Origin of the sequence: Saccharothrix sp. NRRL B-16314 (genome assembly GCF_000716595.1) — a bacterium.
In the GTDB taxonomy this organism is placed as follows: domain Bacteria; phylum Actinomycetota; class Actinomycetes; order Mycobacteriales; family Pseudonocardiaceae; genus Actinosynnema.
In genome coordinates, this window is sequence record NZ_JNXC01000009.1 from 1 (window position 1) to 115,343 (window position 115,343).

Genomic DNA, 115,343 nt, shown 5'->3' on the forward strand with positions numbered 1-115,343 from the left:
AGTCGTACACCTGGAACTGCGTGTAATGCGCACCCGCCCGGATGTTCCGACCGAGATCGATCCGCCACAACCGGGTTCCGTCGAGCCGGTACGCGTCGACGAAGACGTTGCCGGTGTAACCGGACTGCGAGTTGTCCTTCGCGTTGGACGGATCCCACTTCAGCACGATCTCGTAGTCGCCGTCACCGTCGAGATCGCCGACGCTCGCGTCGTTCGCCGAGTACGTGTAGCCCTCACCGCTCGGCGTCGTGCCGCCCGCCGGGATCTGCAGCGGCACGTCCAGGTAGCCGTTGGCGAAGCCCAGCGACTGCGCCGAAGGCGGCTGCTCGACACCGCCCACCACGGCCCGCACGGTGTAGGAGGCGTCGGCCGCCGCGCCGCCGTCGAGGAGGTTGGTGGACCCGGTGATCGGCGTGCTGTTGACCTTCGTCGTGCCCCGGTAGACGGTGAACCCGACACCGGCCGGGTCGCTGCCCAGCAGGCGCCAGCTCACCAGGTTGCCGGTGCCGGAGCGGACGCTCACCACACCGCGGTCGAGGTTCTCCACCTGGCGGCCGGTCGGCTGCGGCGTGGAGCCGACCTTGACCAGCTGCCACTGCTGGTTGGTGCCGTCGACGTCGTCGTACTGGGAGATCCGGGCGCCGTCGGCGGTGGAGCGCTCCCACACGTCCAGCGCCTTGCCGCTGTTGCGGTTGACCAGCCGCACGTACCCGTCCGCCGAGTCCACCGGCCGGAACTGCTGGTTGGCCCCGTTGTTGTCGGTCCACTGCACCACGTTCGCGCCGTTGGCGGTGGAGGACTCGGCGACGTCGAGCACCTTGCCGCTGTGCCGCGACTTGAGCCGGTAGTAGCCGCCGCCGGAGTCCACGAACTGCCACTGCTGCCACGCGCCGTCGTTGCGCGTCCACTGCACGATCTCGCCGCCGTCCGCGGTGGAGAGGTTGTAGACGTCCAGCGCCTTGCCGCTGTGCCTGGCCACGAGCACGTAGCTCGCGTTGGTGTCGACCGTGGCGGCGGAAGCGGGCGTCGCGACCGCGACGAGACCGCCGGCCACCACCGAAACCGCCACCGCGAGCGCCACCGCAGGTCTTTGCGTCCGGGCACGCGGCCGTCCGCGCACGCCAAGTCGGGACATTCGATCCTCCACGTTGAGGAAAGGGCTGTGCCCAGCCGGGACCGCCCGACCTGTGACCCAGGGGTGTTATCGCTAACATCAGGGACCTGGCATGCGGCGGGCGTCGGCTGGGTACGCCATTGGTAATCGGCTGATTACTCGCTTGTCAAGAGTTCCGGCCGGTTCGACGATATTCGACGGCGGAGGGCGGGGAGCGGGTGTGACACCCCTGTGGCCTAGCGGTGTTAGCGCTAACCCCGCCAGGTCAGTGACCGCCGGCGGTCATCGCGAAGAGCATCAGCGACAGCAGCAGCTGGAGCACCGCGAGGGTCGTCCCGGTGACGGCGGTCCAGTCGAGCCGGTACTCGGTCCGGGTCCCCATGGACACCGCCCCGCAGGCCACGGCGCCGAGCGCCAGCACGACGCCACCCGCCGGGATCGGCCAGCTGAGCAGCCCGAGGCACAGCGAGAGCGGTCCCAGCCAGGCGTCCTTGCCCGGTCGGTCCTTGGCCGGGAATCGCCGCATCACACCACTCGATCCTCAGGACGACGAGCGGACGATCAGCCGGGGCTCGATCACGATCCGGTGCGCGGGCCGATGGGGGTCGGGGTCGTTCAGCCGCTCGGCCAGCAGCGTCACGGCCGCCCGGCCGACAGCGGCCTTCGGCGGTCGGATCGCGGTCAACGGCGGGTCGGACAGCTCGGCCACCTCGTCGTCGTAGGTGACCAGCGCCAGGTCCTCCGGCACCCTGATGCCGCGCTCCTGGCACCGCTCGACCAGCGAGATCGCCTCCGGGTCCGAGTGGACGACCAGCGCCGTCGTGCCGGACTCGACGCAGGCGTCCAGCAGGGCGTCGAGGGCGGCGGGCCACTCGGCGTCCGGCCGGTCCACGGTGTGCACGTCCGGGACGCCGTCGACCGGGAGGCCGAGCTCTGCGCACGCTTCCCGCCAGCCGCGCCGGACGTGCGGGGAGGTCGGGCTCTTGGCCGTGGTGCTCAGGCCGATGCGCCGGTGGCCGAGTTCGGCGAGGTGGCGCACGGCCATCGCGGCGCCGCGGGCGTGGTCGCTGACCACCGACTCGACCGCACCGTGGTAGCTGTCGGTCGGCGTGCGCTCGATCAGCACGACCGGGACGTCGACCGATCGCAGCCACCGCATCAGGGCCTCGCCCTCGTCGCCGGTGGTGGTCGGGGCGACCAGCAGGCCGTCGACGCCGACCGCCTCGACCAGCCGGGTGAGCTGACGCCGTTCGTCGGCGGCCTCGTAGGTGGCGCCGCGCAGCACGATCCGCACGTCGGCCTCGGCGGCGGCCTCGCGCACGCCCTTGATCACGTCCGGCCAGTAGTAGTCCAGCGACGGGACGACCAGGCCGACGGTCGGCTGACCCGGTCGCTCGCCGGGCAGCCTGCGCTCGGCGACGGATGCCGCGCTGCCGTTCGACTCCGCCGGATGGGACGCGGAGTACCCGTGGGACGCCGAATGCGCCAGGGCGTCGTCCGCCACGGCCGCGGTGACGGTCGCGCCGCCGCGGACCCGCCGGACCAGGCCCTGCTCGGCGAGCAGGGTGATGTCCCGGCGCACGGTGATCGCGGAGACCTCCAGCTCGTCCGCGAGGTCGTGCACCCGCACGGTGCCGCGCCGGCGCAGCAGCTCGATGACCTTGGCACGCCGTTCCGAGGGCAGCATGGCGGACGGCTCGGACGTCGTCATGCGCACACCTCCACCATGATCACGAGGCTACCTCGCGCCGTGTCGGGAAGGCGCAGCTCCAGCCTGGTCAGTTTCTCTCCCCACACCGTCCTGAGCAGGGGGTCGTCGAGTTCGCGCACGGTCAGCGCGGCCGACGCCAGGCTCGGATTCCAAGCGACCAGAGTAGCGCGGGCCCCGGCGACCGGGTGGACGACCAGCCGTCCCGGCCCGTCCCGCACGACGTCACCGGCGAGCAGGTAGTGCAGCGTCGACGGGGAGTCGCCGTGGTCGGCGAAGTCCCAGGCGTCCTCGATCGTCACCCGCTGCCGGTCGCGGTGCGCGGTCGTGGTGCGCCACCACGATCGCAGCGCGGGCACGGGGTAGGCGGGGGCGAGGTCCAGCCGGACCTGGAACCGGTCGGCGGTGTCCTCGGCGGTGACGTCCCGCGCGCGGTGGTCGCGTCCGGTGCCCTGGGGCGTGCCGCGCACCTCGGGGACGTTGTGCCAACTGCTCTGCATCGTCCAGATGTCGTAGCGGTCGGCGCTGAACGTCTGCTTGGTGTAGGTCGGGCGGCCGGCGTCGACCACGACGGGCACGCCGTCGACCGCCACGATCACGCTGCCGACGTCGTTGTGGTTGTGGTTCTCGTCGTTGTGGCCGCCCTTGACCACGAGCGTCGGTCCGGTGGTGGTGCGGGCGAGGCCGACCTGAGTGCCCGGGAGCCAGGCGCTGCCGACCAGGGTTTCCACGGGGTGGTCGGGCAGCGGGGTGGCGAGATCGCGCAGCGCGCGCCCCAGCTCGGCGGTGTCGGTGATCGCGGTGGACCGCTGGGCCGCGGCGTGGTGCGCGACGTCCCGGTCGCCGGTGCGGCGGGCCCACTCCTGCGGCACGTGCCACGGCTGGCCGCCGGGCTGCCGGGCGCGGGCGTCGGCGAGGTTGACGTACCAGGGGCCGCCGAGGTGCATCAGGCGCGGGAAGCGGACGGTTTCGCGCACCACCGGCACGCCGGTCGCGCTCAGCGCACCGGCGGTGGCGTGCTCCAGGACGTCGAGGGCTTCCAGCGCGCGGCACGCGCCGTTCCACCAGTACTCGAAGCCCTCGTCCACCGACCCGTCCGGCGGGAGGGCGGCCAGGTAGCGGTCGATCGCGCGCACGGCGTCGGCCGCGATCCTGGCCCGGTCGGCCACGTCGTCGACCAGGCGCAGGGCCGCGACCAGGACGTTCCCGCAGATCCACGGGCACCAGTTGTGCACGTTGCCGTCGAGGCCGAGCCAGTGCCAGTCGCGGCGGGAGGTGAACGGGTCGAGCACGCGGACGCGGACCTCGCGGCGGATGCGGGCGCGCAGACCGGGCCACCGGCGGTCCAGGCGATCACCGAGGACGTGGTCGAGCCAGGCCAGTTGCGCGGCGGCGACCCCCGCGCCGAGGTCCAGGTACGGCACGTCCGGGTCGGGCACGACGGCGCCGCGCAAGCGGTGGTGCTCCTCGTGCGCGGGCCAGCACCACGTGCTGCGCTCGCACAGCAGCACGACGCCGTCGGCCACCTCGTCCAGCAGGGCGTCGTCCGGGGTGACGACGGCCGCGAGGACGGCGCGGGTGAGGCGGCGGTCGTGCTCGAAAACCGGTGTCTCGTAGGCGATGCGGTCACCGTCGCCGTCGCGGGAGAAGCGCGCGTACTGGCTCGCGGTCGGCTGTGGCCACGGCGTGCCGCGCTCGGAGCGCGCCTGGTCGAGGAGGGCCGCCGGCCGGGTCGCGGCGTTCGGCGGCCACCGCTCCGGGTCGCCGTACGCGGGCAGCGCGGTCGACGGCGGCAGGAGCAGGTCCGCCAGCGCCGATGCCTCGACCCGCGCGCCCCAGGCGGCGTGCAGCGGGCCCGTGACGGCCCGATCGGCACTCGACTCGGGCTTGATCATCTCAGCTCACCTTCGGTCGGTCACCTGGATCAATCTGATCGTAACTGAGCAAAACAAGTCTTGACTTGAAAAATACGATCACACATGATCGGTCCACTCTATCGAGCGTTCCGGCCGCAAAGGACTCCGCGTGACCCACGGACCACGACGACCACAGGCGCTGCTGGTGATGGAGCCGGAGCACTTCCGGGTCCAGTTCGGACCGGCCCAGCTGGACCGGCTGGACCGCCTGGTAGGCCTGGCCGACCCGGTGTCCACCGCGGAGTTGGATTCACCGGCGGTGCGGCGCAGGCTGCGTGAGGTGGAGGTGCTGCTGACGTCCTGGGGCTGCCCGCCGCTCACCACCGAGCGGCTGGCCGCGGCGCCCGACCTGCGGGCGATCTTCCACGGCGCGGGCAGCGTGCGGTCGTTCGTGACCGACGAGGTGTGGCGGCGCGGCATCCTGGTCACCACGGCGGCCGACGAGAACGCCATCCCGGTGGCCGAGTTCACCGTGGCCGCCATCGTGTTCGCGGGCAAGAAGGCGCCGTTCCTCGCGCAGGACGCCCGCGAGCACCGTGACGACTGGTCCTACCTGTCGCGGCGGGGCGAGTTGACCAACCGGGGCCGCACGATCGGTGTGGCCGGCTTCTCCCGGGTCGGCCGCCGGGTCGTGGACCGGCTGCGCGGGATGGACGTGACCGTGCTGGTGTACGACCCGTACGTCGACCCGGCCGAGGTGGCGGCGGCGGGCGGGCGGCACGTGGGGCTGCCCGAGCTGCTGCGGGCCAGTGACGTGCTCTCGCTGCACGTCCCGGAGCTGGGCTCCACCCACCACCTGATCGGCGCCGCCGAGCTCGCGATGCTGCGCGACGGCGCGACGGTGGTGAACACCGCGCGGGGTTCGGTGCTGGACACGGCGGCGCTGGAGCGCGAGTGCGCCACCGGTCGGCTGGACGCGATCCTGGACGTGACCGACCCGGAGCCGCTGCCGGCCGATTCGGTCCTCTACGACCTGCCCAACGTGATGATCACCCCACACATCGCGGGCTCGCTCGGCTCGGAGACCCGGCGGATGAGCGACAGCGCCCTCGACGAGCTGGAGCGCTACCTGTCCGGCCACCCGCCTCGCGCCGCGGTCACCCCGGACACGTTCGGCAAGAGCGCCTGACCACCGGGCCTCGGCTCGACCGCGGCGGACCTGCCGCACCACCACGCAACGAAGTTGGAAAGGGACGGGATCAATGATGACTCCGAACAAGCCGCGCGCCGGCCGGCGGGGCCGCGTCCGCGGGGCGCTGGTCGGGCTCACGGCGCTGTCGCTGGTGGCGGCGGGCTGTGGTTCGGGTGAGCCGGCCGACGAGAGCGGACCGGTCACGCTGAGCGTGGCGGTGTGGAACCTGGCGGGCACGCCCGAGTTCCAGGCCGTGTTCGACGCCTTCGAGGCGGCCAACCCCGATGTCACGGTGCAGCCGGTCGACATCCTGGCCGCCGACTACCCCACCAAGGTCACGACCATGCTCGCGGGCGGTGACACGACCGACGTGATCACCATGAAGAACGTCATCGACTACGCCCGTTACGCGGGCCGCGGCCAGCTGGCCGACGTCACCGACCTCGCCAAGGGCAAGGAGAACGGCGACCTGGCCGGGCTCGACGCCTTCGACCAGGAGGGCAAGTACTTCGCACTGCCCTACCGCCAGGACTTCTGGCTGCTCTACTACAACAAGAAGATGTTCGACGAGGCCGGCGTCGCGCACCCGGAGAACATGACCTGGGACCAGTACGCCGACACCGCCAAGAAGCTCACCAAGGAAGCGGACGGCAAGAAGGTCTACGGCACCTACCACCACACCTGGCGGTCGGTCGTGCACGCCATCGCGGCGGCGCAGAACGACGGCGACCAGATCACCGGCGACTTCGAGTTCTTCGCCGACCAGTACGAGATGGCGCTCGACCTGCAGAAGTCCGGCGCCGCGCTCGACTTCGGCAGCGCGACGTCCCAGCAGGCCAGCTACCGGACCATGTTCGAGACCGGCGCGACCGCGATGCTGCCGATGGGCACCTGGTACACGGCGGGCATCCTCGCCGCCAAGAAGAAGGGTGACAGCGCGGTCGAGTGGGGCATCGCGCCCATGCCGCAGCGACCGGGGGCGTCGGGCGTCACCACGTTCGGCTCGCCGACCGCGTTCGCGGTGAACAAGAACGCCAAGCACACCGAGACCGCGCGGAAGTTCGTCGAGTTCGCGGCGGGCGTCGAGGGTGCGAAGGCGATCACGAAGGTCGGCGTCCTGCCCGCGTTGCAGACCGACGAGATCACCAAGCTGTACGCGTCGCTGGAGGGCATGCCGTCCGGCGAGCAGACCACCAAGGCCCTCTCCCCGGACAAGACCGTGCTGGAGATGCCGGTCAGCGAGCACACCGCCGACGTGGACACGATCCTCAAGGAGGAGCACGACTTGATCATGGTCGGCGAGAAGTCGGTCGAGGAGGGCATCCGGACCATGCGGGACCGGGTCAAGAAGGTCATCGACTAGCCGACCTCGACGCCCACGACACCAGCACGAGGACGAGCATGGCCAACGCAGTGACGCACACGAAACCACCGCCGGAGGCGCCGCCTCGCGGTCCGGCCCAACGGCGGCGGAAGCGACGCAACACCCTCATCGGCTGGAGCTTCATCCTGCCGAACTTCCTCGGGTTCGCCCTGTTCACCCTCGTGCCGGTGATCGCGGCGTTCGCCCTGGCGTTCATGGAGTGGGACTCCTACCGCGCGCCGGAGTGGATCGGCCTGGACAACTTCGCCGAGATGCTGGAGGACGAGAACTTCCGGGTCGCGCTGGGCAACACGCTGTACTACGCGGCGGGGCACATCCCGTTGACCATGGTCGCCGCGCTCGGCCTGGCGATCGTGCTCAACCGGAAGATCCGCGGTGTCGGCTTCTTCCGCACCGCGGCCTTCTTCCCCTACGTCACGTCGCTGGTCGCCGTGGCCGTCGTGTGGAACATGCTGTTCAACCCCACCGTCGGCCCGGTCAACCAGTTCCTCGGCGCGATCGGCGTCGGCGACCCGCCGGGCTGGGTGGCGAGTACCGACTGGGCGATGCCCGCGGTGATCATCACCAGCGTGTGGCGGGACATGGGCTACTACATGGTGCTCTACCTGGCCGGGCTCCAGTCGATCCCGGAGGAGTACTACGAGGCGGCACGGGTGGACGGCGCGAACGCGTGGCACCGGTTCTGGCACATCACCCTGCCGTCGCTGCGGCCGACCACGTTCTTCGTGCTGGTCATGCTGACGATCCAGAGCTTCAAGGTGCTGGACCTCATCGTCGTCATGACCAACGGCGGTCCGGGTCGGAGCACGCTGGTGCTCTCCCAGCTCGTGTACCGCGAGGGCATCACCGAAGGCCACTTCGGCTACTCGTCGGCGATCGCGCTGGTGCTGTTCGTCATCGTGCTCAGCGTGACCGTCCTCCAGTTCCGCCTCAACGAGCGGAGGAACGCCTGATGACCGCGCTGGACCACGCGCCGCCGACCGCGCCGCCGCACGACCCGCCACCACCGGCCACGGCACGCGGCCGTGCTTGGCGGATCGCCCGACCGGTGCTCACCTACACGGCCATGGTCGTGGTGGCGCTGCTCGTGCTCGTCCCGTTCGCGTGGATGCTCTCCGCGGCGCTCAAGCGCGACAACGAGGTGTTCACCGTGCCGATCCAGTGGATCCCGGACGAACTCCGCTGGTCGAACTTCGTGGAGATCTGGGACCGCATCCCGCTGGCCGCCTACCTCGGCAACTCGCTGTTCCTCTCGGTGACGATCACGCTGTTGCAGGTGCTCACCGGCAGCTTCGCCGCGTACGGGTTCGCCAAGGTGCGGTTCCCCGGCCGCAACGCGCTGTTCCTGATGTACATCGGCACGATCGCCGTGCCGTGGCAGGCGTACATGGTGCCGCAGTACATCATGATGCAGAAGATGGAGCTGACGAACACGTACTGGTCGATCATCCTGTTGCAGGCGTTCGGCGCGTTCGGCGTGTTCCTGATGCGGCAGTACTACACGTCGATCCCGGACGAGCTGTGCGAGGCCGCGCGGATCGACGGGCTGAGCGAGTACGGGATCTACCGGCGGATCATCCTGCCGCTGTCCAAGCCTGCGCTCGCGAGCCTGGCGCTGCTCACGTTCGTCAGCACCTGGAACGACTACATGGGTCCGTTCATCTACCTGACCAGCAACGAGCTGTGGACCGTGCAGCTGGGCCTGCGCTCGTTCGTCGGCCAGTACGACGCCGAGTACGCGATGATCATGACCGGCGCGGTGCTGTCGGTGCTGCCGATCCTGCTGGTGTTCCTGCTGGGGCAGCGGTACTTCATCCGCGGTATCGCGACGACCGGGCTCAAGGGGTGAGCGGGGTGGCCGTCCGACTGCTGCGCCCCGCCTCCCAGGAGACCTACGACAAGGTCTTCGGGATGGTGTACGTCGGCCTGATGGCCAACGTGCTGCTGGCGGTGGGCTGCTCGCCGCTGCTGCTGGCGCTGGCCGTCGTGCGCGACCCGCTCGCGTCGTGGCCGTTCTTCGTCGTGCTGTCGGGGTTCTGCGCACCGGCGCTGGCCGGGGTGTTCGGCTGTTTCGCGGCTCTGGGCGACGGTCCGCCGACGGTGTGGCGACCGTTCGTCACGGCCTACCGGCGTGCCGCCGGGCGTGCGGTGGCGGTGTGGTTCGGTGGCGCGGCGGTGGTGGCGGTGTTGGCTTTCGACGCCGTCGCGGTGGCCCGCACGTCGTGGGGACCGGCGCTGGTGCCGTTCTTCGTGACCGCGTCCGTGCTGGTCGTGGCGACGGTGATCGCCGTGGTCCTCGTCCTCGCCACCGGCTCGAACCCGGTTCGGGTGCGTGCGCTCCTGTGGCCCTGCCTGTGCCTGGTGGCGCGACGCTGGTACCTCGGTCTGGCCAACGTCGTGGTGCTCGGGCTCGCCGTGGCGATCGTGCTGGCCCAGCCGTTGGTGGGTCTGCTGGTGGCGTGCGCGCCACTGCTCTACGTGGTGTTCGGCAACTCGCGAGCGATCACCGCGCCGTTGTCCGGTCAGTAGTTCCGTGATCTCGCAACCGTCGTGGGAGCGCTCCGCCGTAGCTGGAAAGCGCTTTCCACGGTATGTCGCCCCGCCGTGCCGTCCGTTCTGAAGAGGAGATCAACGACGATGAAACCGCGCAGAACACCCGTCCGGCTCGCCCGCCTGGGGCTGGCCGCCGTGCTGGCGGGCGGTGCCCTTGCCGCGGCCGGGCCTCCGGTGGCGGTCGCCCAGGGGGAGGCGGTGCAGGCGGTCGTGGTCCGGCCCGACCCGTCCTACCAGCAGCCCGCGTTCGAGGGCTGGGGCACGAGCCTGGTGTGGTTCGCCAACGCCACCGGCGGCTACCCCGACGAGGTCCGCAACCGCCTCGCCGACCTGCTGTTCGGCGAGGACGGGCTGCGGCTCAACATCGCCCGCTACAACATCGGCGGCGGCAACGCGCCGGACGTCCGCCAGGACTACATGAAGGCCGGCGCGACGATGGAGGGCTTCTGGAACGCGCCGGAGGGCACCACCCGCGAGGACGTGGACTGGTGGGACCCGGACAACCCGGAGCACTGGAACTGGGACGCCGACGCGAACCAGCGGTGGTGGGTCGACCGGATCAAGGACAAGGTCGACACCTGGGAGGCGTTCAGCAACTCGCCGCCGTGGTTCCAGACGGTCAGCGGGTACGTGTCCGGCGGGTTCGACCCCAGCGCCGACCAGATCCGCGCCGACCGGGTGGACGACTTCGCCACCTACCTGGTCCGGGTGTCCGAGCACATCGAGCGCGAGCACGGCATCGAGTTCGACCTCGTCGAGCCGCTGAACGAGCCGAACACCCCGTACTGGGGCACGCAGCTCGGTCCCGACGGTCAACCCACCGGTGGTCGTCAGGAGGGCGCGCACGCCGGTCCGGCCCTCCAGCAGAGCGTGGTCCTCGCGCTCCAGCGGGCGATGAGCCGGTCCCGGCTCGACGCGCGGCTGTCCGCGATGGACGAGACCGACTCCGGCCGGTTCCGGACCAACTGGAACGGGTACAGCGCCGACGCGCGAGCGGCCGTCGACCAGCTCAACGTGCACACGTACGGCACCGGTGACCGGACGTCCCCGCGTGACATCGCCAAGGGCGCCGACAAGCCGTTGTGGATGAGCGAGGTGGACGGCACCTGGGGCAACCGCCACAGCTTCACCGACATGGACCCGGGCCTCGGCATCGCCGAGCGGATCGTCGCCGACATGCGCGAGCTGGAGCCGTCCGCGTGGGTGCTGTGGCAGGCGATCGAGGACTACAACCCGCAGTTCGCGGCGGGGAAGAACTGGGGCACCGTCCAGGTCCCGTTCGACTGCGCGGCCGACGCCACGCTGGAGACGTGCCCGGTCCGCACGAACACGAAGTTCGACACGGTCCGGAACTTCACCCACTTCGTGCGGCCCGGCGACCGGGTGATCAAGGTGGACGACACGTCGAGCCTCGCCGCCGTGTCCGCCTCCGGTGACGCCGCGACGGTCGTGCACGTCAACAGCACGGACCGGCAGCGCGCCGTGGAGCTGGACCTGTCGCGGTTCGGCGTGGTGCTGCCGCACGCCACCGTCACCCCCGTGGTGTCGGATGCCGACGGTGGTCTGGTGCGCGGCACCCCGGTGCGGGTCGGCGACGACCGGTCGGCGACGCTCACCGTGCCTTCCAAGTCGGTCACGACGTTCGTGGTCGACGGGGTCAAGGGCGTGTCGAAGGACGCGGCGCTGGTGCAGGAAGGGCACGTCTACGGCCTGACCGGCGTGCAGAGCGGCAAGGCCCTGACCCCGGCGGCCGACGGCGGCTCGGCCGTGATCCGGACGGCCGACCAGTCCGACGCGGGCGCGTTGTGGCGGGTCGAGAAGGTCACCGAGGGCGTGGGCAACCGCGAGCGCTACGCGGTGTCGCACGCGGTGGACGGCAGGCGGTGGGCGGATCGCGGGAGTGGTCTTGTGCTCGAACCGGCGGGCGAAGCCGACCCGGCCGCGCAGTGGATCATGTCCACGACCGGTGACGGCACCTACACGTTCGTCAACGCGGCCACCGGCCGGCTGCCCGACGTGACCGGTCAGGCCACCGCGGACGGTTCGCCGGTGGGCCTCTACACGCCGTCCTCCGGTGCGAACCAGCGGTGGGCCGTGGTGGACCGCACCGTGCTGGGCGCGCAGGACGCGGCGGTCTTCACCGTGCCGGGCCGAACGCCCGAACTGCCGTCCACGGTGCCCGCGAAGCTCCGTGACGGCACGGGCGGCGCGCTGCCCGTGCGGTGGGAGCCGGTGCCGGTGGAGCGGTGGTCCCGACCGGGGACCGTGCGGGTGCCGGGCACCGCGACCGATCCGCTCGGGCGGACGTTCCACACCACGGCGGTCGTCACGGTGGACACCATCGCGTCGACGCAGCCCGCGCGGGCGAAGGCGTACGTGGGCGGCACGCCTTCGTTGCCCGCCACCGTGATCGGTGTCGGTGCGAACGGTGGGACCACGGAGCTGCCGGTGACGTGGGAGGCGATGCCGACGACCACCGAGCCCGGCGTGGTGACGGTCGACGGCACGGCACGGGTGGTCGACGGCTCCGCGGTGCCCGCGACGGCACGGGTGCAGGTCACCGCGCCGGTCGAGACCAACGCGGCGCTCGAGGACGGGGTGCGCGCTTCGTCCACCTACACCGAGCCCGGCTACTCCGCGGACCGGCTGCGCAACGGCGTCACGAACGACAAGGCGTGGTCCAACTGGAGGTCGGGCACGAAGAACCCGTCGGACACGCTGACGTACCAGCTGCCGGGCGCACGGGACGTCGACCGGGTCGTCGTGCACTTCTACCGCGACGGGTCGACCGCGAGCTACGCGCAATCGCTGCGGGTGCAGGTGCGGGACGCCGGCGGCACGTGGGTCGACGCGAGTGACGTGGTGCCGGTGGTCGGTGACGGCGCGCCCGCGCCCGTGGTGGAGGTGCCCCTGCGGGCATCGGCCACCGACGCGGTCAGGGTGGTGTTCACCGCGCGGCCGTCGATGTACATGACGATCAGCGAGATCGAGGTGTTCGCCAAGGCGCCCGGACGGTCGGCGGAGGCGTCGGCGGCCCGGCTCGCCGTGGACGGCACGCCGGTCGCGGGCTTCGACCCGGGCATTTCGGAGTACCAGGTCGACGCACGGCGGGGCGAGGTGACGGCGGTCGCGGCCGACCCGTACGCGGAGGTGGCGGTCGACCAGGCCGACCACTCCGACCCGGTCGCGAAGGTCACCGTGACCAGCGAGGACGGTACGGCGCAACGGGAGTACACGGTCCGGTTCAAGGGCTGATCACGTGGGTGGTGCGGCCGGGACACCCTCCGGCCGCACCACCTCCGCGTCAGACCGGCAGGGGCGTGGTCAGGCGTTCTTCCGCCGCCCGCCACGCCTCGGCACCACCGTCCGGTTCGTACCGGACCAGTTCGGCCGAGGCGCGCACCAGCGCCCGCAGCTCGGGCAGACCGCCGGTGACGGCACCCAGCGCACGAGCCTGGACCAGCGCGTTGCCGTAGGCCGCGGCCTCGACCGGTCCGGCGATCACGGGCAGTCCGCACGCGTCGGCGGTGAGCCGGCACAGCAAGCGGTTGCGCGCCCCGCCGCCGACGACGTGCACGACCCCGACGCGTCGCCCCGACAGCTCGGCGGCCTGGCGGACCGCCCGGCGGTGGGCCAGGGCCAGGCTGTCCAGCACGCACCGCACCACCGCCGCACGCGTCGCGGGCGCGGGCTGACCGGTCCGGGTGCAGGCGGCGGCGATCCGGGCGGGCATGTCGCCGGGCGGGATGAACGCCGGATCGCCCGCGTCGACCACGGCCGTCAGGCCCGGTTCGCCCGCCGCGGCGTCCAAGAGGCCCGACAAATCCGGGTCGCCCCACTCGCGCAGGCACTCCTGCAACAGCCAGAGGCCCATCACGTTGCGCAGGTAGCGGACCGTGCCGTCGACGCCGAGTTCGTTGGAGAAGTTGGCCCGGCGACCGGCCTCGGTGAGCACCGGGGTGTCCAGCTCGACCCCGACCAGCGACCACGTGCCGGTGGCGACGTAGGCGAAGTCCCGCGTGGCCGCGGGCACCCCGACGACGGCGGACGCGGTGTCGTGCGACCCGACCGCCACCACCGGGACGGAACCGGCGCCCACGTGCGGCAGGAGTTCGCCGATCACCGTGCCGGGTTCGACCAGGGGCGTGAACAACCCCTCGGCGATGCCCAGCCGGGACAGCAACTCCGCGGACCACGTGCGGGTGCGGGCGTCGAGCAGGCCGGTGGTGGAGGCGTTGGTGACCTCGGTGACCCGTGCACCGGTGAGCCAGTGCCCGAGCAGGTCCGGGATCAGCAACAACTGCCGTGCCGCCGCCAGCTGCGGTGTGCCCCGCGCGGCGGCGAGTTGGTAGACGGTGTTGAACGGCAGCACTTGCAGCCCGGTGACGCCGTACAGCTCGGCCGCCGGGACGCGGGCGTGGACGGCCTCCGGGACTCCGTCGGTGCGCGCGTCCCGGTAGTGCACGGGGTTGCCGAGCAACGCGCCGGTGGCGTCCAGCAGGCCGTAGTCGACGGCCCACGAGTCGATGCCGACCGAGTCGAGCTCCGGCCCGGCGGCACGCAGGCCGTCGAGCACGCCCTGGTAGAGGGCGAGGACGTCCCAGTGCAGGGTGTCGCCGAGGCGCACCGGCCCGTTGGGGAACCGGTGCGCCTCGGTGAAGCCCACCCGGTCGGCCTCGATGTCGAAGGCCATCACGCGCCCGCTGGACGCGCCCAGGTCGACGGCCGCGATCCGCACGCCCATCAGCGCAGGAACGCGGCGGCGACGCCGGAGTCGACCGGGACGTGCAGCCCGGTGGTCTGGGAGAGATCACCGCCGGTCAGCGCGAAGACGGCGGCGGCGACGTGCTCGGGCAGCACTTCGCGGCCGAGCAGGGTGCGCTTGGCGTAGTAGGCGCCCAGTTCCGCCTCCGGCACCCCGTACACGGCGGCCCGCCGGGCGCCCCAGCCCCCGGCGAAGATGCCCGAACCGCGCACCACCCCGTCGGGGTTGACGCCGTTGACGCGGATGCCGTGCGGCCCGAGTTCGGCCGCCAGCAACCGCACCTGGTGGGCCTGGTCGGCCTTGGTCGCGCCGTAGGCGACGTTGTTGGGCCCGGCGAACACGCCGTTCTTCGAGGAGATGTAGACGATGTCGCCGCCGATGCCCTGGTCGACCATCACGCGTGCGGCGGCCCGTGACACCAGGAACGACCCGCGCGCCATCACGTCGTGCTGGAGGTCCCAGTCGCGCACGGTGGTCTCCAGCAGCGGCTTGGAGATCGACAGCCCGGCGTTGTTCACGACCAGGTCGACCCCGCCGAAGGCGAGCACGGCCTCGGCGAAGGCCCGCTCCACGGCGTCCTCGTCCGACACGTCCGCGGCCACGCCGATCGCGGTGTCCGTGCCGCCGATCCCGGCGGCGACCGCCGCGGCCTTCTCACCGTCGAGGTCGGCGACGACCACGCACGCGCCCTCGGCGGCCAGCCGTTCGGCGATGGCCTTGCCGATGCCGGACGCCGCGCCGGTGACCAGGGCGACGCGGGTCGCCAACGGCTTGGGCTTCGGCATCCGGGCCAGCTTGGCCTCTTCGAGCGCCCAGTACTCGATCCGGAACTTCTCCGACTCCGCGATCGGCCGGTACGTCGACACGGACTCCGCGCCGCGCATGACGTTGACGGCGTTGACGTAGAACTCGCCCGCCACCCGCGCGGTCTGCTTGTTGCGGCCGAAGGAGAACATGCCGACGCCGGGCACCAGCACGATCGCCGGGTCCGCCCCGCGCATGGCCGGCGAGTCCGGGGTGGCGTGCCGCTCGTAGTAGGCGCGGTAGTCGTCCCGGTAGGCCGCGTGCAGCTCCTTGAGCCGCTTGGTGATCTCCTCGACGCTCGCCGTGGCGGGCAGGTCGACCACGAGCGGCTTGACCTTGGTGCGCAGGAAGTGGTCCGGGCACGAGGTGCCCAGCTCGGCCAGCGGTGCCAGCTTCTCCCGGGCCAGGAAGTCCAGCACCACGTCGGCGTCGGTGTAGTGGCCCACCTGCGGGTGGTCGGTCGACGCCAGCCCGCGGACGGTCGGGAAGATCGCCGCCGCCTTGGCCCGCCGCTCGCCCTCGGGCAGCGGCTCGTTCCCCGGGACGATCGGGCCGAACGGCTCGGCGGTGCCGTGCTCGGCCAGGAACTCCTCGGCCGTGCGGATGATCTCCGCGGAGTGCGCCTCGCACTCCTCGGACGTGTCACCCCACGCGGTGATCCCGTGCCCGCCGAGCACGCACCCGATGGCCTGCGGGTTCGCCGCCTTGATCGCCGCGATGTCCAGGCCCAGCTGGAAACCGGGCCGACGCCAGTCCACCCACGCCACCCGGTCGCCGAAGCACCGCCGGGTCAGCTCCTCCCCGTCGGCCGCGGTCGCGAGCGCGATGCCCGAGTCGGGGTGCAGGTGGTCCACGTGCGGTGCGTCCACTAGGCCGTGCATGGCGGTGTCGATCGACGGCGCCGCGCCGCCCTTGCCGTGCAGGCAGTAGTCGAACGCGGCGACCACCTCGTCCTCGCGGTCGACGCCCGGGTAGACGTCCACCAGCGCGCGCAGCCGGTCCAGCCGCAGCACGGCCAGGCCGGCGGGGGTGAGCGTGCCCAGGTCGCCGCCCGAGCCCTTCACCCACATCAGCTGGACCCGGTCGCCGGTGACCGGGTCGGTCTCCGCGCCCTTGGCGGAGGTGTTGCCGCCGGCGTAGTTGGTGTTGCGCGGGTCGGCGCCCAGCCGGTTCGAGCGGGCGACCAGCGACGCCACGGTCGTGTTGTCAGTCATCTTCGGAGAGGCTCCTCGTGGACGAGCGGTGGCGACGGGATCAGGTCCAGGCGGCCTGCGTGCCGCCGACGCGCCCGGCGGCGATCTCGGCGGCGTAGCCGGAGGCCCGGTAGGCGGCCATCGGGTCACGCGGCAGCCCGCGGGCCTCGCGGCGGTCGGCGAGGACACCGCGCACGTCGGTGTGGAAGGCGTCCATCAGCACGTCGTGGGCGCCGAGCACGTCACCGGCCTCTTCCGCCGCGGCCAACGCGCCGGTGTCCACGAGCAGGGCCTTGGCCAGCGCCTGCTCGACGTTGAGGACGGACCGGATCTGGCCCGCGATCTTGTCCTCGATGTTGTGGCACTGGTCGAGCATGAAGTTCACCCCGGACTCCGGCAGGTGCCCGCCGACCGCGGCGATCTCGACCATGATCCGGAACAGCTGGAACGGGTCGGCCGAGCCCACGATCAGGTCGTCGTCGGCGTAGTAGCGGGAGTTGAAGTCGAACGCGCCCAGCCGCCCGGCCCGCAGCAGTTGCATCACGATGAACTCGATGTTGGTGCCCGGCGCGTGGTGCCCGGTGTCCAGCACCACCTGCGCCCGGTCGCCCAGCGCCTGGCAGTGCAGCAGCGCGGTGCCCCAGTCCGGGATGTCCATGGCGTAGAAGTAGGGCTCGAAGAACTTGTACTCGACCAGCAGCCGGTGCTCCGGTGCCAGGGCCGCGTAGATCTGCGCGAGCGAGTCGGCCAACCGGTCCTGCCGGGCCCGCAACGACGCCTGCCCCGCGTAGTTCGTGCCGTCCGGCAGCCACAGCTTCAGGTCGGTCGACCGGGTCTCCGCCATGATCTCGACGCAGTCGAGGTGGTGCCCGACGGCCTTGGCGCGCACCGCCGGATCGGTGTGCGTCAGCGAGCCGAACTTGTAGTCGTCGTCCTGGAACAGGTTCGAGTTGATCGCCCCGATCCGCACGCCGTGCTCCTCGGCGTGCGCGGCGAGCGCCCCGTAGTCCTCGACCCGGTCCCACGGGATGTGCAGGGACACGCGCGGGGCCAGCCCGGTCAGCGCGTGCACGCGTGCGGCGTCCGCGATCTTCTCGAACGGGTCCCGCGGGGTGCCCGGTGTGCTGAACACCTTGAACCGGGTGCCGGAGTTCCCGTACGCCCAACTCGGCACCTCGATGGTGAACCCGTCGAGGCCCGACAGCACCTCCTGTGGGGACATCACACGTCGTTCCTCTCGACAGCGGGGTCAACCGGCAGCCTCGACGTTAGCCCACTTTGGAACGTTTCACAACGGCCCTGTGCAGCGCCGATGCAGTCCGGGCTGGACAGACGACCCGGCTGCTAAACTCGCCGCAAAGCCAGTGCTTGGACGTTTCACCGCACGTCCGCGTGGAGCACGGAGGAGGGGTGCCGGAGTGGCCGCGCCGAGCATGAAGGACGTCGCCGCACGCGCCGGGGTGTCCCTGGGGACCGTGTCGAACGTGCTCAACCGGCCCGACATGGTCGCCGAGCGCACCCGCAAGCGCGTGGTGGACGCGATCGCCGAACTCGGGTTCGTGCGCAACGAGTCGGCCCGGCAGCTCCGCGGCGGCACCAGTCGCACCCTCGCCTACGTGGTCCTCGACGCCCGCAACCCGTTCTTCACCGACGTGGCGGCGGGCGCGCAGCAGGTGGCCGACGCGGCCGGGCTCGCGCTGTACCTGTGCGACGGCGGCGAGGACCGCGCCCGCCAGGCCATGTACCTCGACCTGCTGGAGCAGCAGCGGGTCGAGGGCATCCTGATCACGCCCGTCGACGCGGACGACCCGCGCATCGCCGCGCTGGCCGGCCGCGGCACGCCCGTCGTGGTCGTCGACCGCGGCGCCGGACCGGACCGCTGCTCGGTGTCGGTGGACGACGTGCTGGGCGGCGACCTCGCCGTGTCCCACCTCCTCGACGCCGGGCACCGCCGGATCGCGTTCGTTGGCGGACCCCGCTCGATCGGTCAGGTCGCGGACCGCATCACCGGCGCGCAGCAGGCCCTGGCCCGCGCCGACGCGGAACCGCTCACCGTGCTGGAGACCCAGCGGCTGGACGTCGCCGAGGGCAGGCGCGCGGGGGAGCGGCTGGCCGGGCTGCCCACGTCCCGGCGGCCGACCGCCGCCTTCTGCGCCAACGACATGCTCGCGCTCGGCCTGCTCCAGCAGGCGGTGCGGCTCGGCCTGCGGGTACCCGAAGACCTGGCGATCGTCGGCTACGACGACATCGAGTTCGCCGCCGCTGCCGCCGTGCCGCTGACGTCGGTCGCCCAGCCGCGCCAGCTCCTCGGTCGCACGGCGGCGGAGCTGATGCTGGCCGAGGCGCGGCACGCCATGGGTCACGTGCACGAACAGCGGGTGTTCGAGCCGGAGCTGGTCGTGCGCGACTCCACCCGCCTTCGCCCGCTCGGCGGGGTCGCGTAACCGCCCGTCCGATGTGGACGTTGCCGCGTGCGACAGTCGGGTTGAAACGTGTCGCATACCGGTGGTGTCGCGGGTGAACCGTTGACGGTACTCCGTGCTGACCCTAGCCTCCAGGATCAGCACTGACTTGAAACATTTCAGTCATGGGGGTGCCGAATGGACCGGGAACGCGCGGCTCCACTGCTGGAGGTGCGGGGCGTCTCCAAGTCGTTCGGCGCGGTGGCGGCCGTCCGCGAGGTGTCGTTCCCGCTGTACGGCGGTGAGGCGCACGCGTTGGTCGGTGAGAACGGCGCGGGCAAGTCGACCATCGTGAAGGTGCTCGCCGGCGTGCACGAACCGGACACCGGCGCGGTCCTGGTCGACGGGCAGGAGCTGGGGTCGGCCGGACCGGCGGCGGCTCAGGCGGCCGGGATCGCGGTCATCTACCAGGAACCCACCTTGTTCCCCGATCTTTCGGTGGCGGAGAACATCTTCATGGGCCGGCAGCCGCTCGGCCGGTTCGGGCGGATCGACCGGGCGGCGATGAAGGCGGACGCGGTCCGGCTGTTCGACCGGCTCGGCGTGCGCATCGACCCGGAGCGTCCCGCGCGCGGCCTGTCCATCGCCGACCAGCAGCTGGTCGAGATCGCCAAGGCGCTGTCGTCGGACGCGCGCGTGCTCGTGATGGACGAACCGACCGCCGCGCTGTCCGGGGTGGAGGTGGAACGGCTGTTCGCGGTGGTCCGCGCCCTGTGCGGGCAGGGTGCCGCCGTCCTGTTCATCTCCCACCGCTTCGACGAGGTGTTCTCGCTCTGCCAACGGGTCACGGTGATGCGGGACGGGGGGTTGGTGTCGACCGACCCGGTCGCGGACCTGACCGTGGACCAGGTGGTGCGGCGCATGGTCGGGCGTGACGTGTCCACGTTGTTCCCCAAGGAGGAGGTCGAGCCCGGTGACGTGGTGCTGGAGGTCCGCGGGCTGACCAGTCGCGGGGTGTTCGCCGACATCGGGTTCTCGGTGCGCGCGGGCGAGATCGTCGCGCTGGCGGGCCTGGTCGGCGCCGGGCGCAGCGAAGTGGTGCGGGCGGTGTTCGGGATCGACCGCTACGACGCGGGCGAGGTGCGGGTGGCGGGGGAACGTCTCCCGGTCGGCTCACCGGCCGCCGCGGTGGCGTCCGGGGTTGCGCTGGTGCCGGAGGACCGGCGTCAGCAGGGGCTGGTCATGGAGCTGTCGATCGAGCGGAACGCGACGCTCACCAGGCTGAAACCGTTGTCCCGGTTGGGTTTTCTCGGTGGTCGGGCCGAACGCCGCGCTGCGCGGGAGTGGGCGAGGCGGTTGCAGGTCAAGTACGGGCGGCTGTCGGACGTGGTCGGGACGCTGTCGGGTGGCAACCAGCAGAAGGTGGTGCTGGCGAAGTGGCTGGCGACCGGGCCCCGGGTGCTGATCGTGGACGAGCCGACGCGGGGCATCGACGTGGGTACGAAGGCCGAGGTGCACCGGCTGCTGTCCCGGTTGGCGGCGGACGGGGTGGCGGTGCTCATGGTGTCGTCCGAACTGCCCGAAGTACTCGGGATGGCCGACCGGGTGCTGGTCATGCACGAGGGCCGCATCACCGCTTCGTTGAGCCGGGCGGAGGCGACGGAGGAATCGGTCATGTTCGCCGCGACGGGCCAGGTGGCGGTGTGAGCGGGCGGGGGAGTGTGGTTGGGGTCGTTCGCAGGTTCTGGTCGGCTCGTGAGTCCGGCATCGTCGTCGCCCTCGTCCTCCTGGTGCTCGTGACCACAGTGGACAGTCCGAACTTCCTGTCGCCGCAGAGCGTGCGCGACCTGCTGCTCGGCGCGGCGATCCTGGTGGTCCTCGCGGTCGGGCAGACCGTCGTGGTCATCTCGCGCAACATCGACCTGTCCGTCGGCTCGGTGCTGGGACTGGTGGCGTTCGCGACCGGCAAGCTGCTCAGCTCCGCGCCCGCGACACCGACCGCGGTGGCCGTCCTCCTGGGTGTCGGCCTCGGCGCGGTGTGCGGTGTGGTCAACGGTGTGCTGGTGGCCGCGGCACGGGTGCCTGCGCTGGTGATCACCCTCGGCACGCTCTACGCCTTCCGCGGCGTCGACCACTCCTGGGCTCGGGGCGAGCAGATCAACGCCTCCGACATGCCGCGCTCGTTCCTCGGCCTGGGCACGTGGACCGTGCTGGGCGTCCCGGTGCTCGCGATCATCGCCCTGACCGTGGTGCTGGCCGTCGGCTTCTACCTGCGCAACTACCGCAGTGGCCGCGAGCTCTACGCGATCGGCTCCGAACCGGCCGCCGCCCGCCTGTCCGGCATCCCGGTCGGACGCCGGGTGTTCACCTCGTTCGTCGTCTGCGGCGCGTCGGCGGGCCTGGCGGGTGTCCTGTACGCGGCGCGTTTCGGCACGGTCGACGCCACCGCGGGCACCGGGATCGAACTCCAGGTCGTCGCGGCGGCGGTGGTCGGGGGCGTGGCGATCTTCGGTGGCAGCGGCAGCGCGTACGGGGCCGCGCTCGGTGCGCTGCTGCTGACCACGATCGGCAGCTCGCTGGCGGTGCTGCGGATCAACCCGTTCTGGCAGCAGGCCGTCGTCGGCGGCCTGATCCTCGCCGCCATCGGCCTGGACCGGCTGCTCGCCGTCCGCGCGGCGAACCGCTTGCGAGGGAGGTCTTCCCATGACGCGTGACGCGCTGCGTGCCGTGTCGACCCGGTGGGACACCGTGCTCCTCGTGGTGCTCGCCGCCGTCGTGGTGACCGCCGGGCTGCTGGTCGACGGCTTCGCCAGTGGCCGGAACCTCCAGTTCCTGCTGCTGGACGTCGTCGCCATCGCGCTGATCGCGCTGCCGCTGACGCTGATCGTCATCACCGGGGAGATCGACCTGTCGGTGGCCAGCACGCTCGGGCTGTGCAGCGCGGTGATGGGGCAGCTGTGGGTGGCGGGCCTGTCGCTGGAGCTGGTCGTGGTCCTGGTGGTCGGCCTCGGCGCGGTCCTGGGCGCGGTCAACGCGGTGTTCGTGACGCGGTTCGCGCTGCCGTCGCTGGCGGTCACGATCGGCACGCTGGCGGCGTACCGCGGGCTGGCGTTCGTGGTGCTGGGCGACCAGGCCGTCGCCGACTTCCCGTTCAGCTGGACGACCGCGGCGAGCAGCACCGTCGCCGACGGGTCAGTGCCGTGGGCGGCGGTGGTGACGCTGGTGCCGGCGGTCGTGTTCGGCGTCGTGCTGCACGCGACCCCGTTCGGCCGGTCCCTGTACGCGATGGGCAACAACGCCGAGGCGGCGGCGTTCTCCGGCATCCGGGTCGCGCGGGCGAAGTTCTGGCTGTTCGTCGCCTCGGGCGCGGTGTCGGGCCTGGCCGGCGTGTACTGGACGCTGCGGTTCGCCAGCGCGCGGGCCGACAACGCCGCCGGGCTGGAGCTGGCGGTGGTCGCCGCCGTCCTGCTCGGCGGTGTCTCGATCTTCGGTGGCCGCGGCACCCTGCTCGGCGTGCTGGCCGGTGTGCTCCTGCTCGGCGCCGTCCGCAACGCCCTCCAGCTCGCCGACGTCGCCGCGGACACGCTCGACGTGGTCACCGGCGGGCTCCTCATCGCCTCGGTCGTGGTGCCCAACGCCGTCGGCCTGGCGCGGACCCGGTGGCGACGACGACGCACCGCCTGACGCTTGTCCCTGCCGAGAGAGGAAGCCCATGTCACAGCACCAACGCACCGTGCGCGTCGGCCTGATCGCGGTCCTGGCGCTACTCGTCACCGCCGCGTGCGGTGGCACCACCCGCGGCTCCGGGGACAGCCCCACGTCGAACCGGGCCACCGGCAGCGCCAACCCCGACGCGGCGCTGGTCGAGGGGCTCGACGTGGCGTTCCTGCCGAAGCAGGTCAACAACCCGTACTTCACCGTCGCGGACGGGGGTGGCAAGGCCGCGACGGAGGAGTTCAAGGGCTCGTACAAGGAGGTCGGGCCGTCCGAGGCCAGCGCGTCGTCCCAGGTCAGCTACATCAACACGTTGTCGCAGCAGCAGACCGACGTGATCGTGACGTCCGCCAACGACCCGAACGCCATCTGCGGCGCGCTCACCAGCGCCCGGCAGGCGGGCGCGAAGGTCGTCACGTTCGACTCGGACACCAAGCCGGAGTGCCGGGACGTGTTCGTCAACCAGGCGACCGCCGAGGGCATCGCGAAGAACCAGGTCGAGTTGATCTCGGCGCAGATCGGTGGCGCGGGGAAGATCGCGATCCTGTCCGCGACGCCCAACGCGACCAACCAGAACGCGTGGATCGAGCTGATGCGCGAGGAGCTGCGGAAGCCGGAGCACGCCGGGATCGAGATCGTCACGGTCGCCTACGGCAACGACGACGACCAGAAGTCGTTCCAGGAGACCCAGGGCCTGCTGCGCTCGTACCCGGACCTGAAGGGCATCGTCTCGCCGACGACGGTCGGTGTCGCGGCGGCGGCGCGCTACCTGTCGACGTCGGAGTACAAGGGCAAGGTCGCGCTGACCGGGCTCGGCACGCCGAACCAGATGCGCGAGTTCGTCAAGGACGGCACGGTGGAGGCGTTCGCGCTGTGGAACCCGGCCGACCTCGGCTACCTGGCGGCGTACGCGGGCGCGGCGCTGGCGTCCGGTCGGATCACGGGTGCGGCCGGCGAGGAGTTCGAGGCGGGCAAGCTCGGCGAGTACACCATCGGCGCCGACGGCGTCGTCGTGCTCGGCCCGCCCACCGTGTTCGACCAGGGCAACATCGACCAGTTCGACTTCTGACGCCCGTGGGGCGCGCGGCTCGTGCCGCGCGCCCGGTCACTCCGGCGGTGGGCAGCAGACGGTCAGGTAGCGCTGGAGTTCGGTGAGCGCCGCGGCGATCCCGGCGGGATCGGCGCGGTAGTAGACGGTCTTGCCGTCGCGGCGGGCGGTGAGCAGGCCGCCGTCGCGGAGCATGGCCAGGTGCTCGGAGGCCGTGGACTGCGCGATGCCGGCCCGTTCGGCGACCTGGCCGACGGTCAGCTCGACGTTGCCGCCGAACGCCTCCATCAGCTGCTGCCTGGTCTCGCCGGCCAGCGCTTTGAGGAAGCGGCGTGAGTGCTCGCCCAGTTCCGCCATGAGACCAGCATCCCAGACCTATCGTCATTACGGGAAAAGCCGATACTATCGACCCATGTCGATGGAAGAGTGGGTCGTGATCGGCGGTGGCCAGTCCGGGCTGGCTGCCGCGCACGCCGTGAAGGCGGCGGGTGGACGGCCGGTGGTGCTGGAGGCGGGCGGACGTCCGACCGGGTCGTGGGCGGGGTACTACGACAGCCTGGCGTTGTTCTCGCCGGCCCGGTACTGCTCGCTGCCCGGGTTGGCGTTCGGCGGTGACCCGGACAGGTACCCGACGCGGGACGAGGTGGTGGACTACCTGGCCCGGTACGCGGAGCACCTCGACGTGGACATCCGCACCGGTCACCGGGTGGAAGAGGTGGTGCCGGCCGACGGCGGGTTCGAGGTGGTGCTGGCCGACCGGACCCTGAGGGCACGGCGGGTGATCGCGGCCACCGGCGGTTTCGGCGCGCCGCACCGCCCCGCGCTGCGAGGGCTGGACGCGTTCACCGGCTCGGTGGTCCACGCGGCCGAGTACCGCGATCCGGCGCCGTACCGGGACCAGCGCGTCGTGGTGGTGGGCGCGGGCAACTCGGCCGTGCAGATCGCGGTCGAGCTGGCGGGAACGGCCCGCGTGACGCTGGCGAGCAGGAAACCGGTCCGCTTCAGCCCGCAACGACCGGCGGGCCGTGACCTGCACTGGTGGTTGACGGTCACCGGCGTGGACGCCGCGCCGATCGGCCGGTGGCTGCCCGCCCGGTTCTCCACCCCGGTGCTGGACACCGGCGTCTACGCGTCCGCACTGGCCGCCGGCCGCCCCGACCGCCGACCGGTGTTCACCGAACTGGACGCCACCACCGTCACCTGGGCCGACGGCGCCAGGGAACAGGTGGACGCGATCATCCTCGCCACCGGCTACCGACCGGGCCTGTCGTACCTGGAATCGACGGCCGCACTGGGCCCCGACGGCTACCCCCGCCACCGTGCGGGCCTCTCGAGGACCCACCGGGGACTGGGCTACGTGGGTCTGGAGTGGCAGCGCACCCTGTCGTCGGCCACGTTGCGCGGCGTCGGCCGCGACGCCCGCTACGTCGTCCGCCGCTTGCGCTGACCCGTCAGCGCCTGCGGATGATCCGTTCGGCCACGGCGAGGTTCAGCGTCCAGGACAGGGCCATCAGGAGGGTGTTGACGAACTCGTCCGGCGGGCCGACGGCCAGCATCCACGAGCCGATGATCACGGCCTGCGAGCCGGCGCCGAGGGCGATGGCGTAAGCGCGGATCATCCACGCCCGGTGGGTGGCGAAGGAGCGGGTGCGGATCGCGGCGAGACCGAGGACCAGGGCGACGGCCATGAACGAGCCGAAGCCGACGCGGACGGCGGTGAGGAGGTCCCCGACAGCGGCGGCACGGGGGTAGAACAAGGTCATCCAGACGCCGGACAGCGCGGCGATCAGTCCACAAGGGACGAGGATCCGGCCGGCCAGGCGGTGCCACCCGGACCGGCGGCCACGCAGGCTCGGGACGAACTGGAACGCGCCGACGACGCAGTACGCGGTCACGGAGACGATGTGCAGGAGCACCGGCACGGGTGAGGCGAAGAACCGGGCGTTGTCCGGCGTGATCTCCGCGCCCGCGACCAGCTGCGCCGTGCGGAACATGCCTGCCACCACAGGGATGGCGCTGAACAGGATGAGCGCGGCGGGCAGGCGCCACTGCGGTCTGACGCGGTTTCGGGTTGTCGTCATGGCGTCGATCGTGCCGACCGGGCCGGCCCGGATCATCGGACGTTGGGCCGGGGTTCCGGTGGCCGATGGTGCGACGGCGGTCTCGTACTTCCGGCGCGGTACTTCCGGTGTGGTGCTTCCGGTGTTGCGCTTCAGGTGTCTAACGGGATCGCACCCGATTGGTCTCGTAGGCCCACATGGCGATCTCGACGCGGTTCCGGGCGCCCAGCTTGGTCATCAGGCCGGCGATGTGCGACTTGACCGTGCTGAGCGTGATGTGGAACTCCCCGGCGATCTCGTTGTTGGTCCGCCCGCGCGCCACCGCGACGAGGATCTGCTCCTCGCGGCCGGTCAAGGGGTCGATCGGCTGGGCCGGGGGCGTCGACGGCGAGTTCTCGGCGAACGCCGCCAGCAGTCGCGCGGTGATGCTCGGCGCGATGAGGGCGTCCCCCGCCGCTGCCGCGTGAACGGCGCGGGTGAGCATGTCGGCTCCCGCGTTCTTGAGCAGGAAACCGCGGGCGCCCGCGCGCAACGCGGCGTAGACGTACTCGTCCAGGTCGAAGGTCGTGATGACGACGACCGCGAGCGGGTCGTCGACGGTCGGCCCGGCGAGGCGGCGGGTGGCCTCGATGCCGTCGAGCACCGGCATCCGGATGTCGAAGAGGCACACGTCGGGCCGCAGCCGCCGGGCCAGGTCGACGGCCTCCCGCCCGTCCGCCGCCTCGCCGACGACGTCGATGCCCGGCTGGGCGCCGAGGATCATGGCGAGCCCCGTGCGGACGATCTCCTGGTCGTCGGCGACCAGCACCCGGATGCTCACCTGGACGCCCCGGCCCCAGCCCCGGTTCCAGCCCCGGCCCGCGGCAGCACGGCCGTCACGGTCCAGCCCCGGTCCGCGTCCGGTCCCGCCGCGCAGGTGCCGCCGAGCAGGTTCGCGCGCTCGCTCATGCCGATGAGCCCGTAGCCCCGCGCACCGGACGAGCGGCGGGGAACGGGCTCGCCGTCGTCGTTCACCCGCAGTCGCACCTCGGCGTCGTCGGCCACCACGCGCACGTCGATGCGGGTCGCGTTCCGGGCGTGCCGCCGCGCGTTCGTGACCGCTTCCTGCACCAACCGGTAGACGGCCGCGGCCACCGGTGACGGCAGGTCGTCGATGTCCCCGTCCACCTCGACCGCGACGGCCGGTCCGCCGCGTGACAGCGACACGAGCCGTTCGAGGTCGGCGACGCGGGGGTTGGGCGCCAGGTCCGCCGGCTCCGAGGGGTCAGCCGGGTTCGCGGGGTCAGCCGGGTTCGCGGGGTCGGCCGGGTCCGCGGTGCGGAGGATGCGCACGATGCTCCGCATCTCGTCCAACGCCCGGCCGGCTTCGGCGTCGATCACGCGCAGCGCGTCCACCGCGGCCGACGGATCGGTGCCCGCGGTGGCGATCCCGGCCTGTGCCCGGATGGCCATGGCGGTGATGTGGTGGGCGACGGTGTCGTGCAGGTCGCGCGCCAGCCGTTCCCGCTCCACCAGCTTCACCTGGTCCAGTTCGCGCGCACGGGCCCGGGACCGGTACCGGACGGCGGCGCCCAGGGTCATCGCGGAGAACAGCACGACCACGCCGGCGAGCGCGTCCGCGGGGTTCAGGTGGCCCAGCACCGCCGAGAGCCCCACCTTGCCCAGCATGACCGCCGCCCCGAGCACCATCTCCCGCCCGGAACCCCAGCGGAACAACGCGAACGGCAGCAGCAGCAGGTAGACCATCACGTCCTGGTCGGGGAACTCGCGCCCCAGCACGACCGTGCCCACCGCGCCGACGCCGAACCCGACCGCCACCGCTGCCAACGGCTTCGACCGGCGCCACAGCAGCGTCGACACCAGACCCGCGGCGACGACCGCGGAGAGCACCCGGTCGGGGAGGTCCGCCCGGGTCACGCCCTCGACCACGGCGAGCGGCACCAGCACGGCCACCAACGCCCAGTCCCACCACACCCGGGCCGACGGGGGTACCGGCCGCGGCTCGCGCCACACCGGGCGAAGCAGTTCGCGCACCGGGCCATGGTACGAGCGCCAGAACCACCCCGTATCAGCCGAAAGTGCTACGTCCGGAGGTCGGGCGCACGGTCCGCTGTGGTGGGCGGAAGCGTTGCCGTGGCACGAGCCGACCGGGCGTTCGGCGGTGGTGTCGTCAGGATCGGTTCAGTGGCATGATCGACACGCGGTCGGCCGAGCGCCCGGCGCCCTCCCTCCCGCCGGGCAACGGGAAATGTCGCCAGAGTGGGCAAATCGCAAACCTGCGGCGATGTCACGGCACGCCGTCCAATGTCGGCGGTCGTCGCCCGGTGAAGGGCGGTCGGTCGGGTCGGGGGCGGGCGACCTCCGGCGGCGCCCCACCTACCTCAAAACCGCGACGCGCACTGCCGTTTCGGTCGGACAGGCGACCCGGTAATAGGGTTTCGCGGGGTCCGGATTAATATCCTGAATACGGGAAGCGCGCTCGAAGATCCGTTGTTCGCAACGGTGTCGACGGCGGGCTCCCGAACCGGCGGAACGGGTCCCGGATCACTGTCCATAACGGTCCGCCCACCGTTCACCACGGTGCGCCACCGTCCATAACGGTGCGACCGGAACGGTGGCCCAGCCGCCGGAGCCGGGTGGGTGAACTCGCGGTGAATGGTGCTGTGCAACGGAACCAGCCGCCGGGTGTGGCCCGGCACACGCGCCGCCGGCGGGTCCGGCCGGGTCGATGGTGACGGCCGTCACCGCCGAGGCCCATGTGGACGGATGCCTTCCATACTTTCCCCCTATAACCGCACTTCCCTGCTCGCCGGCCCGTTCACCTGGGAATTGAGGCTCGTCATCGGCGGTTCATCCCCCCTCGGCGGGCGTCCACTTCCTGTCAAGTAACGCCCGTTTCCTGATGGGCCTCGTGCGAATATGGCCATGTGCCATACGTTGTCGGCCGCGCCGTCGTACCGTTTCACCACCATGTGCCCCGATTCAGCGGACGTCCTGAGTCGTACGCGGACGTGCGTGTTCTGCCTGTCCTCATTCCGTCGGCTGCCCTTGTAACCGACGAGAAAGCCCAGGCCGCGCACCGACTGCTCGTCGAGGAGCACGTCGCGCCGCCGTCGTCGGACCACCCGTCCGGTGGCGGGCGGCGGCGGTCGGGGCACTGGTACGCGGAGCCACCAAGGCCGGTGACCGCACGCGCATGATGAGCCGGGGGAAGGCGCTGGGGGCGTCACATCCGTCGGCACCGACGAGGCGAACAGCAGTCCAGGCCACAGCGACCGCGGACGCGTCTTCGGGTTCACGAAGCGAGTTCGGCGAGGTGTGAGGAAAAGGATATGACGGCACTTACCACCGATCAGCAGGACAAGCTCGTCCGCTACCTCAAGCAGACCGCTGCCGAACTCAACGACGCCCAGACCCGCTTGCGGGAGATCGACGAGCGCGCTGCCGAACCGCTCGCGGTGGTCGGCATGAGCTGCCGGTACGCGGGCGCGAACTCGCCGGACGAGCTGTGGGACCTGGTCGCCGAGGGCCGTGACGCTATCTCCGGCTTACCGACCGACCGCGGTTGGGACCTGGAGCGGCTCTACGACCCGGACCCGGACCGGCTCGGCACCACCTACACGCGTGCGGGCGGGTTCGTCTCCGGCGCCACGACGTTCGACGCCGACTTCTTCGGCATCAGCCCGCGCGAGGCGCTGTCCATGGACCCCCAGCAGCGGTTGCTGCTGGAGCTGGCGTGGGAGGCGTTCGAGGACGCGGGCATCACGCCGACCTCGTTGCGCGGCAGCGACACCGGTGTCTACTGCGGTGTCGGCCCCTCGGACTACGCGCCCATCCCGGCCGGCGGTGCGCCGCAGATCGAGGGGCTGCGCCTGACCGGCGGCACGACCAGCGTGGTGTCGGGCCGGATCTCCTACACCTTCGGGCTCGAAGGCCCCTCGGTGTCGGTGGACACCGCGTGCTCGGCGTCCTTGGTGGCCCTGCACATGGCCGCGCAGTCGTTGCGCACCGGTGAGTGCTCCCTGGCCCTGGTCGGCGGCGTGACCGTGCTGGCCGGGCCGACCCTCTTCGTCGACTTCAGCCGGCAGCGCGGCCTGGCGCCCGACGGCCGGTGCAAGTCCTACGCCGCCGCCGCCGACGGCACCGGCTTCTCCGACGGCGCCGGCGTGATCGTGCTGGAGCGGCTGTCGGACGCCCGCCGCAACGGGCACCGGGTGCTCGCGGTGGTGCGCGGCAGCGCGGTGAACCAGGACGGCGCCAGCAACGGCTTGACGGCGCCGAACGGCCCGTCGCAGGAACGTGTCATCCGGCAGGCCCTGACCAACGCGGGCCTGACGGCGGCGGACGTCGACGTCGTGGAGGGCCACGGCACGGGCACCAGGCTCGGCGACCCGATCGAGGTCCAGGCCCTGCTGGCCACCTACGGCCAGGAGCGCAAGCACGGCCCGCTGTGGCTGGGATCGGTCAAGTCGAACATCGGGCACAGCTCGACGGCGGCCGGTGTCGCCAGTGTGATCAAGATGGTGCAGGCGCTGCGCCACGAGACCCTGCCCGCGACCCTCCACGTCGACGCGCCGTCGCCGCACGTGGACTGGGAGTCCGGCGAGGTCCAGCTGCTGACCGAGGCGCGGCCGTGGAAGACGAACGGCCACCCGCGCCGGGCCGGCGTGTCCTCGTTCGGGGTCAGCGGCACCAACTCGCACGTGATCCTGGAGGAAGCGCCGTTCGACGTGCTCCCGGAGACGGTCGGGTCGACCCCGGTGGCGACGCCGTCGACGGTGCCGGTCCTGGTGTCCGGTCGTGGCGCGGCTGCGCTGCGCGCGCAGGCCGAGCGACTGCGGGCCAGCGTGCTGGCGCGTCCGGAGCTCACCGTGGTCGACCTCGGGTTCTCCTCGGTGACGACCCGGGACCAGCTCGACCGGCGGGCCGTGGTCGTGGCGTCCGATCGCGAGGCGCTGCTGTCCGGGCTGTCCACGCTGAGCGCGGCCGAGCCGTCGGAGGCGGTGGTGGAGGGCCAGGTGCTCGCCACCGGCGCGCGTCCGGTGTTCGTGTTCCCGGGCCAGGGCGCGCAGTGGCAGGGCATGGCGGTCGAGCTGCTGGACTCGTCGGACGTGTTCGCCAAGGAGATCGCGGCCTGTGGCGAAGCTCTGGGCGAGTTCGTGGACTGGCGGCTGGAGGACGTGCTGCGCGGCGTGGAGGGCGCGCCGACGTTCGAGCGCGTAGACGTGGTGCAGCCCGCGTTGTTCGCGGTGATGGTGGGTCTGGCCGCGCTGTGGCGGTCCTACGGCGTCGAGCCGGTCGCGGTCGTGGGCCACTCGCAGGGCGAGATCGCCGCCGCGGTGGTGGCCGGTGGCCTGTCGCTGGCGGACGGCGCGCGGGTGGCGGCGCTGCGGTCGCGGGCCATCGCGGAGCGGTTGGCCGGTCTGGGCGGCATGGTGTCGGTCGCGGCGCCCGTCGGGCAGGTCGAGGAGCTGATCGCGCCGTACGACGGGTGGGTGTCCATCGCCGCCGTGAACGGTCCGGCGGCCGTGGTGGTGTCCGGTGAGCCCGGCGGGCTGGACGAGCTGATCGCGGTGTGCGAGCGGGACGGCGTCCGGGCTCGGCGGATCGCGGTGGACTACGCGTCGCACTCGGCGCAGGTGGAGACGATCGAGGCCGAACTGGCGCAGGTGCTGGGTCCGGTCGCGCCGAAGTCCGGCTCGATCCCGTTCTACTCGACGGCGGTGGGCGCGTTCATCGACACGGCCGCGCTCGACGGCGGGTACTGGTACCGGAACCTGCGGGGGCGGGTCGGTTTCGAACCGGCGATCCGGGCGTTGATCGACGACGGCGCCGGGTGCTTCGTCGAGGTGTCGCCGCACCCCGTGCTGACCATGGCGGTCGAGGGCACCATCGCCGATCACGGCGCGGCCTCCCAGGTCGGCGTCGTCGGGTCGTTGCGGCGTGACGAGGGCGGCTTCGAGCGGTTCGCGCTGTCGCTGGCCGAGGCGCACGTCACCGGCGTCGAGGTCGACTGGTCGGTGGTCTACGCGGGCAGCGGCGCGCGTGCGGTGCCCCTGCCGACCTACGCGTTCCAGCGCGAGCGGTTCTGGCTGACGCCGGGCATCGGCGGCGGGGACGCCGAGGCCGCCGGGCTGGACAAGGTGGGCCACCCGATCCTCGCGGGGGCCGTGCGGATCGGTGACCGGGACGAGTGGGTGTACACCGGCCGGATCTCCCCGGAGAAGCAGCCGTGGACCCGTGACCACGTGGTCTTCGGCATCCCCATCGCGCCGGGGACGGCGCTGGTGGAACTGGCGCTGAGCGCGGGCGCCGGTGTCGGCTTCGGCACGCTGGACGAGCTGGTGCTGGAGGCTCCGCTCGTCCTCGACGACGAGCTGGGCTGCCGGGTCCAGGTGACCGTCGGCGTACCGCAGGACGGGCGCCGCGAGGTCGCGGTGTACTCGACCCCGAACGCCGGGCCGGACGACGAGCAGCCGGAAGCGATCTGCCACGCCCGCGGCGTGCTGGTCGACTCCGCTGCCGCCGAATCCCGTGTTGCCGCACCGATGCCGGCGCAGTGGCCGCCGGCGGGTGCCGAGCCGCTCGCGGTGGACGGCCTCTACGCCCGGATGGAGTTGGCGGGCCTGGACTACGGCGCGCTGTTCAAGGGCATCCGGGCCGCCTGGCGGGTCGGCGCCGACCTGTACACCGAAGTGGCGCTGCCCGACGACGCCGACGACGAGGGCTTCGTGCTGCACCCGGCCCTGTTCGACGCCGCGCTCCAGGGCGCGCTGATCGGCAAGGACCCGAACGCGCCGTTCGAGATGCCGTTCACCTGGTCCGGTGTGCGCCCGGGACGGCGGGTGAAGTCGGCGCGCGTGCGGATCGTCAGCTCCGCCGACACCGGCCTGCACGTCGACCTGGCCGACGAGACCGGCGCGCCGGTGATGAGCATCGGCGGCCTGGTCTACCGGACGGTGGACCCGGCGCAGCTCGAACGCGTGCGCGGCGGTGGACCCGACTCGCTGTACGGGGTCGAGTGGGTGCCCGTCCAGCTGGGGCAGGCGGAACCCGTGCGGCTGGCCGAGTTCGGCTGGGACGGTGCCCTCGACCTGGACGCGCTGGAGCAGGCGGTCGCCGGTGACGGCGCGGCGCCGGCCGCGATCGTGGCCCGGATCGCCGCGAACGTCACGGCCGGTGCGCCGCCCGCGATGGCCTTCGAGGCCGCGGAGCAGATGCTCGCCACGATCCAGCGCTGGCTGGCTGCCGGGCGCCTGACCGAGACCCGCCTGGTCGCGGTCACCAGCGGTGCGGTGGCGCTGGAAGGGGAAACCCCCGACATCGCCCAGGCAGCGGCCTGGGGCCTCGCGCGCAGCGTGCAGTCCGAGCACCCGGGCCGGATCGTGCTCGTCGACCTGGACGACGACGGCGCGGACGTGCCGTGGCACGCCTTGCTCGCCGCCGACGAACCGCAGCTGGCGGTGCGCGCGGGTCAGGTCTCGGCGCCTCGACTGGCCAGGGTGCCGGCGGTCGCCGACGACGCGGTGCGGTCGATCGACCCGGACGGCACGGTGCTGGTCACCGGCGGAACGGGCGGCCTGGGCGTGGTGTTCGCCCGGCACCTGGCCTCCCGGCACGGTGTCCGGAACCTGGTGCTGGTCAGCCGGCGCGGTCCCGACGCCGAGGGCGCGGCCGAACTGGCCGCCGAGCTGACCGGGCTCGGCGCGACCGTGCGGATCGAGGCCTGCGACATCGCCGACCGCGATCAGGTCACCGCTTTGCTGGGCTCGCTCGACGCACCGCTCACGGCGGTCGTCCACACGGCCGGTGTGCTCGCCGACGGCGTGATCGAATCGGTGACCCCCGAGCAGCTCGCCAAGGTCATGCGGCCCAAGGTCGACGCGGCCTGGCAGCTGCACGAGCTGACCGCGGACCTGGACCTGTCGGCGTTCGTGCTGTTCTCCTCGGGCGCCTCGCTGTTCGGCAACCAGGGACAGGCCTGCTACGCCGCCGCGAACGGCGGTCTCGACGCGATGGCTCAGAGTTTGCGCGCCGCAGGGGTGCCCGCCACGTCCCTGGCGTGGGGCGTGTGGGCCGACGGCGTCGGCATGGCGGGCCGGCTCGACAACACCAACGTGGCCCGCATCGAAAGCGCCGGTGTGGCTTTGCTGGCCGTCGACCGCGGCCTGGAGCTGTTCGACCACTCGCTGGGCCTCGACGACGCGCTGCTGGCACCCGTGCAGCTGGACATGCCCGCACTGCGGGCGCAGGCACGGGCCGGCTCGCTGCCCGCGTTGCTGCGCGGACTGGTGAAGGTGCCCGCGCAGGCCGCCGAGGTCGCGGGCGGTTCGCTCGCGCAGCGGCTCGCCGGCGTGCCCGAGGACGAGCGCGAGTCGGTGGTCCTCGACCTGGTGCAAGGACAGGTCGCGGCCGTGCTCGGGCACGAGTCGGCGGCGGCGATCGACCCCGACCGGGCGTTCAAGGACATGGGCTTCGACTCGCTCGCCAGCGTCGGGCTGCGCAACCGGCTCAGCAAGATCACCGACCTGCGGCTGCCCGCGACCCTGGTCTTCGACCACCCGACCGCGGCGGCGGTGACCCGGTACCTGCTCGACTCCGTCGAACCGGAGGTCTCGACCGGCGGCCGGGCCGAGGACGACAGCGCCCGGGTCCGCGCGCTCCTCGCGTCCATCCCGATCGAGCGCCTGCGCCAGGCACAGCTGTTCGACGCGTTGCTCGACCTGGCGCGCGGCGACGCGCCGGAGGAACAGACCGAGGACGGCGACGACGGGGCGATCGACGACCTCGACGCCGAAGCGCTGATCCGGATGGCCCGAGGGGACCTGTAAGTGCGTACCGACGACAGGCGTGCAGACCACCGCATGGACAGGAAGGACCGGGCGTGACCGCCGACAAGAACGACCTGATCGACGCGCTGCGGAAATCGCTCAAGGAGAACGAACGGCTCCGCAAGCACAACACGCAGCTGCGGGCGCAGTCGTCCGAGCCGCTGGCGATCGTCGGTATGAGCTGCCGGTTCCCGGGCGGTGCGTCGTCGCCGGACCGGCTGTGGGAGCTGCTGGCCGAGGGCCGCGACGCGATGGTGCCGCTGCCCTCCGACCGCGGCTGGGACGTCGAGCGGCTGTACCACCCGGACCCGGCCCACCCCGGCACCACGTACTGCAAGACGGGCGGGTTCATCGAGGGTGTCGCGGAGTTCGACGCGGACTTCTTCGGCATCGGCCCGCGCGAGGCGCTGGCGATGGACCCGCAGCAGCGGCTCATCCTGGAAGGCGCGTGGGAGGCGTTCGAGGACGCGGGCATCGACCCGACCTCGTTGCGCGGCAGCGACACCGGCGTGTTCTGCGGCGCGATCAGCTCCGAGTACGGCGCCACGATGCCGCCGGAGCTGGGCGGCTACCGGCTCGGCATCCTGACCAGCGTCCTGGCCGGTCGGATCTCGTACCTGCTCGGCCTGGAGGGCCCGGCGGTCACGGTGGACACCGCGTGCTCGTCGTCGCTGGTGGCGCTGCACCAGGCCGCGCAGGCGCTGCGGGCCGGTGAGTGCTCGATGGCGCTGGTCGGCGGCGTGACCGTGCTGTCGAGCCCGACGCTGCTGGTCGAGTTCAGCCGGCAGCGCGGGCTGGCGCCGGACGGGCGCAGCAAGGCGTACTCGGCCGAGGCCGACGGCACGTCCTTCGCCGACGGCTGCGGCGTCATCGTGCTGGAGAAGCTGTCGGACGCGCGCAAGAACGGGCACACCGTGCTGGCAGTGGTGCGCGGCAGCGCGGTGAACCAGGACGGCGCCAGCAACGGCCTGACCGCGCCGAGCGGTCCCGCGCAGGAGCGGGTGATCCGGGCGGCGCTGGCCAACTCCGGTCTCTCGCCCGCGGACGTCGACGCGGTGGAGGGCCACGGCACCGGAACGGAGCTGGGCGACCCGATCGAGGCGCACGCCCTGCTCGCGACCTACGGCCAGGGCCGGGAGAACGGCCCGCTGTGGCTGGGCTCGATCAAGTCCAACATCGGGCACACCTCGGCCGCCGCGGGCGTCGCCGGTGTGATCAAGATGGTGTTGGCGCTGCGGCACGAGACGCTGCCGGCCACCCTGCACGCGCAGACCCCGTCGCCGAACGTGGAGTGGGACCGCGGCGAGGTCGCCCTGCTGTCCGAGCCGCGGCCGTGGCCGGCGGACGGCGGGCCGCGGCGGGCCGGTGTCTCGTCGTTCGGCGTGAGCGGCACCAACGCGCACGTCATCCTGGAGGAGGCGCCCTCCGCGCCCGCCGGTACCGACGAGGCGGATGCGCCGCGACGGCCCGCCGGCGTGGTCCCGGTGCTGGTGTCCGGGCGCAGCGAGGCGGCACTGCGGGCGCAGGCCGCGCAGTTGCGCGACCACTTGGCCGCGCGGCCCGAGCTGACCCCCGCCGACATCGGCTACTCGGTGGCGACCACGCGTGCGCTGCTGGAGCGGCGCGCGGTGGTCACGGCGTCCGATCGCGACGGGCTGATCGCCGCGTTGGCGGCGCTGACGACCGGGGAACCCGGATCGGCGGAAGGCCGTGCGGTCACCGGCAAGACGGCGGTGCTGTTCACCGGCCAGGGCTCGCAGCGGGCCCGGATGGGCGCGGACCTCGCGGTGGCGTACCCGCGGTTCTCGGACGCGCTGGACGAGGTGTGCGCGGCGGCGGACCCGCTGGTGGGCCGGTCGATCCGCGAGCTGATGAACGCGGAGCCGGGGTCCGCCGAGGCGGAGCTGCTGAACTCCACCGAGTACACGCAGGTGGCGTTGTTCGCCGTCGAGGTGGCGCTGTACCGGCTGGTCGAGTCGTTCGGCGTGAAGCCGGACTACCTGATCGGGCACTCGGTCGGCGAGATCGCCGCGGCGCACGTGGCCGGGGTGCTGTCGCTGGAGGACGCCGCCGCGCTGGTGGTGGCCCGTGGCCGGCTGATGGGCGCGCTGCCCGAGGGCGGCGCGATGGTCGCCGTGCAGGCCACCGAGGAGGAGGTCGCCGCGTCGCTGGCGGGCTTCGAGGGCCGGTTGGAGATCGCGGCGGTCAACGGTCCGCGCGCGGTCGTGGTGTCCGGTGACGCCGACGCCGCCGAGGAGTGGCTGCCGAAGTTCGCGGACCGGAAGACCAGCCGCCTCAAGGTGTCGCACGCGTTCCACTCGCCGCGGATGGAGCCGATGCTCCTGGAGTTCGCCAAGGTCGCGCTTGGGCTGCGGTTCGCCAAGCCCCGGATCCCGATCGTGTCGAACGTGACCGGTGAGCGGGTGACCGACGAGGTCACCGACCCGCTGTACTGGGTGAAGCACGTCCGCCGCGCCGTGCGGTTCGCCGACGGCATGCGGACGCTGTACCGGTTGGGTGCCAGGAGGTTCCTGGAGCTCGGCCCGGACGCGGTGCTGACCGCGATGGCGCGGCAGACCCTGGACGAGTCCGACGACGTCGTGCTGGTCCCGGCGTTGCGCGCGAAGCACGACGAAGCCGAGACCTTCGCCCGTTTCCTCGGTGCGGCGCGGGTCGCCGGCGTCGGTGTCGACTGGACGGCGTACTACGCCGGTACCGGGGCGGCACAGGTCGACCTGCCGACGTACGCGTTCCAGCGGGAGCGGTTCTGGCTGGCGCCCGGCTCCGGCGGGGCGGACGTCGCCGCGGCGGGCCAGATCGGGCTCGACCACGCGATCCTCACCGCCGCCGTGTCGGTGGCCGACCGCGACGAATGGGTGTTCACCGGACGTGTCGCGGCCGACGCCCAGCCGTGGATCGCCGATCACGTCGTCCTCGGCGCCCTGGTGGTGCCCGGCGTCGCGCTGGTCGACCTGGCCATGGCGGCGGGTTCCGCCGTCGACTGCCCGGTGCTGGAGGAGCTGGAGATCAGCGCGCAGCTGGTCCTCGCCGACGACCCCCGGCAGGTCCAGGTGACCGTCGGCCCGGTCGACCCCGACGGCCGCCGCGAGATCGCGATCTACTCGCGCGGCATCGCGACCGGCTCGGAAGCGGTCTGCCACGCCAAGGGACGGCTGGGCGCGGGGATCGCGCTGCCGGTGTCCTTCGACGCCGAGTGGCCGCCCGCCGACGCCGAGCCCGTGGCCGTCGACGACCTCTACGCCCACCTCGCCGAGGCCGGCGCCGACTACGGCGCGCTGTTCCAGGGCGTGCAGGCGGCTTGGCGTCGCGGCGACGAGGTCTACACCGAGGTCGCGCTGCCCGGCGACACCGACGGCGTCGGCTACGGGGTGCACCCCGCGCTGTTCGAAGCGGTGCTCCAGGGCGGTCTGCTCGACGTCGACCCCGAGGCCGGGCTGGGCCTGCCGGTCTCGTGGGCGAACGTCTCGTTCGGACAGACCACGGCGGCACGACTGCGGGTGCGGGTCACGGCGGCCGACTCGGTGCTGCGCGTGGACGCCGTGGACCTCGACGGCGAGCCCGTGGTGTCGGTCGGCCGGATCGGCTACCGCCCGGCGGCGCCGCAGCTGGACAGCGCGTTGCTCCCGGCCACCGATTCGCTGTTCACCCTGACGTGGGCGGCCGTCGACGCGGAGCCGTCGCAGACCGCGCGCATCGCGGTCCTGGGCGACCTGGAGGCGGCGGGCGAGCGGCACGCCGACCTCGACGCCCTGGCGTCCGCGGTCGCGGAGGGCGCCACCGCGCCGACCCTGGTGCTCGCGCCGATCACCGCGTCCGACGCGCGTTCGGCGTGCGCGCAGGCGACCGACACCGTGCGCCGCTGGGTCGCCAACCCGTTGACGGCCGACGCGCGGCTCGTGCTGGTGACCCGTGGTGCGGTCGCGGCCGGCGGGCTGCTGCCCGACCCGGCCCTGGCCTCGGTCTGGGGCGCGATGCGCGTCGCACAGGCCGAACACCCGGACACCGTGGTGCTGGTCGACCTCGACGACCGCAACAGTCCTGATTGGACGGTGCTCGGGGACCTGGACGAGCCGGAGCTGGCCGTCCGCGAGGGTGCGCTCTTCGCGCCACGCCTCGCACCCGCGCCGGCGGCCGATCCCGGCCTGGCGCTGGACCCCGAGGGCACGGTCCTGATCACCTGTGGTCCCGGCGGCGCCGGCCCGGTGCTCGCCCGGCAGCTGGCCGAGCGGCACGCCGCCGCGAAGCTGCTGCTGGTGACCATCGGCGGCCCGGACGAGGCCGTCGACGCGGTGGCCGCGGAGCTCGGCGCACGCGCCGCGACCTGCGACACGGCCGACCGGCTCGCCGACGTGGTGGCCGACGCGGGCACGCTGACCGCGGTGGTCCACGCGCCGGGCGTGCTCGACGACGGCACGCTCGACACGCACACCGCCGACCAGGTCGACCAGGCGATTGCCGCCAAGCTCGACGTGGCGCTGCGGCTGCGCGACCTGACCGCCGGTCAGGACCTGGCCGCGTTCGTGCTGGTCTGCTCCGACGCCGGGTTGTCCGGCGCGGGCGGCCGGGTCGCCAACGCCGCGGGTGACGCGGCTCTGGACGCCTTCGGCCACCGGCTGCGCGCCGACGGGGTGCCCGCCACCGCGCTGGTGTGGAGCACCGAACCCGACCTGGTGCGGCAGCTGGCCGACCGCATGGTCGCGTCGACGCCCGCGCTGCTCGCACCGCTGCGGCCGGACCTGGCCGAACTCCGGGCGCAGGCCCGGCAGGGCACGCTCGTCCCGCTGCTGCGCGGACTCGTCCGGATGCCCGCCCGCCGTGGCCGTGCGGGGGGATCGCTGGCGCGCCTGCTCGCCGAGACCGCCGAGGCGGACCGGGTGCGGGTCGTGCTCGACCTGGTCCGCACGCAGGTCGCCTCGGTCCTCGGGCACGACACGCACAACGCGATCGACGCCGAACGCCCGTTCAAGGACATGGGGCTCGACTCCATGGGCGCGGTGGAGCTGCGCAACCGGCTGACCCGGGTCACCGGGCTGCGGCTGCCGGCGACCATGGTCTTCGACTACCCGACCCCGGCGGCGATCGCGCACCGGATCGTCGGTGAGTTCGCCGAGGCCGTCGAACCGGCCAAGACGACGTCGCGGTCGCGCCGCAAGGTCGTCGACGAGCCGCTGGCGATCGTGGGCATGAGCTGCCGGTACCCGGGCGGGGTCGACTCGCCCGAGAAGCTGTGGGAGTTCGTGGCCGCGGGTGGCGACGGGATCGTCGAGTTCCCCACCGACCGCGACTGGAACCTCGAAGAGCTGTTCAACGAGGACTCCGAGCAGTCCGGCACCACCTACGCGCGCATGGGCGGGTTCATCGAGGGCGCGGGCGGCTTCGACGCCGGCTTCTTCGCCATCGGCCCGAACGAGGCGCGGGCGATGGACCCCCAGCAGCGCTGGCTGCTGGAAGGCGCGTGGGAGGCGCTGGAGCACGCGGGCATCGACCCGAACTCGTTGCGCGGCAGTGACACCGGTGTGTACTGCGGTGCGACCAACACGGACTACGGCACGGTGGTCCCGCCGGAGCTGGAAGAGTTCCACATGACCGGTGTCATGTCGAGCGTGCTGTCCGGGCGGGTCGCCTACACCCTGGGGCTGGAAGGTCCGGCGATCACCGTCGACACGGCCTGCTCCGCGTCACTGGTGGCGGTGCACCTCGCGATGCAGGCGCTGCGGGCGGGCGAGTGCTCGCTCGCGCTGGCCGGCGGTGTGACGGTGATGTCCACCCCGGTGGCGCTGACCGACACCGCGCGGCTCCAGGGCCTGTCCCCGGACGGCCGGTGCAAGGCGTTCTCGGCGTCCGCGGACGGCACGTCGTTCTCCGACGGCATGGGCCTGCTCGTGCTGGAGCGGCTTTCCGACGCGCGCCGCAACGGCCACACCGTGCTCGCGGTGCTGCGTGGCAGCGCGGTCAACCAGGACGGCGCGACCAACGGCCTCACCGCGCCGAACGGTCCCTCGCAGGAGCGGGTGATCCGGGCGGCGCTGGAAGCGTCGAGGCTGCGTCCCGACCAGGTCGACGTGGTCGAAGCGCACGGCACGGGCACCGGTCTCGGCGACCCGATCGAAGCGCACGCGCTGATGGCCACCTACGGCCAGGAGCGGGAGAACGGGCCGCTGCGGCTGGGCTCGATCAAGTCGAACATCGGCCACGCCGGTCCCGCCGCCGGTGTCGCCGGCGTCATCAAGATGGTGCAGGCCATGCGGAACGAACTGCTGCCGCGCACCCTGCACGTCGACGAGCCCTCCCCGCACATCGACTGGGACATGGGCGAAGTCGAGCTGCTGCTGGAGAACCAGCCCTGGAAGTCCAACGGCCACCCGCGCCGCGCCGGCGTCTCGGCGTTCGGCATGAGCGGCACCAACGCGCACGTGATCGTGGAGGAGGCACCGGCCTCGGACCTCGTCGCGCCGCCCGCGCGTCGGCAGCCGCCCGGTGTCCCGGTGCTGCTCTCGGCGCGCACCCGCGCCTCCCTGCGCGGGCAGGCCGAGCGGCTGCACGCGCACCTGGTCGACCACCCCGAGCTCGACCTGCTCGACGTCGGCTTCTCGTCGGCGACGAGCCGGGCGGCCCTGTCGCGCCGGACCGCGGTCGCGGCCAGGAACCGGGACGAGCTGCGCGACGGGCTGGCGGCGCTGGCCGCCGACAAGCCCGCCGACCACACCGTCGACGGCAAGGTGATGGACGGCAAGACGGTGTTCGTGTTCCCCGGCCACGGTTCCCAGTGGACCGAGATGGCGGTGAAGCTGCTCGACACCGCACCGGCGTTCGCGGCCGAGATCGCGGCCTGCGCGAAGGCGTTCGAGCCGTACGCGGACTGGAACCTGGAGGACGTGCTGCGCGGCGCGCCGGGTGCGCCGTCGATGGACGTGGTCGACGGGGTCATCCCGGTGAACGTGCTGCAACCCGCGGTGTTCTCGGTGATGGTGTCGCTGGCGGCGCTGTGGCGGGCCAACGGTGTCGAACCGGACGCGGTCGTCGGCCACTCGCAGGGCGAGGTCGCCGCGGCCTACGTAGCCGGTGCGCTGTCCCTGGAGGACGCCGCCCGGATCGTCGTGGTCCGCAACCGGTTGGCGCACGACCTGATGCCCAACGACGCGGGCCTGCTGTGGATCGGCGCGCCGGACGACGACGTCGAGCGGCGCGTCCGCAAGTACGAGGGGCGCGTCTCGGTCTCCGTGGTGAACAGCCCGGTGTCCGTGGTGCTCACCGGTGACGCGGACATCCTCGTGGAGGTGCAGGCCGAGTGCGAGCGCGACGGGGTGCGAACCCGCCCGCTCGGCACGGCCTTCGCGTCGCACACGGCCGCGGTCGAGATCCTCAAGTCCGAGCTGCTGGAGCAGCTGGCTCCGGTGGCGCCCCGGTCCAGCCGGGTGCCGTTCTTCTCCACGGCGCTCGGCGAGTACGTCGACACCGCGGGCCTGGACGCGAACTACTGGTACCGGAACCTGCGCAACCGGGTCGGTTTCGAAGCCGCGATCTGCGGCCTGATCGACGACGGCGCGACCCGCTTCGTCGAGGTGTCGCCGCACCCGGTGCTGTCCACCGCGATCGAGCAGACCGCGATGGCGCACGACATGGAGGGCCGGGGCGAGACCGTCGCCACGGTCGGGACGCTCCGGCGGGACGAGGGCGGCCTCGACCGGTTCGCCCTGGCGCTGGCCGAGGCGCACACGGTCGGCATCGACGTGGACTGGGACGGCTTCTACGCCGGCACCGGTGCGACGCGGGTGGTCCTGCCGACCTACGCCTTCCAGCGCAAGCGCTACTGGCTCGCGCCCGCCGCGTACGGAGCGGGCGCCGGTCAGCCGAGCGCGGAGTCGCAGGACGAGCAGAACGAGGACGAGGGCGGCGCCTTGGTGCGCCAGCTGGCCGCCGTGCCCGCGGGCGAGCGCGAGTCGCTGGTGCAGGACGTGATCCGGAAGCAGGTCGCGGCCGTGCTCGGGTACCCCTCGGGCGACGCGATCGAAGCGGACCAGGGTTTCTGGGAGCTGGGCTTCAACTCGGTCGGCGTGGTCCGGTTGTGCAACCGGCTGAACCGGGTGACCGGTGTGTCGGTGCCGTCGACCGCGGTGTTCGAGCACCCCGACGTCGTCGGCCTGTCCCGCTGGCTCGTGCGCCACGTGGCGGGCGACGTGGCGGCGATCGACCCCAACAGCGCGGCCGAGGTCGAGCAGTCCACTTCGGACGGTGGTGCGCTCGCGGTCAACGGTCTCGCACCGGACAGCGGCGGCATGTTCACGGCGCTGCTCCGGCACGCACTCAACGAGGGTGACCTCGACCAGGGCCTGAACTGGCTGATGGACGCCTCGCGGTTCCGCCCGGCGTTCACCTCGCCGACGGAGCTGCCGGAGTCCGGCGGTCACGTGGTGCGGCTGGCCAGGGGCGATTCGGACGTGGCCGTCGTGTGCGTCCCCTCGTTCGCCGTGGGTTCGGGTCCGCACCTGTTCCTGGCGCTGGCCCAGGGCCTGCCCGGCCACGACGTGTTCGCCTGCGCGCTGCCCGGCTTCCGCGACGGCGAACTGCTGCCCGGCGCCTGGAACGCGGCCATGGAAGTGGTCGCGGACGAGATCCGGCAGGCCGTCGGCGACTCCGACCAGGTGGTCCTCGTCGGCTACTCCATCGGCGGTGCGGTCGCGCACTCGCTGGCCGTCGCGCTCCAGCGGAGCGGTCGAGCCGTGGCGGGTCTGGTCCTGCTCGACTCGCCGTCGCCGCAGTTCGTGGTGGAGAACGGCGGCGGCGCGTTCCAGTCGAGCATGACGACGATGCTCAACGGCGACTTCGACATGGCCTTCGACGCCGCGGGCTGGCTGGCGATGGGCGCCTACCTGCGCCTGCTGCCCGAGCGCGTCGACACCGACGTCGAGGTGCCGCAGTTGTACGTCCGGGCCGACGAGGAGCACTCCTGGCCCGGCTGGGACGTCGGCGGAGACCTGGTCGACCTGAAGGCCGACCACTTCGGCATCATCAACGACCCGGGGTGCGCCGCGGCTGTCGAGACGTGGATCCGGCGCGAATTCCTTGCTGAGTCGGCTTTGCAGGACAAGGAGATGTCATGACCCATCCCGACGTGAACGGGACCGCCGTCGAGGACGGCGCCGGCCGCGGCCCGGTCGACACCGCGCAGGTGGAGGAGACGGTGATCCCGTCCTCGGCCGTGCCGGGTCCGACCCTGGGCCAACGAGAGCAGCTGGTGCGGTACACGACGCAGCGCACCCAGTTCCTGAACGAGTGCAAGGACAAGTACGGCCGCCGGTTCAAGCTGGGGCTGCTGCCGGGTGTGGACTTCTTCGTCATCACCGACCCCGACGACGTGCGGTCCATCTTCACCGCGCCCCGCACCAGCCTGCACTGCGGCAACTCGAACGGCGCGCTGGAGAAGTACTTCGGCAGCACCGGCATCGCGTTCCTCGACGAGGGCGAGCACCTGGCCCGGCGCAAGGCGCTCACCCGCAGCTTCAAGGGCGCGGCCTTCAACCGGATCGTCACGGCGGTCGAGGAGATCACCGCGGAGTCGGTCGCGGAGTGGCCGCGCGACGAGGTCGTCGACATGCACCCGCTGGTGCACCGCTGGGCGATGAACGTGATCCGCGAAGTGGTCTACGGCAAGGTGGTCCCGAGCTGCTGGCCCGAGCTGCTCGACGCGCTGATGGACATGGTCGAGCTGAACCGCTACCCGACCGCGATGCTGATGATCGACCGGTGGTCGTCGGCGAAGAAGCGGCTCATGAAGAAGCGGCCCAGCACCGGCCTCAAGGCCTTCTGGGGCGACCGGCGGCGGGTCGACGGCCTGATCGCCAAGACGATCGCCGAGCGGCTGGAGGTCGGTGAGTTCGGCGACGACATGCTGTCGGTGCTGTTCGGCATCACCCGCGCGGACGGCTCGCAGCTGTCGGTCATGGACCTGCGCGACGAGATCATGACCATGTTCGTGGCCGGCACCGTGACCACCGTGTCCGCGGTCTGCTGGTCGATCGAGCACTTCTCCCGCGACCCGGAGCGGCTGGCCAGGCTGCGCGACGAGATCGCCGCGGGGGAGACCGACGAGTACCTCACCGCCGCGGTGCACGAGGTGCTGCGGCTCCACCCGCCGCTGCCGAACAACCTGGCCCGCCAGGTGGTCACGCCGATCGTGATCGGTGGTGTGCAGTACCAGCCCGGCCAGCTCCTGGTGCCGAGCGCCGAGCTGATGAACAACGACCCGGAGCGCTACCCCGAGCCGGAGAAGTTCCTCCCGGAGCGGTTCATCGGCGTGCAGCCGGGTCAGTACACGTGGATCCCGTTCGGCGGCGGGCACACCCGCTGCATGGGCGACCGGATCGCCATCCACGAGATCAAGTCCATGCTTCGCGAGCTGGTGACCGGTTTCGAGTTCGAGCGGGGCGAGGCCGACCAGGCCAAGCCGGTGCCGCGCGGCCCGGTCGTGGTGCCCCAGGGCGGTCCGCGGATCGCGTTGCGCCCCCGCACCGCGGTGGCGGCTGCGAACTGACCGTGGACATCCATCGACAAGGAGGTTCTCCCGTGACCATTCCCTACACCACCGGCGTACACCGGCTCGCCGACGACACCTACGCGTACCTGCAGGGCACCTGCGCCACCGGCTACAGCAACGCGGGCCTCGTGTGCAGCGGTGACGAGGCGTTGCTGGTCGACACGCTGTACACGCTCGACCAGACGCGGAACATGCTGGGCGCCATCGCCGAGTCGGTGCCCGGACCGGACATCTGCTGGGTGGTGAACACGCACCACGACGGCGACCACTGGTGGGGCAACCAGCTCGTGGCCGACGCGGTGATCGTGTCGTCCACCGCGGCGGCGCACACGATGCGCAAGGCCGGCCCGGAGACCGTCGTCCCGTACCTGTCCCCGGAGACCGACCCCCGGCTGCGCGCGATCCTGGAGCCGTTCGACTTCTCCGGCATCACGCCCACGTACCCGACGGTCACGTTCAGCGGCGAGATGGAGCTGACCGTGGGCAAGCGGACCGTGCGGGTGCTCGAGGTCGGCCCCGCGCACAGCGTCGGCGACGTGATCGTCCACGTGCCGGACGAGCGCGTGGTCTACGCCGGTGACATCCAGGTCTTCGGCAGCCACGGCGTGATCCACAGTGGACCGGTCGCCAACTTCATCAAGGCGTGCGACACGATCATCGGGCTCGACGTCGACACCGTCGTCCCCGGCCACGGCCCGGTCGGCGGCAAGGCCGAGGTCGTCCGGTTCCGCGACTACCTGGAGCGGGTGCAGGCGCACGCCACCGCCGCCCACCAGCGTGGCCAGACCCCGATCGAGGCGGCCCGCGAGTTCGACTTCGCCGAGTTCGCCGACCTGGAGTACGGCGAGCGGGTGATCCTCAACATCGGCGCGGTGTACCGCGAGCTCAACGCGGACGGCACCCCCGGGCCGGGCCAGATGCTGCACGACATGGTGGACCTGGAAGAGACGCTGAAGGCCAAGGTGACGGTGTGACCACGCAGGAGAAGATCGCGCCCCGGATGGCGCCCGCGCCGGCGGAGCTCGTCCGCCCGCTGATCGGGATGCCCGCCGACACGCCGGCGGACCTGAACCCGGACGGCCCCATGCCGGACAAGCCGGCCAACGCGGTGATCAACATCCTGGGGGTCCTCGGCAACCACCCGGCGCTGCTGACCGGGGTGCTCCCGATGCTCAACGCGCTCGGCGAGGGCAAGCTCCCGCTGCGCGACAGCGAACTGGTGGTCCTCCGGGTCGCCTACCTGCTGCGCTCGCACTACGAGTGGGCGAACCACGTGGTGATCGGGTCCTGGTCCGGCATCACCGAGGAGGAGATCGCCCGGATTCCCGCCGGTGCGGACGCACCCGGCTGGTCCGACCACGACGCGGCCCTGCTGCGCGCGGTGGACGAGCTGCGCGGTCCGGACGCCAGGGTGTCCGACCGGACGTGGCAGCAGCTCTCGGCCACCTACGACGAGCAGCAGGTGCTGGAGGTGCTGGTGACGGTCGGGGCGTACTCGATGCTCGCCTACGTCCTGAAGTCCTGCGACGTCGCCATCGACGACTGGTTGACCGATCCGGCAGCCCTGCCGGGCGCATAAGGCGCTCGCGAACCGCGTGGGCTGCACGACAAGCAGAGCCAAGGGAAGGTGAGACAAATTACTCAGGCGACCAAGGTCGTGAAGGAAGAAGTAATCGGATCGGACTTCTTCGACGACCCGCACAAGTACTACCGCCGCTGGCGCAAGAACGGTCCCGTCTTCCGGGTCGTCCGGCCGAGCGGCCTGCCGCACTGGATGGTCATCGGTTACGACGAGGCGCGCACCCTCCTCGCCGACCCGCGGATGCGCAAGGACGTCACCGAGCTGTACGAGATCGTCCGCAGCGTCTCGCCCGGTGGCAGCGGCGGCGCCTCGGAGGACCTGTCGTCGCACATGCTCAACAGCGACCCGCCGGAGCACAGCCGGCTGCGCAAGCTGGTCAGCCGCGAGTTCACCGGTCGGCGGATCGCCGCCCTGCGCCCCCGCATCGAGGAGATCACCAAGAACCTCCTCGACGAGATGGAGGGCAAGGACGAGGTCGACGTGATCGAGGACCTCGCCGGTCCGCTGCCGGTCATGGTGATCTGCGAGCTGCTCGGCGTCCCGTTCGACGACCGGGACGACTTCCAGAAGTGGTCCAAGATCCTGCTGGACGCCGATCCCAACGTGGACACGGCCGCCATCTCGCAGAAGATGAGCGACTTCCTGGAAGGCCTGCTGGAGGCCAAGCGCGCCGACCCCGGTGACGACCTGCTGTCCAGCCTGTGCGTCAACGGTGACGAGAGCGACCGGCTCAACACCAAGGAACTGGTCGCCATGGCGTTCCTGCTCCTGGTCGCCGGGCACGAGACCGCGCTGCACCTGATCGGCAACGGCGTCTACATGATGCTGAAGGACCGGGAGGCGCTGGAGTCGCTGCGGGCGAACCCGGACCGGATCCCGGCCGCGACCGAGGAGGTGCTGCGCCAGTTCGGCCCGGTGGGCTGGGCGACGATGCGGTTCACCGACGAGGACGTGAAGATCGGCGGCGTCACCATCCCGGCCGGACAGCTGGTGGCCATCTCGCTCGACGCCGCCAACCACGACCCCAAGGTCACCCCCGAGACGCCCCGGCTGCACCAGCTGGAGGACAACCCCAAGCACCTGGCGTTCGGGCACGGCATCCACTTCTGCCTCGGCGCGCCGCTGGGCCGGCTGGAGGCGAACGTCGCGTTCACCCAGCTGTTGCAGCGGTTCGGCGACATGCGGCTGGCGGACCCGGACTTCTTCCCCGAGTGGCGGCTCGGCTTCATGCGCGGCTTCACCTCCCTGCCGGTCCGCTTGAAGTGAGTCCGCGCTCCAGCAGCCGAATCGAAGGGGGCACTCGATGATGGGTCGGATCACCGACGCGGTGGAGGACTTCTTCTCGCTGCGCATTCCCAAGGAGGAGTTCACCTCCCGGCCGTGGCGCGTCCACGAGCTGCTCGACGACGGCTTCCGCATCGAGGACGTCTGGGCGCTGCCCACGCCGGGCGGTCCGGACGACCTCGAGACGCTGGTGCGGTACGCCGCGTCGGCGGACAACGAGACGTTGACCTCCAACGTGGCCGTCCGCGAGCTGTTCGCCCTGCGGTGGCGGCTGGGGGAGCTGCTGGGGTGGGACAAGGAGGAGCAGCAGGTCGGAAAGCGGGTGGCGTCGCTGCGCGACAACCTGCCGGAGGACCTGCTGCTCGGTGAGCGCGGGCCGGACATGGCGCTGACACCGTTCAAGTCGGTGTTCCTGACGCACGACGAGTGGACGGCCGAGTTCTCCGCGGCCATGGGCCATATCGTCATGCACCACGGGTGGGTGCAGGGCGAGGACGGCAAGCACTACTCCCAGATGACGTCGCTGGTGAAGACGTACGGCGTGTTCGGGGAGCTGTACATGGCCGCCATCAAGCCGGTCCGCTACCTGGTGGTGTACCCGTTGCAGTTCCGGTCGATCCGCGAGGTCTGGCCGAAGGTCCTGCGGGAGTGGTCGACGCGCCGGGGGTGACCCGGGCGCGGTGTCGCCTTGTCGCGCGGTCACGTCCGCTCACCGGGGCTGTCAACACCCCCGACCGCTCGGCGCAACGGCGCGCGAAGACGTGGTACGGCCGGTGCACATCGCACCGGAACCGGAAGAACGAATCCGAAAGGGTGAGGACGATTTCCCAGGCCACCGAAGTGGGCGTCGAGGACGTCGGCGCGGACTTCTTCGCCGACCCGCACAAGTACTACAGCGCCTGGCGGGAGAAGGGCCCGGTCATCCGGGTCCGCAGGCCCAACGGCATGGAGCACTGGCTGATCACCGGCTACGAGGCGGCCCGCGCGGCCCTCGCGGACCCGCGGATGCGCAAGAACGTCGCCGGTCTCTACGAGATCATCCGCCGGGTCGCGCCGGCGGGCAGCGTCGGCGCGTCCGAGGCGCTGGCGGGCCACATGCTCAACAGCGACCCGCCGGAGCACACCCGGCTGCGCAAGCTCGTGAGCCGTGAGTTCACCGGCCGCCGTGTCGCCGCCCTGCGCCCGCGCGTCGAGGAGATCACCAAGAACCTCCTCGACGACATGGAGGGCCAGGACGAGGTCGACCTGATCGAGGGGCTGGCCGCGCCGCTGCCCGTCATGGTGATCTGCGAGCTGCTGGGCGTTCCGTTCGAGGACCGCGCGAACTTCCAGAAGTGGTCCAAGATCCTGCTCGACGCCGACCCGAGCGTCGACATGGCCGCGGTGTCCAAGCAGATGAGCGAGTACCTGGCCGGTCTGCTGACGGCCAAGCGCGCCGAGCCCGGTGACGACCTGCTGTCCGGGTTGGTCGCCGAGAGCGAGGACGGCGACCAGCTCACCTTGCCCGAGCTGATCTCGATGACGTTCCTGCTGCTGGTCGCCGGGCACGAGACCGCGCTGCACCTGATCGGCAACGGCGTCTTCATGATGCTGAAGGACCAGGAAGCGCTCGACGCGCTGCGGGCGGACCCGGACAAGATCCCCGCCGCGACCGAGGAAGTGCTGCGCCGGTTCGGCCCCGTCGGCTGGGCGACGACGCGGTACACCGGCGAGGACGTCGAGATCGCCGGCGTCACGATCCCCGAGGGCGAACTGGTGTGCGTCTCGCTCGACGCCGCCAACCTCGACCCCGCGGTCAACCCGGAGTCGCCCCGGCTGCACCTCGTCGACGACAACCCCAAGCACCTCGCGTTCGGGCACGGCGTCCACTTCTGCCTCGGCGCGCCGCTGGGCCGGCTGGAGGCTAACGTCGCGTTCAGCCAGCTGCTGGAGCGGTTCGGCGGGATGCGGCTGGTGGACCCGGAGTTCACCCCCTCGTGGCGGATGAGCTTCATGCGCGGCTTCACCTCCCTGCCGGTGCGGCTGCGTTGAGCCACGTACCAGCTCGCGGACCGGAAGGGCGGGATTGAGATGGGGATCGGTGTCACCGGATCGGTGAAGCGGTTCTTCGCCTTGCGCGTGCCGAACTCGGAGTTCGAGAACCGGCCGTGGCGGATCCACGAAGTCCTCGACGAGGGGTTCCGGGTCGAGGACGTGTGGGCGTGCCCGACTCCGGGCGGTCCGGACGACCTCGCGACCTTCGTGCGGTACGTCGCCTCGCCCGAGAACGCGACGTTGCAGACCAGTCCGATGGTCCGCTGGCTGTTCTCCCTGAGGTGGCGCATCGGCAAGATGCTCGGCTGGGACAAGGAGGAGCAGCAGGTGGGGAAGCGGGTGGCGTCGCTGCGCGACAACCTGCCGGCTGACCTGCTGGACCAGCGCGGACCGGACATGGCGCTGGCGCCGTTCAAGTCGGTGTTCCTGACGCACGACGAGTGGACGGCCGAGTTCTCCGCGTCCATGGGCCACATCGTGATGCACCACGGCTGGGTGCTGGGCGAGGACGGCAAGCACTACTCCCAGATGACGTCCCTGGTGAAGCCGTACGGGGTGTTCGGGAAGGCGTACATGGCCGCCATCCAGCCGTTCCGGTACCTGGTCGTGTACCCGCTCCAGTTCCGGGTGATGCGGAAGGTGTGGCCGGACGTCCTGCGGGACTGGTCGCAGCCGCGCACCGGGTCCGAGGAATCGGAAGGCAAGTAAGGCCGCGCCGACGGGCTGCCGGTGCGGCGACCGCGGACGGGTGCCGTCCGCGGTCGCCCGTCACCGCGCCGCCGGCAACGCCCCGCACAGTCACCGCGTGACCACGCCAGACGGGAAGACTCATGACTGAGACGAAGCACAAGCAGCAGCTGTTCGACCTGGTGTTCGGTCACATGGCCGCGCAGGCGGTGGCCACCGCGGCACGCCTCCAGGTGGCCGACGCGTTCGGCGACGACGCGCGGACCGGCGCCGAACTCGCCGCCGCGATCGGCGCGGACGCCTCGGCGACGACGCAGCTGTGCCGCGCGCTCGCCGCGCTGGGCGTCCTGACCCAGGCGGAGTCGGGGCACTTCCGGCTGACCGAGACCGGCGCGCTGCTGCGCACCGACCGGCCGGACTCGTTCCACTCGTTCGCGCGGGTGTTCACCGACCCGGCCATCCAGTCGGCGTGGGGGCAGCTGGACGACGTCGTGCGCACCGGGGCCAGTTCCTTCCCGGCCGTGCACGGCAAGTCGTTCTTCGAGTACGTCGCCGGTGACCCGGGGCTGTCGGCCGACTTCCCCGTCGCGCTGCGGCAGAGCGCGGCGCAGACCGCGGCGGCCCTGCCGGACAGCTACGACTTCTCCGCCTTCGACACCGTGGCCGACATCGGTGGCGGCAGCGGAGCGGTGCTCGCCGCCGTGCTGGCCGCCAACCCCGGCCTGCGCGGCATCCTGTACGACGCCGCACCGGCGGTCGCCCAGTCCGACGCGACCCTGACGGCGGCCGGCGTGGCCGACCGCTGCACGGTGGTCACCGGCGACGTCGTCGCCGAGGTGCCCGCGGGCGCCGACCTCTACCTGATCAAGAACGTCCTCCACCACGGTGACAACGACCGCGCCGTCACCGTCCTCGAGAACATCAGGCGGGTGATCCCCGCGCACGGCCGACTGCTGATCGTCGACCCTGCCCTGCCGGAGACCGTCGACGGCTCGCTGCCGGAGACGATGTACCTGAGCGACCTGCACATGCGGGTCATCGGTGGCGGCAAGGGACGGACCCAGGCGGAGTTCGCAGGCCTCTGCGTCCGGGCCGGCTTCACCGTGACCAAGTTCGCCCTGCTGCCCGCCCCGATGGCCTTCTCGCTGATCGAGGCGGTCCCCGGCGACGGCAACAGCTGATATGGCAATCCACAACACCGTCCCAACCTGTAACCGGAGATAAAACATGGGCTCCTCCATCGGTTCGCCGGAATTCGCGGACTCGTTCATGGTCGAAAAGCTGAGCGAGTACGGCCTCGCGGTGCGCTACGAGCGCGCGGAGGGCAACAAGCTGTACTACGTCGCCGATGACGGCACCGAGGTCGGAGTCCTGGACGGTGTCAGCGGGTTCGGCTCGCTGATGTTCGGGCACAACAACCCGGAGATCGTCGAGCACGCCAAGTCGGTGCTGGACCAGCAGACCCCCGTGCACGCGCAGATGAGCGGCTACTCGTACGCGCTGAACCTGGCCGCCGAGCTGAACAAGATCGTGCGGCGGGAGCTGGGCACCGAGGACAAGTTCTACGCCCAGTTCGGCAACACCGGCGCCGAGGCCGTCGAGATCGCGATCAAGCACGCCGAGCTCGACCGCGGCATCCGCATCGCCAAGCTGAAGGGCGGGATCGAGGCGAACATCGCGCAGGCGCGCACGGCCGTCGCCGAGGGCGCCACGATCTCCGAGGCCGCCGCGGCGATCGCGGGCGGCACGGACGTGGACCGCCTCGTCGCCGAGGTGACCCGGCGCAACGCCGAGGTCGAGGCGCGCCCGGCGCAGTTCCTGGCGCTGGAGGGCGGTTTCCACGGCAAGCTCGTCGCCAGCGTCCAGCTCACCTACAACCAGGGCCTGCGCGTCCCGTTCAAGGCGCTCGCCGCGCAGACCCGGTTCATCCCGCGCGACCAGCCCGACATGATCGCGAAGGTCGTGGAGCAGGACCGCGCCGCGCTGCTCGACGTCGTGGTGCAGGACGGCGTCGTCGACGTCGTGGAGCGGGACTTCCCGGTGTTCACGGCGTTCCTGGTCGAGCCGATCATGGGTGAGGCCGGCATCTTCCCGCTGACGGCGGAGCTCGCCGTCGCGCTGCGCGAAGCGTGCGACACGTACGGCGTGCCGCTGATCGCGGACGAGGTCCAGTCCGGCATGGGCCGCTCCGGCACGTTCCTCGCGGGCACGCAGGTAGGCCTCAAGCCCGACTACATCGTCCTCGCCAAGGCGCTGGGCGGCGGCATCGCCAAGCTCGGCGTGGTGCTGATCAACGAGCACCTGTACCACCTGCCGTTCGAGTTCATGCACAGCTCGACCTTCGCGAAGGACGGCTTCTCCACCCGCATCGCGCTGAAGGTGCTGGAGATGCTGGAGGCCGAGGACGGCAAGGCCTACAAGATGGCCGCCGAGCGCGGCGCCAAGGCCAAGGCCGTGCTGGAGGCGATCAAGGCCGACTACCCGGAGATCGTGAAGGAGGTCCGCGGCCAGGGCCTGATGCTGGGCATCGAGCTGCACGACCAGGCCGGGTCGGCGTCGGCGAAGATCCGCGAGGCGAACGAGACCTCGGTGCTGCCGCTGCGCATCCTCGGGCACCTGCTGCGCAAGCACAACTTCCGCATCGCCCGCACCGCCAGCGGTCCGTGGACCATGCGCTTCGAGCCGTCGATCTACCTGACGGACGAGGAGATCGCCACGGTCGACGCGGCGTACCGGGACGTCTGCGAGATCCTGCGCAGCGAGGACGTCAGCCGCTTCGTGTGACGTGAAAAGCGCGGGACTCCTGGTCCGGAGTGGTCCTCACGGAGCCACTCCCCAGGAGTCCCGCGCTCTTGGGCACGAGACGCGGGCCGTCACCGGCTACCAGAGCCGGGTCACTGCTCCGCGGGCGCGTTGATCCGCACGGCCATGTTCCCGTACGGGTGCTTGTTCTCGTAGAGCATCTGGTGCGCCAGGCCGATGTCGTCGAAGTTGCCGGTCCACGACAGGCACGGGTCGAGCAGGCCGTCGGCGGCCAGCTGGATCACCTGGCGGCACTGCCGCAGGTTGGCGTAGTGCGAGCCCTGCAGTCGCTTCTGCCGCATCCACAGGTACCGCAGGTCGACGTCGGCGTTGTAGCCGGTGGTGCCACCGCAGATCACCACCATGCCGGCCGTGTCGCACAGGTACATCGACGTCGGGATGGTGTCCTGGCCGGTGTGCTCCAGCACCACCCGCGGCGCGCGGCGCTCGCCGAGCACGTCCCAGAACTTCTTGCCGAAGGCGCGGGCGCCCCGCGTCCAGTCGGCCATCGCCTTGGCGTCGCGGATGTCGGGCAGCCGGCCCCAGTGGTCGAACTCGGTGCGGTTGATGTAGCCCTTGGCGCCGAGGTCGATGCACCGCTTGCCGCGATCGTCGTCGGACACGACGGCGATCGGGATGCCGCCGCGCTGCCGCGCGATCTGGATGGCCATCGACCCGAGCCCGCCCGCGCCACCCCAGATCAGCACCGGGTCACCGGGCTCGACGGTGTGCGGCGCCCAGCCGGTCAGCTGGTTGTAGGCGGTGGGACCGGTCAGCAGGAAGCTGGCCGCCTCCTCCCACGACAGCGCCGCCGGCTTGCGGTGGCACTGCAGGTCCTTCACGAGCGCGAACTGGGCGAAGGAGCCGAAGTTGGTCTCGTAGCCCCAGGCCCGCATGGTGGTGGAGGCGTTGCCGTCGAAGCCCATCCGGACGTCGTCCGCGCCCTCGTCCCAGACGCCGGAGGACAGCACGACCTCGTCGCCGACGGACACCGAGGAGACGCCCGGACCGACGGCCCAGACGATGCCCGACCCCTCGGAGCCGCCGATGTGGAAGTCCTCCGCGGCGCCTTCCTTCTGCCGCGCCGCCACGACGTCGACCGGGTACCCGAGCGAGGACCACACGTTGTTGTAGTTGATGCCGGCGGCCATCATGTAGACGAGGACCTGGCCGTGGCCGACCTGCGGCACGTCCACCAGCTCCGTCGCGAAGGCCTTCTCCGGCGGGCCGTACCGCTCCGGCCGGATCACCGACGCGTACATCCGGTCGGGGACTTCACCGAGCGGCGGGCGCACGCCGAGCTCGAAATGGTCAGCAGTCATCTGAATCTCCTTGAGATGGGCATGTTCCCGATTCTGTCCACCGCGATCGCTCCCCGGCCGCGATCGGAAGATCCGCGCGAAACTCCTCGGCTGGAGACCCCGCTGTACCGTCCACACAGGACGCGGGGGGTGTGGCACGACCACCGGGCCGGCGGTCGTCGGCACTGCTCAGTCCATCACGAGTACGGGCTTGATGGCCCGGCCTTCCAGTGACGCCTGCTCGGCTTCGTTGACCTCGGCGAACGGGAAGTTCTCCAGCATGCGGTCGAAGGGGAACCGCCCGTCGCGCCAGAGCTGGATCAGGTGGGGGATGAAGGTCTGCGGGTCGGCGTCGCCCTCGACCACCGAGACGAGCTGCTTGCCGTTCAGCGTGTGCCCGCCGAGCACGACGTCGCCGGCCTGGATGCCGACGGAGGCGCAGATCCCCCGCGACCGCATGCTCTGCACGGCGGACACGATGACGGCGGGCACCCCGGTCGTGTCGATGCTGTAGTGCGTGCCTTGGTCGGTGAGCTTCCGGATCTCGGCCACGACGGCCTCGTTGTCGCCGCCCAGGATCGTCGTCGTGGCGCCGAGTTCGGCCGCCAGTTCGAGCCGGGACGGGTGGAGGTCGACCGCGATGATCGACTCCGCGCCGGCCGCCTTCGCGGCGAGCAGCGCGGCGAGGCCGACCGAGCCGACGCCGAAGATGGCGACGGACGAACCGGGCTGCACGTCGAGCACGTTCAGCACGGTCCCGGCGCCGGTGATGATGCCGCAACCCAGCGGTGCCACCACGTCCAGCGGGAGGTCGCGGTCCACCACCACGGCGCTGCGCGCGTCGACCACGGTCCTGGTGGCGAACGTGGACTGGCCGAACCAGCGGGCCATGACGGGCTTGCCCTCGCCGTCGGTCGCCGTGGCGCCACCGGTGCCGAGCATCCCCAGGATGTTGCGCTGGAGGAAGGTCTCGCAGTACGCGGGGTGGTTTTCCGAGCACTGCGAACAAGTGCCGCAGTAGGCGAAGGTCAGCACGACGTGGTCGCCGACCTCGATCCCGGACACGTCCGAACCGATCCACTCAACCACGCCGGCGGCTTCGTGTCCGGTAATCATGGGCAACTTGTCCGCGAACTTCGGGTTTCGGGCAACCGCGTCGCTGTGGCAGAAGCCGGTCGCGGCCACCCGCACGACGATCTGATCTTCACCGGGGTGATCGAGGGTCACTTCCTCGATTGTGTAAGGCCGGTCACCGGCCCTGAGTACCGCGGCGGAAGCGCTGATCATCGGTTGATCCTCTTCATAAAGTGTTTGGTGACAAGGGTCACGGACGACAGGCACATTACTTGCCGCGGCGCGATCGGTGGGGTGGGTCGCGCAACACCGGTGGTGGAACGGGGAAGTCGGGCGCGGTCCACCGGGCACCGCTGGTGAAGCGACCGCGCCGGACAGTCACCGGTTCGCTCCCGGCACCGTGCCGGACTCGATCTACGACGGCAGGTCGCCGGGTCGACGCCGGCGGGGCGACGGCCGGAACCCGCGCTGTTCAAAGGGCTGCGACCGCGTCGAAAGCCGTTGTCCGCCCGTGCCGGCACGGGGATCGCGGTCCACGCGCCGCCGTCGCGGACCCGGTTCCGCGCGGTAGTTGTGAACGCCCGTCGGCGGTCCGCCGGTGGTGCCGCGAGTGCCTTCGGCTTTCCGATGCGGGGATGTCACATCGGCCCTCCCGAACCGTTCCTTTGAGGACAATGGAGTCCGTGTGGCCGGCCGGATCCGGCGAATCCTCCGCCGAACGACGGCTGTAGTATGGTCCGGGCTCTGGGGTTGGGTGTCATCCACCGACCCGGGCCTGCGGGCGCGGATTCGCGCGAAACCGGCGGAATCCGCTACGAGGCACGACTTACCGGACTCTCACGACTTACCGGACTCTGGGGGAAGAGAAGCGCCGTGGCTATTGGCATCTTAGGCACTGGATCTTACGTGCCAGAGCGGGTTGTGACGAACGACGACATCGTCGCGTTGGTGCCCGACGCGGCACCTGAGTGGATCCTGCGCAAGACCGGGATCGAGACGCGGCGCTGGGCCGCCGCGGACGAGGCGACGTCCGACCTCGCGGCGCACGCGGCGCGGCGGGCGCTGGAGCACGCGGGGCTCCCGGTCGAGCGGATCGACCACCTGATCGTCTCGACGTCGACCGGCGACTTCCCGCAGCCGCCGACCGCGACCCTCGTGCAGCACCTCATCGGTGCGACGGGCGCGGCGTGCCTCGACATCAACGTCGTCTGCGCCGGTTTCGTCTACGGCCTGGAGCTGGCCCGCGCCCTCGTCGGTGCCAGGCCCGGTTCGCACGCGCTGGTGATCGGCGCCGACCTGTACTCGCGCATCCTGAACTTCGACGACCGCCGCACGTCCGTGCTGCTGGGCGACGGTGCGGGTGCCGCGGTCATCGGCGAGGTCCCCGACGGGCAGGGGTTCATCGACATCGACCTCAGCAGCTACGGTGACGCGCAGGACCTCATCAAGGTGGAGGCGGGCGGCAGCCGGAACCCGGCGACCGTCGAGACGGTCGCGAACGGCGGGCACCTCTTCACCATGCAGGGCCGCGGTGTCCGCGACTTCGTCATGGACAACCTCCCGCCCATCCTGGAGAAGCAGCTCTCGCGCGTCGGCCTGACGACCGAGGACGTGGACTGCTTCGTGCCGCACCAGGCCAACGGCGTGCTGCTGCGCGAACTGGTCGAGCGCTGCAACCTGGGCAGCGCGCACACCCACCTCGTGGTGGAGAAGTACGGCAACGTCGGCAGCGCCTCGGTTCCGGTCGCGCTGGACGACGCCGTCCAGTCCGGACGGATCAAGGACGGTGACCTGGTGCTGCTGGCCGGTTTCGGTGGCGGCATGTCGGTCGGCTCCGGTCTGATCCGGTGGTCGTCGTGAACGACGTCCAGCGGGTCGGTGTGGTGGGCTGCGGGCAGATGGGCGCCGGTTTCACCGAGATCTGCGCGCGCCAGGGCCTGGACGTCCTCGTCTTCGCGTCCAGCGAGGCTTCGGTGGCCCGTGGTCGGGAGCGGCTGGAGCGCTCGCTCGACCGCCTGGTGCAGAAGGAGAAGATCGACGGCGCCGAGCGCGACGCCGTCCTCGGCCGGGTGGCTTTCTCGACGGAGCTGAAGGATCTTCACGATCGCGACTTCGTGCTGGAAGCGATCGGGGAGAGCCTGGCGGACAAGACCACCGTGTTCGCCACGCTCGACGCGGCGATCGAGGACCCGGCGGCCGTGCTCGCGTCGACCACCTCCTCCATCCCGATCATGAAGATCGCCGCGGCCACCTACAACCCGGGCCGGGTCGTCGGCGTGCACCTGTTCAACCCGGTCCAGGTGATGCCGCTGGCGGAGGTGATCGGCTCCCTGCGCACCTCGGAGGCGACGCTCGCCAGGACCGTCTCGTTCATCGGGGACACCCTCGGCAAGAAGGTGGTGCGGGCCAAGGACCAGACCGGGTTCATGGTCAACACCCTGTTCGTGCCGTACCTGATGTCGGCGGTGCGGATGCTGGACGCGGGCGTCGCGACCGCGGAGGACATCGACCGCGGCATGACCGGCGGCTGCGGCCACCCCATGGGACCGCTCGCGCTCTGCGACCTCATCGGCCTCGACACCGTCGTCGCCGTCGGGGAAGCGATGTACGAGGAGACCAAGGAACCGCTGCACGCACCGGCGCCGCTGCTGCTCCGGATGATCGAGGGCGGTTTCCTCGGTCGCAAGAGCGGGCGCGGCTTCTACGAGTACCCGACGGGTTCCGGCAAGCGCGCCTGAATCCGGTGGTGCGGCCGGCAACGGCAGGAGGCCCACTGGGCGGCTGGGGCCGCTCAGCGGGCCTTTGTGCTCGATCCTGCGGGGATCAGGGACGGAGAGGACCCGGGGCGGACCCGGACTTCCAGGACTCCTCCAGTTCCATCATCTGGCGCAGCACGTCGAGCCCGGCGGGCGTGCCGTCGCCGTTGAGCTCCCGGTAGACGGCGCCGATGTTGAGGATCACGCGCTCGGGGTGGTCGAGGTCGGCGAACGGGCCGAAGTCGAACTCCCGCGCCGCCTCAAGGGCCGACATGCCCCGCTCGCGGGTCGATGTGGCGTGGGCCTTGAGGCTTTCGAAGTAGTCGCGGACCCCGACCACCTCGGACCTGCCGCCGACCGGCCCGTGACCGGGGACGACCGTCTCGACGTCGAGGTCGAGGATCACGTCGCAGGCGCGGATGCAGTTGTCGACGGGTCCACTGTGGATCACGCCGTGCCCGCCGAACACGAGCACGTCACCGGCGAACACGACCCGTTCGTCGGGGACGTGCACGATCACGTCGCCCGTCGTGTGCGCGGGACCGACCTCGATCAATCGCACGGTCCGCGTGCCGACCGCCAGCTCCGACTCGCCGTCGAAAGTGGTCGACGGGTAAGTCGGGGTGATGCCGGAGAAATCGAAGTGCTCCAGCAGGACGCGCAACTGCGGGTCGGCCAGGAACTGGGCCGTGGTGTCCGGGCCGGCGTGGCGCATGGCCCGCGCCGCCTCGGTCGAGGAGACGATCTCGGCCCCCGTCACGAGCTCGTTCCCCCACCAGTGGTCACCGTCGTGGTGGGTGTTGACCAGGAACCGGATATCGGCCGTCGGCAATGCCCCGGCGATCGCCGACAACATCCGCCGGGTCTGGTCGAGGGTGTACATCGTGTCCACCAGCAACGCCTCGTCGCCACTGCACACCAGGCCCGCGTTGTTGTACCCGATGGCGCAGCTGCCCTGCAGGTAGGCGTAGGTCTCGGGGGCGAGCCGGTGCACGCCGGTGGTGTAGGGAACGGGCACAAGAACTCCTTGTCGGTGAATACCGGCGGACGAAGCGCAGTGTTTATCTGCCCATCAACTACCAGACCACCGCACCTGTGTGTGCCGTATAGGAGAACCCTATACGCGGTGCTGGGAAACGGCTTGACCGTCCCATCGGGGTCCGGCATCATCGCCCGCGATGTCCGTGCGAAGCTCGTGTGCACGGGCGTGTCCCGATTTCCGCGGGGAATTTCTCGAACTATTTCGATCAAGGCGATTGTCGCCTGCCGGCGTGCGCCGGCCTGTCGCAGTGGTGCGATCGGCGGTCGCGGCGCCGGATGGGGGGAGGACCGGAATGTTCCAGTCGATCGGAAAACCCAGTCGGAGGAGGAGCGCCCTCGCCGCGGTCGCGGTGCTGGGCGTGGTCCTCGCCGGCTGCGGCGGTGGGGGCAAGGGGCCGGCGTCGTCCGAAGCGGCGAACGCGCCCGCGGACCCGAACGCCACGCTGCGCTTCAGCTTCGCCACCGACGCGAGCAAGAACTACGACCCGGTGACCGCGGCGAACCCGTTCGTCACCACGTTCCTGCTGCCCGCCTACGACCGCCTCCTGGACATCGACGCCAAGGGCAAGGTCGTCCCGATGCTCGCGGAGAAGACGGCGCTCTCCGACGACGGCCTCACGCTGACGCTGACGTTGCGCGAGGGCGTGGTCTTCCACGACGGCACGCCGTTCGACGCGACCGCGGTCAAGGCGAACATCGAGCGGGCCAAGACCGCCGAGCGCTCCACGTTGAAGCCCGAGCTCGCCGTCGTCACCGCGGTCGACGTGGTCGACCCGCGCACCGTCGCGCTGAAGCTGTCCGCGCCGGCCGCGTCGCTGCCCGCCCAGCTCGCCGACCGCGCGGGCATGATGGTCTCCCCGCAGGCCTTCGCCAAGCCCGACCTGGCCCTCGCGCCCGTCGGCACCGGGCCGTACCGGGTGGTCGAGGGCGGTCAGCCCGGCGTGCTGGTCGTCTACGAGCGCTTCGACGAGTACTGGAACGCCTCGACCACGGCCGAAGCGGTCAAGCGCATCGAGCTGCACATCCAGCTCAACCCGGAGACGCGCCTGCGGTCCACCGGCGCGGGTGAGTTCGACGCGACGATGATCAACCTCGACCAGTTCAAGGCCGCGTCCGACACCAAGTTGCAGGTGCTCTCGCAGCAGGGTGCCGGCGCGTTCCAGATCTACCTGAACATGAGCAAGAACCCGGCGCTGGCGAAGCCCGAGGTGCGGGCCGCGCTGTCGATGGCCCTGGACCGGAACGGGATCTCGCAGGCGCTCCTCGGCGGGCAGTGCACGCCGTCGGCGCAGATCTTCCCGAAGGACTACTGGGCCGCAGCGCCGGACCTCGGGCCGGACGCGGCGAAGTTCGACGTGGCCGCCGCCAAGCAGAAGCTCGCCGACGCCGGTTTCCCCGACGGCTTCACGATGTCGATGACGTCGGTCAACGTGGCGCCGTACTCGACGGTGACCGAGGCCGTCGCCGCGCAGCTGCGCGAGATCGGCGTGACCGTCGAGCTGAAGATCGCCGAGCCGGCGCAGGTGATGGCCGGGTTCGTCGCGCAGAAGAGCGTGGACTCCTACGTGTCGTTGTGGCCCGGCGCCGTCGACCCGGCGCAGACCGTCGCGTCGCTCTACCTCCCCGGCGGCCCGCTCAACCCGGGCGGCGCACCGGACGAGGAGATCACCCGGCTGGCTGCCGAGGGCCAGGCCACGCCGAACGGCGAGGCGCGGGAGAAGGTCTACCAGAAGATCGCGGCTCGCGCGGTGGCGGTGACCAGCCACCTGCCGATCTGCAGCGCGCCGCTGCTGCTGATGGCCTCGACCAAGGTCCGCGGTCTCACGTCCACCGTCGCCGGGGCGATCGACCTGCGCGCCGTCAAGATCGCCGGGAGTGCTCCCTGATCCGGGTGGTGATGGGTCGCCTGGCCGCACTGGTGCTGCTGGCGTGGGTCGTCTCGGTCGCGGTGTTCTCCTTGGCACTGCTCATCCCCGGCGACCCGACCAGCACGCTCTTGGGCGACCAGGCGACTCCCCAGCAGGTAGCGGCTCTGCGCGCGAGCCTCGGCCTGGACGACCCGGTGCTCGTCCGCTACGGCGACTGGCTCGGCGGGGCGCTGCGCGGTGACCTGGGCACGTCGATGCTCACCAGCTACGAGGTCACGCAGGCGATCTCGGACCGGATCGGGGTCACCGTCTCGCTGGTCGTGCTGTCGCTCGTCGTCTCCGTCGTGGTCGGGTTGCTGATCGGCGTGGTCGCGGCGGTGCGGCAGGGCGGCCTGTTCGACCGGATCGCGCTGCTCACCTCCTCGGTGGGCATCGCGATGCCGAACTTCTGGCTCGGCCTGGTGCTGGTCACGTTCCTCGGCGCGGAGCTGGAGCTGTTCCCGACCAGCGGCTACGTCGACCTCGGTGAAGACCCGGGGCTGTGGGCCGCGCACCTGGTCCTGCCGGTCCTGACGCTCGCGGCCGGTGGCGCGGCGGAGATCGCGCGGCAGACGCGGGCGAGCGTGGCCGACACCCTGCAGCTGGACTTCGTGCGAACGCTGAACGCCAAGGGGCTTTCCCCGATCAGCGTGGTCGGCAAGCACGCCCTGCGGACGGCCCTGATCCCCGTGGTGACCGTGATCGGGTTGCAGGTCAGCCGGCTGTTCGGGCTGTCGGTACTGGTGGAGGCGGTGTTCGGGCTGCCGGGGATCGGATCGCTGATGGTGAGCGCGGTGTTCGAGCGCGACATCCCCGTGGTGCAGGGCACCGTCCTCGTGACCACCCTGGTGGTGGTCGTGGTGAACCTGCTCGTCGACCTGTCCTATCGCCGGCTCAACCCGAAGACGGCGGCATGACCGTGGATGCGGAAGAAGACCGGCCGGAGTCCGCGTTGCGGGCGTTCCGCCGCCGGTTCGTGCGCAAGCGCCTCGCGGTCGGGATGGCGGTGGTGCTGGCGGTGCTGGTGCTGATCGCGGTCTTCGGCCCCTGGCTCACCCCGCAGGACCCCAACGCCCAGAAGCTGCTCGACCGGCTCGCCCCGCCCGGCGCGGAGCACTGGCTCGGCACCGACGACCTCGGCCGCGACGTCGCGTCGAGGTTGATCGTCGCCACCAGGGTCACCATCTACGCGGGCGCGCTGGCCACGGCCGTCAGCCTGGCGATCGGGCTGCCGTTCGGGCTGCTCGCCGGCTACCTGCGCGGGTGGGTCGACGCCGTGCTCAGCCGGGTGGCGGACGCGCTGATGGCGATCCCGCCGCTGCTGTTCGCGCTGGCGATCCTCGCCGTGCTCGGCCGCGGCGTCACCAACGCGATGATCGCGGTAGGCGTGACGATGGCGCCGCAGTTCTACCGCGTGTCCCGTGGTGTGGCGCTGGCGATCCGCGAGGAGACCTTCATCGAGGCGGCGCGGTCCATCGGCTGCCCGACCACGCGGATCATGCGCACGCACGTGCTGCCCAACATGCTGTCGCCCTTGATCGTGCAGGTGTCGATGACGATGGGCTTCGCGATCCTGATCGAGGCCAGTCTGTCGTTCCTCGGGCTCGGCGTGCAGGCGCCGGACGCGTCGTGGGGCTCGATGTTGCAGCGCTCCACCCAGTTCGCGGCCGAGGCGCCGTGGCTGGTGCTGCTGCCGGGTTTCGCGATCCTGCTCTCGGTGCTGGCGTTCAACACCGTGGGCGACGCCCTGCGCGACTCGGTCGGTCGCGAGAACCGGAGGCTCGGGTGAGCGTTTTGGAGGTGCGCGACCTGGTGGTCGAGGTCGCCGCCGGTAACGGTCCGCTCGTCGTCGTCGACCGGGTGAGCCTGTCGGTCGACGCGGGCGAAACGCTCGGGCTGGTGGGCGAGTCCGGCTCGGGCAAGACGCTCACGGCGCTCGCGGTGATGCGGCTGCTCGGGTCGTCGGCGCGGATCTCGGGCGGGCAGGTGCTGCTTGACGGCGTCGACCTGACCGGGCTGGACGAGCGGCGCATGCGCGAGGTGCGCGGCGGCCGGATCGGGATGGTCTTCCAGGAGCCGATGACGGCCCTCGACCCGGCTTGCACCGTCGGGGAACAGGTGGCCGAGACCGTGCGCCGGCACCTGCGGCTCTCGCGCAAGGACGCGTGGGCGCGGGCGGTGGCGCTGCTGGACCGGGTCGGCATCCCGTCGGCGGGACGGCGCGCCCGGGACTACCCCCACCACTTCTCCGGCGGCATGCGGCAGCGCGTGGTGATCGCGATGGCGTTGTCGTGCGAACCGGTGGTGCTGCTCGCGGACGAGCCCACCACCGCCTTGGACGTCACCGTCCAGGAGCAGATCCTCACGCTGCTGGCCGAGCTGCGCGACGAGTCGGGGCTGGCGCTGCTGTTCATCTCCCACGACTTCGGGGTGATCGCGGACATCTGCGACCGGGTGGCCGTGATGTACGCGGGCCAGGTGGTCGAAACCGCGCCGGTGCGCGAGCTGTTCGCCACGCCGCGCCACCCGTACACCGACGCGTTGCTGCGCTGCGTGCCCGGCGCGGAGGTCGGTCGCCTGGCGACGATCCCCGGCACCGTGCCGGGTTTCGACGCCTTGCCGCCGGGCTGCCGGTTCGCGCCCCGCTGCGCGCACACCGCGCCGTCGTGCGTGGCCGGCCCTGTCGCGCTGGAGGTCGTCGACCAAGCGCACCAGGCGCGGTGCATCCGGCTCGCCGACCTGACGGAGGTGCCGTCATGACCTTGTTGGACGTGCGAGGGCTGGCGAAGTCGTTCCCCGCCAAGCGGTCCGGACTCCTCGGTCGCAGGGCGTGGGTGCACGCCGTCCGCGACGTGTCGTTCACGATCGAGCGCGGGCGGACGCTCGGCGTGGTCGGCGAATCGGGGTCGGGCAAGTCGACGGCGGCGCGGCTGCTGTCGGGGCTGGTGCGCCCGGACTCCGGTTCCGTGCGGCTCGACGGCGTCGACGTGCTCGCGGCCCGAGGCGCCCGCCTGCGCGCGCTCCGCCGCCGGATGCCGATGGTGTTCCAGGACCCGTACTCGTCGCTGGACCCGACGTGGCTGGTGCGCGACATCGTCACCGAGCCGCTTCGCCTTGTGGGACAACGGGATCGTCGCACGCTGACCGCGCGGGCCGACGAGTTGCTGGAACTGGTGGGCCTGACGTCCGCCTTCGGCCGGCGCTACCCGCACGAGCTGTCCGGCGGCCAGCGGCAGCGGATCGCACTGGCACGAGCCCTGGCGTGCGACCCGGACCTGGTCGTGCTGGACGAGGCCGTCGCCGCGCTGGACGTGTCCACCCGAGCGGGCGTCATCGGACTGCTGCAGGACTTGCAGGACCGCCTGGGCGTCGCCTACCTGTTCATCTCGCACGACCTGGCACTGGTCCGAGTGGTCAGCCACGACGTGGCCGTCATGTACCTGGGCCGGGTGGTGGAAAGCGGCCCGACCGCACAGGTCTACGCCGACCCGGCCCACCCGTACACCCGGGCGCTCATCGCCGCCGCACCGGTCCCGGACCCGGTGGTGCAGCAGAGCCGCCCCCGCCCGCCCGTCCGGGGCGAGGTGCCCAGCGCCCTGGCCGTCCCCACCGGCTGTTCCTTCCACCCGCGCTGCCCGCTGGCGACCGACCTCTGCCGCACGACCGAGCCACCACTGGTGGAGCAAGCCCTCGGCCACACCGCGGCCTGCCACCACACCGCACCGACCGCAGTGCTGTGAGAGCTTCACCGGTTCAGACCCGCTGCCGTCTGGCACAATCCGGCAGCGGACAGACCGGAGCGCGACGATTCACGGGCTTGTCAAGGGAGAAAAGGGGATCTGGATGCCGAACCTCGGTTTATCGCAGGACTTGCACGACCTGGCCGTCGACGTGTTCAGCGTGACCGGATCGGCGGCGACGATCGAGTCGCTCACCGGTACCACCGGGCAGCTCGGTGCGGGGACGACGTGCATCCCGCCGTGCAGCGCGTGTTCGGGGAACTGCTACTGCTGTAGCCCGTGCAGCTGCACGGATCCCGTGTAGTTCGTGCGGAGGACGATCAGGCTCACGCGTGGCGCCGTCGTGCTCCCGGCCGACGGCGCCGCGCGCGTCCTCACCCACCGCGGCACCACGACCCTCACCGGCCCGACCATCTACGAGTGGCTGCGGCGCCTGACGCCCTACCTCGACGGGTCCGCCACGCTCGACGAGCTGACCTCGGGCCTGTCGACCGAAAAACGCGACATGGTGACGCGGGTCGTGGACGCGTTCGAGACGGCGGGGCTGCTCCGCTCCGGTGCCGAGCCCGTGGGTGATCCGCTCGCCCTGCACCTGGACTCCGTCCGCGATGACGCCGTGGTCGCCGCGGCGCGCTATCGCGACGCCAAGGTGGCGGTGACCGGAGTCGGCCCGATGGCGGACGGCGTGGCTGCGGCCCTGCGGTCCTCGGGGATCGGCACCGTGCGGACCGGCCATTCCCCCGGTGACGGTGCGGACTTGGTCGTGGCGGTGCTGCACCACGTGGACGAGCAGGCGCGACCTGCCGACGTGTACGCGGTTCAGCGTGGCGACGAGCTGTGGATTCGCGCCGGTGACTGGGAACCGGCGCGCGAAGCGATCACCCGGTGGCCCGAGGAAGGCCCCGGCACGGCGATCTCCGGCACGGGGATCTCCGGCACCGCTGCCGCAGTCGCCGCCAACATGATCGGGACGGCGGCGTTCCGGCTGCTGACCGGCACCGCCGGACCCCGGGACACAGGTGACGTGGTCCGCCTGCACTTGCCCACGCTGCACGGCTCCTCGCACCGGTTGCCGACCGGGGCCGCGCCGGACGAGCCGTTCGACGTGTCCGCCGCGCGCCTGGTCGACCCGCGGACCGGTGTGCTCGGCGAGGTGTCCGAGCGCGACTACGCGCAACTCCCGCTCAACGTCGCCGCCGCGACGGTGGCCGGTCGGTCCCGGCCGGCGATCGGGGCCGGGCCGACGCCCGCCCTCGCCCGCACCCGCGCGGCGGTGCGCGGGTTGCTGTCGCACCTGACCCCCGAACCGGAACCGGGGTGCGGCCCGCCGGCGATGGGCGCGGGCGCCACCCGGGAGGAGGCGGTGTCCGCGGCGTTGTCCGAGCTGTGCGCCGGCCTGACCGCGGCCGAGCCCGACCGGTGCGTCCCGCTGGACCCGGCCGGGCTCGTCGGTGACGACGAGGCGGCGGCATACCGCGTGATGGCCGACATCCTGGGGCTGCGGGTGCAGGTGCACGACGTCACCGGTCCGCTCGGCCTGCCCACCCTGGCGTACGGGGTGGGGGACCGCACCATCGCCTACGTGAGCGCGCCGACCGCGGGCGCCACCCTGTCCGCCGGGCTGCGAGCCGTGCTGCTCGACGAGCAGTCGCGCCGGCACGGGCAGCTCGACTACGCGCCCGCGCCGGTGCCGCAGCTCGACCACCCGGCAACCGGTGCGCCCGGACCGGCGCCCGCACCGTCGACGACCTCTCGCGTCGCCGAAGTGCTCGCGGCACAGGGCCGGGCGCCCGAAGTGGTCGAGCTGGACCACGACCCGGTGGTGCGGAGCGTGCTCGGGCACGTGGTGGGGGTGACCGTCGGTGCCTGACGAGGTCGAACTGCTCGGCGAAGGGCGACTCCGCGCGGCGATCGCCGAACGGATCGGCGACGCACCCGGCGGGGGACTGGTGATCGCCGCCTCCGACCACTGGGACAGCGCGCTCCTCGACCACGCGGAGACCGGCGGACGTCCGTCCCTCTGCGTACACGTGGAACCCGGCAGGGTGGTGATCGGCCCCCTGGTCCGCCCCGGTGTGCCGGGCTGCCGCACGTGCGTGGACCGCAGGCGGCAAGGGATCGATCCGGACCACGCGGCGACCCTGGCGGCGCTGTCGGAGTGGACCGCCGGATCGGCCGGGCTGACCGACTTCGCGGTGCACGCGGTGGCCGCGATCGTCGCCGGGGAGGTCGCGGCGGTGGCCGGTGGTGACCGCCCGTTGACCGGGAACGCGGTGGTCACCGTGGACCTGGAACGGGTCCTCCCCGCCGTTCACGCGTTCCTGCCGGACCCGCACTGCCCCCGCTGCGCCGTGCCGACCGCCGACGAAGCGGACGTGCTGCGGCTCGACCCGCGCACCAAACCCGACCGGCAGGTGCTCCGCGTCGGCACCGTCGACCCGGCCGCGCTGCGACAGTCCTATGTGGACGACTTCGCCGGAGTGGTGCCCAACCTCTTCTCCGTTCCCGCGTGCGGGCTCCCGGTGGTCTTCGGTCCGACCGGCTGGCCGGACCACGTCAAGCCGGAGTACGGCGTCGGGCGGGCGCTCGACCACCGCACCGGCGAAGCGGCTGCCGTGCTGGAGGCGGTGGAACGACGGGCCGGGATGGGCCCGACCCGGCTCCCGGTGCGCGCCCGTTTCACCGACGTGGCGGCGTACGCGCTCGACCCGCGAACGCTCGGGACGCCGGACCCGCACTCGGGGTACCCGCCGTTCGACCCGGACCGGGAGATCGGCTGGGTGTGGGGTTACTCGTTCGGGCGCGGGGAACCGGTGCTGGTCCCCCGTTCGATGGCCTACTTCGGGCACGACCACAGCGGCGACCCCAAGATCGCCTACGAGACGTCGAACGGGTGCGCGCTCGGCGGCTGCGTCGAGGAGGCCCTGCTGCACGGGCTGCTCGAAGTGGCCGAGCGGGACGCGTTCCTCCTGACCTGGTACGCCCGGCTGCGCGCGCCGAAGGTCGAGCTCCGGTCGGCGCGACGGCCGGAGCTGCCGCTGCTGGCCGAGCGGATCGAGCGCGAGCACGGCTACCGGGTGCTGGTCTTCGACACCACCGCCGATCACGGCGTGCCCTCCGTGGCCGTGCTCGCCGTGGACTCGACGCCGGCGCGGGACCGGCCGGCGGTGATGTGCTCGGCCGGGGCGCACCTCGACCCGGAGAGCGCGTGCTGGTCCGCGCTCGGCGAGCTCGCGCTGTTCGTGTCGCGGCACGTCGAGGAGTACCAGGCCCACCAGGACGAAGCCGCCGCGATGGTCGTGGACAGCGACCTGGTGCGGCGAATGGACGACCACGCGGTGCTCTACGGCCACCAGGACACGGTGCCGCGCTGGGACTTCCTGCTCGGCACCGAGGACTCGACGACGTTCGCCGACGGGTTCGGCGGTGGCGTGGAACCCGCGGCGGACCTCCGTGACGACGTGCTGGGGCTGATCGACCGGTTCGCCCGCGCGGGTCTGGACGTGGTGGCCGTCGACCAGACGGGACCGGAGCAGCGCGCCGCCGGCCTGGCCGCGGTGAAGGCGATCGTGCCGGGTGCGCTGCCGATGACCTTCGGGCACCGCAACCGGCGCGTCACCGGCCTGCACCGCCTGACCCGCCTCACCGCCGACGTCAACCCGTTCCCGCACCCGTTCCCGTGACCGTCGACCGCCGCTACCGGGTTCGTCCGGACGTCTGGCTGACCGTCGACGCGGACGGCGGCCACACGCTGGTGCACGCGGGCAGGCGTGCCGAGCGGCTGGGCACGCTCCGATTTGGCGAACTGGACCTGCTGCGCGAGATGGCCGCCCGTCCGGTGCAGCCGCCTCACGCCGACCGCCCGCTCGTGGACCGCCTGTGCGACGGCGGCTGGTTGACGCAGCACCTGGAGATCGGCGGTCGCCCGCTGGTCACCGTGGAACCGCTGGGCCCGTCCCGCCGACCGCGCCCGACTCCACCCCCGGAGCCACGCCTGTCCCGGTTCGCCGTGCTGCGGCGCGAGGGCGACGCGCTCGTGCTGGAGGCCCCGTTGTGCCCGGCCCGTGTCGTGCTGCACGACGGTGCCGTGGTCGCCCTCGTCCACCACCTCACAGTCGGTGGAGCGTTCGTCGCGGACCTGCCGGCGGAAGGCGTCGACGACCTGGTCGCGCTGCTGGCCGGCTACGGCTTCCTGGAGGACGACCAGGGCGTGGTGGCCGACCAGTGGAGCCCGCACGAGCTGTGGTTCCACTCCCGCAGCCGCGCCGGCCACCACGACCTGCCGTTCGGCGCCACCGGCTGGGCGACCGACCACCCGGTCCTGCCCGCGCGGCGCGAGGCGTGGCCCGGACCGGCGGTGTCGTTGCCGGAGCCGGTGACGAGCCTGGCCCGGCCGATCGGCGTCACGCTCGACGCACGCCGATCGGTGCGCCGGGGCGACGACGAGAACCCCCTGACCCTGGCGCAGCTCGGCGAATTTCTGCACTGGTCGTCGCGCGTGCGCGAGCCGCTGGGGCCGGACCTGACCCGGCGGACGAGTCCGTCCGGTGGCGCGCTGCACGGGATCGGCGTCTACCCGGTGATCACCCGGGTGTCCGGCGTCGACCCGGGCATGTACCACTACGACCCGTTCGGCCACCGGCTGGAGCCCGTGCCCGCGCCCGCGTTCGCCGTCAAGCACCTCACCGCCGCCGCGGTCGCGTCCGCGCAGCACGCGTCGACACCCCAGGTGCTCTTCGTGCTCGCCGCGCGGTTCGGTCGGGTCATGCGGAAGTACCAGAGCATGGCCTACGCCCTGGTGCTGAAGGACGTCGGCGCGCTGGTGCAGACCATGTACCTCGTCGCCACCGCGATGGACCTCGCCCCGTGCGCCCTCGGCGCAGGCGACGCCGAGGTGTTCGCCACCGCGACCGGGCTGCACCCGCTGGAGGAAGCAAGCGTCGGGGAGTTCATCCTGTCGTCATGACCCGGTGCTGCCCGCACCGGTCACCTCCCACCGACCAGGTCCGCCCCCGCGTCGCCGTACTTGTACTTGTACCAGGTCACGTCGTAGATGTTCTTGTACTTCCACGTCGCCCAGGTGGAGTAGTAGAACGCGAGGTTGGTGTTGGGGATCTCGGCTCTGCCGAAGTAGAAAAGTGGATCGCCGCTTTCGTACGGTCCGATCCCGAAGACGAACGGGCACGGGTAGTTCTGGAAGTAGGGTGCCAGTTCGTCGAACTTCTCGATGTCGAGGGAGATGTTGCGGAACAGGTTGTGGTAATTGTTGTTGACTTTCCACTCGGTCAGGATGAGCGGTGAATCCCTGCTCGGATCGATGACGCCTCCGGCGTTGATCGCGAGATCCACCTTGCGTCTGCCCATCGGGTACTCACGTTTGTAGTGGAAATCCCCGTTGAGGCCTTGCAGGTAGAGCAGGTAGGTCATGAGCGCCCAGTTCTCGTAGCCGCCGCCTCCTTTGATGACGGCGGCTTGCGAGAAGTAGTAGGCCAGGACGGGCTCGTGGAACATGTCCAGCATCCGGTCGAAGATCCAGTCCGGGTCGTACGTCCAGGGTTCGGGCATCGACGTCCTCCGTGACGCCACCGGGCGCAACAATGCGACCCGGAACTTCCAGAAGTGGGTCAGGGTCTCACGCACAACCCGCGTTCGCCTGATGAAGTCCCGACGCGGCGCAGGCCGTCACTCGCGCCACTCGGAAGTGCGTCGCCCGAATGGCGGGCCAGTGCCGCCGGATGCGCGCGATGTGAAGAATGTCGGTCGGCCACCCGTCCGTCAACCCTGCGTGGCGGTCCCATTTTTGCCGGAGCGCGCGCTGAAACCGCATTCATGCGGACTGGTGTGGTGTGGTGCTCACTAACATCGGTGATCGCCGGGGGAAGTCGCCCTGCGAGGGAGTCGTCTTACGGTATTTCCGGATCACGTCGAATGCAAGTGGCCTCCCTGTACGGCCAGGGCGAAGAACTCGGCTCGTTCTTCGACCGCGAGGTGGCCGGGCAATTACCCCTGGCCGGCTGACGGGTCATGACGGGACCGGAGGAACGCGGCCACGGCGAATCGCACAACGTGGTGAGCGGATCGGCCGAAGACGTCGTCCGGGTCCGTGATGTGATCGGGGGCGTGCACTTCCACACCGTTCCGGGCAGCACGCCACCCCGGTGCCGCGACAGCTGCCGGCGAACGTGCGCGGCTTCGTCAACCGCTCCGAAGACCTCAGGCTGCTCACGCTCACCTCGGCGGAAGCGACCGATCGGGTGGTCGTCTGCGTCGTGGTCGGCACTGCCGGTGTCGGCAAGACATCGCTGGCGCTGCGCTGGGCGCACCAGTTCGCCGGCGACTTCTCGGACGGCCAGCTACGCGCGCTGGGCGTGCCCGGCAACCTCGTACCGGCCGACCTGGACGCCCGATCGGCGTTGTTCCGCTCCCTCTTGGCGGGACGCAGATTCCTGATCCTGCTGGACAACGCGGCGTCGCCCACCCGGGCGAGGCCGCTCCTGCCCGGCACCGCCGGTTGCCGGGTGCTGGTGACCAGTCGCGACAAGCTGGCCGACGCCTCGGACGAGGCGGCAGCCCTCTTCTCCACCTTCGAAGATCCAGACGCCCTCAACCGGTGAACCGGCTCACCATCGCGCGCAGCTCGGCCACTCGCGGATGTGCGGGACCAAGGTCCACAAGCAGCGAGCGGACCTGTGCCGCCGCTCTCCGCACGTCGCCTGCCGATGCCTGCAACTTCGCCACCTCCTGGCGCAGTTCGACAACCTCGTCATGCGTGGCGCCGAGCCGCCGCTGTTGGATTTCCAATACCGGATTCAACTGCGCCAGCGCTTCCGGTGCGTGGCCGAGCGCGGCGTGGCAGATCGCGATCTGCAGTCGCCAGTGCAGGACATCCGAGTCGTCGGCAGCCCGCTCGGGCCCGATCTCGGTGACGAGGAGTTCGTACTGCGTGAGTGCGCCGGCGTAGTCGCCCCCGAGCAGCAGGGTGTTCGCGAGTTGCAGTCGGGCGCCTCGCCGCTGGGTGCGCGGGTGGTCAATGGCGCCGACTTGCCCGAGAAGGTGCTCCAGCAGCTCCGCTGCCTGGGTGAACCGACCTGCCATGGCCAGTTCGGCCGCCTCGTCCCGAGTCCCGGCGAAGTCCAAGGCCCGAGGGGCGGCGGGCACTGCCCTGGAGGAGGCGCTGCGGCGGCGTGGGGCGAACGGCCGGCGGTACGGACGGGTGGGGTCGGACGGTCGTGCCGGTTCGTCGGACGGGTTGCTCGATCGCGGCTTGGGCAGGAACGGCAACAGCCGCTCGTACACCTCGTGCGCATCGGCCGGACGATCGTCGGGGGCCTTGGCCAGCAGTCGCAGGACCAGTTCCTCGATCTCGGCCGGCGTGTCGTCGCGGTGCGCCCGCAAGGGCGGCGGCGGGTCTTCCACGTGCTGCCGCATGGCCGGGTAGGTCCCCTCGGCGGTGAACGGCCGGATGCCCGCCAGGAGTTCGTGCAGGATGCAGCCGAGGGAGTACAGGTCGCTGCGCGGGCTGGGCACGCCGCCGAGCACCTGCTCGGGCGACATGTAAGCCGGGCTGCCGATGGCTTCGCCGGTCGTCGTGAGGCGGGTCAGGTCCGTTTCGAGCAGCGTCGCGACGCCGAAGTCCAGCACGGTGACCGTGCCATCCGGCTTGATCATCACGTTGCCGGGCTTGAGGTCGCGGTGGACCAACGACACCGTGTGCGCGGCGGCCAGCACGGACGCGACCTGCGCGGCCACCGCCACCGCCCAGTCCACGGGGACCGGCTGGTGCTGGACGAGGAAATCGCCCAGGTCGATCCCGGGAACGAGCTGCATCACCAGGTACAGCTCGTTGACCTCCGCCCCGGCGTCGAACACCGCCGGCACGCCCGGGTGCTCCACCCGGGCGGTGAGTCGGGCCTCGCGCAGGAACCGCTTCGCGAGGGTCGTGTGGTCCGAGCCGAACGGCAGCACGTCGGGGCGCAGCAGCTTGACGGCGACCGGCCGGTCCAGCCGCTTGTCGTAGCCGGACCACACCTCGCCCATTCCACCGCGCCCGATCGGCGAGGTGAGCTCGTATCGTTCCGCCAGGGTCCGTCGCGCGGTCATGGATCAGGCCACGTCCCGGCGCAGCGACTCGTAGGCGTAGCGGCGGGCGATGCTCTTCAGCTCCGAGTTGAACTGCGGGTCGTCGGCGAACTTCTGCACCGCCTTGGTGTCGTTCTCGATCCGTTCGTACAGCTTGTCCTCGAACACCTCGTCGAAGACGTGCCCGAAGTTCTCCTCGTCGTTGGCGAACGCGGCGGCCCGCACCTGCGGTTCGGCCATCGCCGCTTCCGCCGAGCCGCGCACGATGTCGCTCTCCCCGAGGTTGCTGCCGAACCGCTCGTTGAGCTCGGCGATCAGTTCGGCCAGCGACGCGACGGGACGCTCGTGCTGACCACCGCCGCCGTCCCCGGTGAACCCCGGGAGCACCTGCTCACCCTCGGGGTCGAGCGCGAGGTCGTGCTCGCCGGTCTTGCCGATCCGCAGGTGGGTGAGGTCGACCTGGCCGAGGTCGATGCCAGGGTCCTGTCGGCGCTTCAGCCTCGGCAGGAGCATTTTCCCGTAGACGTAGAGCCGTTCCAGCGTGCGGTCGGTGAAACCGACGACCTGGGCGAGGAAGCCGTACTTGCGCACGTAGTCGCGCAGCGCCGCCCGGAACTCCTCGGCCCGTTCGGCGTCGTCGTCGAGCAGCTGCGCGAACCGGTCACGCGCCGGGTCGGTGTGCCGGTACAGCTCCGCGTGCGCGCGGTCCCACTTCGTCTGGTCTCCGGCGTGCTGCTGCGCCCGCTCGTACTCGGTGGCGAACGCCTCCATCTCCGACTCCACGAGCAGCTGGTGGTCCATCACCGCCCGCTGCGCGTCGTAGATCAGGTTCGGGTCGGTCGGGGTGGTGATCGTCGCTTCGAAGAACGGCCGGAACGCCTGCTGGACGTCCTCGGCCTCGTTGGCGAAGTCGAGGACGAACAGGTCGTCCTGCCCCTTGCGCGGGTGGGTGCGGTTGAGCCGCGACAGGGTCTGCACCGCCGCCACGCCCTTGAGCGACTTGTCGACGTACATCGTGGTCAGCAGCGGCTGGTCGAACCCGGTCTGGTACTTCTCCGCGACCACGAGGAGGCGGTACTCGGGCTTGGGGTTGGCCGCCGCGTTCTCGTCGTCGGCGCGGGTGTAGGCGAACGCCTTGGGCAGCGCCGCCTCGCTGAAGCCGTTCATCGAGTGCTCGGTGACGGTGTCGGAGTCGAGGTTGTCCACCTTCACCTCGCCCGAGAACGCGACGAGCGCGCCGCAGCCCTCGTAACCGCGCATGTCGACGTAGTCCCGGATCTTGCGGAACAGCTTCACCGCGTGCTCGCGGGAGCGCGTCACCACCATCGCCTTGGCCCGACCGCCCAACCGGCCGCGGGTGTGCTTGATGAAGTGCTCCACGATGAGTTCGGCGCGCTGCTCCAGGCTGGCCGGGCTCAGCACCGCGAACCGCGCCAGGGCGGCGCCGGCCTTGCGCTCGTCGACCTCGCGGCCGTCGTCCCCTCCGGTGAGCCGCCAGTAGGTCTTGTAGGTGACGTAGTTGCGCAGCACGTCGAGGATGAAGCCCTCGTCGATGGCTTGGCGCATGGAGTAGATGTGGAACGGGCGCACGGTGTCGCCCGTCCGCACCCCGAACAGCTCCAGCGTCTTGGGCTTGGGGGTCGCGGTGAACGCGAAGTAGGACAGGGTCTCGTGCCGTCCGCGCGCGAGCGCCGCCGCCGTGAGCGGGTCGTGGTCCTCGTCGATGTCGTCGCTGCCGAGCTTGGTCAGCACCCGCTTGAGCGCGGCGGCCGACTCGCCGGACTGGGACGAGTGCGCCTCGTCGACAATGATCGCGAACCGCTTCCCGCGCAGGCCGTCGGCCTTCTCCAGCACGAACGGGAAGGTCTGGAGGGTGACGATCAGGATCTTGGTCGTCTCGCCCGCCAGCGCCGTGCCGACCTGCTCGGACTTCGAGCCCTCCGCCTTGTCGCTGATCTTGGCGACCACGCCCGCGCGGTGCTCGAACTGGTAGATCGTGTCCTGGAGCTGCCGGTCCAGCACCGACCGGTCGGTGATCACGACGACCTTGTCGAAGACCTGTTCGTTGTCCGCCCCGTGCAGGTTGGACAACCGGTGGGCGAGCCACGCGATGGTGTTCGACTTGCCGGAGCCGGCCGAGTGCTGCACCAGGTAGTTGTGCCCGGAGCCGTGCCTGGCGGCGTGTTCGACGAGGCTGCGCACGGCGTGCCACTGGTGGTAGCGGGGGAAGATCAGGTTCCGGGCGTGCGGGCCGGGCTTGCGGCCACCGCGCAGCGGCTCGCCCTCGCTCAGGTGCACGAAGCGGCGGATGACGTCGAGCCACGCCTCCGGCTGCCACACCTCGTCCCACAGGTAGGAGGTCCGGTAGCGACCGGGCTCCGCGGGCGGGTTGCCCGCGCCGCCGTCCTCGCCGGGGCCTTCCGAGCCGGTGTTGAAGGGCAGGAAGCGCGTCTTCTCGCCGGCGAGGCGCGTGGTGAGGAACACCAGGTCGGGGTCGACCGCGAAGTGCACCAGGGTGCGCCTGGCGAACAGCGGTTCGCGCTGGTCGCGGTCCCGGCGGTACTGCTCCTTCGCGTGCTCGACGTTCTGCCCGGTGAGCGGGTTCTTCAGCTCGGCGGTGGCGACCGGGACACCGTTGACGAACAGCGCCAGGTCGAGTTCCTTGCCGCGGTCCCGCTCGGAGTATGCGAGTTGCCGGGTCACCGACAGCCGGTTCTGCTCGTAGCGGACCAGGGCGTCGTCGGCGAGCGTGTGCGCGGGGCGGAAGTAGGCGAGCCGGACCAGGTGCCCCCGGTCACGCACGCCGTGCCGCAGCACGTCCACCGCGCCACGCTTGTCGATCTCCTTGGCGACGTGGCGGGCGAACTGCTGCCGCGCCTCGCCGAGGCTGTCGCCGTAGTGCACCTTGAGCTGGTTCCACACGTCCGCCTGCGTCGCGTTGACGAAGGCGGCCAGCTGCTCGGTGTCCAGACCGAGTTCCCGGTCGTAGTCGTCGCGCCGCCCCCGCTCCCACCCGGCAGCGATCAGGGACGCCTCGATGGCATCCTCGAACGCCCGCTCCGTGTGCACGCCCATGCGCACTTCCTCCCCGGTGGTGACGGCCATTGCCGGCCCATCGGGTCCCATTGTCGGGGTGCCGACCGACGGGCCGCGAACCGCACGTCACAACACGTCGCACCCGGACGCCTCCGCGTTACGGGCGGACCGGTGCGATGTGGGTGTCAGGCCGCGATGGGCATCGGTGGTCGGTGGAGGAGGTTCTGCCGAGGCCTTTGGGCCGGGTCGACGTGACGCGGCGGAATGAACGTCGGCACGCCGCCGGTCATGACGATTCGCCACCGCGAGTGGTGGATGAGGGAGTGGTGGGTGCGGCACAGCAGGGTCAGTTTGTCCAAGTCCGTGGTGCCTCCGTCGGCCCAGAATGTGACGTGGTGCGCGTCACACCACTTCGGTGGCCGGGTGCATGATGGGAAGGCACATCCCCGGTCGCGGGCGTGCAGTGCCTTGCGCTGCGCGACACTCACCGTCCGCTTGGTCCGCCCCAGGTCCAGCACCTCGGACCCGCCACCCATCACCACCGGGATCACTTTCGCGTCGCACGCGATCCGCCGAGCCTGAGCCGCACTCACGTAACGGTCACCGTCCAGCACCGCATGCCCCACCCCGCGCCGCAACGTCTCGAGATCCACCGTCACGCTGATGTGCGGGCGTTCCCCGGCCTCCGACGGCAGATCCCCCGACCGCGACGCCAGCGACACGATGTCGGCGAACGCCTCACCGAACCGGTGCGCCCGGTCCTTCGGCCCCTCCGGCCGAGGCGTCGCCAACGGCTCCAGCATCGCGGTGAACCGCGCCCCCGTCTCCGCCGACACCTCACCCCAGAACTCCACCCGCCCACCCGGCAGATCCCGCACGTACAGCACGTCCGCCGACTCCGCCGCAGGCTCGTGCAACTCGTCCACCGAGTCCTGCGCGATCCGGTCCCGGATGCGGTCGGCGAGCTGCCGGACCACCTTCGGCTCCACCGACCCGGCCGCCTCGACCAGGATTTCCTCAGACCAGTCCGGCAACTTCAGTGTCGTGAACGCCCGCGTCAACTCCCGCAGATGACCGTCCGACAAGTCCCCTTCCGCCAAACCGGCCCCGGCGACCCGGTGCAAGGGCGGCAACGACTGCCCGATGGGCGTGGTCGACGGCAGGAACAACTCCACCTGCACGACCCACTGCTTCACCTCCACCGGATTCGCCCGCACCAACCGCCGGTACGCATCCAGGTCGTAGCCGCACCGCAACACCTGCGCCAACAGCTCCAACCGCCGCCGGTGCAACGCCCGCGCGGACGCCTCGACCGCCGCGACGGCGGTGAACACGTCGTCCTCGGTCAGCAGCACAGGCGAAACATCCATACCCCCAAACTAATCGAACAACCATTCGCAGTTCATCACTCGACCAGGTACAACGCCCGACCACCATCGACCGCGCACCGCGATCGATCCCGCACGGACGAGGGATTCCGCCCGGCAACCGTGGGATTTTCGTTGGAACATAGACGCTGCGGTGCGTGCTCGCACACCTTCTCCTTGCACCGCAGGGATTTTTCCCCGGCTTTGCGGCTCGCCACCGGGAAGCTGTGGTGATCAGGTGCAGGCCACGCGCCGCGCCCCTGGTGCTCACGCGATCACGGGAAGTCGCTCGACTGCCGCGCCGAGCTGCCGACCAGGCGCGGTGACCGCGCCGACCAGGGCTCGAGTGTCCTACGACCCGGCCCTGCGCCCCCGTCATGCCTCCCGCACGGTCGTCGGCGCGTTCACCACACGCTGTCGGGATCGCAGGAGGCGTTCCAGGTACTCCTGCCAAAGCTTCTCTTCCACCGGGATCAGGCGGGGTACGTGGTGCCCGTGAACTCGGCCAGCTCTTCGAACAGCCTGTCGGCGGCCAGCAGGTGCGCTTGTTCCTCGGTGAAGTGCGCCGCGTGCACGTAGGGGTAGAGGACGACCGCCAAGCCGGCGGGCAGGCGGAAGCGGGTCAGCGGGTGGTGCTCGATGCCGGGGTACAGGCCTGCACCGCGCCGGATCAGGCGCACGGCGACGTCGTGCCGGTAGACAACGGCGTCTTCCAGCACGTAGGCGGTGCAGCGGTCCGGTCCGAGCCGTTCGAGGGCGGGGTGGATGCCCAACGGTGCGAAGATGTCGATTCGGTTCGCGTTGCGGCACAACGCGTTGACGACGCCGGTGGCCAGGGTGCCCCACGGGCACCGCACCTCCGGCTCCGGCGACGCGAGGTCCGGGAGGCGGGCGCTGACACCGCCCTCCTGGCGCCGCACCGTGTCGGGTTCCTGGCCGACGAGGGCGGCGAACTCGGGCACGGTCAATCCGGCGGCCTCACGGACGCGGCGCAGTTCGGCGCCGAGCAGGCGGCTGCGCAGCGTCGGCCCGGGAACCGAAGTCGGCGGCTGATCGTCGGGGCTGGTCATGTCCATTGCTCCTTCGTGCGTTCCATTGGTTCACAGGGGTGGGCGAGGGGACGGCAGGGGTGCGGAGGTCCTGCCAACCCCGGTGACCGGCCCGATCCGCGCTCCGCGCCCACGGCTCGGCTTCCCCCGGGCACGGCGGTCACCTGGCGTCCTCGACCGCGCCGGCGGGCACGCCACCGGACACCAGCACGGTCAGGTCGGAGGTCGACACCATCAGCGACTGGCCCGTCCCGTCGATCAGCACCGGGAACGCGCACGACTTCCAGCAACCCTCGTACGGCTGCACGGTGCCCCGGCGTCCGTCGCGCATCAGCACGCGTGTCCCGGGTCGGGGCCGTCCACCCGTGCCCGTGTCGTGGTCGTCCCACCACGTCGACGCGTCGCCGCCAACCCGAGGCCGGATGCTCATGATCGCCCCGCCCGGCTCGGCACGTCCGGTGCCGTCGGTGTTCCCGGACAGCGCGCGCACGGGCCGATTCGACCGCTGATCGTCCTGTGCGGTGAGCCCATCGCCAAGCACTGCAACACAAGCAGCCCGCCTGAAGCGCAGGCACAGCACGTACTCGGGGGAGTGCCAGTCTTAGGCCGCACACCCGGTCGCATCAGTGATGGGTGGTGTGGTCGGGTGCGCTGCCGATGACCAGGCGTGGCGCGCCGGGGTCCCACGGCGCGGGCAGCTCCAGCAGGGCGTCCACGACGCTGGTGAGGTCGCCCTCCCGATACCAGAGCAGGCCGCCTTCGCAGTCGACGCGAACGCCGAGGACGTCGGTGTCCATGCGGATGCGGATCGCGTCCACGACGGGGGAGTCGGGCCAGGCGCGCAGGCCGTGCAGCTCCACGGGGTTGCCGTCGTCGTCGAGCGGCGGTCGGAGCCACCGCCAGTCGGAGCCGCGCATCCGCAGCAGCGAGCGCAGCGCGGGCCAGCGGCGCAGGCCGACGGAGAGGTCCAGGTCATCGGTGGTGATCACGGCGGTTCCCGGTGGATTCGGCAGTGGGTGGCTGAAGGGAGCGACCGCAAGGCGGCCGAAGCAAAGTGGCCGATGTCCGAGGGGTCGGCGACTTGACCAACGAGGTGACATCGTCTACTAGACCAGTGTCGTCTAGTAGACGCAAGCACTCCGCCCTGATCGAGTGGCGGTGTGGTGACGGTGAGCTGTGCGTAAGGTGCTGATCGTGGGCAAATCTGCTGGTACGCCGCGTACCCGTGCACTCGCGGTAGCGCTGCGCCGGTTGGTGACCGACTCAGGGCTTCCGGTGCGCGAACTGGGGAAGCGCGTCGGGGTCTCTCACGGCACGATCAGCCTGTGGACAAATGGGAAACTTATACCCAAGGTGTCTCAGATTGACGTGCTGATGCAAGTGCTCTGCGTGCCCGACGTCGAACGCCATCGCATTCGGGAGTTGACAGAGCACGCGCGCGAGCAGGACTGGCTTACGATTGGACAACCGGGCGTCACCGAACAACTGGCGGTTGTGCTGGAGTGCGAGCGCACCGCCAAGTACGCTACAGACTGGGCGCCTGACGTAATCCCTGGACTTCTGCAGACCGGTGATTACGCGAGAACCATCCTCGGTCGGCGCAGCGACCTGCCCAACCTCGATGCCCGTGTAGCGCTGCGAGTCGGACGTCGCGACGTGCTCACTCGGGCCGTGAGGCCCTTGCAGTTGACAGCGCTGGTCGGTGAGAAGGCCATCCGCTACTGCATTGGTTCGCCCACCGTGCGCAACCACCAGTTGCGTTACTTGCTGACTATGGCAGAAGCTGAGACGGTCACCATCAGGGTCGTGCCGCTGGGGCACGAGTGGCATCCAAGCCGGATGGGACCGTTCATCGTCTATGAGTTCGAGGATGATCCACCGATTGTTCATCTGGAGCACCACCGGTCTGGAACATTCCTCTACAACGAGAACGACGTAGAGGAATACCGGGCGATCGCTGTGGAAACCGGCGAGCGGGCGATGACTCCAGAGAAGAGTGCCGCTTTCATTGCAAAGCATGTCAAGTGAGGAGTGGGAGTAATGGAAGAGCCACGTTGGAGAAAGTCGTCCCGATCCGGTGAAGAGTCGAGCTGCGTCGAACTGGCGCACACACTGAACATGGTTCGGGACTCGAAGAATCCCACCGGGCCGACGTTGCGTTTCGGTCCGGCTCGCTTGGCGGTCTTCCTGTACGACGTGAGCACCGGTCGTCTTGACGGCTGATCGACCATGGGCCGCGCCTGGTATATTCAGGCGCGGCACCCTTCGGACTATTTTGTCTCGGGCCGCGCCGTTTTCACATCGAGTTGCCCGGTGACGGCTGCAGTGATTAGCGCCTGCTTGCGCTCTGCAAGCAGAGCGAGTTGCCGGCCTACGGCGTCCATCAGGCGGTCAATTCGGTCATTCTCATCGCGAATATTCGCAACAATTTCCCGCTGCTCACTCAAAGGCGGCAGTGGTATGCGGAGCGACTGCAAGTCGGGAAAGTAGATCGTCTTGTGTGTTGATCCCGTAGCCAAGCGCTGCAGTAGGTCGGTGCGCATCGCGCGCAGGCACCAAAGTAGGTAGTACGGTTCCAACTTAGGTCCGCATATCCAGGTAGCGAAGTCCTGGCTAGTAGCCATCGAGGCTCCCATCACAGCAGAAAAACCTGCTGACGCCGCCGTTCGGCACAGTACGACGGTGCCTGTGGGGCACAATTCTGCGGCGCTGTTCGCGAGGCCGATGGTACTGATATTTTCTCGCGTGTGGAAGATGGTTTCTTTTCTATCATTGCGAACTTGGGCGACCTCGCCGGTGGTAATCCATGGAATATCGCATTTCGTCCACCATTCGGGGCGAGACCGGCTGGGAGTGTGTCCGCTTCCGATCTTCGCCACGAATGCAAGTTTCACTGATTCCCAATTTGTGGGAATCGAGTCCAGCCAAGCGATTTCCGATGGCTTGCGCGAAGAAGTGGAGGATCCGGAAATTAGCTCACTTATTGCTGAAATCCTTCGTTGGGTGAGCAGTTTGCGCACATTGGAATGCGCTATAGCGATTTGATCTATGTGGCTTACTTGGGCATCAAGGAATTCTGTGATGCGCCGCTGTTCGTCCAGGGCGGCCACCGGCATAGGTGTAGCACGCATGCGCTCGCGACTAAGTTCAATCTGGTTTGTCGCGCCCGTGATCAAGGTTTCGAACATCAGCTTTTGGAAGGATTCGCTCTTCAAATAGTAGTAGCCGAATCGCGGTTCCACCTGGCGTGGATCGAACCGGACGACCGTAACGTGTCCATCTGCGACGCATGGGCGCGAATCTGGAGGGGAGTCGAACCAGCCAATACGGCCGAGGGTGCCCGTGCCTGTCGAGTTCACCAGGGAATCCCCCGGCTGCAGGTACCCTTTGATCTTCCGGGCGTCTCCGATGTGCGAATGGAATCTAGTGCGGTTCCAATCCAGGCCGGACTCCTGGTTTGCTGCTTGGCTTACCATTCGAACTGGGCCGTCATCGCTATAATCTGGCGCTGTTCCGCGATTTAGTATGTGCGTCACATGTCGGAGCGGGATGTAGTTCCAGGTCACTCCGTCACCTCGCTCAGCAGGCGCTGGATCTGGGCTTCCAGGTCCTTCAACTCGGCGTCGATCTCTTCAAGTAGCCTCGGCGGTACGTACTTGTAGAAGTAGCGCGTGAACTGGATTTCGTAGCCCACCTTGGTCTTGGTGTGGTCGACCCAGGCGTCCGGCACGTGCGGCAGGACTTCGCGGGCCATGTACTCGTCGATGTCCTCGTCCAGCGGGACGTTCTCGTTGTCGCGCAGGTCCGGGTCGGGGACCGGGTTGCCCTTGCTGTCGGTCTGCAACTCGCCCTCGGGGTCGCTCACCGAGGTCGCTCCCCACACCGCCTTGTCCACCCCGACAGGTAGCTTGCCGAGCGGGACCAGCGTTTCCTTCAGCGTCTTCGCGAAGTCGACCTTGCGGAACGCGGCCGGACGGCCGACCAGCCCGCGCAGCGCTGTGATCAGCTTCTCCCGGCTCTCGTACTTCGCCAGGGGCTTGGCCACTTCCAGCTCCGCCAGCGCTTCCTCGGTCACCTCGAAGCGCAGCTTCAACGGCCGCTCCACCGTGATCCGGTGGTAGCCGAAGTCCCTGGGCGCGAAGACCTTCACCTTCTCGTGCATCGGGTGGTCGGCGTCCTCGGCGGCGGTCAGCGCTTCCCCGTACAACGCCGTCAACTTGGCGATGTCCTCGTCCGGGATGACCTTGCGCTTGTCGCCCAGCGACTTGCGCATCTTCGACCAGTGCTCCCGCGCGTCGAGCAGGATCACCTTGCCCCTGTGCGCCTCGTCCTTGCGGTTGGTGAGAATCCAGAAGTAGGTGGAGATTCCGGTGTTGTAGAAGAGCTGGTCCGGCAGGGCGACGACGGCTTCCAGCCAGTCGTTCTCCAGAATCCACTGCCGGATCTTCGACTCGCCCGACTCGGCGGCACCGGTGAACAGCGGTGAGCCGTTGAAGACGATCGCGAGGCGCGAGCCGCCCTGCTCCGGCTTCTTCATGTGGTGGACCATGTGCTGGAGGAACATCAGCGAGCCGTCGTTGATGCGCGGCAGCCCGGCGCCGAACCGGCCGGCGAAGCCGATCTTCGCCTCGGTTTCGACGTCGTCCTTGACCTTCTTCCACTCCACGCCGAACGGCGGGTTGGCGAGCAGGTAGTCGAACGTCTTGCCGTAGTGCTTGTCCTGGCTGAACGAGTTGCCGAGCTTGATGTTCGACGCGTTCTCGCCCTTGATCATCATGTCGGACTTGCAGATGGCGTAGGACTCGGCGTTGAGCTCCTGGCCGTGTGGCACGACCTTGGCCTGCGGGTTGTGCTCCAGGATGAAGTCCTCGGCGGCGGTGAGCATGCCGCCCGTCCCGCACGCCGGGTCCAGCACGGTCTTCACCACGCCCGGTGTCACGAGGTCCTGCTCGTCCGGCGCGAGGAGGAGGTTGACCATCAGCTTGATGACCTCGCGCGGCGTGAAGTGCTCACCGGCGGTCTCGTTCGAGATTTCCGAGAACCGCCGGATCAGCTCCTCGAACGCGTAACCCATCTGGTGGTTGTCCACCGCTTCCGGGCTGAGGTCGATCTCGGCGAACTTCGAGGCCACCTGGTAGGTCAGGCCGGCCGCGTCGAGGCGACCCAGCTGGGCGGTGAACTCGTAGGCGTCGAAGATCTCCCGGGCGTTCTCGGAGAACGCCCCGACGTAGGACTTGAGGTTGCTCGCGACGTTGTCCTGGTCGCGCACCGCGGACTGGAAGTCCAGCTTCGACGTGTTGTAGAAGCTCAGCCCGCCGGTGGCGCGCTTGAGCATGTCGAGGTTCTGCACGCCCTGTTCGGCCAGCTTGGCCTTGCGCTCCAGCACCGCGTCCTTGGTCGGCGCGAGCACGCAGTCGAGTCGGCGCAGCACCGTGAACGGCAGGATCACCTTGCCGTACTCGGATTGCTTGTAGTCGCCGCGCAACAGGTCGGCCACCGACCAGATGAAGCCTGCCAGCTTCGTGTGCGTGCTGCTCACAAAATCTCCCTCAGGGGTTTGGCACAACGCAAAGCATGTCGTCGGTGGAGCAGAGGACGTTTCTACTCGGGTGGCTCCACGGCGCCGCGAGCGAGTCCCTCGGTCAACTGGTGGGTCAGGTCCGCACTCAGCGCGGCTGCGCGGTTCAGTCCCGCCTCGAACGCCTCAAGTCGCCGGAACGCGGCTCCGAGCCGCTGTTGCCGGTCCAGGGCGAGCACGGGGATCTCGGTCCGCCGCACGTCGACCCGGTGCACGCCCGAGACGGTCGTCCCGCCGGTGCGGGGGCCGGTGTTCGCGCGGATCTGGCCGGCGAGGAAGTGGACGTCCAACCGGCTCGGGTCCACCCGGATGAGTTGCAGGTTGGGGCCGAGCACCAGGTCGTCGCTGTCGATCACCCGCGTCCGGGGCCGCCCGTCGCCCGCCGCCACGAGCGGCACCACCAGGTCGCCGGGGCGCAGGCGGATCGGGTCGTCGTCCTCCGAGCCGACGAAGTGCGCGACGGGTTCCCCGCCGGTCGCCACGTCCCGGCCGGTCAGCACCAGCGGACCGACGCCGTTCTCGTCGGTGGGCAGCGGTCCCATCCGGTGGCGCACGACCAGCGCGCCGGCGCGGGCGAGGTCGTTGACCGTCGTGGTGGCGCGGGTGCCCGGCGTCGTCCCGTGGAACTCCGGCAGCAGCCCGCCCAACTCGTCCAGCAGGAGCGTGAGATCACGCCGGGCGCGGTCGAGCGCACGGGGGTCGAGGGTCGACTGGGGCTGGGGGAGGTGCCGGGCGGGCATGAGGTTGACGTCCTCGTCCAGCAGATCGATCGACTCGACGGCACGCTGCCTGCCGGCCAGTTCGGAAACCGACCCCGTCTCGCGGAACTCGCGCCAGGCCGCCAGCACTTCGTCGCTCAGCGCGGGCCAGTCCACCTGGCCACGGCGTGCCGGCTGGTGGTGGCTCACGTCCACGAGGAGCACCGGGCCGACGCCGCCGGCGTCCGGCTTGCGCAGCACCCACAGGTGGATCGGGATGCCGGTGGACATCAGCACCCCCGCCGGAAGCGCGATCACCGCCCGGACGACGCCGCGCCGCACCATCGCCTGCCGGATCGCCCGGCCCGACCGGCGGAACGCCACGCCGGCGGGGAGCGCCAGCACCACCATGCCGCCCGGCTTCACGTGTGCGAGGCAGTGCTGCGCCCACGCGAGTTCCGGCTCGCCCTTCACCGGGAAGCCGTACTCCCACCGAGGGTCGATCCCCAGCTCCTCGTGGCCCCAGTCCCGATAGCCGAACGGCGGGTCGCACACCACCGAGTCGGCCTGGAGCCCGGTGAAGGCGTCGGCGCGCAGCGCATCACCGGCCTCGATGTCGACGGCGGCGTACGCGGTGTCCTGCCCGTTGGTGTCCGGTTCGTTGGTGTTTCGCCCAGGGAGTTCCTGCCCGTGGAGGTCCTGTCCGGGAGAGAGCCGGGCGCGGGCGAGCCGGGCCAGGGCAGGGTTGATCTCCTGCCCGGCGAGTCGGGCTGCGCCGGCCTCGCTCGCGGCGCGCAGGGTGTTGCCCGGTCCGCACGCCGGGTCGAACACGGTGCCGGTGACCGGCGCGGCGAGCGCCACCATGAGCCGGGCCAGGCCGGCCGGTGTCACCAGGTGCTGGCGCTGCTGTCGCTCGAACGCGCGCCCAGCCAGTGACTCGATGAGCTCGTCGGGTGAGAAGTCGGCCAGGTCGTCGAGCAGGTCCCGGACCTGCTCGGGGGGCTCGGCGGAGTCGGGGTCGCGCAGGTGGGTCGCGATGTCCGCGACGAGGTCCACCGGGTCCGCGTCGCCCCGGCCGGCGTCCAGGGCGAGCCACAGGGCGTCCGCCGGGTGGCCGCCGACGGGCTTGCCCTGCCTCCGCAGCCAGCGCTCGACCTCGTCCAGGCGGAACGCGGGTGATCCGCCGGAACTCACCGGCTCCGGGAAGTCGGCGTGCCTCCTGCGCCAGTTGCTCACCGCGGCCCGGCCGACGTTCGCCAGGCGCGCGATCTCCGCGGCTGTGACCAGAGCGTCTTCGGACATGCGCCACCTCTCACCGGAACGGTCGTGAGCCTACCATCCGGCGTAAAGATTGTTGACTGTGTACACAAGAGATGCTTGCATGTGTACGTCAACACGACAATCGCTGAAACGCTCATTGGGGGCCTCGGGTGACCTGTCACAGAGACTCCGGTGTCGACCTCGACGGCCTGGCCCGCGCTGCCGCCGGAGGAGACCGGAGATCGACGAACGACCTGCTGGCCGCGCTGCGGCCACGGGTGATCCGCTACTGCCGAGGACGCGTCGGCAACAACGTCACGGCCTCCGCCTCGGCTGACGACGTGGCCCAGGACGTCCTCCTCGCGGTCCTGACCTCACTGCCGCGCTACCGCGATCAGGGGCGGGGGTTCGCCGCGTTCGTCTTCGGGATCGCCGCGAACAAGGTCGCGGACTTCTACCGCAAGGCAGGCCACGGCCGGACGACCCCGATGGCCGACCTGCCGGACGGCGCACACGCCGAGCCCGGACCCGAGCAGGTGGCGTTGCGGGCGGAGGAGCGGCGGAAGCTGGCGCAGCTGCTCGACGTGTTGAGCGATTCCCAGCGGGACGTCCTGGTCTGCCGTGTGGTGGTCGGGCTGTCCGCCGACGAGACCGCCGACCTGCTGTCGACGACGCCCGGCGCGGTCCGCGTCGCCCAGCACCGCGCGCTGACCAAGCTCCGAGGCCTGCTCGCCGACCGGGCCGAAGCCGCCTGACGGTTCCTGGTGACCTGCCCTTCGACGGTCGGGAGCGAGATCGCCACGTCCGGTCGCACACCTGCGCCGGCGAGCCGACGAGGTCGTCCGGCAGGGTGCCCAGAACCAGATGCCCCTCCACCCGTGTCCGCCCGACGCCGGTCCGGCCCACGGCGTCGGTCGAACCCGGGTCCGGCGTCGGCGGCTGCGGGAGCGCTGGTAGGGCGAGAGCGCTGGTCGGGCGAGGGCGGGGTGAGAGCGGGGCCGTCCGTCGTGGACAGCCACCCCGCCGACGCGCGACTGGCCGAGCACATCCGCAGCACCCTTGCCGGGAACTCGCGCTTCCCGCAGATGCGGAACCCGGGTGCCGTCGGCGGCCACGCCGAGGACCGCAAGACGATCGGCCACCCGTCCTCGGCGACATCACCGCGGACTGCGACGTCCTGGTCGACACCGACACCGACCTCAAGATCGTCGTCTACACCGCCGCCCCCGGCAGCGAGGACGAGACCAAGCTCGAACTGACGCGCGTGGCCGGCCACCAGACCGCGTGAGCGGTGGCAGGCCCGGAGCCGGACGTGATCCAGGCGCCTCGAACGCGATGACGCCTCCCACGTCACTCGCACCCGAGGCGCCCGGTGCCCGACCCCCACCCCGACGACGGTGACCGCGTCTCACCGCCGCACCCGGCCAGGCAGGCGGGCCGCGACCTCGAACGCCGTCGCGGTGCTACCGGGACTGGCGGACGCCGCGGCGCCACACCTCGGCGATCGCGGCGGTGGCGGCGATGTCCCGGGTCGGGTCGCCGTCGACGAGGATGAGGTCGGCGCGCAACCCCGGTGCGACGCGGCCACGATCGGCCAGCCGGAAGTGCCGTGCGGGCACGGAGGTGGCCGCGGCGAGCGCTTCCTCGTTGCCGAGCCCGGCCTCCGTGAGCAGTGCGAGCTCGCGGTGCACGGCGGCACCGTGCACGGGGGCGAACGGGTTGGCGTCGGTGCCCGCCAGCAGCGGCACGCCGGCTCGGTGCAGGATCCGGGCGGCGTGGACGGCGTTCTCGGCGCAGCCGGGCAGCGCGTGGTCGGCCGATCCCGTCTGCCCGGTGATCGCCTCGAAGTAGGCGAGGGTCGTGACGACGAACACGCCCTGCGCGGCGATCCGGGCGGCCAGGTCGTAGCCCACGGGGTCTTCGGGTCCCGCGTCGGCGAACACGTGCGCCAAGCCGTTGACCCCGGCGTCCAGGGCGACGGCCACCTCCCGCGCGGTGATCGCGTGGGCGATGGCGAGCAGCCCGTTGTCGTGGGCGGCCTCGACGAGCGCGGCCACCACCTGCGGCGTCAGCGCGGGAAGCCGGGCGCCGTGCACCGCGCCGTCGTCGACGACGATCTTCAGGTAGTCGATCCCCTCGGCCAGTCGTGCTTCGACGAACCGCCTGGCCTGTCCGGGATCGGCGATGGTGTCGAACCCGCCGACGGCATCGCCGAACGCTTCCAGGGTCGAGGCGTCGAACCCCTCCATCAGCTGGCTGGGGTGCCCGCCGGGGGCGGTGGCGAGCATCCCGGCACTGCGCAGGTCCGCCACGTCGTCGCCCGCGGCCAGTTCCCGCTGCCTGGACAGGTTGCCGGGCAGGCAGAACATGTCCAACTCGGTGGTGACGCCGTAGGCCAACGCCTGGGCCAGGCTGCCGTCGAAGGTGTGCGTGTGCGCGTCGATCAGACCGGGAAGCAGGGTCTTGCCGGAGCCGTCGACCTCGACGTCGGCCGGGCGGCCGTCGGGTTCGGCGATGCGGTCTCCCTCGATCAGCACGTCGGTGCGCGGGATGGTCCGCCCACCGTCGAACACCCGTGCACCACGGATCACAGTACGCATCGGTCCTCCTGGGTGTGGGGTGCCGAGACGGGCCGCCTCGGCGTCACGTGACCCAAGAGGCGGGTCGGGGCTCCGGGTGTGACACGGGCAGCCGGTCCTGGAGGCGTAGATCACAATCATCGCGACCGCGTCACACTCGCGCCGCCGACGCACCTCTCATGACGGGAACCGGCAGAGGAGGGCGTCCACCATGACCGAGCAGCCCGTGCACGCGGCCACCGACCACGCGACCCGGGTGTTCGTCGACCACCGGGAACTGCTGTTCTCGGTCGTCTACAACATCCTCGGCAGCGTCGCGGACACCGAGGACGTGCTGCAGGAGACCTGGCTGTCCTGGGCGGCCCGGACCCGTCGGCCCGCCGCCCGGCAGGTCGACAACCCGCGTGCCTACCTCGTGCGCATCGCGGTGAACCACGCGTTGGCCAAGCGCGTCGAGATCGACCGGCGGCGGGAGACCTACGTCGGGCAGTGGCTGCCCGAACCGGTGATCACCGCGCCGGCGGACACCGGCGGCGGAAGCGACGCGGCGGACGCGGCGGTCCGCGCCGACTCCGCGTCGATGGCGCTGCTCGTGGTACTGGAAACCCTGACCCCGGCAGAGCGCGCCGTCTTCGTGCTGCACGAGGTGTTCGGCTACCCCCACACCGAGATCGCCGAAATACTCGGCCGCAGCCCCGCCGCGGTACGCCAGCTCGCACACCGCGCGCGCGAACACGTGCACGCCCGCCGTCCGCGCTATCACGCCGACCCCAGGCTGCGCCGCGAGGTCACCGAGCGGTTCCTGTCCGCCGCGCTCGGCGGTGACATGGAAGCACTCCTCCAGCTCCTCGCGCCGGACGTGACGCTGTGGACGGACGGCGGCGGGAAGGGACCGGCCACCAGCCTGCGGCCGATCCACGGCCGGGACGCCGTCGCCGGCACCCTGCTGGCCGTCGCGGCCGGCGTCGGCGACAACTTCGCCATCCGCCACCGGTGGGCCAACGGCGACCCTTCCGCGGTGCTGTTCGACGAGGGATCGCCCCTCGCCGTCCTCGTCCTGGACCTGACACCCGACAGCCACCAGGTGTGCGGGGTCTACTCGGTCACCAACCCCGACAAGCTCGCGCGGATCGAGAACCCCTGAGCGCACGGGTTCGGACCCTTGCCGCCGCAGCGATCATGGCACCATCGGGGTTCCGGTCCGGACGGCGGTGAAGGGCAGCGTGGGGCAGCGACCACCGGCCCGGTCAACGGTCGCGGCTGTTGATGTTGCCGCCGGGTGGCGGCCCACGGCTATCGTGCGCCCGGCTGGATCGCGGCGAGTCCTTCGCGGATGCCGGGGTAGGCGGGAGCCCAGCCCATTTCGTGCTTGGCTTTGGCGTTGGCGAGGCGGATGCGAGTGCCGACCATGAGCGCGTACAGGTAGGGCAAAGCCCTGAGCACCCCGCCGGGCACCGAACGCGGGGGCGGGGCTCCTGCGGTCTCGGCCATCGCCTTGATGTAGTCCCCGAAGTCCACGGGGTGGTCGTCGACGATGTTGTACGCCTGCCCGGGGCGCCCGCGGTCGAGTGCGGCGACAGTGGCGGAAGCGGCGTCGTGGAGGTGGATCGGCGGTACGGTCCCCGCGCCGCGCAGTGCGGGGACCAGGCGTCGGCGGGTGAGCTCGACAAGCTTCAAGGTCATCGGGTCCGGGCCGTAGAACATGCCGTAGCGCAACGCTATCCCCGACGCGCCGAGGACCTGGTCCTCGTTGGCGCGCATCGAGCGCATGTGCCTGTCCGTCGCCCGGTGGCCAGTCGGCTCGGCGAAGGGATGTTCCTCGGTGAGCGGGTCCGGGCCGTGGTCCCGGTAGCCATAGCCGAGGAAGAACGACTGCGTGATGAAGCGCCCCGACCCGATGACCCGAGCGGCCTCCAGCAGGTTCGTCGTGCCCTGCTCGCGGAGGTCGTCCGTGGCGTGGAGGGACCGGTGGAAGAGCGGCACACCGGTGATCGCGGTCGCCTGGTGGATCACCGCGTCCGCCGCCACGCCATCTAGCGCTCCGAGCAGGTCGTCACGGTCCATCAGGTCCGCGATGACCGGACGTGCGCCGCACGTCGACAACCGGGCGGCGCCGGCAGCGGACCTGGTCAGCCCGAGCACTTCGTGACCCGCCCGCAGCAGCCGCGGCACCAGCACGGACCCGATCGCGCCGGTCGCCCCGGCGAGCAACACCCTCATGCGGTGCTCTCCGCTGCCGGATCGCGCCGCCGCGTCACCCGCAACCGGGCGGTCAGGCCGATCGCGGCCACCGTCGACAGGACCAGCAGCTGCCAGGCGTCGGAGGCGTGGCCGCCCAGGTCGAGGTCCATCGCGTGGTTGACGGCGTGGAGGGTGTTGGTGAGCAGGAAGCCCGCCAGCCCGACGGCCAGGACGTCGCGCCACCACAGCGCCACGAGCAGCATCAGGCCGATACCGATCTGGAAGACGCCTGCGTCGTGCAGGAAGTGGACGTGGTTCGGCCAGTTCGCCCACTCGGCGAAGTTCGCCGGGCTCACCCACGCCCAGGCGCCGGTCACCAGCATGGACAGCGCCGCCGTCACGACCGCACCGCCCACCACCGATTGTGTTCTCATGACGATCCCCTCGGGGAGACGAACCGTATCGGATCGCGACAGTACGCTCCGGCGGCCATCCGGGCAACACGATCCGGTTCGTCTCCCGGCCGGTACCATCACGGCCGTGCGAGCAGAGCGAAGCCCCGATCCAGCCCGGCGCAATCCCGAGTCGACCAAGGCGATCCTGGAAGCGGCGTTGGCCCTCGCCCGCGATGAGGGCTGGACCGGGGTGAGCATCGAGGGCATCGCCGCCCGCGCAGGGGTGGGCAAGCGGACCATCTACCGGTGGTGGCCGTCGAAAGGCGCGGTCGTCCTCGATGCCTACGTCTCGCGGTTGAGGGACACGCCCCACATGAGCGCGCAGGCGGCGTCCACAGAGGACCTCCGGGCCGACCTGGTGCTCATGCTCACCGAGACCTGGGGCATGGTGAGCGACTCGCTGCCGCTGCTCGCCGCTCTCATCGGCGAGGCCCAGCACGACCGTGACCTGGCCGGGCAGCTCTGGGAACAGCTCATCGCGCCCTCCAGCGAACCCGTCCAGGCGCGCATCAGACTGGCGCAGGACCAAGGCGAGATCACCGCGGACGTGGACCCGTTCCGCGCCGCCGAACTCGTCTACGGCCAGATCTACCTGCGGCTGCTCGTCACTCCCAAGCACCTCGACGCGAACTTCTTGGAGGACTGCGTAGACCTTGCGCTCCACGGGCTCCGCGCACGACCCGACGCCTCACCGTGAGCGTGTGCCGGGGCGGCGCCACCGCCGCGCCGGCCGGAGCGGCAGAGGTTCCGTGCGAGATGGGCCGGATCGCACCTCGGCCCGAGGTCAAGGTGAAGCGCCCGGCCGGGTGGTCCCGACCGAGCGCTTCACGTGTGTCCTGACCGCTGCGTCGCAGCGGCGTCACCTCACAGCTGAAGGGTCCAGTTGTTGAGGTAACCGGTGTCGCCGGAGGCGATGTCCTGCACCCGCAGGCGCCACGTTCCGGAGCGCGCTTCACTGGACAGGTCCACGGTCGCGGTGCCGTAGACGTTGTCGGCGCTGTCGCTGGAGCTGGAGTTCTTCAGGCGGTAGGCGCTGCCGTCCGGCGCCACCAGGTCGATCACCAGGTCACCGCGGTACGTGTGCACGATGTCGACGGTGACGGTGCTGCTCGCCGACGCGTTGCCCGTGCAGGAGATGCCGATGTTGCTGTAGACCGTGGTGTTGTCCGGGATGTTCACGTTGGTGCCGTTGCTGACTGCGGCGCACGTGGGCGACGGGGTGGTGCCGTTCATGAACGCCGTGTAGAGCAGGCGGTTCGGGGAGCCGGTGTTGATGCCGGTCAGCTTGTTGGTGGACGCGTTGTTCACCAGCGCGCTGTGGACTTGGGCCGGGGTGGCCGTGCGGTTCTGCCCGAGGTAGACCGCCGCCGCGCCCGCCACGTGGGGCGAGGCCATCGAGGTGCCGGTGATGGTGTTGGTGGCGGTGGTGCTGGTGTGCCAGGCGGAGGTGATGCTCGTGCCCGGCGCGAAGATGTCGACGCAGCTGCCCCAGTTGCTGGAGCTGGAGCGCGTGTCCGTGCTGGTCGAGTTGCCCACCGTGATGGCGGCGCTGACGGCCTGCGGGCTGTAGTAGCACGTGTTGTCGTTGGAATTGCCCGCCGCCTGGACGAACTGCACGCCGCTGGCGATCAGGTCCGTGACGGCCTGGTCGGTCGCCGGGTCCGAGCAGCGCTGCGAGCAGCCGATGCTGTAGTTGACGACCGCGGGGCGGGGCGCGTTGTTCTTCACCCAGTTGATGCCCGCGATGATGTCGTCGTTGCTGCCGCTGCCCTGGCAGTTGAGCACGCGGACCGCGGAAATGGTCGCGGCCTTGGCCAGGCCGTAGGTCCGGCCCGCCGCCGTGCCCGCCACGTGGGTGCCGTGGCCGTTGCAGTCACTGGGGTTCGAGTCGTTGTCGACGAAGTCGTACCCGGCGGCCATGCGGCCGGTGAACTCGGTGTGGCTCGCGTTGACGCCGGTGTCGATCACGACCACCCGCACGCCCTGGCCGGGGTTGGCGGGGTAGGTGAAGGTGCTGTCGAGTGGACGGTCCCGCTGGTCGACGCGGTCCAGGCCCCAGGTGGCGTTCGTCTGGGTCTCCGAAGCCTTGACCTCGTAGGCCTGCTGGACGTAGGCGACGTTCGGGTTCTTCGCCATCGCCTGTGCGGCCTGCTCCGACATGTCCGCGGAGAAGCCGCGCAGCGCGCTGTCGTAGGTGTGGCGGATGCGCCCGCCGTGTGCTCGAAGCATGTCGTCCGCGGAAGTCCGGACAGCTGCGGTTCCCACCGCGGCGTCCTTGAAGACCACCACGAACCGGTCCTTCACCGGGGCCTGACCGGGCGCGGCCCGCAGGATGGCCGCGGATTGCGCCGGTTCGGCTTGGGCGGGGACGGCGAGTCCCGCCACCCCCGATGCGGTCGCGACCGCGAGCAGCGACACGCGGACCGCGCGACGCCGAAGGCTGTTCGCCATGTTCGTTTCCTAACGATGCAGGGTTGGTTGCGTGGAGTGGTCCCCCAGTCCACGCAACGCGGAATGATTACAGCCTTCGGCGGACACCGGGACCGACGATCGGAGGGTTGAACGATGCAGGTCGACAGTCCGGCGGCGCGTAACGCCCTCGGCGCAACCAGCCGTGGAGCGCCGGATACGACCGGACACGGCCGGATGTACGAGTAAGGCCCTTGACCGCCTTCACGCTGGTCAAGGGCCTTTACGTAGTGGTCGAACGATGTGCCTTCGGCAGGATTCGAACCTGCGCTCCCGCCTCCGACAGCGTCTTGGGATGGATACCGTGCCCGCCTCGGGAGGGCGGGTTGCTGCGGCCTGGTAGGTCGGTGTGCCTAGGCTGCGCGTGCTGTTCCGCCGCTGGTCTTCCTCTTATCGCGGTCGACGAAGCCGGCCATGGCGATGAGCAACCCGACTCCCAACAGCGGGTAGGCCCACATGCGGCGAGCCGATGTTGCGGCATCGCACTTGTCCACCCATTCGACCGGCTGGCCACCGGGACCTCTGACAAACCCGGTCCCGCATGTGAACTCGCCAACGTTGCTGCTGCTGGGGACGATGGTGACGTGCTCAACGAGCCCGAGGAATCCGATGACGACCATCAGCCCGCCCGCGACGAACAGGTAAGTGCGTAAGGACACGATGCCTCCGGTCGTAGTCACCCATCGGGGAAGTCGTCTACCCACCTGCTCGTGTTACCGGTCCTCCTCATCACTTTTGAGGACCACTCAAGCCGGCTCACATCGGGAAGCGGGTGAGACGGCACCACCGCGGTAGGGCGGATGCCGCCTGGTGAGACAGGCCGGACAGTACTCGCCGCGGGAGAGCACTCCGCCGGGCGGCCCCTCGGGCTCGGTGCCACTGCACAAGCGGTTGTAGCAGCTTGGAGTTGATCACGGTGCCTTCACGTCGGCCCTGAGCGCGGGGGTGCTCCAGGCCGATTACCCATCCGTCTGAGGACAGGCGCTCTACGGTCGTCTCAGCGTCACGCCCAATTTTGACTTGTCCACCGGAGCTGAGGGGTATCGACGTGGTTCAACGGGGGAGTGGCCGCGGTGACGGTCGTGGAGTGGGCTGGGCACTCGGTGGAGGTGCTGCTCAAGATCTACGCCAAGTGCCTCGACGGTGAGGCGGCAGCGGTCAGGCAGCGGGTTGACGCTGCTCTCGGGCACCGACCGGGCGGCTGGAACTTTGGCCCGTATTCGGCCCGGACAGACGAGTAAGGCCCTTGACCGCGTTCACGCGGGTCAAGGGCCTTTTCGTAGTGGTCGAACGATGTGCCCCCGGCAGGATTCGAACCTGCGCTCCCGCCTCCGGAGGGCGGTGTGACTACCCATTGAGTCGAGCGCTCTACCAGCATAAACAGTAAAGTGATCTTGTTTTAAAGAGCTACTTTGGCCCGTATTTGGCACAGGTTGGCGTCGTACCGACTGCTGGGCGCGCCGGTCAGCCAAGTGCAAGCGGCTGTAACAGCAAGGAGGGTCAGCAGGGCGACGTGGTGACTCGCTTGCTGTGCTCACAGGGGTATCCCAACCCATCAACCGCGGCTCGCGCACCGCTCTGCGGCCGTCTCAGCGCTACGCGTAGGACCCTGTGCAGAGATCGGTCCGCCCGCTGCCGTGAACGCCGGGATCGAGCGCAGACAAGCGTGTAGAGCAAGAGGAGCTTCAACACGCCCCCGACTGTTACAGCGCTCTTAGATCAGTGGGGTGGGACAGCGTCCGCCTGGGGAGACAGCTGCTGCGGCTTCGTCGGACAAGCAACAGGCGTGCCGGATTTCAACGTGCCGATGTCGCCCCCCCTTCGGTAGCAAGAACGGCCTGCTGCGCGATAATGTAGGTATGCCCCCTTCGCTCGACGGTCGAATCTCTGCCTTCAAGGCTAGGGAAAAGTCTCTCCTACCTCGTTGGGCCATGCTAGTAGTGGCCATTGTTGTCATGTTGTTTACCGCTGCGACCGGTCTAGCTTTGTGGTGGTGGGTCGGACGCCAGGGAATTCAAGGCAAAGAACTCATTTCCATGCGTCTCGACGCGGTTAAGGTGGCTTCAGCAACAGCGATCGGCGGAGGCGGATTATTTGCCTTGTATCTGACTGCACGCCGACAGCGTACGCAAGAACTCGAACTAGATCAGCGAAGAGATGAGTTTCGTCATACTGAGAAAGATGCCGTCGAGCGGCGCATTACCGAACTTTATAGTAAATCTGTTGAGCAGCTTGGCTCTGATAAGGCATCGATCCGACTTGGTGCAATGTATGCACTAGAACGCCTAGCTGATGGAAACCCGGACCATCGTCAAACGGTAATTAGCATGCTGTGCGCGTACCTTCGAATGCCATTCATGCAGCCAAGTGTTAGCTTCCCGGTTGAATCGGCCGAACTGGCGGCAGGCGCTATCGATAAGGTCTTGAGGCAAGAATATCAAGAAGTTATCCAGGAGCGTGAGGTTCGCATGACGGCTCAGCGAATCATAGCCGATCACCTTCGAATGGAAAGGTATCGACTGGAGAGGCGACACTCTGTATCTCGCTACTGGGATGGGGAGTTTTACCTCGATCTTACAGGTGCGACTCTGATCGATTTAGACTTGAGCGGGTGCAGGCTTTCAGGGGCGATATTTGTCAACGTAGTATTTAGTGGAAGTGTGGAGTTTGTTGGCGCACTCTTCAGTGAATGTAATTTTCAGGGCGCTCTTTTTGAGGGTGTTGCATGGTTCGAAGCCGCAGAATTTGATGGCGACTCGGGCTTTACACAAGCCAGGTTTAAAGGCGAGTCGAACTTCGGGGATGCAACGTTTCGAGGCGTTGCAAGTTTTAATGAAACTAGATTCGACGGCGAAGCGGACTTCGGTTCAGTGATTTTTGAGGCCGCATCCTTCCGTGGCACCGTCTTCAACGGACCTGCATACTTTGGTAATGTGGTTATCTTGGGGGCAACTTTTGAGGATGTGACGTTTGCTCACCATCCAACATTTGTCAAGGCTTTTGTTGGGCGCAATTCCCTCAAGGCTCCAATGCAAGCCTTGGGGTGGGTCGTAGACGAAACTGCTTCTGTAAGCATTGAAGGTCATGAAGGGTTGTGGGCCCCGCTAGTTCCTGTCCCCAGCGTCTTGAGTTCAACACCAATAAGGAGGTGATCACCAGATTGTATTAACGGGTCATTTCACAAGGGTGAGAGTGCGTAGAGGTGCCCGCTCTAGGGGAGCTGCGGCCTATAGCGGCAGGTGGACAGCGCTCGGCTCGGGAGGGCGGGGTGCCGCCGGCAACTCCGGGGGCGGGACAGCACCCGCTTCGGGAGGGCGGGTACCGGGGTGGGGCAGGTGGGACAGGTGTCCCGCAGGCTGTCCCACCTAGGAATCGCTGGTCAACCGCTATGGCGAGACAGGTGGGACAGGTGGGACAGCGCTCGCCTCGGGAGGGCGGGTCCCGCTGACTGTCCCACCTCGGAACCGCTGGTCAACCACTATGGCGGGACAGGCGGGACAGCACTCGCCTGTTCGGGAGCCCGGCGGGCACCACGCCACTCCGGGCTGACGGCACCACGACAGCGTTGAACTAGCGCGCTCGTCAACTTCCGTAGGCGCGCAACTCTTCGCGAGCGTCGGCCGCTTGCTGTGAGCCGTTGAATTCCTCGTGCTCCAAGAGGGCAGCCAAGTTCGATACGCGCTTAGATATCCACGATATCTGACGTTCTGGTGGCAACTCCAAGATCGGGCGCACGGCGTCCATTGCGCCATCCAGGTCATGGAGGCGAATCCTTGCCGTAGCCAGATAAACATGAGCAAGTGCTTCATCGTCAAGGGAGCGCTGTTCGGGCGGTTCATGCTCCCATGCCGCGATGGCGGCCTCTGCACTTTTCTCCGCGCGCTCCAGTGCAAAGCGCTCAGGTAGCCACATGAGGGATGAGCCGCCGTAATACCACTGCTTTGCGCGCGAGAATCCGAACAGGCCCTCAAGTGAGTCCAGGCCGATTGTTTCGCGCGCACGTTCCGCTGTGTCCAGGTACTCGATTGCGTGCACGGTGTCGCCCATGTTCGCTGCGCACTGAGCTGCGCCGCTCAGTAGCCGCAGGATGGAGGTACCTTGCCCCGCGTAGCGCAAACCATCTTCAATAAAGGAGGTTGCGGCCTCCCACTTCTGGTCAAACCGGGCGATGAGCGACTGCGTTCCCCTGACCCATGCCTTCAGCTCGCTATCCTCGGCCATGTCAGCCATGTGCCAAGCTGTCTCGATGTGGGTTCGAGCAATATCGGAGCGTCCAAGGTCGAGAGCGGCATAGGACAGGATTCCCGAAACCCGGCCAAGGCCCAAGTAGAGGTCCATCAATTCCCGTGGGCGGACCGCACCCACCTTGGCCCGCATGGTCAGTTCACGACTGACATCCATACCCTGTTCAAGCATTGGGCGTGCTGGGCTTGCGAGGTACCCAATGGCGAGTTGTTCAACAACATCCTGTAGTGAATCGAGATCACGTTCGTGGACGCGTGTTGCGATCAAAGCATTGGAATCGCGAGCCGACGCGACTAATAGACTGGCCACTCCTTCGGAGTCCTCGCGCTCGCGCTGACCGGCATCCCACGCGCGTACAAGAGCGCCATCGGCCTGCAAGACGACATCAGCTTGCGCAGCCCACGATCGGGCAGGCCAGCGCCTGCCCGCCTCGACATTGTTGATCCACCCTCGGGAGACGAACGTGGCTGTCCCCAGCATCGCCAGCGACATGGAGCGTGCGGTGCGTAGTTCTGCCACTTTGCGGGCGAAGCGCGTCTGAGCTGCGGTTTCTACGCCGGACACATCCCCTCCTCTGTCTCCAACTGCGCCCCTCGCGCCGTTGGAGACACCGATTCCCTTCCGCCATCAGCCGTGACGGCAGATGGTTAAGACACGACAGCAGTACGTGACTGGGGAGGATCGCATGGCACGCAAGGCCATGATGCCGATGATGGGTGGAACTGGACAGGGCGGCAGGAAGGCCGCGACTTCAGTCGTTCTGGTCTTGCTGATGGTCCTGGTGCTGCGCGACCCTGTGGGCTCAGCGCACGTCGTACAGCAGCTCGCGAATTGGGGCGGCGACGTGCTGGACGCGCTCGGCACGTTTGGGACAGCAGTGTCCAAGTGAGCCGTGACCCGGTCACGACTCGACGTTCTGTGCTGCCTCGACCTTTGCCAGCCTGGTTCGGACGTCTTCGAGTTCGGCGCGAAGGTCCGCGACCTCGTCTCGAAGGATCGCTGTCGGATCGGAAGGCGCTTGTTTCCCGGACGACAGTGCTTCGAGGTAGCCAGGCTGCCAGTGCAGCGCCACGGACACCGCCGCAAGTACGGGTGCCCCGCGGTCCGCTGGCTCAGCCTTCTGGAGCTTCCGCAGTGTCGCGACGCTGACGCGTGATGCTTCGGACAGCCCCTTCTGTGTCATGCCGAGTTCCGCCAAACGGGTGTTGATGGCGTCGGCTACGGCCTGCCAATCCTTGGGCACATGACCTCCCTGTGGGTCCTCTCACCAGCGCTAATTCTAGCGCTCTGATCACCCTTACGCCTCCACCCAGACGAGTCGCGCCTAGATAAGCGCTTGTAAGAGCGCTCGTTCTAGCGCTAGCTTGCTCGTACCGCCCCGATCGACCGACGAAGGGACCTTCGATGAACGACCAGATCAACTACCCGGATGGTTTGACCGCCGAAGCGTTGCAGCTGCTGGATGCGCAGGTGTCGGTGGAGATCGCGGTGGCCGAGCCGACGTCGGGGCTGTTGGACGGTTCGGCGCGGGAGCGTCGTAACCGGCGCATCCTGGCCCGTGCGCTGGCCGGTATCACCCCGAGGTACGGCAGTGTCAGCGTGGACCAGGCCGCGGCCGAGCTGGAGGACGCGAAGCAGTCGGCGCGGCCGGTGGCGATCGCCACGGCGTTGCCGACGCCGGTGTTCGGCCAGTCGAAGGGCAAGGGCCGTAAGGCGCGTCGCAACGCCGCCCGTCGTGCGGCCCGTCGTGCCGCTGCGGTTGTGGAGCAGGTCGCGTGATGGGCGCCGGGGTGGACGTGGTGGCGGCTCGTGCGGCGGTGACTGCGGCGGTGCTGGCCGAGTACGCCGGGCGGTTGGACGGGGTGTGCGCGGTGAGCGTGCGCGAGACCTGCAACCTCAGCGACCCCGGCGTGTCGTTCCAGATGTGGGACGCGCACCCGATGCGGTCGGTGGAGCAGTTGGCGCGGGCTGCGCTGGCGCTGGGAATGGCGGAAGTCCGGCTGGAGCCGTCGTCGGCTTCCGTGCGGGTCGTGGCGGTGGCCGAGGTGTCCACGGCGGCCGGTACCGCGCTGGTCGAGTTGTGGGACTACCTCTACGAGGCCGCGATCGGCCAGGTCGCCGCGCTGCTGGGTGTGGAGCTGTGCCCGGACACCGACCCGGTGTACGTCACCGCCACGCACCTGCTGCGTGTTGTCGAAACGGCGGTGTCGGCGTGACAGGGCTCGACACGTTGGCCACGGCGGTGACGTTCGCCGCGACGCTGCCCGCGCTCCTGGTGGCGCACAACGTTGCCGACCACTGGGTGCAGACCGAAGCGCAGGCCGCGCACAAGGGGCAGCGCTCGACCGCGGGCCGGTTGGCGTGTCTGCGGCATGTGGCGTCCTACACGCTGGTGACCGCCGGGACGGTGGCGTTGCTGTGGTGGCTGCTGGACCTGCCGATCACCCTGCTGGGGTTCGTGGCCGGGCAGCTGGTGTCCGCGGTGACGCACTACTGGGCGGACCGGCCCCACAATCTGGCCCGTCTGGCCAGGCTGTGCGGCAAGCGCACGTTCGTCACCTTCGGCGCACCGCGTCCCGGCCGTGACGACAACCCGTCGCTGGGCACCGGCGCGTACGCGCTCGACCAGTCCTGGCACGGGCTGTGGCTGGGTGTCGCCGCGCTGGTCACGGCGGTGGCGTGATGGCCGGATCGACGGCACCGAAGTGCGTGAACTGCGGACGGGTCGAGCGGCGCAACCACTGCCCCGAGTGCGGGGGCTGCAAGGTGTTGGAGTCGCACCGCAACACCTGTTCCAAAGACCAGGCGAACAACCTGGCGGGTCGGTGACATGGGCCGCCGGTTTCCGTGGGTGAAGGTGGAGTCGGTGCCCTGGGCCACCGGCACGGTGCTCACGCGCGGCACGGTGGACGGGTTGCCGTTGCTGACCTGGGGCCGCGCCCCGCGCGACCGGCTGGCCACCCGCCGGCAACTGCGGACGCTGGGCCTGCGGCCCGGTGGTGCCGATCCGGTCGCGGTGCTCTACGTGAAGCACCGGGCGTCCGGGCGCCGGAACTTCGCAAGCCTCTACCTGATCGACCGCGCCATGCCGGTCCGGCCGATGACTCCCGCCCGGTGGGCCGCGCTGGACAAGGCCAACCGCGCCCGCCTGGCCCGCCGGTACACGCAGTACCGCGACGCCGCCTGAATCACTCTCTTTTCCTTTCAAACCAACGTTTCCGAGGAGAACGCTGTTATGGCGAAGGGCATCTATCGCAAGCGCATGGGCGAGATCCGGCGCGGCGACGTGGTCGCCGGAGCGGCCGAGGGTTGGTGGCGCGTGACGAGCGTCGACCACGACCGCGGTTCGGGGACGGTCGTCCTGTTCTGCACCAACACCGTCACCGGCCGTGCCGGGGAGTTGTACGGCAACGCCCACGACTTCCGCGACCTCGTCGCCCTCTGACTTCGCCCGGACCGGCGGCCTGATCCCGCCAAGAACCCGCCGCCGGTCCGGTCCACCCCAACACCGCACCCGAGGGTGCGGGTCAGGAGAGCTGAAGCATGTCCAGCCCAACGACGACGCGCAAGACGTCGGTGGTGGAGTCCACCGCCCGCGCCCGCTACGAGTCCACCCACCCCGGCCGGTCCTGGCACGACGCCCCGGCCTACCTGCGTGACCGGGTCCGCCTGGTCGAGCGGCAGCGGACGGGGGCCGCCGACGATGAGTGAGCCGCTGGCCGTTCCCGCGCCGTTACTGCTGTTGGTCGCCGTCCTGGCCCTGGTGGCGGTGGTGATGCTGTGGAAGCTGCTCATGGTCGCCGGCCTGATCGGCCTGGCGCAGTGGGCCGTGATCACCCAGACCGAAGACCCGACCGCCGTCCTGGTGGTGGTCGGCGTGCCCGCCCTCGTGCTGGCCGTCCTGCTGCGCCGCGCCGCATCCCGCACCGGTCCCCGCGCCGGACTGTTCCCCCGTTCCGCCCGCCGACTGGAGGTGATCCGATGAGTTTCAGCATCCCGACCGACGCCGCCGCGCTGACGGACCTGGTGGACGGCATCAACGCCCGCCGTCCCGCCCCCGGCGCCACCGACACGGCGCTGATCGAGCACTACAGCCACGCGGCGAACGCGCTCTACCTGCTGGCCTGCGACCTGCCCAAGGACGACAACACCACGGCCATCGCGATCGCCCTGGCCGACATCTACGTCGGGACCGCCGACCTGATCGAGGAGGCGTCCCGATGAGCACGTGGGCCGACAACCGCCGTGCCGACCAGGCCGCCCGCGCCGAACGGGAGCGTGCCGACAAGGCGCTGATGTTCGAGCAGCGCCGCGCCGACGAGGCCGCCCGCGCCGAGCGCAGGCGGGCCGACCAGGCCGCCGCCGCCGAGCTCTCCCGGCAGGCCAAGGACGCCGCCCGCGCCCGCCGCACCACGACCGCCAAGGCGGTTGCCGGGTGGGTGTCGGCGCACACGATCGACCTGTTGTTCGTGCCGGTCATCCTCGTTCCGGCGCTGCTGGCCTGGTCTGCGATCGCCGGGTTCGGCCACGACCTGTACGGCGCGCCGGGCTGGACGATGCCGCTGTACTCGGAAGCGGCGATGTGGGCGTTCGCGTTCGCCCTGTCCGCCGCCCGCCGCGCCGGCCGTCCGGTGCGCCGACTGCTGGTCGGGTTGTGGTTCTCCGCCGCGGTGTCCGCGACGCTGGCGTTCCTGCACGGGCTGACCGCCACCGCCGGGAACGGCGCGGCGACCGGCAGCGTGACCGACGGCGTTGTCATGGCGATCGTCGCGGTCGGCGGGGTGGTGGTGCACCAGTTGGTGGACACCGCCGCCACCGCCCCGCCGCGCCCGACGCGGGAGCAGCGCGCCGCCGCCCGGTTGCAGCGCCTGGCCGCCAGGCGCGTGCACGAAGTGCGGCGTGCCGCCCTGCGCCAGGCCGCCGCCGAGCTGGCCGCGGACGGCACCGCCATCCTCGTGCACCGGCCCGGCCTGGTCGTGCTGCGCCGCCGCTTCGGCCGCGTGCGCCTGGTCCCCGCCACTGTCGCCGGACTGCCCGTCGCCACCGCCGACGACGGCGGTATCGGTGACGCCCTGGCCGCCGAGATCGGTGAGTACCTGACCGCCCTTCCCGCCCTGCCCGCGCCGCGCGACACGACCGCCGCGCCGGCCCCGACCACCCGGCCCGACACCACCCCGACGACCGGTGCGCCGTCCGGCGCGCACCGGTCGGGAAATGCGGAAACCCCCGCCGCGCCCGACACGGCCAAGATCGCGCGCTACGTCGGCCGCACCCGCGCCGCGATCGACGGCGGCCGGCTGCCGGAGCGGCCCTCGCAGACCGAGGTGCGCAAGTTCCTGCGCTGCCGCTCCGAGGACGCCGCCGCCGTGCACCGCGCCCTGTTCCCCACCCGCAACGACGGCCCCGACGACGGCGACACCCGCCAGGAGGTGACGGCATGACCAGCCCCCACGAGCACGACGAACACCGGGCCGACGACGAGGGCCAGGACCACGACAACGTGGTGCACCTGCCCGTGCGGCGTTCCGCGGACACCGACACCACCGGCCCGACCGGCCTGGAGCCCGACGACGCGATGGTCGGCGAACTGCTGACCGCCGAGGAGTCCGCCGAGCTGGACCGCCGCATGGCGGCACAGCGGGTGCGCGACGCCGCCGGCGCGGTGGTCCGGGTGGTGCGCACCGGCGCCACCCACGACCGGACCCGCCAGGCCGGCCGCGCCGTGGTCCGCACCGCCGGCTACGCCGTCGCCGGTTCCCGCATCCGCCGCGCCGAGCGTCGCGCCCGCCGGCACCACCTGGACCTCGAACAGGCCATTACGACCTTGCGCGTGAACGCCAAGTCCGCCGAGGACTTCCACGTGCTCAAGGAGTTGGAGGAGACGTTGGAGCGCGCCCGGACCGGCGGGGCGCAGCGCGGGCGGGAACGGCGGTTGGAGATCCTGCGCTGGTCCGGTGGCGCGGTGGTGCTGCTGGCGTCCGGGCACGTGCTGTTCCTCGGGTACTCCGCGGTTCAGACGGTGATCGGCGCTGCGTCGCTGACCGACCGGTGGAACGCCACCGTGGAGTTCTGGGCCACCGTTGTCGAGCTGTCCCCGCTCGGCGGCTACTGGTGGGCCTGGGCCGTCGCGGGCGCGGCCACCTGGGCCGCGCGGACCATCCCGGTCGGGCGTGACCGCGGAACCCTGCCGATGTGGGTCGGGGATGAGCGGACTGTGCCGGCGGACGGGCGCGACATCATCCCCGACGAGTCCGCGGTGCTCTCCGCACTGCGTCACCTGTCCGGGCTGCCCGCGCTCAAGCAGGCGTTCAAGGAGGGGTGGGGCCGGTCGATCACGCCGACGTGGATTCAGCCCCCGCACCGTGACGGCAAGGGCTGGCGGATGCAGCTGGTCATGCCCAAGGGCGTGCCGGTCGAGGAGATCGTCAAGCGCAAGACCGTGTTCGCGCACAACCTCGTGCGGCTGCCGGTGGAGGTGTGGCCGTCCGAGCCCAAGGAGCAGCCCGGTGTGCTGGACCTGTGGGTGGCCGACCAGGGCGCGCTGTCCGGTCCGGTGGAGTCCTGGCCGCTGCTGACCGGCGACGGGCCGACGGACTACTTCACGTCCATCCCGGTCGGGGTCAACATCCGGGGCGAGGTGATCCGGGCGCAGCTGTTCGAGAAGAACTACGCCGCCGCCGGACTCATGGGATCGGGCAAGTCGTCGCTGTTCATCACCCTCGTCGCCGGCGCGATCCTGGATCCGCTGGTGGACGTGGACGTGTTCGTACTGGCCGAGAACTTCGACTACGAGCCAATGACGCCGCGGCTGCGCACCCTGCGCACCGGCGCCGACCCCGACACCGTCAAAGCCTGCCTGGACACCCTGCGGGAGCTCTACGCCGATCTCGACCTGCGCGGCAAGGCGCTGCGCGAACACCAGGAACGCAAGGTCAACCGCAGGATCGCCGAACGGGACCACCGGCTGCGCCCCCGCGTGGTCGTCATCGACGAGTGTCAGGCCCTGTTCATGCACGAGGAGTACGGAGAGGAGGCCGCCGACGTGGTCACCAAGCTGATCAGCGCCGCCCGCAAGTACGCCGTGACGCTCATGTTCGCCACGCCGGAGGCGTCCACCGCGTCGCTTCCGCGCAAGATCATGGCGATCACCTCGTGCAAGGCGTGCTTCGCCATCGGTGACCAGCAGTCCAACGACGCCATCCTCGGGACCGGCAGCTACAAGGCCGGCATCTCCGCGGTCAGCCTGGAACCCCGCACCGACGAGTCCCCCGGCGACGTCGGCACCGCCATGGTGCGCGGCATCATGGCCACACCCGGCCTACTGCGGTCGTTCTACCTCGACCCCGCCGAACTTACCGGGGTCACCGACCGCGCGATGGACCTGCGTACCGGTCACGTCCCCACCCCGACCGGCGACGACACCACCGACGTGGTCGACCACCTGGCCGACTTCGCCCACGTCCTGGGCACCGACAAGCGCGTGCGCACCGCCGTGCTGCTGTCCCGTCTGGTCGAGTACCGGCCCGACCACTACGGCACGTGGACGTTCAAGACCCTGCGGCCCGCCCTGGAAGCCGCAGGAGTGCCGGTCCGCAAGAGCGACGGGGACAGCGTCGTCCGCGCCGACGACCTCGCCCACGCCCTCACGGTGCGTGAACAGGAAGCCGCCGACGACACCGACCCCGACACCACCGGGCAGGACTGAAAACCACCGCGACCGGCAGGGAAGCACACAGGGAACCGACCGAAGGACAGGGAAAAATCCCTGACCGCTTCCCTGACCCTTCTTCCCTGCCCTCACCAGTATCGACACCAGCCAGGGAAGATCCACAACACGGCCGTCCGACCAGCCCGAACCGGCCGAAACACGGCCCCTGCTTCCCTGCCCGCATCTTCCCTGACCACCCCCGCCCGACTCGCCCGGCACCGCCGGCCGGTGGACCGGGCGCACTTCCGCACACCCACACACCGTCACACACAGTCACAGGAGCTACGGCATGGCACGACAGATCATGCACCGCGGCAAGCGCAGCTGGTGGAACGGAACCGTCACGACCCTGTGCGGTCTGACCCTGCCCGGCAACACCACCGAAGGCGTCTGGTTCCCCGCCCTATCCGGGCACAAGCCCTGCCCCGCCTGCGAAACCGTCCACAACCGACAGCGCCGCTGACCGGGGCAAAACCCAGGCCAGGCAAGGGGACGTGACATGTGCAGAGCAGGGGGCCGCCGCTGCCCCAACGCCGGCGGACACGCCACGCAGAACACCCGACAGGCCGTCTCCCGCGCCCGCAAAGCCCTCCGGGAAGCCAAGGAGATCGGCAACCCGACCGCCGTCGACACCGCCCGACAACGACTCACCGACGCCCGAACCGCCCACCAGGAAGCCAAAGACGCCGTGAATCACCACCACGACGAGGGCCAGGACCACGCCACCGACCCATCCACAACCGCAGACCAGGGCGGGGACGTGACACCCGAAGCCCCCGCCGGACCTCCGACCACACCGCCGTCCACACCGGACACCACCGGGCACGGCCAGGACCACGACGACGACGGGTTCAACCACGTCGGCACGGTGACCGGCACCGTCCATACCCACGGCGACGTCGTCCACCACGGCGACACGATCCGCATCCGCACCACCGGAAATCGCGACGCCACCCCGACCGGCCACGACCCCGACCGCGACGCCCGCCGCGCACAACGGGACGCCCGGAGGGCGGAACGCGACGCCCGGCGCGCGGAACGGGACGCCCACCGCGACAGGCCCCGGACCGTGGGCGACGTCCACCAGTTCCGCTACATCCGGCACCACGACGAGCGACCCACGTTCACCGACCACACCGCCCGCGACCGTGACCACGACACCGCACCCCGAGGAGGGGACGTGACCGACAACCCCGCCACGAACGCCGCCGCCGCACCGTCCACACAGGACCAGGTGACCACCATCAGCGTCCGCGTTCAGGGCACCTGCCCCGACGGCCACCTCGTCTTCTACAACCTGCCCGTCAAGGTCGTCCCCGGCAGTCACCGCGGCTTCGCCACCGCAACCACCCACTGCCCGAGCTGCCGCCAGCTCGTATCCATGTCCGGCCAGTACACCGCCTGACACACCACACAACCCCTGGTCGCGCCGGGGACGTGACCAGCCACCGTCCCCGGCGCGGCCCACCACTCCACACCCTTCGCCACCACACGGGAGTCACTCATGGACAACCGGCACACCACCAGCACGACCGGATGGAGCCTGGTCACCGTCGCCACCGGGCACGGGACCACCCGGACCCTGCCCGCCGAACCGGCGGCGCCCGGCCTGGTCATCGTCCCCGACCACGAGCCGGACCTCCCGCGCTGGACCGACGGCTACCGGGTGGTCCACCAGGCCAGCGGCACGCCGGTCTCCCCGTCCGGCCTGCGCCTGGCCCACGCCCGCGAACTCGCCCACGCCCTGGCCACCGGCGCGGACTGGACCCGCCCGGCCGGCGAGCTGCACACCGACCCCGACGTCCACCGCCACACGGACCTCGTGCTGTTCGACCTCTCCACCGCCCGCGACTTCGGCGGCCCCGTCTTCTGGGCACGCCGAAGCTGGCGACAGGTCCACACCCGCACGGGACACCACCTGTGGGAACTGGCGTGCGGCGTCCCGTTCTGCACGGCCGGTGACGACACCGGCCCCGCGGTACTGACCGACCCCACCGACGACAGCGAGCACCCACAACCCCTCCGGAACGCCGACCAGGTCCCGCTCATCGTCCACGCCCGCGCGGACGGCTGGCGCCAGGACGCCACCCGCGTCAACGCCCAGCAGTGGATGTGCCCCTACTGCGCCGACTACCACCCCCGCACCCACGACTGACCCGCCCGTACCCCGCCACCCGGAGGAGACAGTCATGTCGGATCGCAATGACCTGCTGACCGCCGCGTTGGGCACCGCCGCGCGCGGCTGGCCGGTGTTCCCCCTCGTGCCCGGCGGCAAGCGCCCCGCCGTCAAGAACTGGGAGCAGCGCGCCACCACCGACCCCGACCGCATCCGCCGCTGCTGGACCCACGGCCCCGCCTACAACATCGGCCAGGCCACCGGCCCCGCCGGGCTGCTCGTGGTGGACCTCGACGTGGCCAAGCCGGACAAGCCCGACCCGGATGGGTTCCGGCACGGCCTGGAAGTCCTGGCGCTGCTCGCCGACGACGCCCGCCAGCCGCTGCCAACCGACACGCGCACCGTGACCACCCCGTCGGGCGGCATGCACCTCACGTTCACCGCACCGGCCGAGGTCGAGTACCGCAACACGGCCGGGAAGCTCGGACGCCTGATCGACACCCGCGCACACGGCGGTTACGTCGTCGCACCCGGATCGGTCATCGACGACCGCACCTACGACGTCACCAACGACGCGCCCGTGCTGCCCCTGCCCGCCTGGATCGGCACGTTGCTGCGCCCCGCCCCTCTGCCCCCACCGCCACCGGCGCCCGTCCCGCTGCGAACCTCGGGCGGCGACCGGCGCGGCAAGTACCTACGGGCCGCGATCGACGCCGAGGTAGCCCGCGTGGAAGGGGCGACCGGGGGAGAGCGCAACGCCGCCCTGTACATCGCCGCCCAAGCACTCGGACAGCTCGTCGCCGGTGGCCAGCTCACCGAACACGAGGTACGGGACACGCTGCTCCACGCCGCCGCCGGACACCTGGCCGTCAACGCCTACAGCCACAACACCGCCGACAAGACCATCACCAGCGGCCTGCGGGCCGGAGCCCGACGACCCCGGAAGGTCGCCGCATGACACGCCGGTACCGCGTGCTGGACCTGTTCTGCCGGGCTGGCGGCGCGTCGGCCGGCTACCACGCCGCAGGGTTCGACGTGACCGGCGTGGACATCGACCCACAGCCGCACTACCCGTTCCCGTTCCTCCGGGCCGACGCGCTGACCGTCGACCTGGACGGCTACGACCTGGTCACCGCGTCCCCACCGTGCCAACGCTGGTCCCAGGCCACACCGGACGACCGGCGCGAGGACCACCCCGACCTGGTCGACCCGATCCGGCGACGACTGCGTGATGCCGTGCGTCGGGGGGACATCCTCGGGTACGTCATCGAGAACGTCCCCGGTGCGCCGCTGATCGACCCGATCACTATCTGTGGGCACACCCTGCGGTTGGACGTGCGGCGGCACCGGCTGTTCGAGTCCAACCTCCCTCTGCACGGCACGCCGTGCCATCACGACGCGGGAGTACGGGCCGTGCCGGTCTACGGCGCGTACGGCCAGCGGATCGGACGAAAGCCCGTCGACGGGGAAACGTCACGGGGCACGACAGCGGACCGGGGGCGGGCCGCGATGGGCATCGACTGGATGCCCTGGACCGACCTCACCCAAGCGATTCCGCCTGCCTACACGGCCTGGATCGGCGTGCAGCTCATGAGCCACGCACTCCGCCTGCGGCCGGTGACGCAAGAGCCCAGGGCGCAAACGTCACGCCCTACCGGTGACGGTTCCCACCGGTGGAAAGCGTCACGCGGTGACGCAAGCGCTGAGCTCAGGGATTCCGTCACCACCCGTGCCTGCCGCTGCGGCCGGCCGCTCACCCGGCCCGCCACCGGCAGGTGGCCACGCCACTGCTCGCACGCCTGCCGACAAGCCGCCTACCGCGACCGCACGAAAAGGGACGCAGCATGACCACCCCGACGCCACCGGAGAACCACGAGCCGTTCGCCGACTCGTGGACCGCAGACCGCCTCATGAACACCGACTTCCCCGACCCGAAATGGGCCGTGCCCGGTGTTCTGTGCGAAGGCGTGAGCCTGCTGGCCGGACCGCCCAAGGTCGGCAAGTCGTGGATGTCGCTCGGACTCGGGCTGGATATCGCCGGTGGACGGCCCGCGTTCGGCTCGATCGACACCGGACCCCCGGCACCGGTCCTGTACCTCGCGTTGGAGGACACCGCCCGCCGGCTGAAGACCCGCATGGGCAAGATGCTCACCGACACGAGCGCCCCGCGGCTGCTCACCCTTGCCACCCAGTGCCCGCCGTTGCCCCAGGGCGGCGACACCGCCATTGCCCGATGGTTGGACCGCAACCGGTCTGCGCGACTCGTGGTCATCGACGTGTTCGCCCGTGTCCGTGGCAGCGAGCCCGGCAACATCCAGCAATACGACGCCGATTACCTCGCCGTCGGACGCATCAAGCGCGTGGCCGACCACTACGGCGTGGCCGTGGTGCTCGTCCACCACGTCCGCAAAGCCGTCCACGAAGACTTCCTGGCCACCGTGTCCGGAACCAACGGCATCGCCGGAGCAGCCGACGCCGTGCTCGTGCTCGAACGGGCACGCAACAACGCCGACGGCGTTCTCCACGTCACCGGCCGCGACGTCGAGGAAGCCGACTACGCCTTGAGCTTCGACCCCGGCACCGGAGCGTGGTCCATGCTCGACGGCCCCGCGATCGACCACACCGTCGGCGACACCCGCAAGGCAATCCTGCGCTACCTGCGCGAACACGCCGGAACCACGCCCGCCGAAATCGCCGGCGGCATCGGCGTGGACGCCGGAACCGTCCGCAAGACCTGCTCCCGCATGCACGACGCCGGACAACTCACCAAAGACGCCACCAGCCGCTACTTCGCACCCCTGCTCTGACCAGGTGGGACAGCACAACCGACCAAGTGCTGTCCCACCTGTCCCACCTGTCCCGCTACCCCACCTGACCAGCACAAACCAGGTGGGACAGGTGACACGCGCACCTGTCCCACCTGTCCGGGCACCACACGCACGAAAGGGCCAAGCCGATGGGGGCACCACGCGAACGGCTCAAGGTCGCCGAGTTCTGCAAGGAGATGGGCATTTCCCGCTCCACTTTCTACGAGTGGAAGGCCAAGGGTCGCGCACCACGCTGCCGCAAGCTCCCTAACGGGGAACTCCGCATCGACCGCGCCGACATAGAACTCTGGTACGACTCTTTGGAGGTCGCGGCCTGATGAGCACCACCTACGACGTGCGGATTCACCAGACCGAGGTCTACAAGGGCAAGCGTACGACCACTTTCTACGTCCGGTGGACGGTGGCGGGGAAGCGGCGGCGCGAGGGGTTCCGGGCGAAAGCCCTCGCCGAGAGCTTTCGCGCCGAGCTGGTCACCGCAGCCCGGCGCGGTGAGGCGTTCGACGTGGACAGCGGCTTGCCGATCTCGATGCGGCGCGAACAGCAGGACATGTCCTGGTACGAGTTCGCGTGTGTGTTCGTGGACATGAAGTGGTCACGCGCGGCAGCCACTACCCGCCGCACGAACGCTGAGGCGTTGACGGCTGTTTCAACCGCCCTTTTCACCACCGACCGGGGCAAGCCGGACGACAAGTTGATCCGGTCCGCGCTGTGCCGATGGGCCTTCAACACCAACCGCCGCAACGATCCGAACCAGCCTGGCGACGTCGCGGCGGCACTGCGGTGGCTTGAACGGCACACACAGCCGGTGGTGGCACTGACCAAGCCCGAAGTCTTGCGGCCCGTGCTCGACGGTCTCACGGTCCGCCTGGACGGTCAGCCTTACGCGCCAAGTGTGGTGAACCGCCGTCGCAAGATCCTGTCTACCGCGATGGAGTACGCAGTTGAGCGGAAGTTGCTGACAAAGAATCCGATTCCCGCGCTGAAGTGGACGGCACCCAAGTCCGTGCACGCGGTGGACCGGCGGTCGGTGGCCAACCCGGTACAGGCTCGAACGCTGTTGACCGCTGTGGGCACACACCAGCGCAGCGGCCCCCGCCTGGTGGCGTTCTTCGGATGCCTCTACTTCGCCGCCATGCGGCCGGAGGAAGCGGTTGCACTGGCCAAGCACAACCTGTCCCTACCGGCCGAAGGGTGGGGAGAACTGACCATCGACACGGCCGAGCCGCACGCGGGGAAGGAGTGGACCGACAGCGGCGCGAACCGCGACAGGCGGCAGCTCAAGCAGCGGGCACGCGGCGAGACGCGCACAATGCCCTGCCCGCCCGAGCTGACTGCTCTGCTGCACTCCCACATCCGGCAGTTCGGCACGGCGGCGGACGGTCGGCTGTTCACCGGCGAGCGCAACGGCCAGGAGCTGCCGAAGCTCACCATCGTCCGAGCCTGGCAACGCGCCCGCGCTGAGGTGTTCACACCGGAAGTGGCCGCCACGCCGCTCGCGGGCACGCCGTATGACCTGCGGCACGCGGCGGTGTCGACGTGGCTTAACGGGGGAGTGCCTGCGGTGACGGTCGCCGAGTGGGCGGGGCACTCGGTCGAGGTGCTGCTCAAGATCTACGCCAAGTGCCTGGACGGAGAGGCGGTGACAGTGCGGCAACGCGTGCAAGCTGCTCTCGGGTTCAGGGAGTAGGAGTTTGAAGCAGGCTCGGTGCCTGCGCCTTGGCGCAGGCACCGAGTTCACGCTCTCACGCTTTGTAGGTTTTCGTGCTCTTCGCCATTCAAATCGCGCCAAGTAATCCTGATCACTAGATTCGACGTGGCTTCCATGTGCACGAGTAGATCGAATCGCGCAGGTGCGCCCGGTACTAGGTAGTCTACGGGCTCCAACTCCCCGATGCTTGGTGGTGTCCAATCTGTTGGCTTGGGGTCAGGTTCCACCCACTCAATCCGCACATCCTCTGCTGTTTCGCCTCCGACATTGGATAGTTCGAGGAAGTGGCTTGTCTGAATCCTTGGACGCCCTTTCGGGTCGAACCTTTGCTGTCGCTCTTTGATGACGTTGACTACAGGGCGCGCAGGATTCGACGGTGGCCGTGGCGAGCTGCTCAGGTCAGGGGTGGGCAGCTCGAAGCGCTCTCTTACAATGCGCAGAAGATCTCGCTTGATCTGCTGTACCAATTCGTCAACCTTCTCGTACTCCTTGTACAGTCCCCAAGTCTGCGCTCGCGTCTTGAACGCCTTAAGGGCTGTAAATTGATCATCCTGAACGCTACTCAATGCCACGGGCTGATTTGAGAAGTAAAGGAGGGCTGGCTTATTGGCATCTGTTGTACGTTCGAGTTCGTGAACTGTGGCTGGCGTGCCGTCTGGCAGAAGGGTACCAATGCGGGTCCAGAAGACGCCTACTACCACGTCGGCATTGTCGACAATCTGCGCGTCTAGCGCTTCTTGGGGTGCAGTGCCGAGCACGGGGTAACTGTGGGTCTCCCACAGGACGGGCAGAAGAACCACTTGAACTGCGGACGCGTGTTCATCGTTGAACTCCCACAGAGCCCGCCGGAGAGCTTCCCGCTCCGCTGCGACATCACTTGGTGACGCTATGAGCACGGAGACGACATGTGCAGGAAAGGGCATGAACCATCCTTGCGCGGTGCAGGGCGCAGTGAGACATCCGTTCGCAACTGCCACCCCTTCGTGGCACGCCGTGGCGCAGGAGCGGTGCGGTTCGGTCCGGAGGTGTCAGGTTCTGCCGAACTTTGGCCCGTATTTGGCCCGGACGCCCGTAGACGGCCGGACCTCACCGGACACGGCCGGACATACGAGTAAGGCCCTTGACCGCGTTCGCGCTGGTCAAGGGCCTTTTCGTGGTGGTAAGAGATGGTGCCCCCGGCAGGATTCGAACCTGCGCTCCCGCCTCCGGAGGGCGGTGCTCTATCCCCTGAGCTACGGGGGCCGCAGCTACGGGTGGAAGCTTAGCGCACTGGGCCGAGGGGTTTTCACCCCCTACCCTCCTTGCTTGTGGAACCGGTGCGCGAGCGTTTCGTCCAAGTCGGTGACCTGCGGCTTCGGGTGTTGGAGGAGGGGGTGCTCGGGGGGACTCCGGTGGTGCTCGCGCACGGCTTCCCGGACAGCTCCGACGTCTGGGCTCCGGTCGCCCGAAAGTTGGCGGAGCGGTTCCACGTCATCCGGTACGACGTGCGCGGCACTGGGGGGTCCGGGGCTCCGGGGCGCGGCCACCGCGGGTACTCGATGGAGTTGCTCGTCGACGACCTGGCCACCGTGGTGCGGGAGGTGGCCGGTCGGCCCGTCCACCTCGTCGGGCACGACTGGGGGTCGATCCAGGGCTGGGCGGCGGTGACGGCGCGGCCGGAGCTGTTCCTCTCGTTCACCAGCATGTCGGGACCTGATCTGGGTCACGTGTCCGACTGGGTGCGGCGCAACCGGTGGCGGCCGTGGAAGGTGTTCGGGGTGCTCCAGCGCTCCTGGTACATCGCCGGGTTCAAGGTGCCGGTGGTGCCGGAGCTGGTGTGGCCGGCGGTGCGGGAGCGGCTGCACGCGGGGCGGCGGGAGTGGGTCAACGGGCTCGGCCTGTACCGGGCCAACTTCGGACGACGGTGGCGACCGGCACCGGTGTCCACCAGGGTTCACCAGATCGAGTTGACGCAAGACCCGTACGTGGCGCACGCGCACCTCGAGGCCGCCGAACCCTGGGTCGCCGAGCTCAGCCGCAGCGTGCTCCACACCGGTCACTGGGCCCAGCGCACGCACCCCGACCAGGTCGCCCGGCACATCGAGGACGCGATCGACAACCGCAAGCGGAAGCGCCTGGTGGTCGTCACGGGCGCCGGCAGCGGCATCGGACGGGCCACCGCGCAAGCCTTCGCCGACCAGGGGGCCGAGGTGATCGCCCTGGACGTGGACGAGGCGTCGGCCGAGGAGACGGCCGCGCGGACGGGCGGGCACGCCTACCGCCTCGACGTCACCGACCGGGTGGCGACGGACCGGGTCGCGGCCGAGATCAAGGCCCGGCACGGCGTCCCCGACGTGGTCATGGCGAACGCTGGCATCGGCGTGGCGGGACCGTTCCTGCACACGTCGGAGGAGGACTGGCGGCGGGTCGTCGACGTCAACCTCTGGGGCGTCGTGCACACGCTCAGGGCTTTCGCCCCGCAGCTGGTGGACCGGGCCGAAGGCGGCCACCTGGTCGTCACGGCCTCGGCCGCCGGCTACTTCCCGACCGCCGCCCTGTCCGCCTACTCCACCACGAAGGCCGCCGTCCTCATGCTCGCCCAGTGCCTGCACGCCGAGCTG

At 70.4% G+C, this 115,343-nt stretch carries 91 protein-coding genes, 1 tRNA gene and 1 pseudogene (1 of these 93 running past the window's edge); 60 read left to right on the forward strand and 33 right to left on the reverse strand.

The features are described from left to right. The 4 genes from OQ02_RS40120 to OQ02_RS16445 form a co-directional block, all read right to left on the reverse strand. Nucleotides 1-1,135 (reverse strand): RICIN domain-containing protein (locus tag OQ02_RS40120; RefSeq protein WP_197043367.1); only part of this gene is annotated, 1,135 nt, incomplete at its 3' end. Between the two features lie 244 nt (nucleotides 1,136-1,379). After that, the gene (locus tag OQ02_RS16435; RefSeq protein ID WP_156077086.1) at nucleotides 1,380-1,640 is read right to left on the reverse strand and encodes a hypothetical protein; all 261 of its coding nucleotides are present in this window, start codon (nucleotides 1,638-1,640) and stop codon (nucleotides 1,380-1,382) included. 15 nt (nucleotides 1,641-1,655) lie between these two features. Next, a complete protein-coding gene (locus tag OQ02_RS16440) occupies nucleotides 1,656-2,825 on the reverse strand; it encodes a substrate-binding domain-containing protein (RefSeq protein ID WP_231500066.1) in 1,170 nt (389 codons plus the stop codon). After that, complete coding sequence (locus OQ02_RS16445) at nucleotides 2,822-4,717, reverse strand: heparinase II/III domain-containing protein (protein ID WP_081915701.1); 1,896 nt, start codon at nucleotides 4,715-4,717, stop codon at nucleotides 2,822-2,824. Before OQ02_RS16445 ends, OQ02_RS16440 begins: the two co-directional genes overlap by 4 nt. Nucleotides 4,718-4,847: 130 nt before the next feature. Between OQ02_RS16445 and OQ02_RS16450 the strand changes: the two genes are divergently transcribed. From OQ02_RS16450 to OQ02_RS16475, 6 genes are all read left to right on the forward strand, one after another. Next, nucleotides 4,848-5,867: a hydroxyacid dehydrogenase gene (locus tag OQ02_RS16450; RefSeq protein ID WP_231500067.1), complete on the forward strand. Its 1,020-nt coding sequence runs from the start codon at nucleotides 4,848-4,850 to the stop codon at nucleotides 5,865-5,867. A 76-nt stretch (nucleotides 5,868-5,943) separates the two neighbouring features. After that, nucleotides 5,944-7,233, forward strand: coding sequence for an ABC transporter substrate-binding protein (locus OQ02_RS16455; RefSeq protein WP_051772432.1), 1,290 nt, complete (start codon nucleotides 5,944-5,946; stop codon nucleotides 7,231-7,233). Nucleotides 7,234-7,271: 38 nt separating this feature from the next. Continuing rightward, complete coding sequence (locus OQ02_RS16460; protein ID WP_033439338.1) at nucleotides 7,272-8,207, forward strand: carbohydrate ABC transporter permease; 936 nt, start codon at nucleotides 7,272-7,274, stop codon at nucleotides 8,205-8,207. After that, on the forward strand, nucleotides 8,207-9,103 hold the full coding sequence (locus OQ02_RS16465; protein WP_033439339.1) for a carbohydrate ABC transporter permease: 897 nt from the start codon (nucleotides 8,207-8,209) through the stop codon (nucleotides 9,101-9,103). The genes OQ02_RS16460 and OQ02_RS16465 overlap by 1 nt, the downstream gene beginning before the upstream one ends. Nucleotides 9,104-9,108: 5 nt before the next feature. Beyond that, nucleotides 9,109-9,783 carry a hypothetical protein gene (locus OQ02_RS16470; RefSeq protein ID WP_156077087.1) on the forward strand — a complete coding sequence of 225 codons (675 nt, stop codon included), beginning with the start codon at nucleotides 9,109-9,111 and terminating at the stop codon, nucleotides 9,781-9,783. 108 nt (nucleotides 9,784-9,891) lie between these two features. Further along, nucleotides 9,892-13,062, forward strand: coding sequence for a glycoside hydrolase (locus tag OQ02_RS16475; protein WP_033439340.1), 3,171 nt, complete (start codon nucleotides 9,892-9,894; stop codon nucleotides 13,060-13,062). 49 nt (nucleotides 13,063-13,111) lie between these two features. Here the strand turns inward: OQ02_RS16475 and OQ02_RS16480 are convergent, their stop codons facing one another. From OQ02_RS16480 to rhaI, 3 genes are read right to left on the reverse strand one after another with little or no spacing between them, the layout of a single operon-like run. Next, the gene (locus OQ02_RS16480) at nucleotides 13,112-14,551 is read right to left on the reverse strand and encodes a rhamnulokinase (RefSeq protein ID WP_033439341.1); all 1,440 of its coding nucleotides are present in this window, start codon (nucleotides 14,549-14,551) and stop codon (nucleotides 13,112-13,114) included. Next, nucleotides 14,551-16,590 carry a bifunctional rhamnulose-1-phosphate aldolase/short-chain dehydrogenase gene (locus tag OQ02_RS16485; RefSeq protein ID WP_033439342.1) on the reverse strand — a complete coding sequence of 680 codons (2,040 nt, stop codon included), beginning with the start codon at nucleotides 16,588-16,590 and terminating at the stop codon, nucleotides 14,551-14,553. Before OQ02_RS16485 ends, OQ02_RS16480 begins: the two co-directional genes overlap by 1 nt. Nucleotides 16,591-16,630: 40 nt before the next feature. Next, nucleotides 16,631-17,791, reverse strand: coding sequence for an L-rhamnose isomerase (gene rhaI / locus OQ02_RS16490; protein WP_033439441.1), 1,161 nt, complete (start codon nucleotides 17,789-17,791; stop codon nucleotides 16,631-16,633). Nucleotides 17,792-18,002: 211 nt separating this feature from the next. On the opposite strand from rhaI, the gene OQ02_RS16495 reads away from it, so the two are divergent. The 5 genes from OQ02_RS16495 to rhaS all read left to right on the forward strand — a co-directional run bounded on the left by OQ02_RS16495 (nucleotide 18,003) and on the right by rhaS (nucleotide 23,754). Then, entirely contained in the window at nucleotides 18,003-19,013 is a 1,011-nt protein-coding gene (locus OQ02_RS16495; protein WP_033439442.1) for a LacI family DNA-binding transcriptional regulator, read from the forward strand. 156 nt (nucleotides 19,014-19,169) lie between these two features. Then, entirely contained in the window at nucleotides 19,170-20,678 is a 1,509-nt protein-coding gene (locus OQ02_RS16500) for a sugar ABC transporter ATP-binding protein (RefSeq protein WP_033439343.1), read from the forward strand. A 14-nt stretch (nucleotides 20,679-20,692) separates the two neighbouring features. Further along, nucleotides 20,693-21,685, forward strand: coding sequence for an ABC transporter permease (locus tag OQ02_RS16505; RefSeq protein ID WP_033439344.1), 993 nt, complete (start codon nucleotides 20,693-20,695; stop codon nucleotides 21,683-21,685). Further along, entirely contained in the window at nucleotides 21,675-22,655 is a 981-nt protein-coding gene (locus tag OQ02_RS16510; RefSeq protein ID WP_051772408.1) for an ABC transporter permease, read from the forward strand. The genes OQ02_RS16505 and OQ02_RS16510 overlap by 11 nt, the downstream gene beginning before the upstream one ends. A gap of 28 nt (nucleotides 22,656-22,683) precedes the next feature. Further along, on the forward strand, nucleotides 22,684-23,754 hold the full coding sequence (gene rhaS, locus OQ02_RS16515) for a rhamnose ABC transporter substrate-binding protein (protein WP_033439345.1): 1,071 nt from the start codon (nucleotides 22,684-22,686) through the stop codon (nucleotides 23,752-23,754). A 36-nt stretch (nucleotides 23,755-23,790) separates the two neighbouring features. On the opposite strand, the gene OQ02_RS16520 is transcribed toward rhaS, so the two are convergent. Then, the gene (locus OQ02_RS16520; RefSeq protein WP_033439346.1) at nucleotides 23,791-24,090 is read right to left on the reverse strand and encodes an ArsR/SmtB family transcription factor; all 300 of its coding nucleotides are present in this window, start codon (nucleotides 24,088-24,090) and stop codon (nucleotides 23,791-23,793) included. A gap of 61 nt (nucleotides 24,091-24,151) precedes the next feature. Between OQ02_RS16520 and OQ02_RS16525 the strand changes: the two genes are divergently transcribed. Then, entirely contained in the window at nucleotides 24,152-25,180 is a 1,029-nt protein-coding gene (locus OQ02_RS16525) for a flavin-containing monooxygenase (RefSeq protein WP_197043375.1), read from the forward strand. 4 nt (nucleotides 25,181-25,184) lie between these two features. On the opposite strand, the gene OQ02_RS16530 is transcribed toward OQ02_RS16525, so the two are convergent. From OQ02_RS16530 to OQ02_RS16540, 3 genes are all read right to left on the reverse strand, one after another. Continuing rightward, nucleotides 25,185-25,814 (reverse strand): DUF2306 domain-containing protein, encoded by a 630-nt coding sequence (locus tag OQ02_RS16530; RefSeq protein ID WP_033439444.1) that lies wholly within the window; start codon nucleotides 25,812-25,814, stop codon nucleotides 25,185-25,187. Between the two features lie 139 nt (nucleotides 25,815-25,953). Next, nucleotides 25,954-26,613: a response regulator gene (locus OQ02_RS16535; RefSeq protein WP_033439348.1), complete on the reverse strand. Its 660-nt coding sequence runs from the start codon at nucleotides 26,611-26,613 to the stop codon at nucleotides 25,954-25,956. Beyond that, nucleotides 26,610-27,827: a sensor histidine kinase gene (locus tag OQ02_RS16540; protein WP_033439349.1), complete on the reverse strand. Its 1,218-nt coding sequence runs from the start codon at nucleotides 27,825-27,827 to the stop codon at nucleotides 26,610-26,612. Before OQ02_RS16540 ends, OQ02_RS16535 begins: the two co-directional genes overlap by 4 nt. 1,298 nt (nucleotides 27,828-29,125) lie before the next feature. Between OQ02_RS16540 and OQ02_RS16545 the strand changes: the two genes are divergently transcribed. From OQ02_RS16545 to OQ02_RS16595, 11 genes and pseudogenes are all read left to right on the forward strand, one after another. Next, complete coding sequence (locus OQ02_RS16545) at nucleotides 29,126-34,624, forward strand: type I polyketide synthase (RefSeq protein WP_033439350.1); 5,499 nt, start codon at nucleotides 29,126-29,128, stop codon at nucleotides 34,622-34,624. A gap of 80 nt (nucleotides 34,625-34,704) precedes the next feature. Next, nucleotides 34,705-43,746: pseudogene (locus tag OQ02_RS16550) on the forward strand (beta-ketoacyl synthase N-terminal-like domain-containing protein); the annotation flags it as partial. Further along, the gene (locus OQ02_RS40995; RefSeq protein ID WP_051772410.1) at nucleotides 43,743-45,176 is read left to right on the forward strand and encodes a cytochrome P450; all 1,434 of its coding nucleotides are present in this window, start codon (nucleotides 43,743-43,745) and stop codon (nucleotides 45,174-45,176) included. The pseudogene OQ02_RS16550 and the gene OQ02_RS40995, both read left to right, overlap by 4 nt. A 32-nt stretch (nucleotides 45,177-45,208) precedes the next feature. Next, nucleotides 45,209-46,153, forward strand: a complete 945-nt coding sequence (locus OQ02_RS16560; RefSeq protein ID WP_033439351.1) for an MBL fold metallo-hydrolase — start codon at nucleotides 45,209-45,211, stop codon at nucleotides 46,151-46,153. Then, nucleotides 46,150-46,758 (forward strand): carboxymuconolactone decarboxylase family protein, encoded by a 609-nt coding sequence (locus OQ02_RS16565; protein WP_051772411.1) that lies wholly within the window; start codon nucleotides 46,150-46,152, stop codon nucleotides 46,756-46,758. The genes OQ02_RS16560 and OQ02_RS16565 overlap by 4 nt, the downstream gene beginning before the upstream one ends. A gap of 78 nt (nucleotides 46,759-46,836) precedes the next feature. Further along, nucleotides 46,837-48,027, forward strand: a complete 1,191-nt coding sequence (locus OQ02_RS16570) for a cytochrome P450 family protein (RefSeq protein WP_156077088.1) — start codon at nucleotides 46,837-46,839, stop codon at nucleotides 48,025-48,027. Between the two features lie 37 nt (nucleotides 48,028-48,064). After that, nucleotides 48,065-48,715 carry a DUF2867 domain-containing protein gene (locus OQ02_RS16575; RefSeq protein WP_231500068.1) on the forward strand — a complete coding sequence of 217 codons (651 nt, stop codon included), beginning with the start codon at nucleotides 48,065-48,067 and terminating at the stop codon, nucleotides 48,713-48,715. 143 nt (nucleotides 48,716-48,858) lie between these two features. Then, nucleotides 48,859-50,076, forward strand: a complete 1,218-nt coding sequence (locus OQ02_RS16580) for a cytochrome P450 family protein (protein ID WP_231500069.1) — start codon at nucleotides 48,859-48,861, stop codon at nucleotides 50,074-50,076. Between the two features lie 39 nt (nucleotides 50,077-50,115). Beyond that, nucleotides 50,116-50,787, forward strand: a complete 672-nt coding sequence (locus OQ02_RS16585; RefSeq protein WP_063747088.1) for a DUF2867 domain-containing protein — start codon at nucleotides 50,116-50,118, stop codon at nucleotides 50,785-50,787. A gap of 122 nt (nucleotides 50,788-50,909) precedes the next feature. Next, entirely contained in the window at nucleotides 50,910-51,947 is a 1,038-nt protein-coding gene (locus OQ02_RS16590) for a methyltransferase (RefSeq protein ID WP_033439353.1), read from the forward strand. A 46-nt stretch (nucleotides 51,948-51,993) separates the two neighbouring features. Then, a complete protein-coding gene (locus tag OQ02_RS16595) occupies nucleotides 51,994-53,550 on the forward strand; it encodes an aspartate aminotransferase family protein (protein WP_033439354.1) in 1,557 nt (518 codons plus the stop codon). A 110-nt stretch (nucleotides 53,551-53,660) separates the two neighbouring features. On the opposite strand, the gene ccrA is transcribed toward OQ02_RS16595, so the two are convergent. Continuing rightward, a complete protein-coding gene (ccrA, locus tag OQ02_RS16600; RefSeq protein WP_197043368.1) occupies nucleotides 53,661-54,890 on the reverse strand; it encodes a crotonyl-CoA carboxylase/reductase in 1,230 nt (409 codons plus the stop codon). 168 nt (nucleotides 54,891-55,058) lie between these two features. Then, the gene (locus tag OQ02_RS16605; RefSeq protein ID WP_197043369.1) at nucleotides 55,059-56,096 is read right to left on the reverse strand and encodes an NAD(P)-dependent alcohol dehydrogenase; all 1,038 of its coding nucleotides are present in this window, start codon (nucleotides 56,094-56,096) and stop codon (nucleotides 55,059-55,061) included. Between the two features lie 720 nt (nucleotides 56,097-56,816). Between OQ02_RS16605 and OQ02_RS16610 the strand changes: the two genes are divergently transcribed. Both OQ02_RS16610 and OQ02_RS16615 read left to right on the forward strand, forming a co-directional pair. Beyond that, entirely contained in the window at nucleotides 56,817-57,803 is a 987-nt protein-coding gene (locus OQ02_RS16610; RefSeq protein ID WP_033439356.1) for a 3-oxoacyl-ACP synthase III family protein, read from the forward strand. Next, nucleotides 57,800-58,681: a 3-hydroxybutyryl-CoA dehydrogenase gene (locus OQ02_RS16615; RefSeq protein WP_197043370.1), complete on the forward strand. Its 882-nt coding sequence runs from the start codon at nucleotides 57,800-57,802 to the stop codon at nucleotides 58,679-58,681. Before OQ02_RS16610 ends, OQ02_RS16615 begins: the two co-directional genes overlap by 4 nt. A gap of 85 nt (nucleotides 58,682-58,766) precedes the next feature. Here OQ02_RS16615 and OQ02_RS16620 read toward each other — a convergent pair whose 3' ends face one another. Then, entirely contained in the window at nucleotides 58,767-59,717 is a 951-nt protein-coding gene (locus OQ02_RS16620) for an MBL fold metallo-hydrolase (RefSeq protein ID WP_051772412.1), read from the reverse strand. Nucleotides 59,718-60,033: 316 nt separating this feature from the next. Here OQ02_RS16620 and OQ02_RS41000 point away from each other — a divergent pair, with 316 nt between their 5' ends. The 8 genes from OQ02_RS41000 (at nucleotide 60,034) to OQ02_RS16665 (ending at nucleotide 70,353) form a co-directional block, all read left to right on the forward strand. Next, nucleotides 60,034-61,626: an ABC transporter substrate-binding protein gene (locus OQ02_RS41000; protein ID WP_197043371.1), complete on the forward strand. Its 1,593-nt coding sequence runs from the start codon at nucleotides 60,034-60,036 to the stop codon at nucleotides 61,624-61,626. Nucleotides 61,627-61,637: 11 nt separating this feature from the next. Continuing rightward, nucleotides 61,638-62,564 carry an ABC transporter permease gene (locus tag OQ02_RS16630; RefSeq protein ID WP_231500078.1) on the forward strand — a complete coding sequence of 309 codons (927 nt, stop codon included), beginning with the start codon at nucleotides 61,638-61,640 and terminating at the stop codon, nucleotides 62,562-62,564. Continuing rightward, complete coding sequence (locus OQ02_RS16635) at nucleotides 62,561-63,436, forward strand: ABC transporter permease (RefSeq protein ID WP_033439359.1); 876 nt, start codon at nucleotides 62,561-62,563, stop codon at nucleotides 63,434-63,436. The genes OQ02_RS16630 and OQ02_RS16635 overlap by 4 nt, the downstream gene beginning before the upstream one ends. Continuing rightward, nucleotides 63,433-64,407, forward strand: a complete 975-nt coding sequence (locus OQ02_RS16640; protein WP_033439360.1) for an ABC transporter ATP-binding protein — start codon at nucleotides 63,433-63,435, stop codon at nucleotides 64,405-64,407. The genes OQ02_RS16635 and OQ02_RS16640 overlap by 4 nt, the downstream gene beginning before the upstream one ends. Further along, on the forward strand, nucleotides 64,404-65,387 hold the full coding sequence (locus OQ02_RS16645) for an ABC transporter ATP-binding protein (RefSeq protein WP_033439361.1): 984 nt from the start codon (nucleotides 64,404-64,406) through the stop codon (nucleotides 65,385-65,387). Before OQ02_RS16640 ends, OQ02_RS16645 begins: the two co-directional genes overlap by 4 nt. A gap of 307 nt (nucleotides 65,388-65,694) precedes the next feature. Further along, nucleotides 65,695-67,257: a hypothetical protein gene (locus OQ02_RS16655; protein ID WP_156077090.1), complete on the forward strand. Its 1,563-nt coding sequence runs from the start codon at nucleotides 65,695-65,697 to the stop codon at nucleotides 67,255-67,257. Continuing rightward, nucleotides 67,250-69,070, forward strand: a complete 1,821-nt coding sequence (locus OQ02_RS16660) for a TOMM precursor leader peptide-binding protein (RefSeq protein ID WP_051772415.1) — start codon at nucleotides 67,250-67,252, stop codon at nucleotides 69,068-69,070. The genes OQ02_RS16655 and OQ02_RS16660 overlap by 8 nt, the downstream gene beginning before the upstream one ends. Continuing rightward, a complete protein-coding gene (locus OQ02_RS16665) occupies nucleotides 69,067-70,353 on the forward strand; it encodes a SagB family peptide dehydrogenase (protein WP_051772416.1) in 1,287 nt (428 codons plus the stop codon). The genes OQ02_RS16660 and OQ02_RS16665 overlap by 4 nt, the downstream gene beginning before the upstream one ends. Before the next feature lie 20 nt (nucleotides 70,354-70,373). Here the strand turns inward: OQ02_RS16665 and OQ02_RS16670 are convergent, their stop codons facing one another. Further along, nucleotides 70,374-71,027, reverse strand: coding sequence for a hypothetical protein (locus OQ02_RS16670; protein WP_033439364.1), 654 nt, complete (start codon nucleotides 71,025-71,027; stop codon nucleotides 70,374-70,376). Between the two features lie 518 nt (nucleotides 71,028-71,545). Here OQ02_RS16670 and OQ02_RS16675 point away from each other — a divergent pair. Continuing rightward, nucleotides 71,546-72,001 carry a hypothetical protein gene (locus OQ02_RS16675; protein ID WP_033439365.1) on the forward strand — a complete coding sequence of 152 codons (456 nt, stop codon included), beginning with the start codon at nucleotides 71,546-71,548 and terminating at the stop codon, nucleotides 71,999-72,001. Here the strand turns inward: OQ02_RS16675 and OQ02_RS16680 are convergent. The 6 genes from OQ02_RS16680 to OQ02_RS16705 form a co-directional block, all read right to left on the reverse strand. Then, nucleotides 71,991-73,487: a serine/threonine-protein kinase gene (locus OQ02_RS16680; protein WP_033439366.1), complete on the reverse strand. Its 1,497-nt coding sequence runs from the start codon at nucleotides 73,485-73,487 to the stop codon at nucleotides 71,991-71,993. The genes OQ02_RS16675 and OQ02_RS16680 overlap by 11 nt on opposite strands. 3 nt (nucleotides 73,488-73,490) lie before the next feature. Continuing rightward, complete coding sequence (locus OQ02_RS16685) at nucleotides 73,491-76,541, reverse strand: type I restriction endonuclease subunit R (protein ID WP_033439456.1); 3,051 nt, start codon at nucleotides 76,539-76,541, stop codon at nucleotides 73,491-73,493. A 146-nt stretch (nucleotides 76,542-76,687) separates the two neighbouring features. Then, nucleotides 76,688-77,872, reverse strand: coding sequence for an HNH endonuclease signature motif containing protein (locus tag OQ02_RS41005; protein ID WP_081915705.1), 1,185 nt, complete (start codon nucleotides 77,870-77,872; stop codon nucleotides 76,688-76,690). Nucleotides 77,873-78,342: 470 nt separating this feature from the next. Then, nucleotides 78,343-78,939: a helix-turn-helix domain-containing protein gene (locus tag OQ02_RS16695; RefSeq protein WP_156077091.1), complete on the reverse strand. Its 597-nt coding sequence runs from the start codon at nucleotides 78,937-78,939 to the stop codon at nucleotides 78,343-78,345. Nucleotides 78,940-79,078: 139 nt separating this feature from the next. Continuing rightward, nucleotides 79,079-79,408, reverse strand: coding sequence for a hypothetical protein (locus OQ02_RS16700; protein WP_033439368.1), 330 nt, complete (start codon nucleotides 79,406-79,408; stop codon nucleotides 79,079-79,081). A gap of 133 nt (nucleotides 79,409-79,541) precedes the next feature. After that, a complete protein-coding gene (locus OQ02_RS16705; RefSeq protein WP_231500071.1) occupies nucleotides 79,542-79,907 on the reverse strand; it encodes a hypothetical protein in 366 nt (121 codons plus the stop codon). Between the two features lie 196 nt (nucleotides 79,908-80,103). On the opposite strand from OQ02_RS16705, the gene OQ02_RS16710 reads away from it, so the two are divergent. Both OQ02_RS16710 and OQ02_RS42430 read left to right on the forward strand, forming a co-directional pair. Beyond that, nucleotides 80,104-80,946, forward strand: a complete 843-nt coding sequence (locus OQ02_RS16710; protein WP_231500072.1) for a helix-turn-helix domain-containing protein — start codon at nucleotides 80,104-80,106, stop codon at nucleotides 80,944-80,946. Between the two features lie 12 nt (nucleotides 80,947-80,958). Beyond that, on the forward strand, nucleotides 80,959-81,141 hold the full coding sequence (locus OQ02_RS42430; RefSeq protein ID WP_081915707.1) for a DUF397 domain-containing protein: 183 nt from the start codon (nucleotides 80,959-80,961) through the stop codon (nucleotides 81,139-81,141). Nucleotides 81,142-81,188: 47 nt separating this feature from the next. On the opposite strand, the gene OQ02_RS42435 is transcribed toward OQ02_RS42430, so the two are convergent. The 3 genes from OQ02_RS42435 to OQ02_RS16720 form a co-directional block, all read right to left on the reverse strand. Further along, on the reverse strand, nucleotides 81,189-82,484 hold the full coding sequence (locus OQ02_RS42435; protein WP_231500073.1) for a restriction endonuclease subunit S: 1,296 nt from the start codon (nucleotides 82,482-82,484) through the stop codon (nucleotides 81,189-81,191). Then, nucleotides 82,481-84,457 (reverse strand): type I restriction-modification system subunit M, encoded by a 1,977-nt coding sequence (locus OQ02_RS16715; protein WP_033439369.1) that lies wholly within the window; start codon nucleotides 84,455-84,457, stop codon nucleotides 82,481-82,483. Before OQ02_RS16715 ends, OQ02_RS42435 begins: the two co-directional genes overlap by 4 nt. A gap of 62 nt (nucleotides 84,458-84,519) precedes the next feature. Continuing rightward, the gene (locus OQ02_RS16720) at nucleotides 84,520-86,496 is read right to left on the reverse strand and encodes an N-6 DNA methylase (RefSeq protein ID WP_033439370.1); all 1,977 of its coding nucleotides are present in this window, start codon (nucleotides 86,494-86,496) and stop codon (nucleotides 84,520-84,522) included. Nucleotides 86,497-86,624: 128 nt separating this feature from the next. Between OQ02_RS16720 and shbA the strand changes: the two genes are divergently transcribed. Further along, complete coding sequence (gene shbA, locus OQ02_RS16725; protein WP_051772419.1) at nucleotides 86,625-87,209, forward strand: RNA polymerase sigma factor ShbA; 585 nt, start codon at nucleotides 86,625-86,627, stop codon at nucleotides 87,207-87,209. A gap of 708 nt (nucleotides 87,210-87,917) precedes the next feature. Here shbA and OQ02_RS16730 read toward each other — a convergent pair. Then, nucleotides 87,918-89,054, reverse strand: a complete 1,137-nt coding sequence (locus OQ02_RS16730) for an amidohydrolase family protein (protein ID WP_033439371.1) — start codon at nucleotides 89,052-89,054, stop codon at nucleotides 87,918-87,920. A 190-nt stretch (nucleotides 89,055-89,244) separates the two neighbouring features. Between OQ02_RS16730 and sigJ the strand changes: the two genes are divergently transcribed. Beyond that, nucleotides 89,245-90,177 carry an RNA polymerase sigma factor SigJ gene (gene sigJ / locus OQ02_RS16735; protein WP_033439372.1) on the forward strand — a complete coding sequence of 311 codons (933 nt, stop codon included), beginning with the start codon at nucleotides 89,245-89,247 and terminating at the stop codon, nucleotides 90,175-90,177. 149 nt (nucleotides 90,178-90,326) lie between these two features. Here sigJ and OQ02_RS16740 read toward each other — a convergent pair whose 3' ends face one another. Then, nucleotides 90,327-91,253, reverse strand: coding sequence for an NAD-dependent epimerase/dehydratase family protein (locus OQ02_RS16740; protein ID WP_033439373.1), 927 nt, complete (start codon nucleotides 91,251-91,253; stop codon nucleotides 90,327-90,329). After that, nucleotides 91,250-91,648, reverse strand: coding sequence for a hypothetical protein (locus tag OQ02_RS16745; RefSeq protein ID WP_033439374.1), 399 nt, complete (start codon nucleotides 91,646-91,648; stop codon nucleotides 91,250-91,252). Before OQ02_RS16745 ends, OQ02_RS16740 begins: the two co-directional genes overlap by 4 nt. 106 nt (nucleotides 91,649-91,754) lie before the next feature. Here OQ02_RS16745 and OQ02_RS16750 point away from each other — a divergent pair, with 106 nt between their 5' ends. After that, complete coding sequence (locus OQ02_RS16750; RefSeq protein ID WP_033439375.1) at nucleotides 91,755-92,366, forward strand: TetR/AcrR family transcriptional regulator; 612 nt, start codon at nucleotides 91,755-91,757, stop codon at nucleotides 92,364-92,366. A gap of 167 nt (nucleotides 92,367-92,533) precedes the next feature. Here the strand turns inward: OQ02_RS16750 and OQ02_RS16755 are convergent, their stop codons facing one another. Both OQ02_RS16755 and OQ02_RS16760 read right to left on the reverse strand, forming a co-directional pair. Next, nucleotides 92,534-94,120: a S8 family peptidase gene (locus tag OQ02_RS16755; RefSeq protein ID WP_033439376.1), complete on the reverse strand. Its 1,587-nt coding sequence runs from the start codon at nucleotides 94,118-94,120 to the stop codon at nucleotides 92,534-92,536. Nucleotides 94,121-94,491: 371 nt separating this feature from the next. Further along, on the reverse strand, nucleotides 94,492-94,797 hold the full coding sequence (locus OQ02_RS16760; protein WP_156077092.1) for a hypothetical protein: 306 nt from the start codon (nucleotides 94,795-94,797) through the stop codon (nucleotides 94,492-94,494). Between the two features lie 1,281 nt (nucleotides 94,798-96,078). Here OQ02_RS16760 and OQ02_RS42440 point away from each other — a divergent pair. Next, complete coding sequence (locus OQ02_RS42440) at nucleotides 96,079-97,290, forward strand: pentapeptide repeat-containing protein (protein ID WP_197043373.1); 1,212 nt, start codon at nucleotides 96,079-96,081, stop codon at nucleotides 97,288-97,290. Between the two features lie 430 nt (nucleotides 97,291-97,720). Here OQ02_RS42440 and OQ02_RS42445 read toward each other — a convergent pair whose 3' ends face one another. Further along, on the reverse strand, nucleotides 97,721-98,947 hold the full coding sequence (locus tag OQ02_RS42445; RefSeq protein WP_081915711.1) for a helix-turn-helix domain-containing protein: 1,227 nt from the start codon (nucleotides 98,945-98,947) through the stop codon (nucleotides 97,721-97,723). Between the two features lie 121 nt (nucleotides 98,948-99,068). Between OQ02_RS42445 and OQ02_RS16775 the strand changes: the two genes are divergently transcribed. Continuing rightward, nucleotides 99,069-99,272 (forward strand): hypothetical protein, encoded by a 204-nt coding sequence (locus tag OQ02_RS16775; protein WP_033439378.1) that lies wholly within the window; start codon nucleotides 99,069-99,071, stop codon nucleotides 99,270-99,272. A gap of 12 nt (nucleotides 99,273-99,284) precedes the next feature. Here OQ02_RS16775 and OQ02_RS16780 read toward each other — a convergent pair whose 3' ends face one another. Then, complete coding sequence (locus OQ02_RS16780; protein ID WP_033439379.1) at nucleotides 99,285-99,626, reverse strand: helix-turn-helix domain-containing protein; 342 nt, start codon at nucleotides 99,624-99,626, stop codon at nucleotides 99,285-99,287. 161 nt (nucleotides 99,627-99,787) lie between these two features. Here OQ02_RS16780 and OQ02_RS16785 point away from each other — a divergent pair, with 161 nt between their 5' ends. The 18 genes from OQ02_RS16785 to OQ02_RS16860 all read left to right on the forward strand — a co-directional run bounded on the left by OQ02_RS16785 (nucleotide 99,788) and on the right by OQ02_RS16860 (nucleotide 112,722). Next, nucleotides 99,788-100,162: a hypothetical protein gene (locus OQ02_RS16785; protein WP_033439380.1), complete on the forward strand. Its 375-nt coding sequence runs from the start codon at nucleotides 99,788-99,790 to the stop codon at nucleotides 100,160-100,162. Beyond that, entirely contained in the window at nucleotides 100,162-100,599 is a 438-nt protein-coding gene (locus tag OQ02_RS16790) for a hypothetical protein (RefSeq protein WP_033439381.1), read from the forward strand. The genes OQ02_RS16785 and OQ02_RS16790 overlap by 1 nt, the downstream gene beginning before the upstream one ends. After that, entirely contained in the window at nucleotides 100,596-101,066 is a 471-nt protein-coding gene (locus tag OQ02_RS16795) for a DUF3307 domain-containing protein (RefSeq protein ID WP_033439382.1), read from the forward strand. The genes OQ02_RS16790 and OQ02_RS16795 overlap by 4 nt, the downstream gene beginning before the upstream one ends. 183 nt (nucleotides 101,067-101,249) lie before the next feature. Then, nucleotides 101,250-101,570: an RRQRL motif-containing zinc-binding protein gene (locus tag OQ02_RS16800; RefSeq protein WP_156077093.1), complete on the forward strand. Its 321-nt coding sequence runs from the start codon at nucleotides 101,250-101,252 to the stop codon at nucleotides 101,568-101,570. Nucleotides 101,571-101,618: 48 nt separating this feature from the next. Then, complete coding sequence (locus OQ02_RS16805; RefSeq protein ID WP_033439383.1) at nucleotides 101,619-101,828, forward strand: hypothetical protein; 210 nt, start codon at nucleotides 101,619-101,621, stop codon at nucleotides 101,826-101,828. Nucleotides 101,829-101,926: 98 nt separating this feature from the next. After that, nucleotides 101,927-102,094 (forward strand): hypothetical protein, encoded by a 168-nt coding sequence (locus tag OQ02_RS43810; protein ID WP_156077094.1) that lies wholly within the window; start codon nucleotides 101,927-101,929, stop codon nucleotides 102,092-102,094. Beyond that, nucleotides 102,087-102,368 (forward strand): hypothetical protein, encoded by a 282-nt coding sequence (locus OQ02_RS16810; RefSeq protein WP_033439384.1) that lies wholly within the window; start codon nucleotides 102,087-102,089, stop codon nucleotides 102,366-102,368. The genes OQ02_RS43810 and OQ02_RS16810 overlap by 8 nt, the downstream gene beginning before the upstream one ends. Further along, a complete protein-coding gene (locus tag OQ02_RS16815) occupies nucleotides 102,365-102,607 on the forward strand; it encodes a hypothetical protein (protein WP_033439385.1) in 243 nt (80 codons plus the stop codon). The genes OQ02_RS16810 and OQ02_RS16815 overlap by 4 nt, the downstream gene beginning before the upstream one ends. After that, nucleotides 102,604-103,824, forward strand: coding sequence for a hypothetical protein (locus OQ02_RS41010; RefSeq protein ID WP_051772421.1), 1,221 nt, complete (start codon nucleotides 102,604-102,606; stop codon nucleotides 103,822-103,824). Before OQ02_RS16815 ends, OQ02_RS41010 begins: the two co-directional genes overlap by 4 nt. Further along, nucleotides 103,821-106,088: a hypothetical protein gene (locus tag OQ02_RS41015; RefSeq protein ID WP_051772422.1), complete on the forward strand. Its 2,268-nt coding sequence runs from the start codon at nucleotides 103,821-103,823 to the stop codon at nucleotides 106,086-106,088. The genes OQ02_RS41010 and OQ02_RS41015 overlap by 4 nt, the downstream gene beginning before the upstream one ends. Before the next feature lie 292 nt (nucleotides 106,089-106,380). Further along, nucleotides 106,381-106,554 (forward strand): hypothetical protein, encoded by a 174-nt coding sequence (locus OQ02_RS43815; RefSeq protein WP_156077095.1) that lies wholly within the window; start codon nucleotides 106,381-106,383, stop codon nucleotides 106,552-106,554. Between the two features lie 36 nt (nucleotides 106,555-106,590). Further along, the gene (locus OQ02_RS16830; RefSeq protein WP_033439386.1) at nucleotides 106,591-107,496 is read left to right on the forward strand and encodes a hypothetical protein; all 906 of its coding nucleotides are present in this window, start codon (nucleotides 106,591-106,593) and stop codon (nucleotides 107,494-107,496) included. A 99-nt stretch (nucleotides 107,497-107,595) separates the two neighbouring features. Beyond that, the gene (locus OQ02_RS16835; protein WP_033439387.1) at nucleotides 107,596-108,246 is read left to right on the forward strand and encodes a hypothetical protein; all 651 of its coding nucleotides are present in this window, start codon (nucleotides 107,596-107,598) and stop codon (nucleotides 108,244-108,246) included. Nucleotides 108,247-108,280: 34 nt separating this feature from the next. After that, nucleotides 108,281-109,165, forward strand: coding sequence for a bifunctional DNA primase/polymerase (locus OQ02_RS16840; protein WP_033439388.1), 885 nt, complete (start codon nucleotides 108,281-108,283; stop codon nucleotides 109,163-109,165). Continuing rightward, complete coding sequence (locus tag OQ02_RS16845; RefSeq protein WP_051772423.1) at nucleotides 109,162-110,055, forward strand: DNA cytosine methyltransferase; 894 nt, start codon at nucleotides 109,162-109,164, stop codon at nucleotides 110,053-110,055. The genes OQ02_RS16840 and OQ02_RS16845 overlap by 4 nt, the downstream gene beginning before the upstream one ends. Beyond that, the gene (locus OQ02_RS16850) at nucleotides 110,052-111,014 is read left to right on the forward strand and encodes an AAA family ATPase (RefSeq protein WP_051772424.1); all 963 of its coding nucleotides are present in this window, start codon (nucleotides 110,052-110,054) and stop codon (nucleotides 111,012-111,014) included. Before OQ02_RS16845 ends, OQ02_RS16850 begins: the two co-directional genes overlap by 4 nt. A gap of 149 nt (nucleotides 111,015-111,163) precedes the next feature. Next, a complete protein-coding gene (locus OQ02_RS16855; RefSeq protein ID WP_033439389.1) occupies nucleotides 111,164-111,352 on the forward strand; it encodes a helix-turn-helix transcriptional regulator in 189 nt (62 codons plus the stop codon). Next, nucleotides 111,352-112,722 carry a tyrosine-type recombinase/integrase gene (locus OQ02_RS16860; protein ID WP_033439390.1) on the forward strand — a complete coding sequence of 457 codons (1,371 nt, stop codon included), beginning with the start codon at nucleotides 111,352-111,354 and terminating at the stop codon, nucleotides 112,720-112,722. Before OQ02_RS16855 ends, OQ02_RS16860 begins: the two co-directional genes overlap by 1 nt. Nucleotides 112,723-112,769: 47 nt before the next feature. Here OQ02_RS16860 and OQ02_RS43820 read toward each other — a convergent pair whose 3' ends face one another. Together OQ02_RS43820 and OQ02_RS16865 are read right to left on the reverse strand one after the other, a co-directional pair. Next, complete coding sequence (locus tag OQ02_RS43820) at nucleotides 112,770-113,501, reverse strand: hypothetical protein (protein ID WP_156077096.1); 732 nt, start codon at nucleotides 113,499-113,501, stop codon at nucleotides 112,770-112,772. A 409-nt stretch (nucleotides 113,502-113,910) separates the two neighbouring features. Beyond that, a tRNA-Arg gene (locus OQ02_RS16865) sits at nucleotides 113,911-113,985 on the reverse strand. 65 nt (nucleotides 113,986-114,050) lie between these two features. On the opposite strand from OQ02_RS16865, the gene OQ02_RS16870 reads away from it, so the two are divergent. Further along, nucleotides 114,051-115,343, forward strand: partial view of an SDR family oxidoreductase gene (locus OQ02_RS16870; RefSeq protein WP_051772425.1) — the 5' portion only. 297 nt of this gene lie beyond the right edge of the window; only the first 1,293 of its 1,590 coding nucleotides appear in the window; the start codon lies at nucleotides 114,051-114,053; its stop codon lies beyond the right edge, outside the window.

What these genes read in the sequence shown, in the direction of transcription:
- OQ02_RS16435 (WP_156077086.1), bottom strand. Translation starts at nt 1,640, where the DNA reads ATGCGGCGATTCCCGGCCAAGGACCGACCGGGCAAGGACGCCTGGCTG.
- OQ02_RS16440 (WP_231500066.1), bottom strand. Translation starts at nt 2,825, where the DNA reads ATGACGACGTCCGAGCCGTCCGCCATGCTGCCCTCGGAACGGCGTGCC.
- OQ02_RS16445 (WP_081915701.1), bottom strand. Translation starts at nt 4,717, where the DNA reads ATGATCAAGCCCGAGTCGAGTGCCGATCGGGCCGTCACGGGCCCGCTG.
- OQ02_RS16455 (WP_051772432.1), top strand. Translation starts at nt 5,944, where the DNA reads ATGACTCCGAACAAGCCGCGCGCCGGCCGGCGGGGCCGCGTCCGCGGG.
- OQ02_RS16460 (WP_033439338.1), top strand. Translation starts at nt 7,272, where the DNA reads ATGGCCAACGCAGTGACGCACACGAAACCACCGCCGGAGGCGCCGCCT.
- OQ02_RS16465 (WP_033439339.1), top strand. Translation starts at nt 8,207, where the DNA reads ATGACCGCGCTGGACCACGCGCCGCCGACCGCGCCGCCGCACGACCCG.
- OQ02_RS16475 (WP_033439340.1), top strand. Translation starts at nt 9,892, where the DNA reads ATGAAACCGCGCAGAACACCCGTCCGGCTCGCCCGCCTGGGGCTGGCC.
- OQ02_RS16480 (WP_033439341.1), bottom strand. Translation starts at nt 14,551, where the DNA reads ATGGGCGTGCGGATCGCGGCCGTCGACCTGGGCGCGTCCAGCGGGCGC.
- OQ02_RS16485 (WP_033439342.1), bottom strand. Translation starts at nt 16,590, where the DNA reads ATGACTGACAACACGACCGTGGCGTCGCTGGTCGCCCGCTCGAACCGG.
- rhaI (WP_033439441.1), bottom strand. Translation starts at nt 17,791, where the DNA reads ATGTCCCCACAGGAGGTGCTGTCGGGCCTCGACGGGTTCACCATCGAG.
- OQ02_RS16495 (WP_033439442.1), top strand. Translation starts at nt 18,003, where the DNA reads ATGAAGGACGTCGCCGCACGCGCCGGGGTGTCCCTGGGGACCGTGTCG.
- OQ02_RS16500 (WP_033439343.1), top strand. Translation starts at nt 19,170, where the DNA reads ATGGACCGGGAACGCGCGGCTCCACTGCTGGAGGTGCGGGGCGTCTCC.
- OQ02_RS16510 (WP_051772408.1), top strand. Translation starts at nt 21,675, where the DNA reads ATGACGCGTGACGCGCTGCGTGCCGTGTCGACCCGGTGGGACACCGTG.
- rhaS (WP_033439345.1), top strand. Translation starts at nt 22,684, where the DNA reads ATGTCACAGCACCAACGCACCGTGCGCGTCGGCCTGATCGCGGTCCTG.
- OQ02_RS16520 (WP_033439346.1), bottom strand. Translation starts at nt 24,090, where the DNA reads ATGGCGGAACTGGGCGAGCACTCACGCCGCTTCCTCAAAGCGCTGGCC.
- OQ02_RS16525 (WP_197043375.1), top strand. Translation starts at nt 24,152, where the DNA reads ATGGAAGAGTGGGTCGTGATCGGCGGTGGCCAGTCCGGGCTGGCTGCC.
- OQ02_RS16530 (WP_033439444.1), bottom strand. Translation starts at nt 25,814, where the DNA reads ATGACGACAACCCGAAACCGCGTCAGACCGCAGTGGCGCCTGCCCGCC.
- OQ02_RS16545 (WP_033439350.1), top strand. Translation starts at nt 29,126, where the DNA reads ATGACGGCACTTACCACCGATCAGCAGGACAAGCTCGTCCGCTACCTC.
- OQ02_RS40995 (WP_051772410.1), top strand. Translation starts at nt 43,743, where the DNA reads ATGACCCATCCCGACGTGAACGGGACCGCCGTCGAGGACGGCGCCGGC.
- OQ02_RS16575 (WP_231500068.1), top strand. Translation starts at nt 48,065, where the DNA reads ATGATGGGTCGGATCACCGACGCGGTGGAGGACTTCTTCTCGCTGCGC.
- OQ02_RS16585 (WP_063747088.1), top strand. Translation starts at nt 50,116, where the DNA reads ATGGGGATCGGTGTCACCGGATCGGTGAAGCGGTTCTTCGCCTTGCGC.
- OQ02_RS16590 (WP_033439353.1), top strand. Translation starts at nt 50,910, where the DNA reads ATGACTGAGACGAAGCACAAGCAGCAGCTGTTCGACCTGGTGTTCGGT.
- OQ02_RS16595 (WP_033439354.1), top strand. Translation starts at nt 51,994, where the DNA reads ATGGGCTCCTCCATCGGTTCGCCGGAATTCGCGGACTCGTTCATGGTC.
- ccrA (WP_197043368.1), bottom strand. Translation starts at nt 54,890, where the DNA reads ATGACTGCTGACCATTTCGAGCTCGGCGTGCGCCCGCCGCTCGGTGAA.
- OQ02_RS41000 (WP_197043371.1), top strand. Translation starts at nt 60,034, where the DNA reads ATGTTCCAGTCGATCGGAAAACCCAGTCGGAGGAGGAGCGCCCTCGCC.
- OQ02_RS16630 (WP_231500078.1), top strand. Translation starts at nt 61,638, where the DNA reads ATGGGTCGCCTGGCCGCACTGGTGCTGCTGGCGTGGGTCGTCTCGGTC.
- OQ02_RS16635 (WP_033439359.1), top strand. Translation starts at nt 62,561, where the DNA reads ATGACCGTGGATGCGGAAGAAGACCGGCCGGAGTCCGCGTTGCGGGCG.
- OQ02_RS16645 (WP_033439361.1), top strand. Translation starts at nt 64,404, where the DNA reads ATGACCTTGTTGGACGTGCGAGGGCTGGCGAAGTCGTTCCCCGCCAAG.
- OQ02_RS16680 (WP_033439366.1), bottom strand. Translation starts at nt 73,487, where the DNA reads ATGACCGCGCGACGGACCCTGGCGGAACGATACGAGCTCACCTCGCCG.
- OQ02_RS16685 (WP_033439456.1), bottom strand. Translation starts at nt 76,541, where the DNA reads ATGGGCGTGCACACGGAGCGGGCGTTCGAGGATGCCATCGAGGCGTCC.
- OQ02_RS41005 (WP_081915705.1), bottom strand. Translation starts at nt 77,872, where the DNA reads ATGGATGTTTCGCCTGTGCTGCTGACCGAGGACGACGTGTTCACCGCC.
- OQ02_RS16695 (WP_156077091.1), bottom strand. Translation starts at nt 78,939, where the DNA reads ATGACCAGCCCCGACGATCAGCCGCCGACTTCGGTTCCCGGGCCGACG.
- OQ02_RS42430 (WP_081915707.1), top strand. Translation starts at nt 80,959, where the DNA reads ATGGAAGAGCCACGTTGGAGAAAGTCGTCCCGATCCGGTGAAGAGTCG.
- OQ02_RS16720 (WP_033439370.1), bottom strand. Translation starts at nt 86,496, where the DNA reads ATGTCCGAAGACGCTCTGGTCACAGCCGCGGAGATCGCGCGCCTGGCG.
- OQ02_RS16730 (WP_033439371.1), bottom strand. Translation starts at nt 89,054, where the DNA reads ATGCGTACTGTGATCCGTGGTGCACGGGTGTTCGACGGTGGGCGGACC.
- sigJ (WP_033439372.1), top strand. Translation starts at nt 89,245, where the DNA reads ATGACCGAGCAGCCCGTGCACGCGGCCACCGACCACGCGACCCGGGTG.
- OQ02_RS16740 (WP_033439373.1), bottom strand. Translation starts at nt 91,253, where the DNA reads ATGAGGGTGTTGCTCGCCGGGGCGACCGGCGCGATCGGGTCCGTGCTG.
- OQ02_RS16745 (WP_033439374.1), bottom strand. Translation starts at nt 91,648, where the DNA reads ATGAGAACACAATCGGTGGTGGGCGGTGCGGTCGTGACGGCGGCGCTG.
- OQ02_RS16755 (WP_033439376.1), bottom strand. Translation starts at nt 94,120, where the DNA reads ATGGCGAACAGCCTTCGGCGTCGCGCGGTCCGCGTGTCGCTGCTCGCG.
- OQ02_RS16775 (WP_033439378.1), top strand. Translation starts at nt 99,069, where the DNA reads ATGGCACGCAAGGCCATGATGCCGATGATGGGTGGAACTGGACAGGGC.
- OQ02_RS16785 (WP_033439380.1), top strand. Translation starts at nt 99,788, where the DNA reads ATGAACGACCAGATCAACTACCCGGATGGTTTGACCGCCGAAGCGTTG.
- OQ02_RS16790 (WP_033439381.1), top strand. Translation starts at nt 100,162, where the DNA reads ATGGGCGCCGGGGTGGACGTGGTGGCGGCTCGTGCGGCGGTGACTGCG.
- OQ02_RS16805 (WP_033439383.1), top strand. Translation starts at nt 101,619, where the DNA reads ATGGCGAAGGGCATCTATCGCAAGCGCATGGGCGAGATCCGGCGCGGC.
- OQ02_RS43810 (WP_156077094.1), top strand. Translation starts at nt 101,927, where the DNA reads ATGTCCAGCCCAACGACGACGCGCAAGACGTCGGTGGTGGAGTCCACC.
- OQ02_RS16810 (WP_033439384.1), top strand. Translation starts at nt 102,087, where the DNA reads ATGAGTGAGCCGCTGGCCGTTCCCGCGCCGTTACTGCTGTTGGTCGCC.
- OQ02_RS16815 (WP_033439385.1), top strand. Translation starts at nt 102,365, where the DNA reads ATGAGTTTCAGCATCCCGACCGACGCCGCCGCGCTGACGGACCTGGTG.
- OQ02_RS41010 (WP_051772421.1), top strand. Translation starts at nt 102,604, where the DNA reads ATGAGCACGTGGGCCGACAACCGCCGTGCCGACCAGGCCGCCCGCGCC.
- OQ02_RS41015 (WP_051772422.1), top strand. Translation starts at nt 103,821, where the DNA reads ATGACCAGCCCCCACGAGCACGACGAACACCGGGCCGACGACGAGGGC.
- OQ02_RS43815 (WP_156077095.1), top strand. Translation starts at nt 106,381, where the DNA reads ATGGCACGACAGATCATGCACCGCGGCAAGCGCAGCTGGTGGAACGGA.
- OQ02_RS16830 (WP_033439386.1), top strand. Translation starts at nt 106,591, where the DNA reads ATGTGCAGAGCAGGGGGCCGCCGCTGCCCCAACGCCGGCGGACACGCC.
- OQ02_RS16835 (WP_033439387.1), top strand. Translation starts at nt 107,596, where the DNA reads ATGGACAACCGGCACACCACCAGCACGACCGGATGGAGCCTGGTCACC.
- OQ02_RS16840 (WP_033439388.1), top strand. Translation starts at nt 108,281, where the DNA reads ATGTCGGATCGCAATGACCTGCTGACCGCCGCGTTGGGCACCGCCGCG.
- OQ02_RS16845 (WP_051772423.1), top strand. Translation starts at nt 109,162, where the DNA reads ATGACACGCCGGTACCGCGTGCTGGACCTGTTCTGCCGGGCTGGCGGC.
- OQ02_RS16850 (WP_051772424.1), top strand. Translation starts at nt 110,052, where the DNA reads ATGACCACCCCGACGCCACCGGAGAACCACGAGCCGTTCGCCGACTCG.
- OQ02_RS16855 (WP_033439389.1), top strand. Translation starts at nt 111,164, where the DNA reads ATGGGGGCACCACGCGAACGGCTCAAGGTCGCCGAGTTCTGCAAGGAG.
- OQ02_RS16860 (WP_033439390.1), top strand. Translation starts at nt 111,352, where the DNA reads ATGAGCACCACCTACGACGTGCGGATTCACCAGACCGAGGTCTACAAG.